This is a genomic window from Arthrobacter sp. R4-81 (assembly GCF_054792365.1).
Map to the genome: position 1 here is coordinate 3320853 of NZ_CP096445.1, position 115343 is coordinate 3436195.

The 115343-nt window shown below is 62.1% G+C and carries 98 protein-coding genes and 2 tRNA genes (2 of these 100 cut by a window edge); 35 read left to right on the forward strand and 65 right to left on the reverse strand.

Going from position 1 to position 115343, the window contains the following annotated elements; translation table 11 throughout:
• Nucleotides 1-955 carry the 3' portion of a lipopolysaccharide biosynthesis protein gene (locus M1E05_RS15345; protein ID WP_461163450.1) on the forward strand. 623 nt of this gene lie to the left of the window's left edge, so only the last 955 of its 1578 coding nucleotides appear in the window; its start codon lies off the left edge, out of view; it ends in the stop codon at nucleotides 953-955.
• Complete coding sequence (locus tag M1E05_RS15350; RefSeq protein ID WP_461163451.1) at nucleotides 952-2031, forward strand: CDP-glycerol glycerophosphotransferase family protein; 1080 nt, start codon at nucleotides 952-954, stop codon at nucleotides 2029-2031. The genes M1E05_RS15345 and M1E05_RS15350 overlap by 4 nt, the downstream gene beginning before the upstream one ends.
• 91 nt (nucleotides 2032-2122) lie before the next feature.
• Here the strand turns inward: M1E05_RS15350 and M1E05_RS15355 are convergent, their stop codons facing one another.
• From M1E05_RS15355 to M1E05_RS15385, 7 genes are read right to left on the reverse strand one after another with little or no spacing between them, the layout of a single operon-like run.
• Entirely contained in the window at nucleotides 2123-3031 is a 909-nt protein-coding gene (locus tag M1E05_RS15355) for a glycosyltransferase family 2 protein (RefSeq protein ID WP_458113676.1), read from the reverse strand.
• The gene (locus M1E05_RS15360) at nucleotides 3028-4323 is read right to left on the reverse strand and encodes a glycosyltransferase (RefSeq protein ID WP_461163452.1); all 1296 of its coding nucleotides are present in this window, start codon (nucleotides 4321-4323) and stop codon (nucleotides 3028-3030) included. Before M1E05_RS15360 ends, M1E05_RS15355 begins: the two co-directional genes overlap by 4 nt.
• A complete protein-coding gene (locus M1E05_RS15365; protein WP_458113674.1) occupies nucleotides 4320-4823 on the reverse strand; it encodes a UDP-N-acetylglucosamine--LPS N-acetylglucosamine transferase in 504 nt (167 codons plus the stop codon). The genes M1E05_RS15360 and M1E05_RS15365 overlap by 4 nt, the downstream gene beginning before the upstream one ends.
• 53 nt (nucleotides 4824-4876) lie before the next feature.
• A complete protein-coding gene (locus tag M1E05_RS15370; protein ID WP_458113673.1) occupies nucleotides 4877-6124 on the reverse strand; it encodes a sulfate adenylyltransferase subunit 1 in 1248 nt (415 codons plus the stop codon).
• The gene (cysD, locus tag M1E05_RS15375) at nucleotides 6124-7041 is read right to left on the reverse strand and encodes a sulfate adenylyltransferase subunit CysD (protein ID WP_458113672.1); all 918 of its coding nucleotides are present in this window, start codon (nucleotides 7039-7041) and stop codon (nucleotides 6124-6126) included. The genes M1E05_RS15370 and cysD overlap by 1 nt, the downstream gene beginning before the upstream one ends.
• A complete protein-coding gene (locus M1E05_RS15380; protein ID WP_458113671.1) occupies nucleotides 7041-7961 on the reverse strand; it encodes a 3'(2'),5'-bisphosphate nucleotidase CysQ in 921 nt (306 codons plus the stop codon). Before M1E05_RS15380 ends, cysD begins: the two co-directional genes overlap by 1 nt.
• Entirely contained in the window at nucleotides 7961-9508 is a 1548-nt protein-coding gene (locus M1E05_RS15385; protein ID WP_461163453.1) for a sugar transferase, read from the reverse strand. Before M1E05_RS15385 ends, M1E05_RS15380 begins: the two co-directional genes overlap by 1 nt.
• Before the next feature lie 504 nt (nucleotides 9509-10012).
• Here M1E05_RS15385 and M1E05_RS15390 point away from each other — a divergent pair.
• Nucleotides 10013-11005, forward strand: coding sequence for a sulfite exporter TauE/SafE family protein (locus M1E05_RS15390; protein ID WP_461163454.1), 993 nt, complete (start codon nucleotides 10013-10015; stop codon nucleotides 11003-11005).
• Nucleotides 11002-12381 (forward strand): adenylyl-sulfate kinase, encoded by a 1380-nt coding sequence (gene cysC, locus M1E05_RS15395; RefSeq protein WP_461163455.1) that lies wholly within the window; start codon nucleotides 11002-11004, stop codon nucleotides 12379-12381. The genes M1E05_RS15390 and cysC overlap by 4 nt, the downstream gene beginning before the upstream one ends.
• On the opposite strand, the gene M1E05_RS15400 is transcribed toward cysC, so the two are convergent.
• The 8 genes from M1E05_RS15400 to M1E05_RS15435 all read right to left on the reverse strand — a co-directional run bounded on the left by M1E05_RS15400 (nucleotide 12362) and on the right by M1E05_RS15435 (nucleotide 25241).
• A complete protein-coding gene (locus M1E05_RS15400) occupies nucleotides 12362-15055 on the reverse strand; it encodes a helix-turn-helix transcriptional regulator (protein ID WP_458113667.1) in 2694 nt (897 codons plus the stop codon). The two genes, cysC and M1E05_RS15400, sit on opposite strands and share 20 nt — an antisense overlap.
• Before the next feature lie 217 nt (nucleotides 15056-15272).
• Entirely contained in the window at nucleotides 15273-17945 is a 2673-nt protein-coding gene (locus tag M1E05_RS15405; protein WP_461163456.1) for a helix-turn-helix transcriptional regulator, read from the reverse strand.
• A gap of 25 nt (nucleotides 17946-17970) precedes the next feature.
• Entirely contained in the window at nucleotides 17971-20709 is a 2739-nt protein-coding gene (locus tag M1E05_RS15410; protein ID WP_461163457.1) for a helix-turn-helix transcriptional regulator, read from the reverse strand.
• Nucleotides 20710-20920: 211 nt separating this feature from the next.
• The gene (gene pth / locus M1E05_RS15415; protein ID WP_458113664.1) at nucleotides 20921-21505 is read right to left on the reverse strand and encodes an aminoacyl-tRNA hydrolase; all 585 of its coding nucleotides are present in this window, start codon (nucleotides 21503-21505) and stop codon (nucleotides 20921-20923) included.
• A gap of 147 nt (nucleotides 21506-21652) precedes the next feature.
• Entirely contained in the window at nucleotides 21653-22246 is a 594-nt protein-coding gene (locus M1E05_RS15420) for a 50S ribosomal protein L25/general stress protein Ctc (protein ID WP_461163458.1), read from the reverse strand.
• A gap of 282 nt (nucleotides 22247-22528) precedes the next feature.
• Entirely contained in the window at nucleotides 22529-23509 is a 981-nt protein-coding gene (locus M1E05_RS15425) for a ribose-phosphate diphosphokinase (RefSeq protein ID WP_458113662.1), read from the reverse strand.
• Nucleotides 23506-24996 (reverse strand): bifunctional UDP-N-acetylglucosamine diphosphorylase/glucosamine-1-phosphate N-acetyltransferase GlmU, encoded by a 1491-nt coding sequence (glmU, locus tag M1E05_RS15430; protein ID WP_458113661.1) that lies wholly within the window; start codon nucleotides 24994-24996, stop codon nucleotides 23506-23508. Before glmU ends, M1E05_RS15425 begins: the two co-directional genes overlap by 4 nt.
• Before the next feature lie 173 nt (nucleotides 24997-25169).
• Nucleotides 25170-25241, reverse strand: a tRNA-Gln gene (locus tag M1E05_RS15435).
• 210 nt (nucleotides 25242-25451) lie between these two features.
• On the opposite strand from M1E05_RS15435, the gene M1E05_RS15440 reads away from it, so the two are divergent.
• Nucleotides 25452-26051 carry a TetR/AcrR family transcriptional regulator gene (locus tag M1E05_RS15440; RefSeq protein WP_458114448.1) on the forward strand — a complete coding sequence of 200 codons (600 nt, stop codon included), beginning with the start codon at nucleotides 25452-25454 and terminating at the stop codon, nucleotides 26049-26051.
• 275 nt (nucleotides 26052-26326) lie between these two features.
• On the opposite strand, the gene M1E05_RS15445 is transcribed toward M1E05_RS15440, so the two are convergent.
• The 5 genes from M1E05_RS15445 to M1E05_RS15465 form a co-directional block, all read right to left on the reverse strand.
• Nucleotides 26327-28153 (reverse strand): ABC-F family ATP-binding cassette domain-containing protein, encoded by a 1827-nt coding sequence (locus M1E05_RS15445; protein ID WP_458113660.1) that lies wholly within the window; start codon nucleotides 28151-28153, stop codon nucleotides 26327-26329.
• Between the two features lie 44 nt (nucleotides 28154-28197).
• The gene (locus tag M1E05_RS15450) at nucleotides 28198-29160 is read right to left on the reverse strand and encodes a 4-(cytidine 5'-diphospho)-2-C-methyl-D-erythritol kinase (protein ID WP_461163459.1); all 963 of its coding nucleotides are present in this window, start codon (nucleotides 29158-29160) and stop codon (nucleotides 28198-28200) included.
• A 57-nt stretch (nucleotides 29161-29217) separates the two neighbouring features.
• Nucleotides 29218-30108, reverse strand: a complete 891-nt coding sequence (gene rsmA, locus M1E05_RS15455) for a 16S rRNA (adenine(1518)-N(6)/adenine(1519)-N(6))-dimethyltransferase RsmA (protein WP_461163460.1) — start codon at nucleotides 30106-30108, stop codon at nucleotides 29218-29220.
• Between the two features lie 148 nt (nucleotides 30109-30256).
• A complete protein-coding gene (locus M1E05_RS15460) occupies nucleotides 30257-31414 on the reverse strand; it encodes a ubiquitin-like domain-containing protein (protein WP_458114447.1) in 1158 nt (385 codons plus the stop codon).
• Between the two features lie 294 nt (nucleotides 31415-31708).
• Nucleotides 31709-32596, reverse strand: a complete 888-nt coding sequence (locus tag M1E05_RS15465; RefSeq protein WP_461163461.1) for a TatD family hydrolase — start codon at nucleotides 32594-32596, stop codon at nucleotides 31709-31711.
• A 162-nt stretch (nucleotides 32597-32758) separates the two neighbouring features.
• On the opposite strand from M1E05_RS15465, the gene M1E05_RS15470 reads away from it, so the two are divergent.
• From M1E05_RS15470 to M1E05_RS15480, 3 genes are read left to right on the forward strand one after another with little or no spacing between them, the layout of a single operon-like run.
• Entirely contained in the window at nucleotides 32759-33883 is a 1125-nt protein-coding gene (locus M1E05_RS15470; protein WP_461163462.1) for an AAA family ATPase, read from the forward strand.
• Between the two features lie 12 nt (nucleotides 33884-33895).
• Entirely contained in the window at nucleotides 33896-35383 is a 1488-nt protein-coding gene (locus M1E05_RS15475) for a DUF58 domain-containing protein (protein ID WP_461163463.1), read from the forward strand.
• Nucleotides 35380-37887, forward strand: a complete 2508-nt coding sequence (locus M1E05_RS15480) for a transglutaminase TgpA family protein (protein ID WP_461163464.1) — start codon at nucleotides 35380-35382, stop codon at nucleotides 37885-37887. Before M1E05_RS15475 ends, M1E05_RS15480 begins: the two co-directional genes overlap by 4 nt.
• A 51-nt stretch (nucleotides 37888-37938) precedes the next feature.
• Here the strand turns inward: M1E05_RS15480 and M1E05_RS15485 are convergent, their stop codons facing one another.
• Nucleotides 37939-39438, reverse strand: coding sequence for an NAD-dependent succinate-semialdehyde dehydrogenase (locus M1E05_RS15485; RefSeq protein WP_461163465.1), 1500 nt, complete (start codon nucleotides 39436-39438; stop codon nucleotides 37939-37941).
• Nucleotides 39439-39574: 136 nt separating this feature from the next.
• Nucleotides 39575-40543, reverse strand: a complete 969-nt coding sequence (rsmI, locus tag M1E05_RS15490; protein ID WP_461163466.1) for a 16S rRNA (cytidine(1402)-2'-O)-methyltransferase — start codon at nucleotides 40541-40543, stop codon at nucleotides 39575-39577.
• Here rsmI and M1E05_RS15495 point away from each other — a divergent pair.
• Nucleotides 40542-42260, forward strand: a complete 1719-nt coding sequence (locus M1E05_RS15495) for a dolichyl-phosphate-mannose--protein mannosyltransferase (protein ID WP_461163467.1) — start codon at nucleotides 40542-40544, stop codon at nucleotides 42258-42260. The genes rsmI and M1E05_RS15495 overlap by 2 nt on opposite strands.
• Here the strand turns inward: M1E05_RS15495 and M1E05_RS15500 are convergent.
• Together M1E05_RS15500 and M1E05_RS15505 are read right to left on the reverse strand one after the other, a co-directional pair.
• Nucleotides 42257-43516 carry a TIGR01906 family membrane protein gene (locus M1E05_RS15500; RefSeq protein WP_461163468.1) on the reverse strand — a complete coding sequence of 420 codons (1260 nt, stop codon included), beginning with the start codon at nucleotides 43514-43516 and terminating at the stop codon, nucleotides 42257-42259. The two genes, M1E05_RS15495 and M1E05_RS15500, sit on opposite strands and share 4 nt — an antisense overlap.
• 188 nt (nucleotides 43517-43704) lie before the next feature.
• A complete protein-coding gene (locus M1E05_RS15505) occupies nucleotides 43705-44700 on the reverse strand; it encodes a stage II sporulation protein M (RefSeq protein WP_461163469.1) in 996 nt (331 codons plus the stop codon).
• Nucleotides 44701-44784: 84 nt separating this feature from the next.
• On the opposite strand from M1E05_RS15505, the gene M1E05_RS15510 reads away from it, so the two are divergent.
• A complete protein-coding gene (locus tag M1E05_RS15510) occupies nucleotides 44785-45594 on the forward strand; it encodes an RDD family protein (RefSeq protein ID WP_458113649.1) in 810 nt (269 codons plus the stop codon).
• A 95-nt stretch (nucleotides 45595-45689) separates the two neighbouring features.
• Here M1E05_RS15510 and M1E05_RS15515 read toward each other — a convergent pair whose 3' ends face one another.
• The 4 genes from M1E05_RS15515 to M1E05_RS15530 form a co-directional block, all read right to left on the reverse strand.
• Complete coding sequence (locus tag M1E05_RS15515; protein ID WP_461163470.1) at nucleotides 45690-46922, reverse strand: L,D-transpeptidase; 1233 nt, start codon at nucleotides 46920-46922, stop codon at nucleotides 45690-45692.
• Between the two features lie 188 nt (nucleotides 46923-47110).
• Nucleotides 47111-48598 (reverse strand): adenosylhomocysteinase, encoded by a 1488-nt coding sequence (gene ahcY, locus M1E05_RS15520; RefSeq protein ID WP_461163471.1) that lies wholly within the window; start codon nucleotides 48596-48598, stop codon nucleotides 47111-47113.
• Nucleotides 48599-48675: 77 nt separating this feature from the next.
• The gene (locus M1E05_RS15525; protein ID WP_458113646.1) at nucleotides 48676-48924 is read right to left on the reverse strand and encodes a Trm112 family protein; all 249 of its coding nucleotides are present in this window, start codon (nucleotides 48922-48924) and stop codon (nucleotides 48676-48678) included.
• 80 nt (nucleotides 48925-49004) lie between these two features.
• Nucleotides 49005-49394 (reverse strand): DUF3499 domain-containing protein, encoded by a 390-nt coding sequence (locus tag M1E05_RS15530; protein ID WP_458113645.1) that lies wholly within the window; start codon nucleotides 49392-49394, stop codon nucleotides 49005-49007.
• A 154-nt stretch (nucleotides 49395-49548) separates the two neighbouring features.
• Here M1E05_RS15530 and M1E05_RS15535 point away from each other — a divergent pair, with 154 nt between their 5' ends.
• Entirely contained in the window at nucleotides 49549-50097 is a 549-nt protein-coding gene (locus M1E05_RS15535) for a metallopeptidase family protein (RefSeq protein ID WP_461163472.1), read from the forward strand.
• Between the two features lie 76 nt (nucleotides 50098-50173).
• Here the strand turns inward: M1E05_RS15535 and M1E05_RS15540 are convergent, their stop codons facing one another.
• Genes M1E05_RS15540 through M1E05_RS15550 form a run of 3 tightly spaced genes read right to left on the reverse strand, consistent with a single transcriptional unit; the run spans nucleotide 50174 to nucleotide 55945 of the window.
• The gene (locus M1E05_RS15540; RefSeq protein WP_461163473.1) at nucleotides 50174-52060 is read right to left on the reverse strand and encodes a DUF5719 family protein; all 1887 of its coding nucleotides are present in this window, start codon (nucleotides 52058-52060) and stop codon (nucleotides 50174-50176) included.
• On the reverse strand, nucleotides 52053-55370 hold the full coding sequence (locus M1E05_RS15545) for a glycosyltransferase family 2 protein (protein ID WP_461163474.1): 3318 nt from the start codon (nucleotides 55368-55370) through the stop codon (nucleotides 52053-52055). Before M1E05_RS15545 ends, M1E05_RS15540 begins: the two co-directional genes overlap by 8 nt.
• Nucleotides 55371-55399: 29 nt before the next feature.
• Nucleotides 55400-55945, reverse strand: coding sequence for a WhiB family transcriptional regulator (locus tag M1E05_RS15550; RefSeq protein WP_458113641.1), 546 nt, complete (start codon nucleotides 55943-55945; stop codon nucleotides 55400-55402).
• Nucleotides 55946-56390: 445 nt separating this feature from the next.
• Between M1E05_RS15550 and M1E05_RS15555 the strand changes: the two genes are divergently transcribed.
• Complete coding sequence (locus M1E05_RS15555; RefSeq protein WP_458113640.1) at nucleotides 56391-57095, forward strand: TIGR03089 family protein; 705 nt, start codon at nucleotides 56391-56393, stop codon at nucleotides 57093-57095.
• A 43-nt stretch (nucleotides 57096-57138) separates the two neighbouring features.
• Here the strand turns inward: M1E05_RS15555 and M1E05_RS15560 are convergent, their stop codons facing one another.
• A complete protein-coding gene (locus tag M1E05_RS15560; protein ID WP_461163475.1) occupies nucleotides 57139-57735 on the reverse strand; it encodes a GtrA family protein in 597 nt (198 codons plus the stop codon).
• A gap of 230 nt (nucleotides 57736-57965) precedes the next feature.
• Between M1E05_RS15560 and M1E05_RS15565 the strand changes: the two genes are divergently transcribed.
• The 5 genes from M1E05_RS15565 to M1E05_RS15585 all read left to right on the forward strand — a co-directional run bounded on the left by M1E05_RS15565 (nucleotide 57966) and on the right by M1E05_RS15585 (nucleotide 63656).
• Nucleotides 57966-59114 (forward strand): 5-(carboxyamino)imidazole ribonucleotide synthase, encoded by a 1149-nt coding sequence (locus tag M1E05_RS15565; RefSeq protein WP_458114445.1) that lies wholly within the window; start codon nucleotides 57966-57968, stop codon nucleotides 59112-59114.
• Nucleotides 59111-59698 (forward strand): 5-(carboxyamino)imidazole ribonucleotide mutase, encoded by a 588-nt coding sequence (purE, locus tag M1E05_RS15570; protein WP_458113638.1) that lies wholly within the window; start codon nucleotides 59111-59113, stop codon nucleotides 59696-59698. The genes M1E05_RS15565 and purE overlap by 4 nt, the downstream gene beginning before the upstream one ends.
• Before the next feature lie 10 nt (nucleotides 59699-59708).
• On the forward strand, nucleotides 59709-61352 hold the full coding sequence (locus M1E05_RS15575) for an LCP family protein (protein ID WP_461163476.1): 1644 nt from the start codon (nucleotides 59709-59711) through the stop codon (nucleotides 61350-61352).
• 79 nt (nucleotides 61353-61431) lie between these two features.
• On the forward strand, nucleotides 61432-62682 hold the full coding sequence (gene manA, locus M1E05_RS15580; RefSeq protein WP_461163477.1) for a mannose-6-phosphate isomerase, class I: 1251 nt from the start codon (nucleotides 61432-61434) through the stop codon (nucleotides 62680-62682).
• Between the two features lie 2 nt (nucleotides 62683-62684).
• Nucleotides 62685-63656, forward strand: coding sequence for a lipid II:glycine glycyltransferase FemX (locus tag M1E05_RS15585; RefSeq protein WP_461165263.1), 972 nt, complete (start codon nucleotides 62685-62687; stop codon nucleotides 63654-63656).
• A gap of 106 nt (nucleotides 63657-63762) precedes the next feature.
• Here M1E05_RS15585 and glpX read toward each other — a convergent pair whose 3' ends face one another.
• Nucleotides 63763-64797 (reverse strand): class II fructose-bisphosphatase, encoded by a 1035-nt coding sequence (gene glpX / locus M1E05_RS15590; RefSeq protein WP_309106884.1) that lies wholly within the window; start codon nucleotides 64795-64797, stop codon nucleotides 63763-63765.
• Between the two features lie 200 nt (nucleotides 64798-64997).
• Between glpX and M1E05_RS15595 the strand changes: the two genes are divergently transcribed.
• The 6 genes from M1E05_RS15595 to M1E05_RS15620 all read left to right on the forward strand — a co-directional run bounded on the left by M1E05_RS15595 (nucleotide 64998) and on the right by M1E05_RS15620 (nucleotide 70319).
• The gene (locus M1E05_RS15595; RefSeq protein WP_461165264.1) at nucleotides 64998-65669 is read left to right on the forward strand and encodes a DUF4245 domain-containing protein; all 672 of its coding nucleotides are present in this window, start codon (nucleotides 64998-65000) and stop codon (nucleotides 65667-65669) included.
• A 10-nt stretch (nucleotides 65670-65679) separates the two neighbouring features.
• The gene (locus M1E05_RS15600) at nucleotides 65680-66294 is read left to right on the forward strand and encodes a carbonic anhydrase (protein ID WP_458113634.1); all 615 of its coding nucleotides are present in this window, start codon (nucleotides 65680-65682) and stop codon (nucleotides 66292-66294) included.
• A 97-nt stretch (nucleotides 66295-66391) separates the two neighbouring features.
• Nucleotides 66392-67816 carry a class II fumarate hydratase gene (locus M1E05_RS15605; protein WP_309106882.1) on the forward strand — a complete coding sequence of 475 codons (1425 nt, stop codon included), beginning with the start codon at nucleotides 66392-66394 and terminating at the stop codon, nucleotides 67814-67816.
• 297 nt (nucleotides 67817-68113) lie between these two features.
• Nucleotides 68114-68797, forward strand: coding sequence for a GntR family transcriptional regulator (locus tag M1E05_RS15610; RefSeq protein WP_461163478.1), 684 nt, complete (start codon nucleotides 68114-68116; stop codon nucleotides 68795-68797).
• 365 nt (nucleotides 68798-69162) lie between these two features.
• Nucleotides 69163-69972, forward strand: a complete 810-nt coding sequence (locus M1E05_RS15615) for an IclR family transcriptional regulator (protein WP_458113632.1) — start codon at nucleotides 69163-69165, stop codon at nucleotides 69970-69972.
• Between the two features lie 128 nt (nucleotides 69973-70100).
• The gene (locus tag M1E05_RS15620) at nucleotides 70101-70319 is read left to right on the forward strand and encodes a hypothetical protein (RefSeq protein ID WP_458113631.1); all 219 of its coding nucleotides are present in this window, start codon (nucleotides 70101-70103) and stop codon (nucleotides 70317-70319) included.
• A gap of 93 nt (nucleotides 70320-70412) precedes the next feature.
• Here the strand turns inward: M1E05_RS15620 and M1E05_RS15625 are convergent, their stop codons facing one another.
• The 5 genes from M1E05_RS15625 to M1E05_RS15645 all read right to left on the reverse strand — a co-directional run bounded on the left by M1E05_RS15625 (nucleotide 70413) and on the right by M1E05_RS15645 (nucleotide 74439).
• Complete coding sequence (locus M1E05_RS15625; RefSeq protein ID WP_461163479.1) at nucleotides 70413-71033, reverse strand: MBL fold metallo-hydrolase; 621 nt, start codon at nucleotides 71031-71033, stop codon at nucleotides 70413-70415.
• Nucleotides 71033-72136, reverse strand: a complete 1104-nt coding sequence (locus tag M1E05_RS15630; protein ID WP_461163480.1) for an S-(hydroxymethyl)mycothiol dehydrogenase — start codon at nucleotides 72134-72136, stop codon at nucleotides 71033-71035. Before M1E05_RS15630 ends, M1E05_RS15625 begins: the two co-directional genes overlap by 1 nt.
• Before the next feature lie 418 nt (nucleotides 72137-72554).
• On the reverse strand, nucleotides 72555-73025 hold the full coding sequence (locus M1E05_RS15635; protein WP_461163481.1) for an NUDIX hydrolase: 471 nt from the start codon (nucleotides 73023-73025) through the stop codon (nucleotides 72555-72557).
• Nucleotides 73026-73102: 77 nt separating this feature from the next.
• Nucleotides 73103-73708 carry an META domain-containing protein gene (locus M1E05_RS15640; protein WP_461163482.1) on the reverse strand — a complete coding sequence of 202 codons (606 nt, stop codon included), beginning with the start codon at nucleotides 73706-73708 and terminating at the stop codon, nucleotides 73103-73105.
• A 167-nt stretch (nucleotides 73709-73875) separates the two neighbouring features.
• Nucleotides 73876-74439, reverse strand: a complete 564-nt coding sequence (locus tag M1E05_RS15645; protein WP_458113626.1) for a prepilin peptidase — start codon at nucleotides 74437-74439, stop codon at nucleotides 73876-73878.
• Nucleotides 74440-74499: 60 nt separating this feature from the next.
• Between M1E05_RS15645 and M1E05_RS15650 the strand changes: the two genes are divergently transcribed.
• Both M1E05_RS15650 and M1E05_RS15655 read left to right on the forward strand, forming a co-directional pair.
• Nucleotides 74500-75303 (forward strand): hypothetical protein, encoded by an 804-nt coding sequence (locus M1E05_RS15650; RefSeq protein WP_461163483.1) that lies wholly within the window; start codon nucleotides 74500-74502, stop codon nucleotides 75301-75303.
• A gap of 37 nt (nucleotides 75304-75340) precedes the next feature.
• Complete coding sequence (locus M1E05_RS15655) at nucleotides 75341-75994, forward strand: GNAT family N-acetyltransferase (protein WP_461163484.1); 654 nt, start codon at nucleotides 75341-75343, stop codon at nucleotides 75992-75994.
• A gap of 168 nt (nucleotides 75995-76162) precedes the next feature.
• Here M1E05_RS15655 and M1E05_RS15660 read toward each other — a convergent pair whose 3' ends face one another.
• Nucleotides 76163-77605 (reverse strand): PhoH family protein, encoded by a 1443-nt coding sequence (locus tag M1E05_RS15660; protein ID WP_458113623.1) that lies wholly within the window; start codon nucleotides 77603-77605, stop codon nucleotides 76163-76165.
• A 239-nt stretch (nucleotides 77606-77844) separates the two neighbouring features.
• Nucleotides 77845-78606 carry an isoprenyl transferase gene (locus M1E05_RS15665; protein ID WP_458114443.1) on the reverse strand — a complete coding sequence of 254 codons (762 nt, stop codon included), beginning with the start codon at nucleotides 78604-78606 and terminating at the stop codon, nucleotides 77845-77847.
• 237 nt (nucleotides 78607-78843) lie between these two features.
• On the opposite strand from M1E05_RS15665, the gene trhA reads away from it, so the two are divergent.
• Entirely contained in the window at nucleotides 78844-79485 is a 642-nt protein-coding gene (gene trhA, locus M1E05_RS15670; protein WP_461165265.1) for a PAQR family membrane homeostasis protein TrhA, read from the forward strand.
• Nucleotides 79486-79575: 90 nt separating this feature from the next.
• Here trhA and M1E05_RS15675 read toward each other — a convergent pair whose 3' ends face one another.
• From M1E05_RS15675 to mca, 3 genes are read right to left on the reverse strand one after another with little or no spacing between them, the layout of a single operon-like run.
• Nucleotides 79576-81807, reverse strand: coding sequence for a thioredoxin domain-containing protein (locus tag M1E05_RS15675; protein ID WP_461163485.1), 2232 nt, complete (start codon nucleotides 81805-81807; stop codon nucleotides 79576-79578).
• Nucleotides 81764-82045 carry a hypothetical protein gene (locus M1E05_RS15680; RefSeq protein WP_375164722.1) on the reverse strand — a complete coding sequence of 94 codons (282 nt, stop codon included), beginning with the start codon at nucleotides 82043-82045 and terminating at the stop codon, nucleotides 81764-81766. Before M1E05_RS15680 ends, M1E05_RS15675 begins: the two co-directional genes overlap by 44 nt.
• Nucleotides 82046-82105: 60 nt before the next feature.
• Nucleotides 82106-83011 (reverse strand): mycothiol conjugate amidase Mca, encoded by a 906-nt coding sequence (gene mca, locus M1E05_RS15685; protein WP_458113621.1) that lies wholly within the window; start codon nucleotides 83009-83011, stop codon nucleotides 82106-82108.
• Between the two features lie 182 nt (nucleotides 83012-83193).
• Between mca and M1E05_RS15690 the strand changes: the two genes are divergently transcribed.
• Together M1E05_RS15690 and greA are read left to right on the forward strand one after the other, a co-directional pair.
• Nucleotides 83194-83652, forward strand: coding sequence for a DUF4307 domain-containing protein (locus M1E05_RS15690; RefSeq protein WP_458113620.1), 459 nt, complete (start codon nucleotides 83194-83196; stop codon nucleotides 83650-83652).
• A 163-nt stretch (nucleotides 83653-83815) separates the two neighbouring features.
• Nucleotides 83816-84310, forward strand: a complete 495-nt coding sequence (gene greA, locus M1E05_RS15695; protein WP_309106209.1) for a transcription elongation factor GreA — start codon at nucleotides 83816-83818, stop codon at nucleotides 84308-84310.
• Between the two features lie 119 nt (nucleotides 84311-84429).
• Here greA and M1E05_RS15700 read toward each other — a convergent pair whose 3' ends face one another.
• The 4 genes from M1E05_RS15700 to M1E05_RS15715 form a co-directional block, all read right to left on the reverse strand.
• On the reverse strand, nucleotides 84430-85077 hold the full coding sequence (locus M1E05_RS15700) for a rhomboid family intramembrane serine protease (RefSeq protein ID WP_458113619.1): 648 nt from the start codon (nucleotides 85075-85077) through the stop codon (nucleotides 84430-84432).
• 6 nt (nucleotides 85078-85083) lie between these two features.
• Nucleotides 85084-86322 (reverse strand): threonine ammonia-lyase, encoded by a 1239-nt coding sequence (gene ilvA / locus M1E05_RS15705; protein ID WP_458113618.1) that lies wholly within the window; start codon nucleotides 86320-86322, stop codon nucleotides 85084-85086.
• 3 nt (nucleotides 86323-86325) lie between these two features.
• The gene (locus M1E05_RS15710; protein ID WP_461163486.1) at nucleotides 86326-87882 is read right to left on the reverse strand and encodes an AI-2E family transporter; all 1557 of its coding nucleotides are present in this window, start codon (nucleotides 87880-87882) and stop codon (nucleotides 86326-86328) included.
• A gap of 83 nt (nucleotides 87883-87965) precedes the next feature.
• On the reverse strand, nucleotides 87966-88940 hold the full coding sequence (locus tag M1E05_RS15715; protein WP_461163487.1) for an aldose 1-epimerase family protein: 975 nt from the start codon (nucleotides 88938-88940) through the stop codon (nucleotides 87966-87968).
• Nucleotides 88941-89114: 174 nt separating this feature from the next.
• Here M1E05_RS15715 and galT point away from each other — a divergent pair, with 174 nt between their 5' ends.
• Genes galT through M1E05_RS15730 form a run of 3 tightly spaced genes read left to right on the forward strand, consistent with a single transcriptional unit; the run spans nucleotide 89115 to nucleotide 92676 of the window.
• Nucleotides 89115-90260 (forward strand): galactose-1-phosphate uridylyltransferase, encoded by a 1146-nt coding sequence (gene galT / locus M1E05_RS15720; protein ID WP_458113615.1) that lies wholly within the window; start codon nucleotides 89115-89117, stop codon nucleotides 90258-90260.
• On the forward strand, nucleotides 90257-91417 hold the full coding sequence (gene galK, locus M1E05_RS15725) for a galactokinase (protein ID WP_458113614.1): 1161 nt from the start codon (nucleotides 90257-90259) through the stop codon (nucleotides 91415-91417). The genes galT and galK overlap by 4 nt, the downstream gene beginning before the upstream one ends.
• 20 nt (nucleotides 91418-91437) lie before the next feature.
• On the forward strand, nucleotides 91438-92676 hold the full coding sequence (locus M1E05_RS15730) for an acetyl-CoA C-acetyltransferase (RefSeq protein ID WP_461163488.1): 1239 nt from the start codon (nucleotides 91438-91440) through the stop codon (nucleotides 92674-92676).
• Between the two features lie 80 nt (nucleotides 92677-92756).
• Here the strand turns inward: M1E05_RS15730 and M1E05_RS15735 are convergent, their stop codons facing one another.
• Nucleotides 92757-93671 (reverse strand): Bax inhibitor-1/YccA family protein, encoded by a 915-nt coding sequence (locus M1E05_RS15735; protein WP_461163489.1) that lies wholly within the window; start codon nucleotides 93669-93671, stop codon nucleotides 92757-92759.
• 438 nt (nucleotides 93672-94109) lie between these two features.
• Here M1E05_RS15735 and M1E05_RS15740 point away from each other — a divergent pair, with 438 nt between their 5' ends.
• Genes M1E05_RS15740 through M1E05_RS15755 form a run of 4 tightly spaced genes read left to right on the forward strand, consistent with a single transcriptional unit; the run spans nucleotide 94110 to nucleotide 98310 of the window.
• Entirely contained in the window at nucleotides 94110-95429 is a 1320-nt protein-coding gene (locus M1E05_RS15740) for a branched-chain amino acid ABC transporter permease (RefSeq protein WP_461163490.1), read from the forward strand.
• A 9-nt stretch (nucleotides 95430-95438) separates the two neighbouring features.
• Nucleotides 95439-96407, forward strand: coding sequence for a branched-chain amino acid ABC transporter permease (locus M1E05_RS15745; RefSeq protein ID WP_458113610.1), 969 nt, complete (start codon nucleotides 95439-95441; stop codon nucleotides 96405-96407).
• Nucleotides 96404-97540, forward strand: coding sequence for an ABC transporter ATP-binding protein (locus M1E05_RS15750; RefSeq protein ID WP_458113609.1), 1137 nt, complete (start codon nucleotides 96404-96406; stop codon nucleotides 97538-97540). The genes M1E05_RS15745 and M1E05_RS15750 overlap by 4 nt, the downstream gene beginning before the upstream one ends.
• Nucleotides 97537-98310, forward strand: a complete 774-nt coding sequence (locus M1E05_RS15755; protein WP_309106198.1) for an ABC transporter ATP-binding protein — start codon at nucleotides 97537-97539, stop codon at nucleotides 98308-98310. The genes M1E05_RS15750 and M1E05_RS15755 overlap by 4 nt, the downstream gene beginning before the upstream one ends.
• 224 nt (nucleotides 98311-98534) lie before the next feature.
• On the opposite strand, the gene M1E05_RS15760 is transcribed toward M1E05_RS15755, so the two are convergent.
• The 17 genes from M1E05_RS15760 to M1E05_RS15840 form a co-directional block, all read right to left on the reverse strand.
• A complete protein-coding gene (locus M1E05_RS15760; RefSeq protein WP_458113608.1) occupies nucleotides 98535-99884 on the reverse strand; it encodes an ABC transporter substrate-binding protein in 1350 nt (449 codons plus the stop codon).
• Nucleotides 99885-100285: 401 nt separating this feature from the next.
• Nucleotides 100286-100359: transfer RNA gene (locus M1E05_RS15765), tRNA-Leu, on the reverse strand.
• Nucleotides 100360-100379: 20 nt separating this feature from the next.
• Entirely contained in the window at nucleotides 100380-101324 is a 945-nt protein-coding gene (locus M1E05_RS15770) for an N-acetyltransferase (RefSeq protein ID WP_458113607.1), read from the reverse strand.
• 135 nt (nucleotides 101325-101459) lie between these two features.
• Nucleotides 101460-102923, reverse strand: coding sequence for an NAD(P)/FAD-dependent oxidoreductase (locus M1E05_RS15775; protein WP_458113606.1), 1464 nt, complete (start codon nucleotides 102921-102923; stop codon nucleotides 101460-101462).
• Between the two features lie 34 nt (nucleotides 102924-102957).
• Nucleotides 102958-104349, reverse strand: a complete 1392-nt coding sequence (locus tag M1E05_RS15780; protein WP_458113605.1) for a S8 family serine peptidase — start codon at nucleotides 104347-104349, stop codon at nucleotides 102958-102960.
• A gap of 86 nt (nucleotides 104350-104435) precedes the next feature.
• Nucleotides 104436-105383, reverse strand: a complete 948-nt coding sequence (locus tag M1E05_RS15785; protein WP_458113604.1) for a Ppx/GppA phosphatase family protein — start codon at nucleotides 105381-105383, stop codon at nucleotides 104436-104438.
• On the reverse strand, nucleotides 105380-106048 hold the full coding sequence (locus M1E05_RS15790) for a DUF501 domain-containing protein (protein ID WP_458113603.1): 669 nt from the start codon (nucleotides 106046-106048) through the stop codon (nucleotides 105380-105382). The genes M1E05_RS15785 and M1E05_RS15790 overlap by 4 nt, the downstream gene beginning before the upstream one ends.
• Before the next feature lie 122 nt (nucleotides 106049-106170).
• Entirely contained in the window at nucleotides 106171-106875 is a 705-nt protein-coding gene (locus M1E05_RS15795; RefSeq protein ID WP_458113602.1) for an FtsB family cell division protein, read from the reverse strand.
• 178 nt (nucleotides 106876-107053) lie between these two features.
• Nucleotides 107054-108334: a phosphopyruvate hydratase gene (eno, locus tag M1E05_RS15800; protein WP_458113601.1), complete on the reverse strand. Its 1281-nt coding sequence runs from the start codon at nucleotides 108332-108334 to the stop codon at nucleotides 107054-107056.
• 120 nt (nucleotides 108335-108454) lie between these two features.
• The gene (locus tag M1E05_RS15805; RefSeq protein WP_461165266.1) at nucleotides 108455-109078 is read right to left on the reverse strand and encodes a MazG family protein; all 624 of its coding nucleotides are present in this window, start codon (nucleotides 109076-109078) and stop codon (nucleotides 108455-108457) included.
• A gap of 103 nt (nucleotides 109079-109181) precedes the next feature.
• Nucleotides 109182-110324: an adenosine deaminase gene (locus M1E05_RS15810; RefSeq protein WP_461163491.1), complete on the reverse strand. Its 1143-nt coding sequence runs from the start codon at nucleotides 110322-110324 to the stop codon at nucleotides 109182-109184.
• A 39-nt stretch (nucleotides 110325-110363) separates the two neighbouring features.
• Nucleotides 110364-111092 (reverse strand): DedA family protein, encoded by a 729-nt coding sequence (locus tag M1E05_RS15815; protein ID WP_458113599.1) that lies wholly within the window; start codon nucleotides 111090-111092, stop codon nucleotides 110364-110366.
• A 216-nt stretch (nucleotides 111093-111308) separates the two neighbouring features.
• Nucleotides 111309-111962, reverse strand: coding sequence for a DedA family protein (locus tag M1E05_RS15820; protein WP_461163492.1), 654 nt, complete (start codon nucleotides 111960-111962; stop codon nucleotides 111309-111311).
• A 37-nt stretch (nucleotides 111963-111999) separates the two neighbouring features.
• Entirely contained in the window at nucleotides 112000-113322 is a 1323-nt protein-coding gene (locus M1E05_RS15825; protein WP_461163493.1) for a thymidine phosphorylase, read from the reverse strand.
• The gene (locus tag M1E05_RS15830) at nucleotides 113319-113723 is read right to left on the reverse strand and encodes a cytidine deaminase (protein WP_461163494.1); all 405 of its coding nucleotides are present in this window, start codon (nucleotides 113721-113723) and stop codon (nucleotides 113319-113321) included. Before M1E05_RS15830 ends, M1E05_RS15825 begins: the two co-directional genes overlap by 4 nt.
• Before the next feature lie 5 nt (nucleotides 113724-113728).
• A complete protein-coding gene (locus M1E05_RS15835) occupies nucleotides 113729-115042 on the reverse strand; it encodes an ABC transporter permease (protein WP_458113595.1) in 1314 nt (437 codons plus the stop codon).
• A protein-coding gene (locus M1E05_RS15840; protein WP_461163495.1) for an ABC transporter permease crosses the window boundary here: on the reverse strand, nucleotides 115039-115343 show its end. It continues 1099 nt past the right edge of the window; 305 of the gene's 1404 nt are visible here — the last part of the coding sequence; the start codon falls outside the window, past its right edge; it ends in the stop codon at nucleotides 115039-115041. The genes M1E05_RS15835 and M1E05_RS15840 overlap by 4 nt, the downstream gene beginning before the upstream one ends.

A 115343-nucleotide genomic window follows, 5' to 3' on the forward strand; every position in this document is an offset into this window, starting at 1 on the left:
CATTGCAGGCGTGTTGTCGGTCCTGATCTTCCGCCGAATGCTTCGCCGCCGCGGTATTGATCATCACACGGCGCCGCTGAATGACCGCGCCATGGTGCGTCGGGAATTCTGGAGTTTCACCTGGCCCCGTGGAATCGCGCGTCTTTGCCAGATCCTGCTTCAGCGGTCCGACATCATCCTGATCGCCGCCCTGCTTTCTGTGCAGGATGCGGCGCTCTACACTGCGGCTACACGGTTCGTGGCCCTGGGCCAGTTCGCCACCCACGCGATTCAACAGGTCCTGCAACCCCGGTTCAGCCAGCTGCTTGCAAAAGGGCGGCACGCGGATGCTGCCGACATCTTCCGGATCTCCACAGCATGGAGCATGGCAGTAGCATGGCCGCTCTACATGGTCACAGGCGCGGCGGGCAGCTTCTATCTGATGATCTTCGGCGCGGGCTACAACGTGGAAAGTGCCGGAGCGGTGGTGATTGTGATGAGCATCGCCATGCTTGTAGGCGTTGCTGCCGGACCACTGGACACCTTGTTGCTGATGGCAGGCGGCAGCCGGACCAGTCTATGGATTGCATTGGCTACTTTGGCGGCGGATATCGGTCTTTGCCTGATCCTGATTCCACTGTGGGGAATTGTCGGTGCTGCAGTTGCATGGGGCATCGCAGTGTTGCTCAAGAACTTACTGACCCTGGAGCGGGTCAAGAAGCTCCTCTCCATGGACCCATTCGGCTGGCGGTCGGCACTGGTAGCGGTGGCCAATGTGGCTTGCCTCGGAATCCCGCTGCTGATCCTGAGCCTCTTGCAGCGGACACACCTGTGGGAGTTCTTCGGCGTCCTCGCCGCCGGCTGCCTGGCTTATGCCTTTCTCCTGTGGCTCTGGCGGGGGAAGCTGCGCCTTCCGACACTAAAAACCCTTCTCTCGAGAAAAGACTCCCCCTCCCCTGAAAGGTACGAGACATGAAACAGAAAACCGTTCTCTTTGAAAGCTGGCGTGGAAAATACTCAGACAGCCCCCGGGCCATTTCCGAGGCCCTGCAAAGGCTTCGCCCCGATCTGAAGCTGGTTTGGGTAGCGCACGAATCAACCCGCTTGCCTGACGGCGTAGCGAGGGTGCGTCGGCACACCCCGGAGTACTTTGCCAGGCTGTACAGCTGCGACTACCTCATCAGCAATGACGTGGTCAGCAAACACTTGGTCAAAGGTCCACGGGTCAGGTACCTCCAAACCTGGCACGGCACCCCGTTCAAGACCATTGGTTTCGACGAGGAGTTCCGTACTTACCCAGGCGCTGCCGCCCATCAGAAGCGGCTCGAACGGGACATCAAAAAATGGGACTATCTGCTCTCCCCCGCTCCCAGTAGCTCCGACATTCTGAGGGGTGCGTTCCGCTTTGAGGGGGAGTTGCTGGAAACCGGCTACCCCCGCAACGACATCCTTAAGTCGGCCGAAGCGCCCAGGATCAGGGATGAGGTACGCAAGGAGCTGGGGCTGGATCCTTCCGCTCTGGTGGTCCTGAACGCCCCCACATGGCGCGATGATTCTCCCCATCAAGACGGCAAATTCAAAGATCCTGAAGCCTTGGACCTGGATCTGCTGGAGAAGGCAACACCTGCCGGAACAGTGATCCTCAACCGCATGCACAGCGTGGTGAAGAGCGCGCCGCCTGGCCGCGAAGGCTTTACTCTCGACGTCAGCAATTACCCGGATATCGCCGAACTTTATTTGGCCGCAGATGTGATGGTCTCGGACTACTCCTCAGCCATTTTTGACTTTGCCGTCACAGGAAAGCCCATAGTTCTCTTCCCCTATGACCTGGCCCGTTACCGGGACAATGTTCGTGGGTTGTACTACGACTACGAGGAGTGGGCCCCAGGAACCATCGTGAGGGACACTGAATCCCTGGGCGCAGCTTTGAGTAATCTCGAAAAGGACCACCGCGCGAACGCAGAGCGGTACCGGACCTTCGTCTCACGTTTCTGTCCGCTGGACGATGGACAGGCCTCAGTACGTGTGGTGGAGCGGGTGTTTGCATACTGACTGACAGTTGGCTTGCGGACACGGGAGAGGCGGCCGGAGCAATGCTCCTGCCGCCTCTTCCGTTGTAGTCCGCCACGAACACCCTGCCCGGTCAGATTCCGCGCCCCCGCTTGTGCAGCTCAACCATCACCCTGTCCGGGGACAGCACCCCGGCAGCGACGGCGATGGCCAGCGGAGCCCTCAGTTCAAGGGGGTTGCGCCTGAAGGCCGACACTGCCCACAGGAGGGCGATCCGCCGGTTCTTCAAAGCGGCGTTGGCGAAGGCAATCTGCCCCCGGATCCTGGCAGAGCCTGCAGGTGTAGTTTCAAATTCCGGGAATCTGTCGAGCAGGCAGGACAGCCCGTCTGACATGGTCTGCCAGCGTCGGAAGAAAAATGACTGTCCACCCCAGCGGACCACCGCCAGGACCTCGCGAACATGGGAAATCGCGTGGGACTTGGCGGCGCGGAGCAGAAATTCGTAGTCTTCGCCGAATCCGCCAGGGACCTCTTCGTCCACGAGTCCAAAACCAGTGATTGCCGCTGAACGCCGCATCAGAAAAGTTGAGGGGTGCAGCTCCGTATGCCGGTCCCGCAGCAGTTCATCGAAGGTCACGATGTCCCTGCCCAGCGGGCGGTCATGGGTGACGCCGTCGTACTGGACTGAAATTCCGCATGTGACAAACTCGACGCCGGAATCGGTCTCCATGCGTTGAACCTGGGCCGCGAGCTTTCCGGGCTTCCAGTAGTCGTCGTCGTCGCAAAAGGCCACATAGTCTCCGGTGCCAGCCAGGATTCCGCTGTTGCGGGCCCCCGCCAGGCCGGGGGTGCGGGAGTTGCTGATCACCCTGACACGCCTGGTGCCCTCTGATAGTTGGAGTGAGGTGTCCGGGGCTGACTGATCGTAAACCACGATAATCTCGATCTCACCGTCGAAAGTCTGGTCAGCGACCGCCGCGATCGCCTCCCTGAGCATCTCGGGGCGGTCCCGCGTGGCTATGATCACCGACACTGTGCTCACGCCAGGTCCTCTCGCAGAAGGGGATGGAACTCCTGGGGAGCGCCCTGAACGGGCCAGGAATCGGGGAGTTCGAGTTCTTGGCCCACTGAGTGCAGGGCCTTCACGGGGTCGTTCAGATAACGCTTGCGCCCGATGACGGCACGGGGAACGTGCCGCATCCTGAGGAATTGTGCCCCCATCCTCGATGACAGCCATCTCGCGGCTAACGAACCATGGACGTCGTCGCTGGTCACTGGCCGCCCCGTCCTTCCAGCCAGATACAGAATCCGCACATCAATCTCACGGTTGTGGCTCAAGGCGAAAGCCAAAACAGGGTCCGCACCGCAACATACCAGCACCTTCCCTCCGGTGATGTCCTGCACTGCCCGGAACAGAGCAAGGTAGTACGACGAGTGCTCAGCGAGCTGTCGGCGGAGCAAAGGAGGTTCAAAGGGCAAAACCCCCAGCATCAGCTTTCCAGCAGACCTGACGGACTGCCCCAGTCGTTTGATGGAGCGGACGTCCACATCCTCCCAGCCTCCGAAGGCCTCCTTCCCCACTCGAAGCCAGAACTGACAGGAGGAAAAAGCCGTCCCGCAGGCGCAGTTGGCGTTTTTGATTATTCCCTGCTCCCATAACTGCCCGATGTCCCCCAGCATCACGGCGCCTTCTGCACGGCTGAGGGCGGAAAGGTACGACGACGTCGCGGCACTTGCGCCGGAGACGTACAAGACCACGGGGGCGCCTGGTGTGGCTCGGTTGGTAGCAGTCCTTGCCTTCTCCAGGAGCAGCGGAAGGTGGCTTGCCGCGTCGTCACCCTGCCGCGCTCCATCGAGGTTTCCGCTCTTGGTCCCTGAACCTTCCCCTGCCAAGGCCGAGACCCGTTCCTGCAGCTCGGGCACCGAGACCACCTTGGTGACCAGCGATCTCTGGGCGGACCAGCTCGCGAACCGCTGCTGATGATCGTCAACATGCTCTCCCAGGGCCGGATCCCTTGGCAGCACCAGCGGTACGTGCCCGGCAGCCCTCGCCCCGGAGATAGTGGCAGGTCCGCCATGCGCAACAACGATGTCGCTCGTGGCCATGAGTTCCGCGAGCGCGGCAGGAGACATGAAGCTGTGTCCCTCGGCAGAAGCGGGTGCCCGGCTGTGGCCGAACTGCACCGTGACTTTGTCCTGCGGATGTTCGGCTGCCCAACCATCAGCCCAGTCGACCAACCGGGAAAACTCGTGATGGTCAGTGCCCACAAGAACACTGATGCTTCTCGGAGTGGAGGCATTGTCAGGCTGGCCATGTACCGGAGCCTCGTTCACAGCAGCCTCCCCAGTACATGGGCGTCACGGTAAAGTCCCAGCTGGTCATGCCACTGGACCAACATCAGGTCGGTAAATGGCCGGCACAGTCTTCCGGTGAGCGTGGGGCTGTCCACCCGGTCATAAACTTCGATGTACACAGTCGTGGTGGGCATCATCTTCGCAAGGGCAAAAAAGGGCAGGGCGCTTCCTGCTCCAGTCGAGATCACCACGGTTGGACGGAACCGTCGCATCAATGACCACGCCAGTTTTGTGTTCCGCAGAAGGTTCGGGATGTTCCGGGTGGTTGGGGAGTATGCCCACGTGATGTCTTGCTCATTCCGCAGGCCGAACTCGGCGTCGGGCGTTTTGAAGGTTACCCAGGCCCTCGATTGGTGCGCCCACCAGGGTTCAAGGGCCAGCAATTGCGCGAGATGACCGCCGCTGGATCCAACCAGCAGAATCCTCTCGGTACCGGGCGCAACGGGATGATTGCGGACACCATACCTGGCTGTTCTCATCGTCTCGTTTCTCCACGTTTCTTTAATGATCCGGTGACGTACCGGCGGATGCTTCAGACGGACAGGATCATTCCCGCGCCTACTGTTCGAAGGGTGTGTTCATCAATGAGGATGAAGCCGCCCGTTTCCCTGTTTCGGTGGTACTCATCCGCGAGAAGCGGAATGGTGGTACGCAGCCGAACCCTCCCGATGGCGTTGAGCTTGAGCTCCTCTGCCTGTTCGTTGCGGTGCAGGGTGTTGATGTCCAGTTCGTACTGCATTTCCTTGACGAGTGCCCGCGCCCGCCGCGTCGTGTGCTTGACCACCAGCTTCTGGCCCGGGCGCAGGGGCTCCTCGCTCATCCAGCAGATCATCGCGTCAATATCCTGCGAGACTTTTGGTTGGTTGTGCGGTCTGCAGATCATGTCCCCGCGTGAGATATCAATGTCGTCCTCGAGCCGTACGACGACGGACATCGGAGCGAACGCTTCGTTGACGGGTCCGCTTGCGGACTCGATCGAGGCGATGCGGGACGGAAGCCCGCTGGGCAGGACCACCACCTCATCGCCGACGCGCATGACTCCGCCGGCGATCTTCCCCGCGTACCCGCGGTAATCGGGGAAGCGGTTTGAATGGGGCCGGATCACGTATTGGACAGGGAACCGGCCATCCACCAGATTCCTGTCACTGGCTATGTAAACGTTCTCCAGATGGGTCATCAGCGACGTTCCCTGGTACCAGGGCATATTCTCTGAGCGGCTCACCACGTTGTCACCGGTGAGGGCGGAAAGCGGAATGACCGTCAGGTCAGGAATATCGAGCTTGGCGGCGAATTCCACGAAGTCATGCCGGATATCCTCAAAGACGTCCTGTGACCAGGCAACGAGATCCATCTTGTTGATGGCAAGCACCAGGTGCGGCACTTTCAGCAGCGAGACAAGGAATGCATGACGCCGGCTTTGCTCCTGCAGCCCCTTCCGCGCATCGACGAGCATAATTGCCATGTCCGCGGTTGATGCCCCGGTCACCATGTTCCGCGTGTACTGGATGTGTCCGGGAGTGTCCGCCACGATAAATTTCCGCTTGGACGTGGCAAAGTATCTGTAGGCGACGTCGATCGTTATTCCCTGCTCACGTTCGGCCCGTAACCCGTCGGTCAGCAACGCAAGTTCCGTGTAGTCCGAGCCCATGGCCTGGCTGGTCCGCTCAATGGATTCAAGCTGGTCAGTGAAGATAGATTTCGAGTCATAGAGCAGCCGTCCGATCAAGGTGCTCTTGCCGTCATCTACTGATCCCGCCGTGGCAAATCTCAGGAGATCCATTAGAAGTAGCCTTCTTTCTTCCGGTCCTCCATGGCCGCTGCACTGACGCGGTCATCTCCCCGGGTGGCACCGCGCTCGGTGACCCGGGTCGTTGCTATCTCAGCTACCACCTTGTCCACAGTGTCGGCATCGGAGCGGACCGCCGCCGTCAGGGTCGCATCCCCCACTGTCCGGTACCTGACTTTTTGCACCGACGTGGGTTCGTCGTCTTTAGGCCTGCAGAATTCGTTGGCCGCAAACAGCATGCCCCCGCGTTCGAAGACTTCCCGCTGGTGCGCGTAGTAGATCGGCGGAAGATCAATGCCCTCTTGACGGATGTAGTCCCAGACGTCCAATTCTGTCCAGTTGGAGAGCGGAAACACCCTGATGCTTTCACCTTGGTGGACCTCAGCGTTGAAGATGCTCCACAGCTCGGGGCGCTGGTTTTTTGGATCCCACTGCCCAAACTCATCCCGGAACGAAAAAACACGTTCCTTCGCACGGGCCTTTTCTTCATCCCGGCGCGCCCCGCCCAGTAATGAGGTGAACCCGTTCTTCTGCACGGTTTCGAGCAGTACAGGCGTTTGGATTCTGTTGCGCGAGCCGTTCGGTTCCTCCTGAACTATGCCGCGGTCCAATGCGTCCTGGACAGAGGCCACCACGAGGTTCAGCAAGTACTTTCCTACACAGCGGTCCCTGAACTCCAGGACTTCCGGAAAGTTGTGCCCGGTATCCACGTGAAGGAGGGAAAACGGCACGGATCCTGGAGCGAAGGCCTTCACGGCGAGATGGAGCATCACCGTGGAGTCCTTGCCTCCGGAGAACAGCATGGCCGGATTGTCCGTCTCGGCGACAACTTCGCGGATGATGAAGATCGCCTCCGACTCCAGCACTTCCAGCTGCGTCAACCTGCGCTTGAGCGGCTCTCTGGGAGTCATCAGGCTCTCCTATCCTGTGTATCTCCAAACCGGGACTGACCGGATGGACGCCGTTCTGATGCAGGCTGTCCCGATGTGCGCTGGTCCAGAGAACCCCTTCCGGACGGATCTTTCTGAACGTCCGCAATGGCGACCAGCAGTAAGTCGCGAATATCAGGATGGCAAATCAGCAGATCAGGCAGGCTCGGCGACTTCTGGTTGTAGCGCAACTCGGAACCGTCCACTCGGCTGGCGTGCAATCCAGCCTGGCGCGCAGCGAAAACCGGTGCCGCTGAATCCCACTCGAACTGGCCGCCCGAATGCAGGTAGGCATCTACCTCCCCGCTGATCACGGCGCAGGTTTTGTAGCCGGCTGACCCCATCGGCTCCAGTTTTGCGCCGAGTCGTCCGGCCACGGCTTCCGCCAACTGGGGAGGCCGTGAGCGGGAAACGGCGATTCGAAGCTGCCGGCCGGGTTTCCGTACCCATAGCCCGGCCTTGCTGCCAGTAACGTAGCCCAATGCAGGAACGGCAACCGCTCCAGCCGTCAATCTGCCGTGGGAGTGCAGCGCAACATGCACAGCCCAATCGCTTCGACCCTCAGCGAATTCCCTGGTTCCATCCAACGGATCGATGATCCAGACCCGATTGGCGGACAGGCGGGCCGGGTCGTCCGGGGCCTCTTCAGAGAGGACGGCGTCCCCTGGCCGGTGCTGAAGCAGGGCCTTGCTCAGCAGCTTCTGGGCGCGTGCATCACCCTGAGCCCGCAGTTCATCCCCAGCTAAGCCTGCCCCATCCGCGGATTCCCGGAAGGCGAGCAACATCGATCCAGCGACAGTAGCCAGCTCGCGGGCAAGCTCTTCATCGGCCCTGGACCCGGCAACGGCTGCGATTTCCCCAAGCAAAGTCAGCCGCATCAGATCGATCGGAATGCCCTTCATCAGTACGCTCCCTGTGGGTTGGTGAGCATTTTGAGGGTCCGCCACAGGATGATGATGTCGCCGGCAAGTGACCAGTTTTCGACATAATAAAGGTCCAGTCGGATACTGTCCTGCCAGTTGAGCTCGGACCGTCCGTTGATCTGCCACATTCCTGTCAGGCCTGGCTTGATGTAAAGCCTCCTGTGAACCCGGGCCTTATAGCCATCCACTTCCCGCTGCAGAGGCGGCCGCGGGCCTACAAGGCTCATGTCCCCTAGCAGCACATTCCAGAATTGGGGCAGTTCGTCCAGCGAGTATTTGCGCATCCAGCGTCCAACATCCGTAACGCGTGGGTCATGACGCATCTTAAACAGGACACCGGAGCCCTCGTTCAGGTCCAGAAGTCCGGCAAGATCATCCTCGGCCGTCTGCACCATTGACCGGAACTTGTACATCAGGAACTTCTTGCCGCCCTGGCCAATCCTTTCCTGGCGGAAGATCACAGGGCCATCACTGTCCCGCTTGATCAGGACAGCGAGGACCGCGAAAACAGGAAGCAGGACGATCAAGGCCAAGGCGGAGAGAACGATGTCCAGGAGCCTCTTCAGGACGTGCTTCGCTCCTGAGTAGCGTGGAAGCTCCACATGCATCAACGGCAGTCCCTCAACCGGGCGGGAATGGATTCTGGGGCCGGCAACGTTCGTCAAGCCGGTGGCCAGCACCAGTTCCGTGGCGGACTCCTCCAGCTTCCAACCCAGCCGTTGCACATACTTGCTGCCGCCCTTGACCGGTCCTGCCACAATCACTGCATCCGCTTCAAGGCGTTCAACCGCGTCCACGATGTTACCCACGGTCGCCACCACAGGAACCGGGCCGGATCCGGTGACCAGGAATTCCCTTTCCTCCGCATGCGGCAACGCTGCGCCAACAACGTCGTAGGCAGCGCCTGATTTCTTCTGGATCTGGTTGATGACATAGCGGACGTCCTTGCCACGCCCCAGGACTATTACGCGCGACAAATAGTGCCCATACGTCCGTTGCTTCGTGAGCCACTGGCGCAGGATCCAGCGCGAAGTGATCAGTCCCGCGATCCCCAACGGGAAGGCGAGCGCGAAATAGCCCCTGGCGATGTCCACTTTGAGGACTGCGCAAAGAATCGCCACAAGCCCCAACAGCGTGACGGTGGCGTTGATGACGCGCTTGTACTCCTCTGCGCCAACACCCACTACCCGGGGATCACGCGTGCGGTAAATACCAAGCACCACCATCCAGGCGACCGCAATCCCGATCGACAGGTAGGTGTAGGCAACCTCAAAAAATCCGACGGTCACATCAGTGTCGGCGAAACCGAATCTGCCCACTTGCGCAGCGGCAGCAACAACGGTCAGAACCAGCGCATCCGACATGAACAGAATCCGCTGATAGCGGCCGGCCCATCTGAGGCCTGTGGATTTGGTCTGCTGACGCGATTGCTCCAGTCGTGAGCTCCGACGTTCCGGATAGCTGTGCTGGGGGGGCGTCAGCTTCAGGCCTGGGCCCATGACAGCGGATTCGTCCAGGGGACTCATGCGGGCCGTCCTAACGGGCCGGGGAAAGTTTGGGGGGCCGACGACGACTGGGGGGAGAAGTCTTGGTCTCAGAAGACTTCAACGCCGTCGGCCCCGTCTTGGGGACCCGCAGATTACTGTGCGGGGCGAATTCGGGAATTACCGGAAGGAAGGGGGAAATAGGGTTTCTGGTGCGCATTGTGAGACCTGCTTCGGACCCGTTGCGTGGATGACTTGATACCAAAAGCCTAGGCGGGCTGGCGTTGCCGCACATGGGTAGCCCATACTCGTCTTTGGGGTGCTGCTTACGCACTACGGGGCCGCTATTACCTGTCTGCCGGCACAGTGGATCGGGGAACTACCTGTTGGTTCTGCCGGGCTTCTGATTTAGTGTTTCGAAAGCACTGAGACCGGGTCTGTCCGGCGCCGCCCGGGTTATGGAAAGCGCTGCAAACACTACTTGTTCCTCCGCCGAAAGTACTGCCTTTCCGCGCCGGCGCTACGCATTTCCGGCGGGTCCCGCCAGTGACAAAATCTGCTCTTATGGACATGATGCTGGTGTTCGCCGCCTTCGGCGTGGGAATAGTGGTCGGTCTTACCGGCATGGGTGGTGGCGCGCTCATGACTCCTGTACTCGTGCTGGTTTTTGGGGTTCCGCCCCTGGCCGCGGTATCCAGTGACCTGGTGGCGAGCGCTGTCATGAAACCTGTTGGATCGGCAGTCCACTTCCGCCGCGGCACCGTCAACCTTGAGCTCGTGAAGTGGCTGATGATTGGCTCTGTCCCGGCAGCCTTCTGCGGTGTGTTGATCCTGAAATGGCTCGGACCAGGAGATGCCGTTCAGTCGACAGTTAAAACAGCTCTGGGAGCGGCCCTGCTGCTTTCCGCGGGCCTCCTGGCAGTCCGGGCTTACGTGAGGCTCGTGGAGCGGGCTAAAGACCGGAGCGGACAGGGCACGGGTCTTCCGCAGGCGCGTCCCTTGGTGTCCGCCCGCCCGCTGGTAACCATAGTCCTGGGCGTGATCGGCGGTCTGGTGGTCGGGATGACGTCGGTGGGTTCCGGTTCGCTCATCATCATCGGGCTGATGATGATTTATCCCGGGCTGAAAGCCGGGCAGCTGGTAGGAACGGACCTTGTACAGGCTGTCCCCTTGGTGGCCGCCGCCGCCGTCAGTCATTCCCTTTTCGGTGAGCTCAGCCTCGAGCTGACGCTTCCCCTGATCCTGGGAAGTGTGCCGGGCGTCTTTTTGGGTGCACAGCTCTCGAGCCGGCTTAACGGCGGATTCATTCGCAGGGCGCTTGCAGTGGTCCTCTTTGCCTCCGGCCTGAAAATGCTGGGAGTGGAGACGCTCCCGACAGCCATATTCCTGGCAGTAGCAGTCCTGGTGGCACCGTTGGTCTGGATGGCTATTCGGCGTTCGAAAGGTTTTCCCGCTTTGGCCACGAGCGAGATGCGCCAACGCCGCAGCGCGGCACCATCGGCCACTCAGACTCTTCACTCGATGGAGAGGCAGCCATGACCGGCCAAGCCGGCGCACTTCCGTGGCACGTACTTTCGGACGGGGCCCTGGATGAGCTTGAGCTCCTTCTGGGTGGATTGTACGCTCCGGCCCACGGATACTGCCTTCCCTCCAAGATTCCGGTACATTGGCCAACCGCGGTGACCCTGTTGCTGCCCCGTTCGGTCGGCGAACGCGCCGTACAGGAGTCTGCGTTGCTGCTATGCGATCCGGACGGCACTCCCCTGGCTCTGCTGACAGTTTCCGGTTTCGAGTCAGCTCCGGGGACGGGAATCTACCTCGCTGGGGCCCTGAGTCCGCTTAAGGCAGCTGAGCATCCGCCTCTCAGACACTTGCGTATAACAGGACCCTTGGCTTCCGCTGCTGGCCGGAAGCTAGTTGTGTCGGCCTTCTCCAAGCCCCCGCTGGCAGCCCAGATGGCCCGCACAGTTTCCGTCGCCGCAAGCCGCAACGCAGACCTCTGTCTGGTGGCTGTGACCGGTCCGCAGCAGCACGGGCGGTATACAGCGCTGGAGTTGATGACTGCCCTTGAGCAATGCGCCGCTGAAATTCCCGGTTCCAGTTCCAGGCTGTTGGTGCTCCGGTCGCCGGCCCGTTCGGGCGACAAACAGGACGAGCTGATCCAGGAGCTCGTCTTCCGGAACCTTGGCGCTAATGTACTTCTGGACTTTACAGCCCCAGATGAATCCCAGGCCGGCATCGACCGGCCGCGCTTCGGCCATCGTCCGAGCCAGTCAATCCCCGGCCAGTCAGTCCCCGGCCACCCAGTATCGGGCCACGTTGGGGCCGGCCACCCAGTATCGGGCCACGTTGGGGCCGGCAGCGCTACGGGTAGCGTCGTCTTCTTCACCGGGCTCTCCGGATCGGGAAAATCGACCATCGCCCGGGCCCTCGCGCAACGGCTGCAGGCAGCAGGTGAGAGGACTGTGACATTACTCGATGGTGACGACGTCCGTCGGTTGCTCTCGTCGGGGCTCGGCTTCTCGAAGGAGGACAGGGAAACGAACATCCGCCGTATCGGCTGGGTCGCTTCGCTGATTGCCGCTTCCGGAGGCGACGCTGTGTGTGCGCCCATTGCACCGTTCGATTCCACTCGAAGGGAAGTGCGGGCGATGGCTCCGGCAGGCTCCTTCATCCTGGTCCATATGTCCACTCCGCTGAGCGTGTGCGAAGGGCGGGACAGGAAAGGACTCTATGCCCGGGCCAGGTCCGGCCAGATTCCGGAATTTACCGGAATCAGCTCGCCCTATGAAGTGCCGGCTGATGCGGATCTGGTCATCAACACGGCCGAAGTCGGAGTGGATGCTGCCGTTAGCGCCATTATGGATGCCCTCAGTCTCCGTCGGACCCCGTCAGCTATGCAAATGATTCCCTGAGCTCGGCCCGTGAGGTCACCTGCAGCTTGCCGTAGATCTGGTAAAGATGGCCCTCAACGGTACGAACTGAAATATGCATCTTGGCTGCAATATCCTTGTTGCTCACCCCGGCGGCGGCCATGGCTGCCACCTCATTTTCGCGGGCCGTCAGTTGCCCCTCCCCGAGGGATGAGTGGCCGCCTCCCGCTGCTGCCGGCGCACCTCCCCGGATCAGCTGCTGCGCCGCCCTGATAGCGTTCCGGTCAGAAGCATCGTTGGCAATTTTGAGGGCTGCTCGGGCAGCGTCCCTGGCGAGTACCACATTTCCTGCGGTAGCAGCCTCCCTGGCTACCTCCAGGAGCATGGTGCTGTTCCGCTGAACAAGTCCCGTTCCATACGCTTCACATTGCCGGCCAAGAGTGCTCTGGACGCTGGACGCCACCGCCACAAGGCGCTCGGTCCCACCGTTACTGCCCAATCGCACGGCTGCGCTCAGGAACATCAGTTCCAGGGCAGTGGCGTGCCTGCTGCGGGCTTCATCCGCGAGCCCGAACAGCCGCACGATTGCCTTTTCCTTGGAAGCGAGTTCAGCGGAGGTCAGCAGCTGGAAGTAGGAGCAGACACTCAGCACCCATCTCGACGTCCGTTTTTGCTCCCGCTGGCTCGTATGCAGGTACTCCAAGGCAAGGTCTTTTTCGCCCTTCAAGGCATATACGTAGGCAATGGAGGCTGCTCCCAGCGCGGATGTGCTGTCAGGATCCAGTTGCTTCAGCTGGCTCAGAGCGGGGAGCAATCGTTCCAGAGCCTGTTCGGATCGTCCGCAATATGCGTCCAGAACGCCTGTTCCAAGCTCCCGTGAGGTGGCGCCGTGTGCCGCAAGGAAGATATTGGACCCGGCCGCAGCTGCCGCGGCGTCCTGGGATGCAGAAGCTGCCGGCAGCAACCCTAACAGTGCAGAGGCAGGCAAGGTGTGTACAGGCAGTGGTACGTCGATTTCGGAGCGAGACGCCCGTACCGACCTCATCAGCGATGAGGCCTCGGCCCCGCGCCCGGTCAGAGCCAACAGGGCGGCAAGCAAGCTTGCGGCCAGCGTGCGGCCTTCGGTGCTTCGCGCACCATCAACCAGACGGGTCAGGCCTGAAAGTGCCTCCCGGTACCGGCCATCATGGACGGCAACCTGCGCCTGGGCCAATGAAAGCTCCTCGCGCATATCCAACAGACCGTGGGCATCATGGTCTGAACCCGCTTCCTCCGCTTTCAGGCGGGCATGGACTTCGTCCAGCGGCGCACGCGGATCGCCCTCCGGCCTGTCATCGGAGCACAGCAATGCGCTTCGGAGCAGCATGATGTCAGCCCAGCGCCTCAAGGGCGCTTCCGCGACGGCGGCAGGGTCCAAAGCCAGGTCCCTCGCCTTCACCAGCTCCCCCAACCCGATAAGTGCCCTGATCTTTTCCGCCACAGCTGCAGCCTGCCCTGCCGGATCATGGAGCAAGTCAATGAGGCGGAGGGCCAAAGCCGGGTTTCCTGAGCGGTTGGCCAGGCCTGCAGCGTAGAGAGCCTTATCTGCTTCCAGCTGCATCCCGCAATCGACGGCCCATGCAGCCAGGGACAATTCTGCTGAAGGGGGCATAACGGAGAAATCTGCACAAGCAACGACGCCGGCAAGGAGTTCCCTGCTCCGGCCTGCCGGCACTTCCTTGCGGACAACGTTGGCCATCAGCGCATTCGTAAGGGAAACCGACGATGGATCGCCGTGCACTACGGTGACGTACCCGCGTTGCTGCAGGGCGTCAATGGCCGCCGGATCGCTGACGCTGATGAGATGGTCAAGGGTCAGGGTTCCCGCCAAGGCCAGCACTTCGGTCACGTGCTTCTCAGCAGCGGAAATTGAACTCAGCGCAGTGAAGACCGTGTCTGTCATGGTCCGGCTGTAAGCAAGCGGCTTGCCCGTAAGCACCCAGACGCCGTCGGAATGCACCAGAGTGGCCGCCCGGATCTGCTCGTCCAGGATGGCTTCCAGAAAGCGTGGGTTCCCGCCGCTGGCGTTGTAGAGCACCTCGCTGCAGGCCAATGACACGGGTCCGCCAAGTGTTGCTTCCAGCCACTGAGCTACGTCCCGCTGGCTGAAGGGTCGTACATCCACGCGGTGCAACAATCCGTCCTTCCACAGCCCCACGATTCCACGTGGAGCCTTGGGCAGATCCTGGCACGTGACGACGAGCTGCACGGTTCCGTTGGCCGCCAGCTGGGTGAGGACCATGGCGGCAAGTTCATCGAGGTCCTGGACGTTGTCCACAAACACGAGGATGCTCTTTCCGTCCGCCCTCCGCCGCAGGAGCTGCGTTATGCCCCTGAGTACGGCTAACGGGCTGGTGACCAGGTCTTCATCCAGTTCGCACAACAACGAACTCAAGGCGCCGTATGGCATGGCATCAGCGGCGGAGCTCCCCCGTATTTGAACAACGAAGGCCTGCCCGTCGAGTCGATCGATCGCCTGCCGCGCCAGATAGGTCTTTCCTGTCCCGTAGGCTCCCACCAAGACCACGCCGAGGTTCTGGCCCTGCACCAGAGCCGCCAGAACCTCATCGACCAAGGGCTGTCTGCAGTACGTCGACATGCCGTTGTGTACGTGCTCGCCCTGAAAAGCCTGAGGGCGTCGTAGGCCGGAGAGGGTGGCGGCGTCGGTATGAATCATGGTGAAGTCCTTCGTATCCCGTTAGGGGCCCGTGCTAACCCCCAACTTACGAAAGTCCCTGACCATGGACACGAGTACGAAGTACTCCATTTCCCAGTAGTTGCCGAAGTACGAAGAACAAGTGTACTCATGCCTCACTTGTTCGCCACCGAAAAAACAAGTAGTTCTGATCATTACTGTCTCTGCATGGACAGGTGGTTCCCGGCCTGATGACGGGTCAGAGGCGAACGGCAGAAGCGAGTTGATCCCGGCCGCGGATGCCCAGTTTGGCATAGCTGCGGTAAAGGTGCCCTTCAACGGTCCGGACCGAAACCATGAGTCTGTCCGCGATTTGCCTGTCAGTCAGCCCTTCGACCGCCAGCACAACGATGTCCCTCTCGCGCCGCGTCAGCTGCACGCCGGAGGACGGCTCGGAGGCCGCCCCAATGTCAATGGTGACCCGAACTTCCCGATCACAATCATCCCTGCGGGCTGCCGCCTCCCGTGACCGAAGCCGATCGCCGGCAGTGCCGTAACGGTCAGCTGCCGCTGCAAACAGGTTCCGTGCAACCCGTATCAGTCCCGCCGCGTGCACAGCTTCTCCTGCTTCCAGGTAGTCCGCAGCGGTGCCTGAAAGATGCGCGGCGGCAAATTTGTGCCAAGCACCGGCCCAGGTACCTTCCATATTCTCTGTCAGGCTGGCAATCCGGGAGTAGTCGCCGTGATGGCCCAGTTCCGCGGCCACAGCGTGGATCAAAAGCTCCGCCCCTGGCGACGACACCACCGAGGGGTCATCAAGAAGTGCCAGCAGAGTGGCCGGGCCGCCATCACCGCCCCGTAGGACATCAGTGCTTGCAGCAGAAAAGACCCGGGCGTACTCGGCGTCGAAACCTCTCCCAGGGGTTTCCAGGTAATCAAAATCCTGAAGGAGGCGCCGGGCTTGCACGGTATCTCCCGTCCTGGCAGCGGCGTAAGTGGCCGCAGCGAGAGTCACGGGCAACAGGCCAAGCGGGTCATTCTCCCGCAGGGCTTCAACGGCCGGAAGCAGATATGCCCCCGCAGCATCGAGCTGATCCCGCAACAGCAGGGAAACGCCGCGCCAGCTTTGAACAGTCCCGCCGAAGGTAACCAGTGCATGGCTTCGCTGCCTTGTATATGCTCCAAGGTAGTCCTCCGCTGCTATCCAGTGTCCGGCGGCCATTGCTGCACCCAGCTGGCGATGGAGCACAAACTCCGGGAAGAAAAAGAGCTCGCTGCCATCCGCGCTAAGGAGTGCCTGAGCTTCAGCTGCAAGGTTCTCCGCAGACCCGGACCGTCCCTCCGAACGAAGCACTTCTGACCGCATTGCCAGCATAAAAGCCCGTCTTGCCGGCGACCCTCCACTTGGATCCTCTCCCGGCCGAAGGGATTCGAATTCATCCAGGTATTTGCCAAGCGACCGGTAATCGGCAGCAGCACTCAGAGCGAAGAGTTCCAAGACAGTCCAGTGCCGCATCTCGCTGCCCGAGGCATCGGACAATTCCTCTTTTTTGGCAGCATGACCGTTAATGTCCAGGAGTCGCCGGGCATCTTCGAGGAACGCCTCCGGAATGTGCCCCAAGGCGGCATGGGTGCTGGCCCAGAGGAGCACATCCCCAGGGTTCCGTGCAGGTTCCCCGTCCGCAGCAAAATGGAGATCCAGCTGCCTGGCTGCCTCCTCATAGCTGCCCCGATTGTAGTGGGCCCTGGCCATGGCAACCTGCCCGCGTTGCCTGAGATCGGGGTCACGGATCCGGGCGGCCGCCTCCAGTGCCAGCGAGTCCTGGAACAGTCTCGCGGCCAGGACAGATGCCTCCAGCAGTTCCGCATCGGGTACTTCGGCTCCGCACTCGAGGGACCAGCTGACCATCCGCAGCATTCCCTCGGCCGTGGTGGGGTGGTGATGGGCATGCTCAAGCAGCTGCTTGCGTAAATGGAGGCTTCTTGATGCTGAAACCATCCGGCGAATGGCACCGCTGTAGCTGGGATACCACAGCCTCAGCTCGGCCGACCCCCCTGGTGACTCCCGCACCAGCTGGTGTTCCAGGAGCGAACGGACGGCCGGAGCACCGCACACTTCTTCGATAAGTCCTCGTGGAACGGGCTCAGAGAGCGCGATCAGCTTCAGTGCCTCCTGCTCCTCAGCGCTCCTGCGCTGCAGCTGCTTCGCTACGACGTCGGTGAGCTTACGTCCACCCGACGGCCAGGAGCCCAGGAGCAGCCAGATGCCGTTCCGCTTCACCAAGGACCCGGATTCGATAGCGTCGTTCAGCAGGCAATCCAGCAACAAGGGGTTACCCCCTGATTCTGCCCAAAGAGCCTGCACAGTGCTTTCCGGGACGGTGCCTTCCAGGGCATGGGCCACCGCTTCCGCCACCTGCTCCTTTGTCAGCGGCCGGAGATCGATCCGGTCCGCGAGTCCGTCGTACCAAAGCTGGTTCATGGCAGCAGGAAGGCCCGGACGGGAACGGCCAGTAGCCAGCACGCTTGCCCACCCCGCGGAAACCATGTCAACGACAATGCTTGCGGTGGCGTCATCAAGGTGATGGGCGTCGTCGACTACCAGCAGGAGCGGGCCGTCTTTGGCTGAGCGGAGTTTTTGGAAGTAGGTCCAGACAGACCTCAGCACAGCGACGGGAGATACGGCCTCCTCCGCTGACAATCCGGAGGTATAGGGCGCTAAAACGCCGAAGGGAACCTTGGCCAGCGACGAACTTCCATGGATCCGCAAGACATTCATGTCCCGGGTAAGCCGTTCACTGATTGCTTCAACCAAGGCGCTTTTACCGATCCCGGGGCCGGAGATCAGAAAAACTGCCTGGCTGGTTTTGCTAAGGATCGTCTGGCAGACGCGTTCCATCGTCTCCCGGCGTCCGGTCAGTTGCCGGTTCACCGAGCCTGACTTCGAAACGCGGCCGCTAGACGAGTCCAGGCAAATCACCCCGTGACGTCACGCCAAGCTTAGTGAAAACCTGGTAAAGGTGGCCCTCAACGGTGCGGACCGAGACGCCCATCTCCTGGGCGATGTCACGGTTGGAGATGCCCCGGCCCGCCAGTCGGGCTATCTGCCGTTCCCTTGCGGTAAGGAGTGGACTTCCGCTGCTGGGGACAATGGGCAGGCTGCTGACTGTGGAAGAGAGATGGTCCAGCCGTGACTGCGCAGTCCGGGCAGAGCTTGAGTCGCCGGCCATGCGGGCAAAATCAACTGCAAGGGCCACACAACGTGCCTCTACGACGTCGAGCTCCATTGATGCGGCGAGCTCACCTCCGGCGAGCAGGACTTTGGCGTCCTTTGTCCGGGTGCCCATCGCTATCAGCCTCGACATTTCAGCCATTGGGCCCTGCCGATGCCCGGCCACGGTTTCCAGAAGGCGCAAGTCTTCCTCTGAACCGTTAACTGTTGCACCGAGGAGACTGATACCGGCCAACGTAAACCTGCCCTCGACAATGTCCTCGCGTGCGGAGGCGAGGAGCCTGTTGGTTGCCTCTCCATCCCCCAGCCACCGGCCTGCCATGTCGGCACAGAAGTTGGTGACGGTTCTGATCGCGAAGGTACATTCTCCCCGGGAGATGCGGAGCTTTTCAAGGTACTTGCGCGCCTGGCCGGCGTCGCCTATCTGTGCATAGGCGAAAGCCGTTGCCGCATAAGCTGCCTGGAGCGTGTTCATGACCGGCCGAAGCTCAAGCTGTGCCACGGAGGAAAGAAGGGACTCCAGGGCAATGGCTCCGCGTCCCGAATAAACATAGGCAAGCCCCGTGGACAATTCTGAAGCGGACGTCCGGAAAGCGAGGCCACGGGCGTCCTGGGACCTGGGAGGGTTGACGAGGTCCAGGCACTGCCGCCACCTGCCTGCCTGAAGCAACACGGTGAATGCCCGGATCGAGAACTTTTCGCGGAGACCAACGATGTGTCCGGCGTCGGAGAGCTGGCCGCCGAGCATCCGCATGAGCTGCAGAGCGTCCATCTCCCGGCCCATGGTTGAAAGGGCTTCCATGAGGATGATGGCTGACTGCATCCTGAACCAGAGGTCATTGTTCAGCTGGGGGTCGGCCGCCTCTTCGAGGTCCTGGATGATGTCGCCAAAATTTCCTGTGAAGGCGTGGTATTCGAATTCACTCAGGCTGATGCGGTTAGCGGCCGCAGCCAGCGGATCCGGCCAGGACAGCCTGGTGCCGCGCTTCACTCCGAGGCGCTCCCGTGCCTGCTCCAGGAGTTCGGGCACCTTGCTTTTATGTTCTGGCAACCACACCATCACGTCGCATTTGGCCGCAACAACTTCAGCGAAGTCCAGGTCAGCGAGTTCTTGCAGTTGAGTCGGCGTGATGTCCTTGAGGGCGGCCATGGCTTGCAGCGGAAGATCCAGGAGCAGATAGGATGCCGCTTTTTGGCGCTGCCCCGCCACCCATTCGTCGTCCGTTTTCTTCAGGCTGCCCGCACAGGTGAGTGCAAACCTCGGATCGAACAGCTGATTCGCCGCCTCAGCGGCCGCCAGCGCGACGGGCGGCCGCAGTTCGGCCTCGCATTCATGGGTCCACGCCGCGAAGCCTATGAGCTCTTCGAGTGTCATATGCGAGACGTCCGGCTCACGGTCGCCCACGAGCCTGGTCCGCAACTCCCTTCGCCGCGCCACGCTCAGCCAGGAGCGCACCACATCACCGAGGTACTGTTCCCTGAGGGTCACCCAGCGGTTGTCGGACCGGGCCACGCTCAGCACTCCTGCGTCTTCCATATCGGCAATGATGTCTGTGCCGAACACGCCGGTCAGTCTCGCCAAGGAAACCGTCCGCGCGCAGGACAGCATTTCAATGACTGCCCGTGTCTCGGGGGTTTCGCGGGTCCAGCGGGACCGGACGATGTCATCGAGCCCGGTGCCGCCGTCGAGAACCACTTTGTCCCGCAGCGTCCACACCGAGTCGGAAAGGATAAGGTTCCCCGCCAGTTGCTGCTCAGCCACAAGCGCCTTCAGGAGCATGGGGTTGCCGCCAACAATGGAGTGGAAGGTACTCACAAGCGAGGAGGAAACACGATGGCCAAGCAAAGAGAGCAGCACCTGCTTGGTCTGCACTTCGTTGAGGTTCTCCAAACGGACCTCTGTGAGCCGCCGCTCCGTCAAAAGCCAGTGGAAATCCGCCGGCAGATCACTGATGTTCGGGGCAATCGCGATGATCCTCGCCGTGCGTGTCAGGAGGATGTTCAGCAGCACCCCGGCACTCATGTCATCCAGGCTGGCTGTGCTGTCCAGCGTTATGACGCACTCCCGTCCGCCGGCATCGTTCCGGATGAGGGAAGTGATGCCTTGGAGGATAGCGGTGGGCGATCCCATGGCGGCCTGCGGCAGGCGGGCGAGGAGAAATGCAAGGCAGCCGTACGGAGTCTTTGAGCCAGCCAAAGTGTTGCGCAGTTGGAGTGTAAAGACTTCGGGACCCAATTCCATGACCGCGGTCCTGGCCAGTGAAGACTTCCCGACCCCGCGTGCCCCAGTGATGACAACGCCCAGGGAATCGGCCTCGGTTAGTGCGGCGCGGATGTGGCCGAGATCAGCGCTTCTTGCCGGCAGTGACCATTTTTGATGCTCGTCCGGACCGGCAAACGTCACTGGATCAGCAAGCGCGCTACCAGTAGACCCACGTCCCCAGCTGAGTGGCTCGATTGACATGAACTTTTCCTTACGTCCCGCGTGGCGGGTATAAGGCGCTTATGACCTTCCCCCGCTTAGGAGCAAGACTACCCCGTGGCCCCGACTGTAAAACAGGGCAGCTGGCACCTAGATTTCATCAAGAATTGCGCATTCCGACGCCGTCCCGTAACGCCCCTGAAAGGGACGAACTCCTTGCCATCTCAGAGGCCTCTCCGTGACCTGCCGGACGTCACGCTTTGGCCGGATGGAATTTCTGTTGGGCCACTGTCAGGCCATCCCTGACGAGGAGTTCGACGGCGTCGGCGGCCTCATCCACGAGGAAGGGAAGATCCTTCTTTTCCGTCGTCGAGAAATCCCTCAGGACGTAGTCCGCCGTGTCCATTCGACCCTGCGGACGGCCCACTCCTACACGCACCCGCAGATAATCTTTGGTAGCCAGCGCCTTCGAAATGTCCCTTAGTCCGTTGTGCCCGCCCTCCCCGCCACCGAGCTTCAACTTGACGGTATTAAAGGGAATATCAATCTCGTCATGGACAACAACGACGTGCGCCGGATCCACTGAGTAAAACGCGGCCAGGCCTGAGACAGGACCGCCGGAGAGATTCATGTAGCTCAGGGGCTTGGCCAGCACCACTCGTGGACCCCCGGGTCCCAGCCGGCCCTCCAAAATCTGCGCTCTCGCCTTATGCGTCTTAAAGCTGCCCCCCAGACGGGCTGCAAGCTCGTCCAGGACCATTTGGCCCACGTTGTGCCTGTTGCGGCTGTACCCGGGTCCCGGGTTTCCAAGGCCTGCTATCAGCCACGTCTCAGTCATGAAATCCATCCTAGGTTGGCGAACGCCCTGTTTTTGGTAATGCAAGCTAAAGCGATGCCGGCTAAAGCAGTGCCTGGTTAGAGCGACGCCGTGAAACGGCAGTGGCCGGGTCCACCCGGACCCGGCCACTGTTTTAACTTGCCTGTGCTACTCGGCGGAAGCGGCCGCTGCCTCGCCGGCTTCAGCCTCTTCGCCTTCAGCGGACTCGGTAGCCTCGGAGATGTGGACCACGAGTGCGTCGGCGTCGGCCAGCAGGACGGAGCCCTTCGGCAGGACCAGGTCCGATGCGTGGATGTGCTCGCCGGCCGTGCGGCCTTCGATGTCTACCTCGACGGCGGTGGGCAGGTGGGTTGCCTCGGCCTCAAGGGAGATGACGGTGAGTTCCTGGTTGTAGACGTTGCCCGGAGCAAGCTCGCCGGTCACGTGGACGGGGACGTCGACGGTGACCTTTTCGCCCTTGATAACGGTCAGGAGGTCAATGTGCTCGATGATCTGCTTGATCGGGTCGCGCTGGATGTCCTTTACCAGGGCGAGGTGAACGTCGCCGTTGATGTCCAGGGAAAGCAGGGCGTTGGCCTTACGGACCGCGAGCGTGGTGGCCTTGCTCGGGAGGGTGATGTGGATGGGCTCTGCACCGTGGCCGTAGATGACGGCCGGAATCTGGCCGGCCATGCGTGCGCGGCGGGCAAAGCCCTTGCCGAATTCGGTACGTACTTCTGCTGCGAGCTTCTGCTCAGACATGTCGATCTCCTTGAAAGCTATTGTGTGTTCAGCAAGGGCGGAGGTCTGTTGCGACCTTCAACGCCGGCCAGCCTTTTGCGGCTGCCCTTCACGAAGGAGATTCAGACCCAGTCGATAACGGAGACTGCGGTATTGATCCGTAAGTTACCGGAACTCACGGCCGCTCTCCCTCGCCAAGGTATCGTCAAGAAGTTTACCAGCGTCGGGCCCGATTCCTGAAAACGGGCCCGACGCCGGCTTGTGCCGTCAGCCGGCAAAGCCGGCAATTGTTGCCGGCTGCGCTCAGGCGTTGCCGTCGAACAGGCTCGTCACCGATCCGTCGTCGAACACTTCGCGGATGGCCCGGGCAATCAACGGTGCGATGGAGAGCACTGTGAGTTGGGGGAAGCTCTTGTCGGCGGTGATCGGCAGGGTGTTGGTGACCACAACTTCGCGCGCTCCCGACTCGGAGAGCCGGCGTGCGGCCGGATCAGAGAACACGGCGTGGGTGGCGGCGATGATGACGTCCTTGGCCCCGGCGTTCTTGAGGACCTGGACCGCACCGGAGATGGTACCGCCGGTGTCGATCATGTCATCGATAAGAACGCACGTCCGGCCCTCAATCTGGCCCACCACGGTCTTGGAGACCGCCTGGTTGGGAACAGTGAGGTCGCGGCTCTTGTGGACGAAAGCCAGCGGTGCGCCGCCCAGGCGTTCCGCCCATTGCTCGGCAACGCGCACACGTCCGGTGTCCGGGGACACCACCGTGATGTTGTCAGCGTCCACGCGGGTGCGGATGTAATCGGCCAGGAGCGGGATGGCCATCAAGTGATCCACGGGGCCATCAAAGAACCCTTGGATCTGGGAAGTGTGCAGATCCACACTCATGATGCGGTCAGCACCGGCCGTTTTGTACAGATCAGCGATCAGGCGGGCCGAAATGGGCTCGCGGCCGCGGCCTTTTTTGTCCTGCCGCGCATACGGGTAGAAAGGGGAGACCACGGTGATGCGCTTCGCGGAAGCCCGCTTCAGCGAATCAATCATGATCAGCTGTTCCATCAGCCAGTTGTTCAGCGGAGCCGGATGCGCCTGGATAACGAATGCATCGGTGCCGCGAACGCTTTCGCCGGCGCGTACGTAGATCTCGCCGTTCGCGAAATCATAGGCGTCAACTGGCAGCAGTTCTGTGCCGAGCTCCTTGGCGATCTCGCGGGCAAGGTCGGGATGAGCCCGCCCAGCAGCGAGTACCAGCTTCTTCTCGCCGCGCGCCGTAATTTCGGTCATGGTTGCTTGCCCTCTTCTGTTGATGCCGGAGTATTTGAGGAATCTTCGCGGTGGGCTGCTTCTTCCGCCAGCTTTGCCGAGACGCTGCCTGGCCTGTTCGCTGCCACCCAGCCTTCGGCGTTGCGCTGCTTAGCCAGCGACAGAGCCAGTGCCCCGGCGGGAACGTTCTGCCGCACGACGGCGCCCGCTCCGGTGTAGGCTCCGTCGCCTACCTCGACAGGGGCCACGAAAACTGTATTTGAACCCGTCCGTACACCGGAGCCGATCACCGTGCGGTGCTTTTTCTCGCCGTCGTAATTTGCGGTGATGTTCCCGCAGCCGATGTTGGTGTCTTCACCGATCTCAGCGTCACCGGCATAACCAAGATGGGAAAGTTTAGAGCCGCGTCCGATCGTGACGTTTTTGGTTTCGTAGAACGCGCCGATCTTGCCCGTCTCGCCCAGGACGGTGCCGGGCCGGAGGTAGGTAAACGGCCCGACGTTCGAACCGGCTCCAAGAACCGCCCCGGAGCCGTGGGTCCGGATGACGGTGGCGCCCTCCCCCACCGTCACGTCGGTCAGCGTGGTGTCGGGGCCGACGACGGCGTCCCTCGCCACGTGCGTGGCGCCGTGAAGCTGGGTATTGGGCAGCAGCCGCACATCTTCCTCAAGGATCACAGTCGAGTCGATCCAGGTCGTCGCGGGGTCAACAACGGTGACCCCTGCCCGCATCCACGCCTCGACAATGCGGCGGTTGTGCTCTGCACGCAGCGCGGAGAGCTGGACCCTGTCATTCGCGCCTTCAACCTGCCAGCGGTCCGAGGTGACCACGGCCGCAACGCGTCCGCCTGCCGCCCGGGCCAGGCCGAGGACATCGGTCAGGTACTTCTCGCCCTGGGCGTTGTCCGTGGTGATGTGGCGCAACGAATCCCGCAGGACTGCTGCGTCGAAGGCGTAGATTCCAGAATTGATCTCGCTGATGCCCAACTCGACGTCGGAAGCATCTTTATGTTCGCGGATCCCTGCGACAGTTCCATCGAGGTCCCGGAGAATCCGGCCGTAACCTGTGGCGTCGTCGAGTACAGCCGTCAGCACGGTGACAGCGTTCCCCTCCGCTTCGTGGACCGAGATCAGCTCGGAGAGCAGTTCCCCGGTCAGGAGCGGGACATCACCGTAGGTGACTACAACAGTTCCGGTGAGCGGCGCGGTGCTGTCCAGGGCTTCCAAGGCAACTTCGACAGCGCGGCCGGTGCCGGGAAGATCGTCCTGATCCACGATCAACGCGGAAGGATCCAGCTCGTTCAGGTGGGAAGCGACAAGATCACGTTCATGGCGGACCACCAGAGCCAGCTGCTTCGGGTTGACGGAGCGGGCAGTGTGGAGGGCGTGCCCCACAAGCGAACGTCCGCCAATTTCGTGAAGGATTTTTGGTGTGCGCGATTTCATCCGGGTACCGGCACCTGCAGCCAGGACGATCACGGCGGCGGGACCAGTATTTACGGGGCTCACGTACAGGGTCTCCTTGCTAGATTGCTCGGTGGATCGCGCGTTCAGTGTGCTTCGTGCTGGCCTATGATGCGGCATGCGATCCGGAGCTGCAGTCCGGTCGCGGCATCAAGATCATCCTACTGGACACGCTTTCATACCGGCCCGGGTTTCCGGTGACCCGGCTACTGCGGCAGTTCCGCCCATAGGATTCGAACCTATACTCCACGGCTCCAAAGGCCGGGGTGCTGCCATTACACCAGAGCGGACCGCGCCTCGGAGTGAAGCCCCGCGGCACGAGAATCAATTCTGCCATGAACGTCGGCGCACACGCGACTCAGCACCCCAGACGCCTCCCCCGGCCACCCCGCCTGATAGGGCATGATGGAGCAGTGAGCAAGAGCGCAGGCTTTCCCCGCGGGGCACAGAACCCAACCGGCACGCCGGCCGGGGAGCCCCGCCACACCCCGCGCTCCAGAATGACAGGTCTGCAGCGACGCACCCAGCTGATTGAAGTGGGACGCGGGCTTTTCGCAGTCCGCGGACTTGATGGAACCACGATCGAGGAAATCGCCGCGGCCGCAGGAGTGTCCAAGCCTGTCATCTATGAGCACTTCGGGTCCAAAGAGGGCCTCTACACGCAAGTAGTGGAATGTGAGTTCCGCATCCTCCTGGCATCCATCAATGAAGCCCTGACAGAGGAAGCCAAGCCCAGGGTTTTGGTGGAACGTGCGGCGTTGGCCCTCCTTACCTATATCGAGGACCGGACGGACGGGTTCAGAATCCTGATGCGCGACGCGCCGCCGTCCCAGCCGGAGGGCGCCTTCTCCACCTTGCTTTCCCATGTCACTGCACGCGTGGAGCACATCCTTGCCGACGAGTTTGCCCGCCGCGGCTTCAGCTCGGCCGACGGCGCAATGTACGCCCAGATGCTCGTGGGCATGGTGGCAATGACCGGGCAGTGGTGGCAGGACAGCCGCCAGCCGGACAAACGCGAAGTAGCCGCCCACCTCGTGAACCTGGCATGGAACGGTCTCACAGGCCTGCAAAAGGAACCAGAGCTCCACAGCGAGGGCTAATCCACCCGTCCCCCGCTCCCCCGCACCTACGCGATGCGCTCCTACACGAAGGTCCCCCGCACCGCTCTTGCCGACCGTTCCACAGCGTGAGGTGACTTCCATCGCCGGAACCGGTTCTTCCGAAAGGAGCGCATCGCGGCACATCGGAGCGCGGAGGTCGCCCCGCGACCGAGCGCTCCCTATGTGCTGTGTCTAAGCGACGCGGAAGGGCCGGTTCAGGCACCCAGGGCGAGCAGAGGATGTCACTTGCTGCCACACCCAACGATGAGAAGAGACTATTCGCCGAGGACTTCCAGGGCTTCCAGCCATTCGAGCTCGAGGGCTTCCCGGTCGTCCGCCAGGGTCTTCAGCTTCTTGTTGAGCTCAGCCATGGCGTCGAAGTCGTTGTCGGCTGTGCTCTTAACCATCTGCGCGTGGATCTTTTCCTCTTGCTGGCTGACTTTGCCGAGCTGGCGTTCGATCCTGTTCTTGGCCTTGCGGGCGTCCCGCTTCTCAGCTTCGGACGCTCCGGGCGCCGCCGGACCGGTGCTGCCGCTTGCTGCGATTACGGGATTGCCGCCTCCAGTGATGGTGGAACCGGCGAGTGCCGATTCGCGCAGTTCCAGGTACTGATCCACGCCGCGGGGCAGGGCGCGGATCTTGCCGTCGCCCAACAGTGCCATCTGGTGATCGGTGGCGCGCTCCAGCAGATAGCGGTCGTGGCTGACCACGACGAGGGTTCCTGGCCAGCCGTCGAGGACATCCTCGACGGCGGCGAGAGTATCGGTATCGAGGTCGTTGGTGGGCTCATCCAGCATGAGGACGTTGGGCTCGCCCACCAGCAGCCGCAGGAGTTGCAGACGTCGTCGTTCTCCACCGGAGAGGTCGCGCACCGGTGTCCACTGCTTCTGGTTGGTGAAGCCCAACTGCTCCACGAGTTGTCCGGCCGTGAATTCCTTGCCGCCGACGTTGAAGGAGCGCTTTTCGCGCTCAATTACCTCGATCACGCGAAGGTCGGCGACGTCGTCGAGCTCCTTAACCTCCTGGCTCAGCACAGCCGTGACTACTGTCTTGCCGCGCTTGACCTTTCCAGAAGTCGGCTGGATCTCTCCACTGAGCAGCTTCAGGAGAGTGGTCTTCCCTGCCCCGTTTACGCCTACGAGTCCGAGCCGCTCTCCAGGAGCAAGCCGCAAGGTGATGTTGTCAAAGAGTTTCTGGCCGGGTTCCCCGCCCAGGAAGTCCAGGGTGACGTTCTCCAGATCCAGAACGTCTTTGCCCAGGCGGGCGGTGGCCATCTTGCTCAAGGCCATGGAGTCCCGAGGCTCAGGGACGTCGGCGATCAGCTCATTGGCTGCTTCGATCCGGAACTTGGGCTTGGCGGTCCGGGCCGGCGCACCGCGCCTCAGCCAGGCAAGTTCCTTCTTTACGAGCTGTTGCCGCTTGCTTTCCATGACGGAGGCGGACCGATCGCGTTCGGCGCGTGCCAGGACATAAGCCGCGTAGCCGCCGTCAAACGGGTCCACGATGCCGTCATGGACTTCCCAGGTCTTGGTGCAGACTTCGTCAAGGAACCAGCGGTCGTGGGTAACCACCAGGAACGCGCCCTGGTTGGTCCGCCACCTGGTCTTGAGGTGCCGGGAGAGCCAGGCGACTCCTTCGACGTCGAGGTGGTTGGTGGGCTCGTCGAGCATGATGACGTCGTGGTCTTCGATCAGCAGCTTCGCCAGTGCCACTCGCCGCTTTTGTCCGCCGGACAGGGCATGGACGTTTGCGTGCCAGTCGACGTCCGAGACGAGTCCTCCCATGACTTCGCGGATCTGGGGGTTGCGGGCCCACTCGTAGTCGGCCTGATCCCCCACTATGGCGGCACCCACCGTCAGGTCGCCGTCGAGCACGTCACTCTGGTCCAGGTAACCGACGTTGACGTCGCCACGCTTGGTCACCCGGCCTGAATCGGGGGTCGAGCGCATCGAGAGCAGGCGCATCAGGGTCGATTTGCCGTCACCGTTCCGGCCTACCATGCCGATCCGGTCGCCTTCCTCCAGGCCGAGGGTAATGCCGTCGAGAACGGTGCGGGTTGCATACGAGACCGTGAGGTTCTCGCCGCCGAGCAGGTGTGCCACTGGGAACTGCTTTCTTAGGAAAAGGTCAAAACTGTCAAAAGCTACTAAAGGAGCGTATCGGAGATGATCCTGGCACCAGATACCGGGCCATGGACAGCCTGGGCATTGAGGCCATGGTGGCGAAGGTCTTCCGCGAGGCCCTCTGCTGCTGTGGGATTACGGGCCAGCAACGCCACCGTTGGGCCGGAACCGGATACGAGGCCGGCGATGGCGCCACGGGATTCACCGAGTCCAAGGGTATCCCGCAGCCCGGGCGCCAGTTCAAACGAGGCGCGCTGCAGGTCATTGACCATCACCCGGCTGAGGGCGTCGGCGTCGCCGCTCCGCAGCGCCTTAAGGATCTTGGGATCGACGGCGGTGGGCTCATCAATCGGGAGTCCTTCCGCGTCGCGCAACTTGTCCAGGGTCCGGAAAACCTCGGGAGTCGGCAGGCCAAAATCCGCTGTTACGAGCACCCAGTCCGTTTGCGCCTTGGCGAGGGCTGGCGAGAGTTCATCGCCCACGCCGAGCCCCACAGCTGTTCCGCCCAGCAGCGAAAACGGGACGTCAGCGCCGAGCTCAGCTGCCAAGTGAGCGAGTTCGTCACGGGAAAGTCCGCTGTTCCACAGTGCGTCGCAGGCCACCAGGGTGGCTGCGGCATCGGCAGAACCGCCTCCCATTCCGCCTGCAACGGGTACCCGCTTGGTGATTTCCAGATGCACGCCGGTGGAGTGCTCGGACACATCGGCCATGATCGCCGCAGCCTTATAGGCAAGGTTCCGCCCGTCGAGAGGAATGTCCACGTCGTCAAGGTCCAGGGTGCTGGCGGGGGCAATACTGACTGTAATCCCAGGGGTTGCGGTACTGGTGGCGGCTACTTCTTCATAGAGGGAAACAGCCAGGTAGACGCTTGCGACTGAGTGATAGCCGTCTTCCCGCAGCGGTCCCACACCCAGTGAGACGTTGACCTTGCCCGGAGCCTTGGCCCGAACAGTACGTGCTGCAAAGCGCCCTCTCACTGCGTTCATGAGTCCAAGCTATGGCATGGCAGGGCGGCGCTCCAAGAAACACCGGGGCGCAGGAACTCACACTTCCTGGATCGCATGGGCTTCTGCGATCCTGGCAAAGCCAGTGATATCTATGACCTCGCCACGCGCTGACGGGTCGATGCCTGCCGCCCGCAGGCACCGTTCGGCTTCCACCGCGCTTCCGGCCCATCCGGCGAGGGCAGCGCGAAGTGTTTTGCGGCGCTGGGCGAATGCGGCATCAATGACTGCGAACACCTGTTCCCGGCTGGCTGTCGTGACGGGGGCTTCCCTGCGGGTGAAGGATACGAGGCCCGAACTGATCTTTGGAGCGGGCCAGAAAACGTTCATGCCGATGACGCCGGCCTTCCGCATGCTGCTGTACCAGGCAGCCTTCACAGACGGCACGCCGTAGGTCTTCGAGCCAGGGCCGGCAGCCAAACGGTCCGCCACTTCATCCTGGACCATCACCAGGCCGTGCCGAAGGCTTGGGAAGTGCTGCAGGAGGTGAAGCACGACGGGGACCGCCACGTTGTAGGGCAGGTTGGCCACCAGCGCGGTCGGTTCCACCGGCAGGCTTGTCACCTTCATGGCGTCCGCAAGTACCAGGTGAAAGTCATCGGCGGCATGCGGGCGCCACGCCTTCACGGTTTCCGGCAGTTTTCCGGCCAACAGAGGATCGATTTCGACGGCGACAACGGCTTTGGCTGAGTCCAGCAAACCCAGGGTCAGTGAGCCTAGTCCGGGGCCAACCTCAAGCACTGTTTCATCAGCATGAATGTCGGCCACAGAAACGATCCGGCGGATGGTGTTTCCGTCAATGACGAAGTTTTGACCGAGGGTCTTGGTGGGACGGACCCCGATCTCCTCAGCAAGCCTGCGGATGTCGGAGGCGCCCAAAAGGGGTGCGGGCGCCGCGGTGCCGGGCGTAGCGGGAGTCGGTTCAGTCACCTAGGTATCCTATCCCGTCAGGCCAGGCCGGCCGTGGCCGTGGAGACGGGAAAGGCCGGGCCCGGATTGATCCCGGCCCGGCCTTGCGTCCCTTACCGCTGTGGTCAGCTGCGGTAAGGGACCTGCCTTCTTTACTTGCTTGAGCTTGTCAGCTGGTGGCTGCCCAGCCGCAACCCCAAGGCTGGAGTCCACGCTGCGCATAGACGCGGTTGGCGATGTCGATCTGCTGGGCTTTTGTTGCCAGGCTGGCATTTGACGCGTAGGCCCCGCCGCCCGAACCGATCCAGGTCTGGATATCGAACTGAAGTCCGCCATAGTAGCCGTTTCCGGTGTTGATGGACCAGTTTCCGCCGGACTCGCACTGGGCGATCTTGTCCCACATCGCTTCATTCATCATTGCCGGAGCCGCTGCCCCGGTGCTGGTGCCGGCCGGGGCCGCTACAGGTGCTGCCACTTTGGTCCCTACCGTCACTTTTTCAGTGACGGGCTGGGAAGTGACGTTCTCGGAGACGAGGGTCCGGGAGGCTTCGCGTCCATCAACAAGAACCAGCTTGAAGGTCTTGTCAACCTTGCCGGCGGTGCCGGCCTGGGTGACCTTCTTCTCCCCCTTGGGCAGGTCAGCGCTTTCCGAAGACAGGGTCTCAAAAGGGATCTCTTCGGAGGTGGTGGCAGTCTTGCTGGCGTCAACCCGGGAAACCTTGATGACCATGTCGCTCACAACCGGGGCGTGGGCGGGCTGCGAACTGCGATCGCTTGCGCCGAGGACGATGCCTGCATCCTCGAGAACGTCGGCGACAGTGGGGGCTGTCGTGGTGGTTTTGCTCGCTTTGCCGTCTGCCACAATGCTTACGTTCTTTGGTGTGGAGATAGTGACAAACGATCCAGAGACGGCCAGTTGCGAGTCCTTCGGAACAGACACGGAGGATGAACTGGCCACCCCAAGCTCGGTGACGAGGCCTTCGACGTTTGCAGAAGTGGTGCTGACTGTCTTTTCCGCGCCGTCCAGGTTGATCTTCACTGCCTTGACGCGGTTGACGTTGATGACTGAGCCGTTTTCAACCATTGCATCCGCCGAGGGGGATACACGGTCTGCTGCCTGCAGTTCCACCTTGGCGGCCTTTACCACTTGACCGACAGTGCCTCCGAACGTCTGGACGGAGCTTACCTGGCCGTCAACGTTCAGTGTGATTGTTTTGTTGTTGCCGACAAAGGCCACGAGTCCCAGAACGAGTGCAGCAAGCACCACCAGCTGTGTACCGACCTTGACGACGCTTAGCTTGCCGTCGGAAGTGAATAGTTTGACCACGATTGCCCGTAACTTTTGAACCATCCGGGCACGGGGAATAACGCACACGCCTATTGCAAACTCGATTGCCCTCAGGGCAAAGCCGGACATCGTCCGAAAGCTTGCAGCACGCCTGTGCGCCGCCACACTTGAGCTCCCCGCGCGCGCGAACGGTGCGGCACGGAGAGTAGTGAATTATCCGAAGGCCTTCCCCGACCCCGGCTAATAGTTGTCCACTGTAACCGAAGCGTTATAAAGCAACCAAGAATTTTGCATACCCGGTATAGTCAGCATCCCGTCAGGAGGGCAGGCAGTTCAGTCCCAAGAGCCGTAAGCCCGCAAGGTATTTGCAGCAATTCCAGAGCACAGTCCGGACAGCTCGGAGCCTGTCAATTCCGCCATCGCGCGGACTGTGTAAGGAATCATGTAGCTGGCATTCGGGCGGCCACGGAACGGGTGTGGGGTCAGGTAAGGGGCATCGGTTTCAACCAACACCCGCTCCGGTTCGGCTATTGCAAGTGCCCTCCGGAGATCGCGGGCGTTCTTGAATGTCAGCGTCCCGGCGAAGGACATGTACCAGCCCTCGTTGTTGCAGATTCGCGCGAGGTCCTCATCGCCGGAAAAGCAGTGGAAAACCACCCGTGACGGGGCGCCTTCTTCCTTCAGGACCTGAACGACGTCGTCATGGGCATCACGGTCGTGGATCTGCAGCGTGAGGTCCAGCCGCTTGGCGATATCGATGTGGCGTCGGAAGGAGTAACGCTGATGGGCAAGGCCTTCCCCCTCCGTACGGTAGAAATCCAGTCCTGTCTCACCGATGGCGCGGATCCTGGGATGCGAAGCAAGCGTTTCTATTTCCGAAAGGGCATCCTCGAGTTCCCCTTTCCGGGCGTACTCGGGTGCGTCATTGGGGTGAATCGCCACCGCCCCCAGGAGGCGGGAATCCCCTTCCACTGCCTGAACGGTAAACCGTGAGGACTCAAGATCGCATCCCACCTGGACAGCGCCCTGGACCCCAACAGCTGCGGCCGCATCCAGGGCGGCAGAGACATCCACTGTCAGGGATCCCGAACGGAAATCCAGATGCGTGTGATTGTCCATGACTGGTACGGGGAGCGGTTCGGGCGCGGGCGGGTAGCCGTGTCTGCCGGAACCGTCGCTGCCAGGCTCGCGGAAGGGCACGGGAGTCAGCGGGTTGAGCATCCCTCTACCTTAACCGGGCCAAGTCCCCAGATTTACCCGGAACTCTCTGTTAGGCCCGGCAGTTGTGTTAGTAGTCTGGTACCAAGACAGGCACACACCCGTTGGCGGGCGCCGGCTGTCCCAGCCGTCCCGTCGAGTTCCCCCAGGGCTGAAAGGTTGCCGATGGACCCCCAGCGACACATCACCGTAGATGAAGCGCTTCCCGAAAGGCAGGGCCTGGCTGTTGCTGCGGCAGCGGCCGGGCACGTGAACGGACATCGGCCCGCAGCGATGCGGGCCGAGGCCTTCCACGCTGCCAGCGAGCGGATTCTGACGGCCATCAACACTGTGATCGACGGGAAGGCAGACGCCGCCAAGCTCGCCCTGACCGTTTTGTTGGCCCAGGGCCACCTGCTGCTGGAAGATGTGCCGGGAGTAGGCAAGACGCTCCTGGCCAAGACGCTGGCGCGCACCATTGACTGTTCCGTCAGCCGCATTCAGTTCACCCCGGACCTCCTGCCCTCGGACGTCACGGGCGTGTCGATCTACAACCAGGCCTCACGGCTTTTCGAGTTCCGGCCGGGAGCGGTGTTCGCCAACATCGTGATCGGCGATGAGATCAACCGGGCATCTGCCAAAACCCAGTCGGCACTTCTGGAGTGCATGGAGGAGCACCAGGTCACGGTGGACGGCGATTCGTACCATCTGGATGAGCCGTTCATGGTGGTGGCAACTCAAAATCCGATCGAGATGGAGGGAACCTATCCCCTTCCCGAAGCGCAGCGGGACAGGTTCATGGCACGGATTTCCATGGGATACCCGGATAAAGACTCCGAAATAGAGATGCTGGAGACGCATCAGGCAACGTCTCCCCTGGCCAGGGTCTCAGCTGTGGTTACGGCGGCTGACGTCGCTGCAATGATCACCACGGTGCAGCAGGTGTATGTTTCCCAGGCCGTGAAGGAATATACGGTTGCCATCGGGCGGGCCACCCGGGAAAGCGCCCTTCTGCGCCTCGGAGCGAGCCCCCGCTCCCTGCTTCAATTGCTGCGGGCCGCCAAGGCCACAGCCGCCTTGGAAGGAAGGGACTTTGTTCTTCCGGATGATGTGATGGGTATTGCCGAATCGGTCCTCGCGCACAGGATCATCCTGGACCGGAAAGCGGCCAGCATCGGCGAAAGCCCGCAAAGCGTCATCCGGGGAATCCTCGCCAAAATTCCGGTCGAACAGGATGTTGCCCTCTCCGCGGCGAGGTTGGCTGGGCAACGCGGACTGGATCCGGGGCAAACCCTGCGGAACCGCAGTTAGCAGGAACGCACGTTGGCTCTCCTCGATCACCTTCCCAAGCACATTTTCAGTACCCGCGGCTGGGGCCTCCTGGCCACCGGCGTTCTGGCACTCCTGCTCGCGCAAGTGATGGGGCGGCGCGATCTCCTCACATTGGCCCTGTTGTTCATCCTGTTGCCGCTTGTGGCGCTGCTCGGAGTCAGGATCCTGAAGCCTAGGTTCCAGGTCTACCGGGAGTTCAACCCCTCCACCGTTGAAACCTCCGCCACCACAACCGTCAGGCTTGCCGTGGCGCGGACCGGGGCAGGCGCGGGTGTTGTGGTCATGGAGGAGAAGCTTCCGCCGCGGTTCGGGGAGTCCCCGGCATTCCGGTTCCCTGCCCGCTCCGCAGTCGGCGGAACCAGCCGCTACGAGTACCACCTGCGGTCCGGGAAGCGCGGCCAATTCACCATCGGCCCGGTCACAGCGGAATTCAGTGATCCCTTTGGGCTCTCCCTCCACCGCCATTCCATTGACGACGGCGACACGCTCACCGTGACTCCCGCCGCCGTCGAACTGCCCATGACTGGGCTCGCGGGTGCCCGCGGCAGCGACGGAGTGACCGCCACGCGGATCCGGGCCAATCCGAGTGATGATGACGTCATGACACGGGAGTACCGCCACGGTGACCCCATGCGGAGGGTGCACTGGGCAGCAACAGCGCGGCACGGCGAGCTGATGGTGCGGCAGGAGGAATCAGTCACGACGCCGGAAGCCACCGTCATTCTCGATCAGAGGTACACCGCTTTCCACAACGGTCTTGGTTCGGTCTTCAGTGGAGCACATGGAGATCCCGGCCAGGAACTCGTCACCAGCGACACCTTTGAATGGGCCGTTACAGCGGCAATGTCCATCAGCGCCCACCTGGCTGAGCGAAACTACGTGCTTCGGTTCCTTGATGCGCACGGGGATCCTGCCTTCCTTCACTCCCCTTCGGCGCCCGACCCGGAGTCTGAGGACTTCAGCGGAGCCGCCGGACTGCAATCCGTCGCAGAAAGCCTCGCAGCAATCCAGCTTTCAGGTTCCCATCACATCCGCCGGGACTCCGGCCGAAGGGAAAGCGGGAGAAGAAATGGGGACCGCAGGGAGAGTGACACGGATGGCGAGAACCGGGAAACCCGGGAAAACTCCCTCCCGGTTGAGACCGGTCCCCGCCCATTTGACGACAGACTGATCGACAAGCTTTCCGCCCACCGCCTCCGGGGACCTCTCCTGGCCATCCTGGGAAAGGTGACCCTGCAGGAAGCCCGATCGCTGTCACAGGCAGCGGCCTTCGGCGCCAACGCCTTTGCCATCGTCATCACCGATCATCCGGAGGCTTCACACGATGCACTGGAGGCGCTGCGGCTTGGCGGCTGGCGGGCCATCGCGGTCAAGGCAACTACGTCCCTGCCCGCAGCCTGGGTCTCATTCGATGAGGGCGATGCCGCAGGCTCCACCGCGGCCGCTGATGTACGGCGTGGAGCAGGAGTAGACCGATGACCTTGACGCCACAACGGGCAGACACCTCAGCACCGGCGCTGGTCCTGGCTCCAACCGAGCCCGGCCGAGGTGCCCCTCGCCGTGTAGGCCCCTACCCTTGGGCGATGGCGGCGGCCGTGGCGCTGGCCGTGAGTGGTGCCGCCTTGTCACTTAACGGGGTGTTGCGCGGCTGGGCCTGGTACATGCCCGTCGTGACCACCGTGATTGTTGTGGTGGTTGCCATGGCGTTGCTGCGCGCGGTCCGGGCCCAACCGCTGCTGGTTGCTGCAGGCGGCTTCGTCTCCCTGGTCCTTATCCTGACCTTCACCTTTTTCCGAAGGAACAGCATCGCCGGATTCATTCCATCCGGCGAAACGACGGAGATGCTGGGGCTGTACGTGCGCAGGGCCACGGAAACAGTCCTCGCCGAAAGTGCCCCCGTCGCCCCCAACGTTGGCATCGTACTGGTCACCTGCGCTGTTCTGGGGCTGGTGGTAATCCTGGTCGATGCGCTTGCCGTCCCCCTCGGGATGCCCGCCACGAGCGGTCTCGGATTGCTTGCGGTCCTGGTGGTTCCGGCCATGATCAAGCCCCAGAGCGTCGGGCTTCTGGCGTTCATCGTCACCGCAGCTGGCTACCTGATGATCGTGGGTTGCAGCCAGTGGTTCTCAGCCAACCGCCTACAGGTGGGAGCGGGCAGGAATCCGGGGCAGTTCAAGCGCGCTGCCATGACAGGCGGTGTGGCGCTCCTTGCCACGCTCCTGATGCAACCACTGATTCCAGGGTTCGAGAGGGGCACGTTTCCGCAAGGGTCACGTTTGAACCCGTGGGGTTCATCAAGTGGCCTTAACCCCATGATCAGCCTGGGCAACAGCCTTCGAAGCCCGACCGGGGAGGGACGGATTACGTATGCCTCCACGACTACCTCGCCGCTGTATCTCAGATCAGTAACGGTGGACCGGTTCGACGGGGAGTCGTGGGCGCCTGATGACCGTGATGACACGCGTCGGGGAGGCGTGGCAAGGCTGGATCCGGGCTACGAGATCAGCGCCACCGAGATGGCCCGCAGCATTACGGTCATCAACGCAGGGCAATTCACCAGCCCGTATCTTCCTGTGCCATATGCACCTGCGGGTGTGAACGGCCTGGATGGCAGGTGGAGCTGGGATCCTTCCACACTGAGCATCAAGGGCGTTGACACCAATTCCCGGGGCCAGCAGTACGTGGTGGTCTCCAGCATGCCCACCTTGACAGCAGACCGGCTGGCCAGGTCGTCCGCTCCTGTACGGGGGATTTCAGACGATTTCATCCGCCCGCCGGCAGGGGTCCCGGACATCGTCCGGACCACGGCCGACACAATTACCCGGGAAAGCAACACATCGTATTCCAAGGCCCTGGCAATCCAGAGATACCTTCGTTCGTCAGAGTTCACCTATTCGCTGGAATCGCCTGTCCAAGGTGGCTATGACGGCAACGGGCTGTCCGTCCTGGCCGATTTCCTCGCCCAAAAGAGCGGCTACTGCATCCACTACGCGTCCGCGATGGCTGTCATGGCCCGGCTTGAGGGTATCCCCAGCCGTATCGCCGTGGGTTATGCCCCGGGCAGGCCAACCGGGCAGACAGTTTCGCTGGCAGGGCAGGGCGCCGTGCCTGAGTATGAGGTGGACGCCCGGGATGCGCATGCGTGGCCAGAGCTGTACTTCGAAGGCCTGGGCTGGGTTCCGTTCGAACCGACACCCTCACGCGGAGTGGTTCCGGCTTACGCCTCGGAGACAAGCATCTCCGGCGGGGCCAGTACGAACCAGAACAATGACGACCTGATCCCGTCAGGCGCTGCCAGCGCCGCACCGCTTCCCAGCACCGCACCGGTGCCTCTTCCCAGCGGTGGGGCCGCTGGGGCTGCCGGCTTCCAGCTGCTGCCGTTTCTCTATGGTGCCTTGGGCGTCCTGCTGCTCGGCTTGCTCCTGGCTTCGCCGCGGCTGATTCGCACGGGGCTGCGCTCCCGCCGGCTAAGGCCAGGCCCTGCGGCCAGCGACGACGCTGCACTGCAGTCCTGGGCCGAGCTCCGCGATTTGGCCATTGACTACGGTGTACCGCCGCGGCCCAGCGAGACTCCCCGCCATTTCTCCGCCCGCCTACGCCGATCAGGAGCGCTGGGCGAGGAAGACGGCAGGGACGGTGCAGCCCATCGGGCCGTTGATTCGCTGGTGCAGGATTTTGAGCGCCGGGAGTATGGGCGGCCCCTGCGGTCACAAGCTGCACCCGGCGAGTCCCGGCCCGGTGGAACTCCTGCGGCAATAGCTGCCGCCCGGATAGACCTGATCATCGCTGCCCTGCGGGCTAATGCGCGGCGGCTGGTGAGGTTCCGGGCATCGTGGCTCCCGCCTGCCGTGATGGACCGCTGGCTGTCCACCCTCGGCACGCCATTCCGTGCAGTCTCCCGGAACGTTGCCTCCTGGCGGCGGGCCGCCGCACGAACATTGGTAAGGACGCGCGACGGCCTGCGCCGGGTCAGGGAAGGCTAGCCAGGGAAGGCTGGCTGGAACGCCTGATACTGGAAGCCGGAGCGGAAGAGGCTATCCCGCGTAGGGATCAGCAATGCCGATGTACTGCGTGTAGAGGTACTCCTCGATGCCTTCGAGACCGCCTTCCCGCCCGAGACCGGACTGCTTCACGCCGCCAAAGGGAGCTGCGGCATTGGAGACGACGCCGGCGTTCAGGCCCAGCATTCCCGTCTCGAGGCGTTCTCCCATCCGAATACCGCGGTTGAGGTCCCTCGTGTATACGTAGGCCACCAGCCCGTATTCGGTGTTGTTGGCAAGACGGACGGCTTCATCTTCGGAGTCGAACGTGATGATCGGGGCTACCGGTCCGAAGATTTCTTCAGACAGGATCCGGGTGCCCTCCGTGACGCCCTTTAGGATGGTGGGCTGGTAGAAGTAGCCGGGGCCATCCACCGGGGCGCCGCCCGTTACGGTAACGGCTCCGGCAGCAACAGCGTCGGACACAAGTTCGTGCACCTTGTCCCTGCTCTTGGCGTCGATGAGGGGGCCGACCTTCGAGTTTTCTTCGGTTCCACGCGCTGTGGTCATTCCGGCCATTTTTGCCGCAAACTTTTCCGCGAATTCATCAGCCACTGACTCGTGCACAATGAAACGGTTGGCAGCAGTGCAAGCCTCGCCCATGTTCCGCAGCTTGGCGAGCATTGCCCCTGCCACTGCTGCGTCGACGTCGGCATCCCCGAACACCACAAAGGGTGCGTTCCCACCGAGCTCCATGGACGTCCTGAGGACGGTCTCCGATGCGTCCGAAAGCAGACGGCGGCCAACCTCAGTGGAGCCGGTGAAGGAGAGCTTCCTGAGGCGGGAGTCCTTGATCAGGGGGCCTGTGGTGGCTCCCGCCGTCGAGGTGGGGATGACGTTCAGGACGCCTGCCGGCAGCCCTGCCTCCATCATGACGGCTGCGAAGAGCTGGGAGGTGAGCGGGGTGAGGTTCGCCGATTTGAGCACCATCGTGCAGCCGGCAGCGACCGCCGGGGCGATCTTTCGGGTAGCCATGGCCAGCGGAAAGTTCCACGGCGTGATCAGCAGGCACGGCCCTACCGGCTTCTTCTGGACCAGGAGCCGGGACTTTCCATCAGGGGAGACTGAATAGCGTCCGAAAGCCCGGACTGCTTCCTCAGAGAACCAGCGCAGGAATTCTGCACCGTAGGTGACCTCGCCGCGGGCTTCGGCCAGGGGCTTGCCCATCTCGAGGGTCATCAACAGGGCAAAGTCATCGGCGCGTTCCGTCACAAGCTCGAACGCGCGACGCAGAATTTCCCCGCGCTCGCGGGCAGGAACCTTGGCCCAGGATTCCTGGGCAGCAGCGGCGGCATCAAGTGCTGCCGCGCCATCCTCTGGTCCGGCGTCGGCGATGCTGACCAGGGTGTTCCCGGTGGAGGGATCCTCGACGTCGAACGTCTTCCCGGACGCAGCCGGACGCCACTCGCCATTGATCAAAAGTCCAGTAGGAACAGAGGACAGCAACTCGCGCTCACGCTCCGCGGTTACAGTGTGGTGTGCAGTGACAGTCACGATGACTCCCTCGTCAGCAGTTGGGTATGGGTTCAGCCAGAAGCTGGATTACTGCCACCGTACTGCCCGGTTCTCGGGGGTGTCTACGAAATTGCGCACTGTGCGAAGCGGCTACTGCTGTGCACCTGCACAGCAGTCAGCGGGCAGCCAACACGGCCGAATACAGCTCACGTTTACTGACCCTGACGTCCTCAGCTACAGCTGCCACTGCTTCCTTGAGGCGGATGCCTTGGGAGATCAGTTCGTTGACTGCGGCAACATGGTCTTCAGGCTGTCCGGGTGCTTTTTCCGGCGCCCCGCCCACCACCACAGCTATTTCTCCCCGTACTTCCTGGGTCTCGGCCCACTCCAGCAACTCGCGCAGGGTCCCGCGTATCACTTCCTCGTACGTCTTGGTGAGTTCACGGCAGACGGCCGCCTGCCGTTCAGCACCAAACCGTTCATGCAGGGCACGCAGCATTGGCTCAAGCCGGTGCGGCGCCTCGAAGAAGACCATGGTCCGGCGTTCCTGATCGAGCTCATCGAGCCGGGACGCACGCTCCCCCGACTTGCGGGGCAGAAAGCCTTCGAAGCAGAACCTGTCCGTAGGCAACCCGGACAGGGCCAGCGCAGTCAACACTGCGGACGGGCCCGGAACAGCCGTCACGGTGAGCCCTGCGGCAACCGCTCCCTCCACCAGGCGGAAGCCAGGATCTGAGACGGACGGCATGCCGGCATCTGTAACCATCACCAGGGTCTTGCCCGCCTTCACATGCTCAAGAAGCTCTCCGGTCTTTGTGGCTTCGTTGTGCTCGTGGTAGCTGATGATCCTGCCGGCGACGGTGATGTTCAGACTCTGGACGAGACGGTGCAGGCGCCTGGTGTCCTCAGCGGCGACGATGTCAGCCGTACCCAACAGCTCTATCAGCCTCGAGGATGCGTCGCCCACGTTTCCGATAGGCGTGGCCGCCAGTACGATTCGGCCCACGCCCCCGGCTCCGCTGCCCGGTTCATTGGCTGCGTCAGATGCATCCGTTGGCGCAGGACTGAGGGGAGAATTGCTGAGTTGAGGATCCACATCAACCAGCCTACTGCCGCCAAGGAGTACAGCCGTAAAAGGTAGCATGGGGCACGTGACTCAGACCTCCCTGCAGCAGCCCGTCGAGGCCGAACCCGCGGCTCCAACAGCCACGACTCCCCCTGGCGGCGGCCGCAACCTGGAAGGTCACCATTGGATCGCCCGGCCCTCGGAAGCCTTTACTCCTCATGCCTTGAGGCAACGGCTGATTGGGGAGATCCGCAGCTGGCGGGACTACCCGCCGTCGCTCCGCCTCTGGTACTGGCTGATCCCGGCCCTGACAGCAGCCGTTGCCGGGGTCCTGAGGTTCGTCCGCCTGGAATCTCCCCGGAGCCTGGTCTTCGATGAGACCTACTATGTGAAAGACGGTTATTCGTACCTGATCAGTGGCTATGAACGGAGCTGGCCGGACAAAGCCAACGATTCGTTCAACGCCGGGAACCCGGGAGTGCTGCTGGAGACCCCCGAATATGTGGTCCATCCGCCGGTCGGTAAATGGATGATTGCAGCAGGAATGTGGCTTTTCGGCCCGGATAACCCCTTCGGCTGGCGGTTCGGGGCCGCTCTCGCGGGAACTCTCTCGGTGTTCCTGATCGCCCTGATTGCGCAGAAGCTGTTCCGTTCCCTGACATTGGGCGCCGTGGCGGGAATCCTCCTCGCGGTCGACGGACACCACCTCGTCATGTCCAGGACCTCACTGCTGGATATTTTCCTGATGTTCTGGATCCTTGCCGCTTTCGGCGCCCTGCTGATGGACCGCGACGACGGCCGACGGCGGCTGGCGGTACGGCTAGGAAGGCAGGCGGCAGCCTCCAAAGACGGCAGGCCATCCACACTCGATCTCTTGTCCGGTCCCTGGCTGGGCGTCCGCTGGTGGCGGGTGGCTGCCGGCGTGTGCCTGGGGCTGGCCGTGGGCACCAAGTGGTCGGGCCTCTTCTTCGTTGCAGCCTTTGGCTTGTTGACGGTCTTCTGGGACCTCAATGCCAGACGCATCGCCGGAATCCGCGGCTGGATCAGCGGCGGGATGATCAAGGACGGCATCCCTGCCTTCCTCGGAATCGTCCCTGTGGCGGCCGTGGTGTATCTGGGGACGTGGACGGGCTGGCTGCTTTCCAAAGACGCCTACTACCGACGGTGGGCGGACACCCATCCTTCAAGCGAGTGGGGCTTGCTCCCCGGGTGGGCCCGGTCATTGGCCCACTACCACCTTGAAGCCTACAAATTTCATCAAGGACTGAGCTCGGATCATCCGTATGAGGCCAGTCCCTGGACATGGCTGGTCATGGGACGGCCCACTTCGTTCTTTTACGAGTCACCCAAAGCCGGAACGCCCGGCTGTGATGGGCCGAATTGCACGTCAGCCATACTCTCCGTGGGCAATCCGCTGATCTGGTGGAGTGCGGCGATCGCCGTCGTGATTCTGCTGTTCTGGTGGGTGGGCAGACGGGACTGGAGGGCAGGAGGCATCCTTGCCGGCGTTACCGCCGGTTATCTTCCCTGGTTCCTCTACCCGGAGCGCACCACCTTCTTTTTCTACGCCGTGTCCTTCGAGCCGTTCCTGGTTCTGGCCTTGGTCTATTGCCTGGGCCTGATGCTCGGCAAGCGCACGGACACCCTGCTCAGGAGGACGTCCGGTCTCTACTTCGTGGCGCTGTTCCTGGTCTGTGCCGTGCTTTTGTCCGCCTTCTTCTATCCGGTGTGGACCGCCGAGGTCATTTCCTACCAGCAATGGCGGTTCCGGATGTGGATGCCGTCCTGGATCTAGGAGACCACCGAGGAGCCTTTTACTGAGGCCTTGGACTCCGTCGCGCCTGCCGAGTCATCCACTCCGTTTGCAGCGGGCTTATCTTCCGACATCAGTCCGCGGCGCTTGCGTGTTGGCCAGGTCAGGATCAAGGTGATGATGGCTGTCAGCAGGACCAGGGCCGCGATGACGATCCCGGCATCTATCCAGAACTGGCCGGGGAACAGGCGGATAAGGGTGTCTTCCAGCGCGAAAGTCCAGGATCCGCTGGCGAAGAATATTCGGTGGAACTCGGTGAAGAACTGTTCCCAGCCCAGAAACGCCAGCACGCCGAGACCGATGATGATCACCAGGGTGAGAATCGACCCGGCAAACAATCCGCGGCGAACTCCCCCGGTGCTGCGGCGGCGAAGGTAGATGATGGCGATGATGCTAAGCAGCGTCAGCAGAATCCCGGCACCGAAAGCTGACAGGATCACGAGTTTGACGTCGGCCATGTGGCTGACCTCGCCGTCTTTGAACAACTGGTCCCCGCTGCGGCTTACCAGTTCGCCGAGATACCTGGGACCGGCCCAGTTCCCGAGGTAGTCCACCGTGTAGGAACCGTACGTCATCCGGTCATCAGTGCTGAAGCCATAGCCGTCACCCGGGAACCCGGGCCTGTTGTACTCCACCCACAGGAACAAAGGGCTGGTGACAGCCCGGACCGCCAGGACCAGGAGAATGACAGGGTAGAAAACCGCCAGTGCCACCTGCATGACGCGGGGCAACACGGGCTTGGACTTCGCCGCCTGTTCCCGCTCCGCATTCCTGCGCTGTACTTCTTCCTCGGGAGGACGGACTTGCAGCGCGGAGGTGGGCAGGGGCTCCCGGAAGTGCGACCCTGCCCTGCTTGGGGCACTGCCCTTGCCGGATGCCGCACCGTTGGCGGTCGCCACACCGTTGGCAGCCGCGCTGCCCTTGCCTGGTGCCACAGGCTCGGCAGCAGACTCGGCTGCCTTACGATCGGCCCTGCTGCCCGCTTGGGACAATCCGTCCGTTACGGGGTCACCGGTCTTGGGTGCGCTAATGGCTCCACTACCGCCAGCAGCCTGTGCCGGATCTGCGCTTGCTGGCGTTGCCTGAGCTGGAGATGCCTGAGCTGGAGTTGCCTGAGCTGGAGTTGCCTGAGCTGGCGTTGCCGGCTTCATCCAGTCGAACGCGGGCTCGTCGGAATCCGCTGAGGAGTCAAGATGGTGATCCTGGCGGTTAGGAGGGGTGGGTGTCTTTTCAGTCACTGCTGCATCGCTTCCATAGGGCTCCGCGTTACCTGTCGGGGGAATCGGCAACGCTACTTATCTCCTGACGAGCCTACCGTTAGGGGCTTCCGCCCGGCGAGATGCCACCCCTTCGGGGACCATTACGCTCCGGCAACGATTACGCCGGCGGCGATTGCGCCCTGCTGCAGGCCACGCGCCCAAAAGGATCAAGCGGTGATTTCGGAGTAGCCGGCATCCTGATCATTGAGATCCCCGCGTGCGCCTGACTGGTAAGCCCTCTTCCCCAGCAGAAGGGTGTACAGCCAGTAGCCGGCCAGTACTGCAGCACCGATTCCCAGTTTTGCCCACACAGGCAAGAAACTGGGCGTCACAAAGCCCTCCACGATTCCGGAAATAAACAGGACCAGGACAAGCCCCAGGGCCACCGTGATCAACGAGCGGCCTTCCCTGGCTACCGCCTGGCTCCGCGTGCGGGGACCGGGGACGATCCAGGCCCAGAAGATTTTGAGACCCGCTGCTGCAGCTATGAAGACCGCCGTTAGTTCCATCATTCCGTGCGGAAGAATGTAGCTGAAAAACACGTCCGGCTTTCCTACGGAGGCAAAAACGCCGGCAGCAACTCCGATGCCCTGGGCATTCGCGAAGAGAATCATCGGCACCCAGAAGCCCGTAATACCGAGCGCCACCGCCTGGGCGCAGATCCAGGCGTTGTTGGTCCATACGGCACCCGCAAAGGAGGCTGCAGGGTTCTCGGAGTAGTAGTTGATGAAGTCCTCCTCCACGTACTGCCTCACCCTCTCGTCGCTGCCAAAAGCGGCCCGGAGGGCTTCGGGCGAGGAGCCGATCCACCAGGCGTAGGCTGCAGCGACCACACAGAAGGCGATTCCGCACCAGAGGGTCAACCAGCGGAGACGGTAGAAGGCTGCAGGGAGTGCAATCACAAAGAAGTTCGCGACGTCGTCCATAAAGTTCGACCGAGCACCGGTAAACCTGGTGCGTGCCTGGGCGAGGGTCGCGGAGAGGGTGGCGGACAGCCCGCTTTCCGGAGCTACCGAGCGGAGCAGGGAAAGATGCGACGACGTCACCTGATAGAGGCGCAGAAGTTCGTCCGCCTCCTGGCCGGTCAGACTGCGTTTGTACGCGAGGTCATGAAGTCTTGACCACTTGTCACTGTTGACCGCAGAAAACGCATCAATGTCCACGGGACCACCCTAGCCTGCGCAATAGACTGTCAACATCAGGATCCTTGCTGAGTCAGGATTTGCTAATAGGGATGGGGCCCGGCTTTGAGTTCAATCATCACGGGCGAGGCAGTCGTCCTGGAGTTGCGTCCGGCCTCCTTCGCGGCTCGCTCCTTGGGCTTGCTGCTCGACGTTCTGGTCAACGTAGTGTTGTTCATTCTGATCCTCATCCTGATCTCCTCCCTCTGGAGCGAAATCGACGAAGCTGCTATGCGGACTGTCGTTCTGGTCAGCGTTGTGTTTTGCTTTGTGATGGTCCCGGTGGCCATTGAGACGGTGACGCGCGGACTGTCGCTGGGTAAGCTGGCGGCTGGACTAAGGATCGTGCGCGACGACGGCGGAGCCATCCGCTTCCGGCACGCCGTCATCCGGGGATTGACCGGATTCATCGAGATCTACCTGACGTTTGGTGGCCTGGCCATCGCCGTCGCTCTGTTCAACGAGAAATCCAAACGCCTCGGTGACATCCTTGCCGGTACTTACTCATTGCGTCGAAGAGTACCCGCCGAGCCGGCCCTGCCCTTGTTCGTTCCGCCTCATCTGAAGTCTTGGGTGGCTTTGGCTGATATTGGCCGGATTCCCGATGGCTCAGCTCGTCGGGCAGCCCAGTTTATGCGGCAGGCCGGAAGAATGGCGCCGGCCTCACGCATTGGCATGGCTGCCTCCCTTGCAACGGAAATTGCAGAGCACGTGGCGCCGGCCCCTCCCCCGGGAACATATCCGGAGGACTACCTCGCTGCAGTCCTTGCCGAGCGCCGGGAGCGGGAGATGAACCGCCTGGTCAAGGCCCGGGAACGCAGTAACAGGATCGGAGAACGGCTTCACCGCCTGCCCTACGGGCGGGACAGCAGCTAGGCTGGACCCCGCAGGTGGCCGCCGATGGGTTTGCGGAAATCGTACGAGCCGGCGGTTCACCGAGGCAGGTCAGTTATCGCCTCAGGGACCGCCAGTCAGCGCTTGGCGTACTGCGCCCAAGGGATGTTCCAGTCGCCATAGCCTTCAAGCGGTTCCACTGCCGGCGCTCCGGTGTTGAGGGTCTGCACAACATCGCCGGTCTTCATGTTGTTGAAGAACCAGGCAGCGTCCTCGGGAAGGAGACCCACGCAGCCGTGGGACACGTTGTATCTCCCGACAGCTCCCCAGGCAGACTCAAGAGCCTGATGGACATAGACGCCGGAGGATGTCAGCCGGTTGGCGTACTCCACGGTTAGCGGCGGGTAGTAGCCCTTGTCGCCGGGCTTCAGCCCGATGCTTCCCGCGTTGAACTTTGAGTGGCGCTCCTGCTCCATGATGACGGCAAATCCGGTGGGCGAAAGCCACTCGGGATCGCCAAGGGTCACGGGAGCCGTTTTGACCAGCTGCCCGTCAAAATAGACCTTCATGGTTTTGGTGATGTCATCCACGACGGCGAGGCGCTGTGGCCCTGTAGTGAAGGAAACCGTGGAGTCAAAGTTGCCGATCATTCCGTTCCCGAAATCCACGCCGAACAGCTTCATGTCCACAGAGACCTTGCTGTTCGAGGCCCAGAAGGTTTCTGGCCGGATGCGGACGCGCTGGTCCGAGTACCAGTGCCAGGCAACGGCCTGCCCGGAGGAGGCCTTTACGGTGACTGCCTTTTCCATGGCTTCTTTGTTGATGACAGGTTCGCTGAACACGATTTCGATGGGCTGGCCTGAACCCACGGTGGCGCCGTTCTCCGGATAGACGGCTGCGTCAGCTTCATTCGCCTTCGCTACCGTGGCGAACGTCTGGGTCTTTTTGGTCTCGCGGCCGGCCTCATCAACAATCGTGAAACTGTAGTTGTAGGCAGTATTGAAGGTAAGGGGGTCAACGGCCGTCCAGGTGGTGCCGTCCGCGCTCACGGAACCTTCAAGAGGCGTCCCGCCCTCGGCGGGGACCAGGAGTACATCCTTTACCTGCCCGTTGATGGCTTTCACGGACGGGGCCGCAGCAGGATTGACGCTTTGTGCGCCGTCGGTAGGAGTGACGCCCAGCTCAACGGCCTTCACGACAGGCGCGGCAAGGCCCGGGGTGTTGCGGACGGGGCTGGCGGATTCGGAGGCGATAGCCTGGCCGGCCCAGCTGGGAGCCGTTGCGACTCCTATTCCGCCCGCGGCCACAGCCGCACACATCGCCACAACGGCAATGATTTTCCCGGTCTTCCGGTTGCTGATCTCAGTCATGCCAAATTCTCCGTGTCCCCCGACAGGCCCATGGTCAGCCCCCGTCTCATCTGTCCAGCGTGCACTGCCGACGAACCAATTTTATCCCACGTCCAAACTGCCCAAGACCAAAACGGGAAACCGGCACCAGCGTTGCGCCTAAACCGCAATGGCCCCGGATCGGTCCGGGGCCATTGCTGGAATTGGGATCAGTAACGGTAGTGCTCAGGCTTGTACGGACCGGCAGCGTCGATGTCCAGGTACTCAGCCTGGTCCTTCGAGAGCTCGGTCAGTTCAACTCCCAAGGCACCAAGGTGGAGCCGGGCCACTTTTTCGTCAAGGATCTTGGGGAGGACGTACACCCGGTTCTCGTATTCCCGCTGCCCCTCGGGCTGATCCTTCTTCGTGAAGAGCTCGATCTGAGCGATGGTCTGGTTCGCGAACGAGTTGCTCATCACAAAGGACGGGTGGCCAGTGGCGTTGCCCAGATTCAGGAGCCTGCCTTCGGACAAGACAATGATCGACCGGCCATTCTCTTTCCCTGAGGAGTCATCAGCGAAGACCCACTCGTGCACCTGGGGCTTGATTTCCACTTTGCAGATGCCTGGTATCCGGGCCAGTCCGGCCATATCGATTTCGTTGTCGAAATGGCCGATGTTCCCCACAATGGCCTTGTTCTTCATGCCCGCCATGTGCTCGGCCATGATGACGTCCTTGTTACCCGTGGTGGTAATGAAGATGTCACCCTGTGCCAACACAGATTCGAGCTTGGCCACCTGGTATCCGTCCATTGCCGCCTGAAGGGCGCAGATGGGATCGATCTCGGTGACAATGACACGGGCACCCTGGCCGCGCAGGGCTTCCGCCGCCCCCTTGCCGACGTCCCCATAACCGCAGACGACGGCGACTTTGCCGCCTATGAGGACATCCGTTGCCCGGTTGAGTCCGTCCGGCAGTGAGTGGCGGATCCCGTACTTGTTATCGAACTTGCTCTTGGTGACCGAATCATTGACGTTAATGGCCGGGAACAGCAGCTTTCCTTGCTCCGCCAACTGGTACAGGCGGTGGACCCCGGTGGTGGTCTCTTCGCTGACGCCATGGATCCGGGCAGCCATCCTGGTCCACTTCTGCGGATCCTCGGTGAGGGTCCTCTTGAGCAGGTCCAGGACAATTGCGTATTCCTCAGGATCGTCCGCGCCAGCCGACGGGACTGCTCCGGCAGCCTCAAACTCCACACCGCGGTGAACCAGCAGCGTAGCGTCACCGCCGTCGTCGAGAATCATGTTCGGTCCCAGCTCCGGATCAGTGTCTGCGCCCGGCCAGGTGAGGATCTGCTCGGCGGTCCACCAGTACTCCTCGAGGGTTTCGCCCTTCCAGGCGAATACAGGGACGCCTTGGGGATCATCTTCGGTCCCCTTGCCTACGACTACAGCCGCTGCCGCTTCGTCCTGTGTGGAGAAGATGTTGCAGGAGGCCCAGCGGACCTCGGCACCCAGCGCCGTCAGTGTTTCGATCAGAACGGCGGTCTGGACCGTCATGTGCAGCGATCCGGCGATCCTGGCGCCCTTGAGGGGCTGAGTGGGGCCGAATTCTGCGCGCAGGGACATGAGCCCGGGCATTTCATGCTCCGCCAGGCGTATTTGGTGCCGCCCTGCCTCAGCGAGGGAAATATCAGCAACTTTGTAGTCGAGAGTCATGTGGATCCTTTGGTAAAGCCGGAGAGACGTACTGGAAAAGTTGGTGGCCGGGCGGGGCCAGGAGGCACGGCGCTCTGTTAGTGCTCGTCCGGGCGCCCAGTCGCCGTGTGAAGGACGGCGTCATGCTGGTCCGACGGTGCTGCAGTCGCCGCTGGCAGAAGTTCGGGCGGCAAGAGCAACGGGATGCCATCCTCGATGGGATAGCGGAGCATTTCGCCGGTTTCCCCTGGCATCGTCGATACGAGTTCATCGCCTTCTTGTACGAGTGAGGATCCCGTGACGGGGCAACGCAGGACAGACAGCAGTTCAGCACTGATCTTTGGCATGGTGGATGCTCCTGGCGGGCGCCGCAGCGGGGCGCAGTTAGCTGACGGATTTGCAGCTTCAAGCGTACCGCCAGTTGCCCTCAGGACGGTTCGCGGAGGATTCGCAAATGTCCCCGGCGGGTACCCTCTGGGGGAGCGGGAGCTTCAAGGAGGCCTGGGGATGAACGGTGGCCGGGCGTCGTTTCCTTTTCCGAAGGGCGGGAAGCCGCCTCCCGGACAGCATGTGCCAGCGCCAAGAGGTCATCCGGACCTGGTTGGGGTGGATGGGTGGGCATTGCCAGTCTCAGTACTTCCCAGCCGCGCGGAACGGTCAAGGATCCGGCGTGCTGCTCGCAAAGGTCGTAACAATGCGGCTCAGCGTACGTGGCCAAAGGACCCAGGACGGCCGTTGAGTCTGCATAGACGTACGTCAAAGTAGCCACCGCGGACTGGCGGCAGGCTGATCTTGAACATTGACGAATTGCACCCACGACATCACAGACTACTCCCCCTTCAGCCCAGCTCCCTGCATTGCGACGCCGCGGCTGCCACCGTGCCGTGCCGGCCGTTCCGCCTGATAAATCCCGTGGCCGTGACTGTGACGTTTTTGTCGCGAATTTGATTCCGCGGGTTTACAGTCAGTGTATGCAGTCATCGAACCACGATCCGGCTTTTACGGTCCGGTTGGCTGACCAGGCCGCCAGCCCTCAGGACGCCAGCCTTCAGGATTCCAGCGCCACCAACCCAAGGGGCAAAACCCTCGGCAGCAAGGGCTTCCGGCAGCGGCACCGGAACCGGCACGGGCGCGGCCTCCGCGGGGAACTGATGCTTCCGACACTGCCCGGTTACCGCACCCGCTCCGAACGCTTTGATGAGCTGGTCCTCGATTCAGCCCAGCGACTGCATGATATCTGGGGAAAGCCGCTCGACGGCGTCCGCTTTGCAGTGGATGAAATCCCGCCAGGGCTCGAACAACTTGTGGCCGATTCTGCTCCCGCGCCCATGGGCTCCTACGAACCCGCCACAGAGGATGAAGGCCCCGTTATCACTGTTTACCGTCGGGTTGTGGAGCAGGCCTGCACCAGCAGGGAAGAGCTGCAGGATCTTGTTCACGACGTGGTGGTGGAGCATACGGCAGAAATGCTTGGCGTGGCGCCCGAGACATTGGACCCCGTTTATCGGCGGCGGTACTGAGCCTCCAGGTCTATACACCGGCAGGTGATGGCGAACGCCAGCAGCCAATAATGCGGTGTCAGGAGGCAGTTCAGCACTAGTAACCCAGGGTTACCGGAACTTCTTCCTGGCCGGCTGCACCGGGGGCAAAAGCGACCACGGAGACGTCAGTACCTTCATCCTGCCCCAGCAGGACGGCGCCGTAAGCAGGGTCACCGGAAGCGGAGATGACGTAACCCAGCACCGCGGCCCCGTCCACTTTGTCGGGAACCTTGATACTCGCCGTCGTGCCCCCTGCAATGTCTGCGGTGCCCGCTTTACGGATCTTTCCGTCCTCGGTGATGGGCGTGTATGTGATCTTTGCCCGGTCCTCTGGCGCTCCGAACACAAGAATCCGCTCCCCCGTGCGAGGGACCGGCACCACATGCTCGCTGCCAAGCCTGGCTGAAGACGGTGACCATGCGACGTCGGACGCTCCACCCGATCTGGTCCCGCGGGTTACCCGTGCCGCAGCGGCAAAGGTGACATCAGAGGTGGCTGACACCGTGTACTGGCCGGCCGGAACCCCGGCGAGGGAAACCTCCGTTACTGAGCCGGCCTTCGCGGTGACCACACCTCCGTTGGGAAAGGCTTTTTGGCCGTCACGGCCAAAGAGCTTGACCTCCACCACGGCGTCCACGGGTCCGGGAACAGCCAATTGAAGCGCAGGTCCGGCATCCGCATAGCCGCTCTTTGACGTCTGGGATTTAATGTCGGCGGGGTCCTGAATGGACACGCCGGACACCACCTGCCGGGCTGACGGGGGCGCTCCTGGCGCTATGAAGTCCACACCGCCTGGGGTCAATCCACGGAGGACGCTTTGTTGGATTACGGCGGTGACAGGACCGCCCACGCTTCGGACATGGACGCCGAGCCTGTCCTGTTCAGCGGCAAGTCCTGCAAGGACGATGGCGCGGGTGCTATCGGGGGGAACCAGCAGACCCCGGCTTCCAGGAGCCTGGATTTGCCCTGCCTTGCCAAACAGATCCAGGCTCACGGTTGCCGGAGTGCTGGAAGCATTGCTCAGGTTCAGGACCGCTGTCCTGCCCACCGACGTATTTGCCCCCACCAGCCACAAATCGTTGGCAGGTTCCTGGCAGGCCGCAGCCGCGGACCCTCGAAGGTCGCCGTCCGTAGCTGTGTAGCTCATGACTGCGCTGGCGGTCGCCTGCTGGTTGTTGAGCGCATCGGCGCTCAACACAGTGACCGCATCGACGTCCCGCCGGGACACAACACCGGCCGCGAGGGCAGCAGCACCCGTTTTCGCCAGAGCGGCCTCCGCATCTTTCGACACCTCAGTCAGAGTTTTTCCGTCGAGGGCTGCCAACCGGCTTTCCGGAACTTTCCCTGCGCTGGTGCTCAAAACGGCAGCGTCAACCTGACTGTTGGCAGTACCGGATTCCGGGCTGAACTGGGGATCCGTTCCTACCGGTGTCCCTTCAAGGAGCCGGGCGGGTCCCGGACAGATTTCCACCTTGCTTCCTGCCGGTACCGCCGTGAGGGGCGCGTCAATGTGCCTGCTCCCTGAGGCGGAAGGAAGGAAGGACGCCGCAGTCACCATGCCGGCAGCACATGCCAGGACGCCTACAGCTGACAGGACACGTTTCACCGTACTTCCGGAGCCCCTCAGCCGGGATCCTTTGCTGTCCCTGCCCACTCGAGGTGCCTTCTTCGCGGGCTTGCCGGGCTTGCGGGGCTTGCGTGGCGATTTCCCAGGTGCTTTCGCAGACGGCACGGCCCTGCTGTGCCGCCCCGGTTTGGCGCCTGGTGCACCGTCCGGATTGGGCGGCAGATCAGCGTCCGGCCCGCTGCGTGGTGCACCGTCCGGCTTGGGCGGCAGATCAGCGTCCGGCCCGCTGCGTGGTGCACCCTCCGGCTTGGGCGGCAGGGGCGGAAGCCCCGGGGATTCCTGGGGCGGCACGCCGTCGTCGTCATCCTTATGCATTCTGGTGTTCCTTACGCAGCGAGCCCTCGTCCCGTGAAAGGCCGAAGTTCAGCCTGCGGGCGGGTACGGGAATGGCAAGAATGATGGTCAGTCCGATCACGATCGCCTGGGCCAGCCCGGAAGGGAATGCCCACGGATTCTCATAGCGGATGGTCAATTGCCCCCCTTGCGGCGGCAGTGTAAAAGCCTGCGCCCAGTCGGAGGTAGTTGACGTCAGGCGTCGTCCATCCAGCCACGCACTCCAACCGGCATCGGCTCGCTCCGCCAGGACAACCAATCGCCCTTCCTCGCCCGGGGATACCGGAACGTCGACGGACTCGAGACCGGAGGGAACCATCGCGACGGTTGAGCCCTTTCCGTCAACAATGCGCACCCGGTGGGCGATGTCGGCGGCATCGATGACTGGCTGGTTCAGCGGACTGATCCGCCACAGCCAGCCGACGTCCGTCTGGCCTACAGTGACAAGACCAGGAACGGCATCCATTCTGCTGGCCGTGAGCTGCGCGGCCGTGTCGGCGGCACGGAGAACCACAAAGCCGACGCCCAACTGCTCCAGCTCAGGACGGGGATCCACGCCCTGAGCCGCAACTATGGTGGCAACGGCTGTACGGAGGGAGGCTGTGGCGGCGTCGTCGTCCCTGACCGTTTCCTCCCCAGGCTCCCCCATGATGTTACGGGCGGCCGCGATGGTGGACAGGTCGTCAAGGGTGGTCCCCGCGCCGCGCATCAGGGTGGCCTCAAAGGAGCCGTCCTCCTGCGTACTGATCAGGAGAGTCCGGGTCTGTTCCGGCCCCACACCGCGGTCGATGGCAGTCGCGGGCAGTATCCGTGGTTGGGTTGCCGCTATCAGCATCGGCGTGCCCAGCGGCTGGCCCTGCTCAGGGCCGTCCTCACGGGCGGCCTGGGGCATGACGTTTTGGGCCGTCCATGCAGTGAGACCGGCGAGAGGACCGGCGAGAAGCATGATGGCTGTCAGAATGGCCAGAGAACGGGTGGCAACACGCCTTCCCGGCAAATCTGTAACTCGTTCGGAGACGGCCAGCAGCCTCTCCGCTCCAATGACCGCTGCCCCCAGCAACGCAATGGAAGCGGCAGAAACAAACGGGCCAGTGAAGGGTGTCACGAGGGTGCCTGTCGACTCCCCGGTTGCAACCTTGCCAGCCAACCAGCCTCCCGCGAGCATTATCAGCGCAGCCACCCACAGGGTTCGGGCTGTGGCAGCGCCCCGACCGCGCACAAAGAGGGCCGCTACGGCAAGCAACAAGCTGGGCAGGCCAACAAGGATGGCCAGGAGCAGAGCCCACGGAATGGTGTAGCCGGAAAAAACGGGAAGGCCTGACAGTCCGCCAAAAACGTCAAACTCCAGTGGCTGTCCCAGTACTTGCTGCCACAAAGGGGCAGCATCAAATGCAAGGGGCAGTCCCGGGTCAGCCAACAGGGCGCGCGGACGGTCCAGCAAAGAAAGTCCGAAAGGAACGAAGAGGACAGCACTCGGCAGCAGCGCCCACCAAAGGGTCCTCCCGCGGCCGCGCAACATGACGCCCAGCAGGACTATCACTGCGCATGAAGGCAACAGCAGTGATGGCGCAGCGGCAGTTACAACTGCCAAAGCCAGGCCCGCCGCGGCAGCCGCAGTCCAGGAGGGAGTTCCGTTGATTCCGGGCTTGCTGGGCGGATTTTCGCGGAACCGCGGCTCCCCCTCTGCAGGAAGACCGAACGGCCCATGGCCGATTGCGGTGCCCGTGGCACGCAACAGGGCAAGGACCAGCAATGGCAGCATTACGTGCGCCAGAAGAGCGCCCAGGCGGCCTTGGTTCAGCGCAACCTGAACGGCCGGGGCTCCCGCCCAAAGCAGCGCCGCGATGAAGCGGATCCTTCGGCGAGCGGTGAATCCCCCGGACGCAAACCAGGCCGCCAGGCCGGAAAGCGGCATCGCGAGGAAAACGAGCCAGGTAATAACCACATTGCCGTTTCCACCGCCGAGGACGCTGAGCACCCACAGGAGGAACGCGAAGGGGTCACTGTGGCCGGGCATACCGGCTCCCAGTCCTATCCACCAGCTCGAGGCGTGGTGCGAGACCTCGGCAAGGCCTGACGAGACAGGGAGGAGGGCTCCACCGGAAACGGCTTCAGCCTGGAACAGGGTCACCAGCCCAGTCACTGAAGCGACGGCGGCCAGGATGACCACGGCCAACGCGCCGTTTCCCACCCAACCTCGTTTTGTGGTGGTTAGAGCGGCAAAGTCATCGGTTGAATCTCCGCTTGGCTGCTCGTCCAGGGGATCGTTGGAGAGTGCATCGTCGGAATCGTGGGAGCCAATCGCTTCCATCAGCGAACGCCGGTGCGACCATACCTCGCGGCGGGGCGTTTGCAGGCCCTTGATGACGGAGCGACGGATACGCCTGGTACGTGCAGCTTCGCGCCGGCCCCGCAGTACGGCAGCCGGTCGGCTCAATGAAACCAGGGTGGCGAGCAGTTGGGAGAATCCGTGACCGGGATCCTTCACTGCAATGCTTAACACCAGCTTGAACAGGCTGCCCAGCAATGCACCGATGGCGTGCCCGGGAACCTTCCACAATTGTGAATGCTTGAGCCGAAGGTAGACCTGGGCCTTTCTCGCCGCGGCGGCATTGCCCAAGGCATGCGGGCGGTGGGCCACATGGAAGACCTTCGCTGAAGGCACAACCACCACCCGGTGGCCTGCAAGTCTGTTGCGCCAACAGAAGTCGACGTCGTCGCCCGTTCCCGGAAGGGCAGCGTCGAAGCCCTTGAGGTCCTCCCAGACATCGCGGCGCACCAGCATGCCGGCCGAATTGACCGCAAACGTATCTGTCCTGCCGTCGTACTGGCCCTGATCGAGTTCGTCAATCTCGATAAGTGTCAGTCGCTCACCCCAGCGGCTGGTGGAAAGCCCGACGTCGATGAGGCGGCGGCCGGCGTCCCAATCCAATTGCTTGCACCCTGCTACCGTCACCGAGGGCGCACGTTCGACGGCGTACAACAGCTCGGCAAGGGCGCCAGGATGGGGTGCGGCGTCGTCGTGCAGCAGCCAGATCCATTCGTTGGCCGTTTGGCTCTCCGGGTTCCACGGCGACTTAGCAGCCAGGCCGGCCCTGATGGCGCCTCCCATACCGGTTTTTGTACCGTTGAAGGAGACGACATTCGCCTGCCCGAAGGCTTCTTCCAGGAGTGCTGCCGAGTTGTCACGGGAACCGGTGTCCACGCCAATAAAGGCATCAACAGGGCGGGTCTGCTGCGTCAGCGCAGCCAAGGTCCGGGGGAGATAGCCACCGCCGTTGTGGGAGACCACAACGGCCGTGACCAGTACGTCCTGATGAATCAGACCGCTCGCTTTCTCAGCCGGCGACGCTCACGCTCGGAGAGGCCTCCCCAGATGCCAAACCTTTCATCGTTCGCCAACGCGTATTCCAGGCATTGAGAGCGAACATTGCATGCTCCGCAGACCTTTTTAGCGTCACGGGTTGATCCGCCCTTTTCAGGAAAGAACGCTTCCGGATCGGTTTGGGCGCACAACGCATCGGTCTGCCATCCGAGTTCGCCTTCGTCGTCGAAGCCTTGCTCGAAGGGTAGGCCGATCCAGACTGGCTGGGCGGTGGTTCCCGCATGGAGCGTCTGCAGCTCCATAGGCGGGTCAAGAGGATCGTCGTCCTGCTTCTGGGTCCCCACCAGAAGTGCCTCGTGCGCGGCCAAAAATGCTGTGGCCTGGTCCTGCAGCGAATCTTTAGTGCTTTGGTCGTACCGTTCCGCGGCATCCGGGTCAGCCGGATCCACGTACCAGTCGCTTGGTACCCCCCTTGAACGGTATTTTGCCGTTGCCTGACCGGCGACGACGGCATCTTCCTGGATACGCTCAGCTTGCCCCATGGCGTCCCTTCCTGATGTTTCCGCCCTTGACTGCATCCTGTGGCACTCGGTTGTGTGCCACGTAGTCGCGCAAGGGCTTTCGATAACTAATTACACGTGTGTAAGTAGCGGTGCGTCAAGCGGCGTCCGGGATAATAATCAACGCCAGGCGCGTTTCGGCGCCGCGCCACGCCCGGGAATTTTTTGCCAGGACCCCGCAGCATCAAGGATTTTGACAGCATGCTGACTTATTTTGGAGGCATTTACCGACATCCCGGGGAAGTTCCGGTCACGGTTAAATAACACCACCAACGTTATTAAGTTAAACGTGTCGGAGGTCTCGCAGTAAGTTCCCAGCATCCCGGTTCAAGGCCCGGAAAGCCTCCCAATACAGCCGCAGCAGGTCTCGATTCAACGCCTTGGGTCCCGGTTCAACGCCGTAAGGGGTCGTGGCAAGATGGGAGCTATGAGCATCCCGGCGACTGAACTGATGACGGCCCTGCGTTCCGGACATTCCACCTCACCGCGGCTTACCTGGTACGGACCCGACTCAGAACGTGTGGAGCTTTCGGGCCGGGTACTGGACAATTGGGTGGCTAAAACCAGTAATCTGCTCCAGGACGAGCTCGATGCCGGCCCCGGCTCCCGCCTCAGGCTTGACCTGCCGCCGCACTGGAAATCGGTCATTCTGGCCTTGGCTGCCTGGCAGCTCGGGATGACCACCGTATTGGACGACGGCGAAGCGGACCTTCTTGTCACCGGAGAGCCCGGAGCGCAACGAGGTTCAGCCACATACGACGCCGTCGTTGCGGTTCCTCTGCCGGCATTGGCCATGCGCTGGCCCGGTGACCTGCCACCGGGCGTCGTTGACTACGCTGCCGAGGTCCGCTCCCACGGGGACGTTTTTATGCCCCATACCGATCCCGATCCCACGGACCCGGCCGTCACATCCGCTGATGGAACCACCTACCGTCACTCTGACCTGCTCGACGGCTTCGCCGTAAGCCATCAAAACGGGGCCCGGCTCTTGGTGAAGGCGGGCGAGGGGCTGGAGCAGGTCCTGATGCAGTCCTTGGGAGCCTGGCGGCAGGATGGGTCCGTCGTTCTGGTGCACACCGACGTGGAGATTACGGACAAGCTCCTCGCCAACGAGCGCGTGCAAGGCAGCTGACACTGCGGCTCAACTCACAGAGCAGCTCAGTGGACGGACGTACTCAGAGAACTTTTCCTGGCCCGTCGGGATCCTTGACGGCCTTCCGGATTCCCGCTTCCGAGGCATCCTGTCCCGGCACAGTGACTGCTTCCTTCTCGTGGGCGTGCGGGTGCAGTTCAATGAGCTCGTGATCGTGGGAGAACTCCGGCTCTTCGTCGAGTTCCTTGTTGAAAACGAGGAACCGGTAAGCAAAGAATCTCACTACCGTTGCCACCAGAATGCCAAAGACTCCTGCCAGGAAGAGGAGGTTCTTGTCAGTGATGTTGAGGCCGTACTGCGCCGCAGCCGTCAGGCCGGTGGAGATCCCGATGCCGATGCCATTGATAAGCGCGAACATGATGAACTCGCGTGTCACGTTGTCCTGCCGGCGGTGGCGGAACGTCCAGAGGCGGTTCGCAATCCACGAGAAGATGGTTGCGACAGTGGCTCCTACCAGCCGGGCCTTTGCATTGCTGTCGATCATCGGACCGTGCATGAGGTAGTAGGTCAGCCCGTTGTCGATAACAAACGCCACACCGCCCACAGCACCGAACTTGGCAACCTCGCGCCAGAAGAGCGAGGCAAGGCCCCGGATACGCTCTGCAACTGAGTAAAACATGGCCCTCCATGGCTGAATGAACATTAGGCCACTGGGCCGAGAGTCCATTTTAGCCCGGTAGGCTGGGAGACTACTCCGAATATCCTCCTTTTACGCGCCTGGAGCAGACGAATGAGGCGTAAAACACGTTCGTGGCGGGGTGGAAGTCCGCAACCGGCCCCCCGTTCTGTAGGCTGGCACATGTGACTTTTCCAGTAATCGGCGTAGTTGGCGGCGGCCAATTAGCGCGCATGATGGCCCCTGCAGCTACCGCCCTCGGTTTCGAACTCCGCGTTCTGGCCGAAGGGGACGACGTTTCGGCAGTCTCGGCGGTACCCACCGCTCCCGTCGGCGACTACAAGGACCTGGACGCCCTCTTGGAGTTCTCCCGCGGCCTTGACGTTATGACTTTCGATCACGAGCACGTCCCCACCGAACACCTCCGCGCCCTCCTGGAGGCAGGAGTCAACGTTCAACCCGGACCCGATGCCTTGGTTAACGCCCAGGACAAGCTGATCATGCGTGCCGCCATCGATCGTTTAGAGCTCCCTAATCCGGCGTGGGCGGCTGTGCACGATGTAGGGGAACTTACTGAGTTCGGTGACAAAACCGGCTGGCCCGTGGTGTTGAAAATGCCCCGGGGCGGCTACGACGGCAAAGGGGTGCGGATTATCGCAACACCGGAGGAAGCAGCTGCCGCCGGCGATTGGTTCGACGCCATGAACCCCCTCCTGGCTGAAGCCAAGGTCGATTTCAGCAGGGAACTCTCGGCCCTCGTCGCCCGGACCCCGGACGGTGAATCCCGGGCCTGGCCTGTGGTGCACACGGTGCAGGTGGACGGAGTGTGTGACGAGGTTATCGCCCCAGCCCAGGGCATGTCGCTCGATGTGGCTGCGGCCGCCGAAGAGGCAGCGGTCCGCATCGCCAATGAGCTCGGAGTGACCGGCGTCATGGCTGTGGAAATGTTCGAGACGCCAGGGGTAGGCGCAGGTTTCCTGATCAACGAACTGGCCATGCGCCCGCATAACACCGGCCACTGGACCCAGGACGGATCGGTGACCAGCCAGTTCGAACAGCACCTCCGTGCGGTCCTCAACCTTCCCCTCGGCGCCACCGACGTCCTTGGCGCAGTGGCGGTCATGAAAAACTTCCTGGGCGGAGAGAACCAGGACCTATATTCGGCCTATCACCTGGCCCTCGCCGTCGAGCCGGCTGCCAAGGTGCACTGCTACGCCAAAGCGGTGCGTCCCGGCAGGAAGATAGGCCATGTCAACCTGGTGGGCGCCTCGGCGGCGGATGTTGAATCCCTCAGGGAACGCGCGACGACGGTCGCCGCCACCATCCGTGACGGCCGGCGTCCTGCCCAGGCAGCAGCTGCAACTTCCGAGGAGAACTCATGACCAGCGAATCTGCGGCTCCTTCCGGCACCGCACAGCCCGTTCCCATTGTGGGCCTGGTCATGGGCTCGGACTCCGACTGGCCGGTCATGGAAGCCGCCGCCGATGCCTTGGCAGAGTTTGGAATCCCCTTTGAAGCGGACGTTGTGTCGGCACACCGCATGCCTCTCGAAATGATCCGTTACGGCCAATCCGCCCATGAACGCGGCTTGCGCGTCATCATCGCAGGTGCAGGCGGGGCCGCCCACCTGCCGGGAATGTTGGCGTCGGTGACGCCCCTGCCTGTCATCGGCGTCCCTGTTCCGCTGAAGACCCTTGACGGCATGGATTCCCTGCTCTCCATCGTGCAAATGCCGGCCGGAGTGCCGGTAGCGACAGTCTCCATCGGTGGGGCCCGCAATGCAGGGCTGCTCGCTGTTCGGACGCTCGCCTCCGGGACCGATGAACTCGCCCTCCGTCTCCGCGGCGAGCTGCTGGAATTTGCGCAGGAACTCAACAACGTCGCCACCCGCAAGGGCGAGGCCCTCCGCCAGAAAGCCGGCGAAGTGTTCTCCGACGGAAACGTCATTCGCCGGGGCAGCCGTTAGGGAGCACAAGATGTCCAACACCCAACTACACAGGGATGAGCAGCAAGGTGGCGCCCTGACGGACCCGGTACGTCATCCCGGCAGTGCAGCGGCTCCCGTCAGGACCAAGCGTGCCTTCGTCCTGGTCCTGCTGACATTGTTCGTGCCCGGCAGCGCGCAGATTGTTGCCGGCGACCGCAGACTGGGCCGGCGTGCCCTGCGTGTGACCTTGGCAGCCTGGGCGCTGATTGTGCTCCTGCTTGTCCTGGTAGCAACGAACCGGACGCTGTTGATCGGAATCGTCACCAACCCGGTCACATCCCTGATTCTCATCCTGCTCCTGGTTGCACTGGCGGTGGGATGGGCCATTTTGTTCATCAATACCCTCCGGCTGATCCGTCCCGTCCTTCTTGAGCCCCGCGTCCGGCCCGTCGTCGGCGCTGCGTTGGTACTTGCCATGGTCCTGAGCAGCGGTTCCCTGGGCTATGCTGCCTATCTGCTGAACGTCGGCCGAAACGCCATCGGCAGTATCTTCAATGCAACAGGGCCCGCCATCGAACCCTCAGAGGGCAGGTACAACTTCTTAATGATGGGCGGTGACGCCGGTGCGGACCGCACCGGACGACGTCCTGACAGCCTGTCCGTGATCAGCGTCGACGCCGAAACCGGCAAGACAGCCATTATCTCCATCCCCCGCAACCTGCAGAACGCACAGTTCAGCGAAGACTCGCCGATGCGCCAGATTTACCCTGACGGCTATGACTGCGGCAATGAATGCCTCATCAACGCCATCAACACCGAGGTCACCAATGAACACCAGGATCTGTATCCCGGTGTGTCCGACCCAGGTGCACAGGCAACTCTCGAAGCCGTCTCGGGCTCCCTCGGCATCAAGGTGCAGGCATACGTCCTCGTGGACATGGAGGGCTTCTCCAAGCTCATCGATGCCATGGGCGGCATCAGGATCAAGGCCGGAGGGTGGGTTCCCATGAGCGGCCCGATGGTGGACGAGGCGAACGGGATCCATGGCATGCCGGAGGGGTGGATTCCTGCAGGTGAACAGCATCTGGATGGTCACCACGCGCTCTGGTATGGCCGGTCGCGGGAATTTGTGGACGACTATTCACGCATCCAGCGGCAACAATGTGTCCAGCAAGCCATGCTGAAGCAATTGGACCCGGCTACCCTCTTGTCCAAATTCCAGGACATCGCCGAGGCCGGAACCAAGGTGGTGGACTCCAACATCTCGGCTTCCCAGCTGGGGAGCTTTGTGGATCTTGCAGTGAAGGCCAAGGGGCAGGACGTCGCCCGCCTGACTATCGGCCCGCCGGACTTTGATGCCTCCTTCTCCACTGTCCCGGACTTCGGCATTATCCACGACAAAGTGCGCCAACTGCTGGGCAGCCAGGCGTCCCCGTCGGCTGGTGCCCTGGACGACGCCATGGTCCCTCCGGCCCGGCGGGCCGCCTCCGGCGGTTGGCCCATGGCGGCGGGACCGGTCACTGGGGTGCCCCTGACGCAGCCCGCTCCGGCGCCGTCGGACTTCACACCTGTGACCACAACGCCCGACGGGCAACCGATCACAGCGGAACTGCTGAATGAGTTCAAACGCAACGGCGACGAACAGTCGATCCGCGAGCTCGTAGCCACCAACGGCCAGTGCGCACCCTTATAAACCCTCCCGGCCGCCGACGACAGTAAGCCGGCCACACGATGCAGCCATACGAAGCAGCAAAAGATAGGGATTCCTGGTTTTGTACGAAATTGAGAATGTCCTCCGCCCTTACGCTTGGGGTTCGAAGACGGCAATAGCAGGCTTTCTGGGACGGCCGGTGTCCGGCGGACCGGAAGCCGAACTATGGCTCGGCGCCCACCCCGGCGCCCCTTCCGTCGCGAAGACGGCCGACGGAGGTATGCAAAGGCTGGACGCCCTCATCGCCGCCGACCCCGCGCACCACCTCGGCGCTGCAAGCATGGCTGAGTTTGGACCCCGGCTGCCGTTCCTCCTGAAGGTGCTGGCTGCCGAGAGCCCGTTGTCCCTGCAGGTCCATCCCACGCTTGAGCAGGCCAGAGAAGGTTTTGCCCGGGAGGAAGCTGCCGGAGTGGACCGCAATGCTGTGGAACGCAACTATAAAGACAACAACCACAAACCTGAAATGATCTTCGCGGTGACGGGGTTCGAGGCACTCTGTGGATTCCGTCCGATTCCCTCCAGCCTCGCTTTGCTGGAGCATGTTGCGCGTTCCATGGAGCAACTGTCGTTGGACGTTCCGGCTGTTCTAGGCCACGTTAAGGAGGACTTGAAGGGGAACCCGGAATCTGAAGGGCTCAGGGCAGCATTTACGCGCCTGATCAGCGGAGGCCAGGACGTTTCCGACGCCGTCGGGGACCTTGTCGGTGCGGTAAAGGCGGGCTTGATCCAGAAGCCCTACGAGAAGGAACTCGCCACGGCCCTTGAGCTGAACGAGCATTACCCGGGCGATCCTGGTGTGCTGATTTCTCTGTTGCTGAACCGCATTTCGCTCAGGCCCGGCGAGGCGATGTATCTTCCTGCCGGCAACATCCACGCTTACCTGCACGGGTTGGGCATCGAGGTCATGGCGTCGTCAGACAACGTCCTCCGCGGCGGCCTGACGCCGAAATTCATTGACGTCCCGGAACTGCTCAAAACCATTGACTTCTCGGCTGTTGCGGTGCCCATGCTCGCGCCCGAGTTGTCGGGTTTGGGGCAGGAGCTGTACTGCCCGCCGTTCAAGGAGTTCCAGTTGCAGCATGTCGTGCTTGCACCAGGGGCCGAGCCCGTGCCGGTCGCGCAGTCCGGGGCGGCCCTGATCATCGTGGTTTCCGGCTCTGTGTTGCTCGACTCCCCCAAGGGAGATCTTCACCTCGGCCGAGGCGGGAGTGCATATGTGCCCGCAGCGGAGGCGCCTGTGAACATCCATCCAGTGTCCGGGGCGACGGAAACTGCCCGTGCTTTTGCCGTGACCACAGCATTGAGGGCGTGATCGTGGAGTCTTTCCTGCAATCCCCTGCGTGGGCCGGCTTCCAGCGCTCCCTCGGCAGGGCAGTGCATGAGGAGTCCGGCCCGGGCTGGAGCTTCCTGGCCATCGAAGAGAAGAATCCGGCCGGGACGGTGCTGTACACGCCGTACGGTCCGGTGGCTGATTCTCTGGAGTCGTTCGACAAGGCCTTGGCACCGCTGGTGGCGCTGGCGAAGCGGTGCGGTGCAGTCTGTGTCCGGATCGAGCCCGTCAAGGCGGGGCTTCCCTCCGATGAAGCCGAGGCCCTGCTGCGGCGTCGTGGACTCGAACCGGCGCCGACGAACCAGCAGCCTGAACTGAGTTGGATTATTGACCTGGAGCCGGACTTCAAGGACATCCTTGCTGCCATGAAGCCGGTCAACCGCAATCTCTACCGGAACATCCACAAAAAGGGTGTGACCTTCCGCAGTTCGCAGGATCCGGAAGACATCGGAGTGCTTCTTAACTTCCTCCACATGACGGCCAGGCGGAACGGCTTCAAGCCCCAAAGCGATGAATACCTGCGGCAGGTGGCAGCTTCGCTTATGCCTGCAGGCGCTGCCACGCTGTACATCGCCGAACTCCATGGCGGGCCCATCGCAGCTGCCTTGGCCTATGATTCCGCGGACACACGGACGTACGCCCATGCCGCCCTGGACGACACCCATAGGAAGCTCAGCGCCGGGATCCCCTTGCTGGTGACCCTCATTGCCGAGGCCAAGGAAAAAGGGCTCAAGTACGTGGATCTCTGGGGCGTGGCCCCCTCGGACCAACCTGACCATAAGTGGGCGGGCTTTACCGCCTTCAAGAAGTCCTTCGGCGGCCACGAAGTTGCCTACGCCGGCACGTGGGATCTCCCGGTCAAGAAAATCCGCTACTCCGCCTACCAGCTCGCGCGCAAAGCCCGGGACAAGGCGAAAGCCCTCCGAAGGAAAGTCCCCGCGCGAACCGGGAGCTGAACCGCTCTCGACGCCGGGCCCTTAACGCGAGACGGCAGCCAATGACCGCAACCGTTGGGTTGGAGGTCATTAGCTGCCTGTTCGCGGAGGGGCAGAGCGTGCGCGCCTAGCGGCGGGCGTAGCCTTCCCACTTGCTCGCCTGGTGCTCGCCGTCTACGAAGCGGATGGTGCCGGACTTGGAGCGCATCACGATGGACTGGGTGAGGACCTTGTCCTTGGCGTAGCGCACGCCCTTGAGGAGGTCACCGTCGGTGATGCCCGTCGCGGCAAAGTAGCAGTTGTCGCTGGTAACGAGATCGTTCGTTGAAAGCACGCGGTCAAGATCATGGCCGGCGTCGATGGCCTTCTGCTTCTCGTCATCGCTGGTGGGCCACAGCCGGCCCTGGATCACGCCGCCAAGTGACTTGATGGCGCAGGCAGCGACGATGCCTTCGGGGGTGCCACCGATGCCCATCAGGGCGTCGACTCCTGTGCCGGTACGGACTGCAGCAATCGCGCCGGCAACATCGCCGTCCATGATGAATTTGGTGCGGGCTCCGGCTTCGCGGATTTCCTCCACGAGCGGGCGGTGCCGGTCGCGGTCAAGGATCATGACGTTAAGCTGGTTGACCTTGACACCCTTGGCCTTGGCGATCAGGTGCAGGTTCTGCTTCACCGGTAAACGCAGGTCAACCATATCGGCGGCTTCCGGGCCGGTGACCAGCTTCTCCATGTAGAACACCGCAGAGGGGTCGAACATGGAACCGCGCTCGGCAACGGCCAGAACGGCGAGTGCGTTGTTGATGCCCAGGGCGGTCAGTCGCGTTCCATCGATGGGGTCGACGGCGACGTCACACTCGGGGCCGGTGCCGTCACCGACCTGCTCGCCGTTGAAGAGCATGGGTGCTTCATCTTTTTCGCCTTCACCGATGACCACAACGCCATTGAAGTGGACGGTCTGAAGGAAGGAACGCATGGCGTCGACGGCGGCACCGTCCGCTTTGTTCTTGTCCCCGAAGCCAACCCAGTGGCCGCCGGCAATTGCTGCAGCCTCGGTGACGCGGACAAGTTCAAGGGCGAGGTTGCGGTCAGGCTCGTCCAGCCCGACGGCGAGCGACGGAGAAAGTGTGGAGTACTTCTGGGTAATAGACGCAGGTGACACGTGGACCTCTTCTTTGAGTGGCGATCATTGAACCCGTACGGCCGGAAGTCCGTACGGTGATTCCTCTGCTTCGATCATAGTCGCGGCCGCAAGCGAAGGTCGCGAAATGACTCGGCCGGGAAATACGGCAGCATCTCACCGCCAAACGGACCGAGTGTGAGAACGTCCTGGGAATAAGCGACTATAGAGGGGTGAGTGATATGCAGGACAAGCCCGTCAGCAATGCCCCGGCACCAGCCGCGGGCACCGCTCCCGACGCCCCCGTCCAAACCCAGATCAAGCCCGTAATCCCCGCTGCAGCAGCGAAACGGGCCAATGCATCGGTTATCGGAATGATCATCGCGCTGGCCGTGAGCATTGCCGCGTTCCTTCCCATCGTCCTGATGAACCCCGCTCCGAAGAGTGACGGTTTCCGGCCCGACATCAACGTCAGTGCAGTGGCACAGAATGCTGCGGATGTGGCCGGATTCACACCGGTGGCTCCCAATCCCGGCGACACATACAGCCCCAATTACGCGCGGTGGGAATCCGGAACGGAAAGCGGAGTGCCCACTTGGGAAATCGGCTACGTCACGCCTAAAGAGGCGTTTATCGGCCTGGCCCAGACGGTACAAGCCAATCCGACCTGGCTCGTGCAGCAGGTTGAGAACGCCCCGGTAACAGGAAAACGGAACGCCGGAGGCTTGGACTGGGAGTTACGGGATTCCGGAAAAGGCAAGAAAAGCATGGTCCTGGTCCACAGGGGAACCACAGTGGTGCTGACCGGGGCTGCACAGCTGGACGAGTTTTCGGTGCTGGCGGCCGCCGTCGTCCAGTCCCTGAACAGTAACCCTCCCGCAACAGTTTCACCTTCGGCCGCCCCTTCGCCGTAAGGTATTGGCCGTGGCTACTTATCTGACTCCTGCGCTGGCATGGCGCCGCCTTCGCGAAGGCAACGAGCGCTTTGTTACCGGTCAATCCTCCCATCCGAACCAGGACGCATCCCGGCGCTCCTCTCTGGTCGAGAACCAGCACCCTTTCGCTGTCATCTTCGGCTGTTCCGATTCCCGGCTTGCTGCCGAAATTATCTTCGACCTTGGCCTCGGCGATGCCTTTGTGGTGCGCACCGCCGGGCAGGTCATTGACGACGCCGTCCTCGGCTCGCTGGAGTACAGCGTCAGCGAACTGGCCGTGCCGCTGATCGTGGTACTGGGGCATGACAGCTGTGGCGCTGTCAGCGCCACCAAGACGGCCGTCGAGACCGGCAAAATGCCGATTGGCTTCATCCGCGACCTCGTGGAGCGGATCACGCCTTCAGTGCTGACGTCACTCCGGAACGACCAGCACGAGGTCAACGACATGGTGGTTGAGCACGTCAAGCAGACGTCGCAACGGCTCGTGGATAGTTCGCGTGTGATTTCCACCGCAATTGAAACCGGCCGGGTGGCGGTCATTGGGCTCTCTTACAGTCTTGCAGAAGGCCGCGCTCACTTCATTTCCGGAGTCGGAGACCTGTAAATGGGTTCCGGCGGGTCCAGCGCGGCTCGCGGGAACAGCGGACAGCGGGGCCCTTCATGGTTTTCAGTGCAGGGCCCTAGCGACCTAAGCTAGCCCCATGACTTCCACTACTGAAGAGTTCCGCATTGAACATGACACGATGGGCGAAGTCCGCGTCCCCGTGAACGCACTGTACCGCGCCCAGACGCAACGTGCAGTGGAGAACTTCCCCATCTCCGGCAAGACCCTCGAACGCGCCCACATCGAAGCGCTCGCGCGGGTAAAGAAAGCTGCAGCCCTGGCGAACGCAGAACTGGGAGTGCTCGACGGCGAGCTTGCCCAGGCGATTGCCGACGCTGCCGATGAGGTCGCTTCGGGAAAGTACGACGGCGACTTCCCCATTGACGTGTTCCAGACCGGTTCGGGTACATCGTCGAACATGAACACCAATGAGGTCATCGCCGAGCTCGCCTCGCGCGCCCTCACCTCCGCCGGAAGCGACAAGGTGGTCCACCCGAACGACCATGTCAACGCCTCGCAGTCGTCCAACGACGTTTTCCCAACATCCGTCCATGTCGCCGCAACTTCGGCCCTCATCAACGACCTCATCCCGGCCTTGGGCTACCTGGCCGATTCGCTGGACCGGAAGGCCGTCGAGTTCAAGGACGTCGTAAAGTCCGGCCGCACCCACCTGATGGATGCCACCCCTGTCACCCTGGGCCAGGAATTCGGAGGCTACGCGGCGCAGGTCCGTTACGGCATCGAGCGGATCAACGCTTCACTCCCCCGCGTTGCCGAGGTTCCCCTCGGTGGCACCGCTGTTGGCACGGGAATCAACACCCCGGCAGGCTTCCCGGAGCGCGTCATTGAACTGCTGGCCGCAGACACCGGGTTGCCCCTGACAGAGGCCCGCAACCACTTCGAGGCACAGGCCAACCGTGACGGCCTCATCGAAGCTTCCAGCCAGCTGCGCAACATCGCGATCTCCTTCATGAAGATCAACAATGACCTCCGCTGGATGGGTTCGGGTCCCAACACGGGCTTGGGCGAAATCGCTATCCCTGACCTGCAGCCCGGCTCCTCGATCATGCCCGGCAAGGTCAACCCGGTCATCTGCGAAGCGTCCATCATGGTGTGCGCCCAAGTTATCGGCAACGACACCGCCATCGCATGGTCCGGCACCAACGGCGCTTTTGAGTTGAACGTCGGCATCCCGGTCATGGCTGCCAACCTTCTGGAATCCGTGCGCCTGCTGGCCAACACCAGCCGGGTGATGGCCGACAAGATGATCGACGGCATTACAGCCAACGTTGAGCGTGCCCGCTTCCTCGCGGAAGCTTCCCCGTCCATCGTCACCCCGCTCAACAAGTTCATCGGCTACGAGAACGCAGCCAAGATCGCCAAGAAGGCGGTTGCTGAGGGCCTGACCATCCGCGAAACAGTGGTGGCCATGGGCTTCCTCGAGCGCGGCGAACTGACCGAAGAGCAGTTGGACACGGCCCTCGACGTGATGTCCATGACGAGGCCTCCGCACAAGGCATAGGTCCCCACCGCCTCCCTTGCTTCGCTGCGCTCAGCCAGGGAACCCTCGGCGGCGGAGGCCCCAGGCGGAGTTCGACGGCTTTAACCAATCCGACGGCGGCCCGGCATCTTTCGCACGAAAGGTAACGGGCCGCCGTCGTTATGGACAGAGTAGGGGCTGTACCGGGTTAAGCCAGGATCTGCAGCAGCACCTTTCGCTAGATGACTGATATATCAATTCTCAGGCGCGATGTTAGGATTGGATCACAGCAGAGTCAGTAGGCTTCACGAAGATTCCGCTTCGGCCAGATACCGAGGAATGGAGAGTCCCTTGAACGCACTTCCCGTCCTGCCGCCGGCAGAAGATACCGTCCTGTCCCAGGCAGAGGCAGCCTACCGGCAGTTGCGCGACAAGCTGATCATGCTGGAAATCAGGCCCGGCGAGCCCATCAATGACGGACAGCTGGCAGCTGAGCTTGGTTATGGGCGCACTCCTGTAAGGGAGGCCATCAAACGTCTTGAGATCGACCATCTGGTGGTCTCCTACCCACGGCGAGGAACGTTCGCCACCAGCGTGGACTTCACTGAACTTGCCGACGTCTCCGAGATCCGCGAACTCCTGGAGCCGCTCGCAGCACGTCGCGCAGCAAAGAGGGCAAGTGCCCCGATGCGGCAGGAGCTCCTGGCCACGGCCACGACCATTGCCACCATGGACCCCAGCCCCGCGGAGTCCCGGGATCTCATGCGGTATGACCTGACAGTTCATCGGTTGATCTACAAGGCCGCCGCAAATCCTCACCTCGAAGACACCCTGATCCGCTACGACAATCTCGCGACACGTATTTGGTGCCTGGTGTTGGACAAAGTCCCGTCGGTCAGTGGCCACATCACTGAGCATGTGGACTTACTCAAGGCAGTGGCTGAGGGTGACGCCGACAAAGCAGGCGAGCTGGCCCTTCACCATGTTACGAGCTTTGAGCAGACCATCCGCAAAGTTCTGTAGCGAGTGCCTACCTGCGCTTCCGGAGTTTTGGCCAGTTCACGTTCAGCAGCACCAGTGCCAGCAAGAGTGCGTCCACGGTCATGATTCCGGCTATAAGGTACGCCCATCCAGCCACAATAATCTCCTGACTTGGTCCCCCAGGCCGATCGATTTCTCAAGTGTCGCACGGCCGGGGCCCAGACGGAATGCCTGGTCGGAGACCAAAGAAACGCCGGCTTTGACCTGCGCACCAACTCGCTTAATGGAATGTCAGCTTGGTCACATTTCCCGGTCTAGGATCGACACTGTGGAACTAATCGAGAGAACCCTACAGGCGGCCGTCTGGCGGGTATGCGGACCGCAGAAACTACTCGAGAGTGTGGAAAATGGCTTCGAACACTGACCCTGAATCGGACATTGAGGCTGAGGGCGGGCAGCAAGGTGGCGTGCAGTCCGTAGACCGGGCACTTGCTGTGCTGGAGATCCTGGCCCGGGACGGCCATGCCGGCGTGAGTGAAATCGCTGAAGAGATGCACATTCACAAATCCACTGCTTCACGGCTGCTCGGCTCTCTGGTCAGCAGGGAGATGGTCCATCAGAACAGCGAGCGCGGAAAGTACCAGCTGGGCTTTGGCATCCTGAGACTGGCCAGCTCCATTCCGGGCAGGCTGAGCCTGGTGCGGGAGGCCCGCCCTGTGCTGGAGAACCTGGCCGAGCAATACAAGGAAACAGTGAACCTGGCCGTTCTGCGATCCAATTACGCGGTGAATGTGGATCAGGCAATGGGCCCCTCAACATTGGCTACCTACGACTGGGTGGGCAGTCTCACGCCGCTTCACGCTACATCCAGCGGAAAAGTCCTGCTGGCGGCGCTTTCAGCCGAAGAGAGGGACCGGATCCTGAAGGAAACCGGAACGCCTGCCAGGACTCCCCGGACCATCACCAACAGGGGAAAGCTGGAAAGCCAACTGCTGGACGTTTCGCGCAATGGCTACGCGGTTGCCCGGGAGGAGTTCGAGATCGGGCTCAACTCCATGGCTGTTCCGGTGTACAACCACGTGGGAACCGTAATCGGCGCCGTCAGTATTTCCGGGCCGGCTTTCCGTTTCGATCCGGAGAAGACGCAGGGACTCGCTGAGGCGCTGAAGCAGGCAGGGATGCAGATCAGCGCGAACATGGGCTTCACTCGGAGGTAAGGGACTCATTGCATCGGTTCCTCCACGCCGACGCTTGAGCAGCCGCCCCTACCACCTTGCCCCTGTAATGCCGCCCCCTCGGAAAAGAGGCCCTTGCCCCTATCTGTCACTGGTGATTTCCTATGAGGATGGCAAACAGAGAATCTCCAGAGAGCCTGCCTTCAGACGAACACCTGCGGAAGGATGTGGCCCCCGAGTCCGTGGGCGACACCCAAGACGCCGCAGAGAATGATTTTGCGCCGGGACAAACAAATGCAGGGCAGCAAGTGGCGGGTCTCGCTTCAGCCAGTGGCTACGGCAGTGACCTGGATCCGGATAAGCAGTCCGAAGGAAACAATCCCGTGTAAGAAGTGCTGCTTAGCCGGCCCACTCTCCTTTGTCCCGGACGCCATTAAGGCGCGCGCCAGGTAATCCCGACGCGCCTTAGTCGAATTCGCTGGCTACTGTGAAACCTTCGCCAGCGTCTCCCGCTCCGCTCCAATGGTGGTGTTGTCGCCATGGCCCGTGCGCACCACAGTCTCGGGAGGAAGTGTCAGCAGGCGCTCCCGGATGGACGTGAGGATGGTGGGGTAATCACTGTAGGATCTGCCAGTGGCGCCAGGTCCGCCGTTGAAGAGGGTGTCTCCAGTGAACACCGTTCCTTCCCCCTCCAACAGGAAGCATGTGGAGCCGGGCGAATGACCGGGGGTGTGGATAGACCGCAGAGTGGCCCCTGCCACCTCTATGACATCTCCGTCGGCAAGGTCCCGCTCAGGCCTGTCGCCGGGATAGACCTGTTCCCACAGCATCTGGTCGTCAGGATGCAGGTAGACGGGCGCGTCAACTGCCTCAGCAACTTCCCTGGCCGCCCCGATGTGGTCGTTGTGCGCGTGGGTCAGGAGGATGGCTTGCACCTTCCGGCCACGGACCTGGCTGATGATTGCGGCAGCGTCATGCGGGGAGTCGATGATCACGCATTCGTCGTCGTTCCCCACGATCCAGACGTTGTTGTCCACGTCCCAGGTGCCACCGTCGAGCGAAAAAGTTCCCGAGGTGACCAGGTTCTCAATGGTCACGGCCATCAGAGCTTCACCGCCGCAGGGAGTTCAACAACGGACCGGAGGACCTTGCCCTCATGCATCCTTTCGAAGGCCTCCTCCACCTGGTCAATGGTGATCCGTTCCGTGACGAACGCGTCCAGGTCCAGGTTGCCCTGCTTGTAGTGCTGGACCAGCATCGGGAAGTCGCGGGACGGCAGGCAGTCCCCGTACCAGGAGGACTTCAGGGAGCCGCCCCGGCCAAAGACATCCAGCAGCGGCAGCTCGAGCTTCATGTCCGGCGTCGGGACGCCCACCAGCACCATGCGGCCGGCAAGGTCGCGGGCGTAGAACGCCTGCTTATACGTCTCAGGACGGCCGACGGCGTCAATCACCACATCGGCACCGTTGCCACCGGTCAGGGACCGAATAGCTTCGACCGGGTCCTCCTTCGAGGAATCAATCCCATGGGTGGCACCAAGGGTCCTTGCCAGCTCCACCTTGTTGGCGTCGATATCCACGGCGATGATCGTGGTGGCACCTGCCAGCTTCGCGCCGGCGATGGCTGCGATACCCACGCCGCCACAACCGATCACGGCGACGGACTCGCCGCGCTTGACCTCGCCAGTGTTGATGGCGGCCCCAATCCCGGCCATCACACCGCAGCCAAGCAGCCCGACGGCCGCGGGATCGACGTCCTCATCCACCTTGGTGCACTGCCCGGCAGCTACAAGGGTCTTCTCCGCGAAGGCGCCGATGCCCAGGGCGGGAGAAAGTTCTGTTCCATCCTCAAGGGTCATCTTCTGCGTGGCATTGTACGTGTTGAAGCAGTACTGGGGCTGTCCCTTCGCACAAGCCCGGCAATTGCCGCAGACGGCCCGCCAGTTGAGGATGACACGGTCCCCGGCTGCAACCTCGGTAACGCCGGGACCAACGGCGCTGACGACCCCGGTGGCTTCATGGCCCAACAGGATGGGGAAATCATCGGTGATTCCGCCCTGCTTGTAGTGCAGGTCGGTGTGGCAGACCCCGCAGGTAAGGATGTCCACCAAGGCCTCGCCAGGACCAGGGTCCGGCACCAGGATGGTCTCTACAGAAACGGGAGCGTTCTTTGCCCTGGAGATTACGGCCTTTACTTTGTGCACCATTTACTTCTGTTCCTTTCGTTGATCGGACGAATGTCGCCGATCCGACTAACAAATCCTAAGAGTTGCGGAGCCAGTATTGAGCTACCCAAAAGGGCGGCTGGCTGCACCCAAAGGGATGGCTCCTGGGCTGGCTGGGATCCCTTGTCGGATCGAGAAGGCCGCGAAGTGAACCTGTCCAGCAATTGCGTATTACACAACAAGATGCAAAAAGCGCGTACTGGAAAATATGACAGTCAGCAGGCAAGGGTGTCAATACAGTCGCGGAGCACCGCTTGCTGCAGAAGCAGGCCGAGGCTTTATCCAACCAGCAGGGCCGGGCGGGAAGCCGGGACAACATTTGAGGGCAACTGTTGGCAATTGGGCCTAGCGGTTCCGAACGCAGGCACCACCAACTGACGTCGGCATGTACTGCACGGCCTTAGGGTTCGAAGTGAACGGCCTCGGCAGGATCCAGTGCGAGGTGGATACTCGCCAGATGGCCGGGCATGAGCTCCGGCAGTTCGTCCAGACTGAACCAGCCCACGGCCAGTGATTCGTCGTCGTTGACCCGAGGCTCTCCGGCGACGTGGCGGCAGCGGAAAGCTACGTCGAGGAATTCGCAAACATCGCCGTTGGGGAATGTCACCGGGCCCACAGTGCCTACGGAGACCACACGCTCGGGTTCGGCGATGATCGCGGTCTCTTCAAAGATCTCGCGCACGATGCCCGGTGCGGGATGCTCCCCTGGTTCGAGCATTCCCGTAATCAGCGCCCACTGCCTGTTGTCTGCCCGCTGGCCCAGCAACACCCGGCCTTCATCGTCGAAGACAATGCCCCGGACGGCCGGCAGCCACAGCGGGTCGTTGCCGATCTTTTGACGGATTTTGAGAATGTACTCCGGAGTCGCCATCAAGCAAGCCTAGCTGAGGATCCATAACGGAAAGGGATAGGAAAGGTGAACGGCAGGGACATTTCAAAGGCACTGGCCTAACCGTAGGGAATGGGCCCGGAGTCCTTCAGCTCCACGGTGCCGTGGCTGTTCCGCAGCACCAAGGACTCCCCCGCCAGCTCCCAGGTCACCGCTTGTTTGAAGAGCTCATGAGTCCAGTTTTCATAGCTGTCTTCCGGGCCCTGGCACGCCATCTGCGTTAAGAGAGTCATACCGGGAATCAGTAGATTTCCTTTGACTGTCACGCCCACGCTCATCATGTTGCAGGGAGTCTTCACGGCAATTGTCCAGGTGCTGTTCATAAAAATGGACGACACCTCAAGAGGCTGGGCTTTGAGCCATTCGAGCTCGCCAGTGCCGTCCCGTCCGCCAACAGAGGTAAACGCACGGCACCCCAATGGTCCACCCTGACAGCTGGGTTGCGGATACGGCGTGGTCGTTCCGGCGGGCATTGTCTCCTGGGGCACGCCGGGTTCCGACAGCGAATCAAGAGGCACCGGGGGTTCGGAGAGCGTGCTGGCTACGGGCACTGTCGGCTTCACAGCAGGTGCCCCGGGCAGATCACCGCATCCTCCCAAGGCAACTGCCAACGCCACCGCAAGAGGGAGTACCCGCGCCTTCCTGCTCAAAAGGCTGCCCGCCACTTTCACAGTCTCCCCCTTCACCCTTAGGACCTTGTGTAGCGGTTCCCAGTGTCCGCCCACAAAGGTATGGAGGAAAGGCGTTCCGGTAACGGATTGGCGGCAATTTCGGCACCCGACAACTTCCTGCTCGATGCAGTACTCCGCGGGGTCACCCAGAGCGCCAGTCGTTAGGCCGGAAGAAACACCATCGCCGTCGCGGTCCCGGCCAGCATAAACGGGCCAAAAGGGATGTCTGATTTGAGAGTTCCCCGCCGGGCGGCCAGCAGTCCGAGACTCCACAATCCACCAAAGAGGAAAGCGGCAAAGGTACCGGCAAAAACGTGCGCCCAGCCAAGATAGCCGAGGTAGATTCCCAGCACTCCAGCAAGCTTGACGTCACCAAATCCCATGCCCGGCGGGTACACCAGTCGGAGAATGAAATAGAAGAGCCACATGACTCCAGCGCCTGCCAGAATGCGCAGTCCTGGTATCCCCCAAAGGGAAGCTCCGCCGTCGTCGGGCGCTTCCGAAGCCGCAAGTGCCCCCGACACCGCATACACCGTCGTGGCTCCCAGCAGGAGGGCGCCGGCCACACCATAGGAAGGAAAAACGATCCTGTTCGGCAGCAGGTGGTGTTTCACGTCGATGACCGTGAGCCACGCCGCCATGACCAGAAAATAGGCGCATGCTGCCAACACCAGCCAGAAGGCCAACGGTGTGGCCTCCCACAGTTCGTCCAGTCGTCGGATCACTCTCCGGATGCTACCGGCTTTTGACGGCCGGCGGCCGACGCCCGCGCGTAAACTGTGGATATGTGGTCGTGGGACAGCCAGCACCAGGCGGAATCCGCCCAGCAGAATGGCACCATGGACGCGCCTACACGGTTCCGGAACCTCTGCCGGTCCTCGCCCTGGAAGTGGCAGACCCTCCGCTTTGAGTACCGGGAACAGCCCTCTGGTTCCCCGGCAGCGGACGAAGTCCCTGAGGCCCTTATGGTCCGGGCATGGTTGCGGCGGCCTGGAGCGTTGCGCCTCGAATCAGCCGATGGCACAGTCCTGCACAGCACCACCGGCATCAACGACTCCCGCGACGGCCTTTACGTCAGTTCCACCAGGAAGTCCTGGCTGCTGCCGCCACAGCTTGTCACACCCGTTTACGACGACGGCGGGCTGGTCCGGCGCCGTCCCGAGGCCGCCTACGGTGAGCCCTGTTTTGGCAACGGCCGCTTCGCAGCCGCCTTGGACCCCGTCGAACTGGCCGGAAATTCCCCGGTTCCGGCTGAATTCCCCAAACTGAATGCTGTCGAGCTGCATTCCATCACTGAAGTGGATCATGAGGGGCGGCCGGCCATGCAAGCCATAGTGGTCCCAAACGCCGCTTATCGGCCAACTGATCCGTCAGCACCGCTCTGTCGCGAGGGCCGCAACCTGGTGAGGGTCGACGTCGGCACGGGCGTGTGCGTTGCCGCCAGTTGGCTGGATGGCCCTGCTGAAGGTCATTGGCTGAAGATCCTGGCGGTGGATGAGTACATGCTTGATGATCTGTTCCTGGCCGAGTCCATGAACCTGACGGATGTCCGCCGCCACATCAGCTGGGATATCCCCGATGGCGCGTGACTCTCCGGCACACTCGCATTCGGACTAGGCTTCCTGAATGACTGCTTTGAGCACCATCTGGCCCGCTTTCGGGCTCACCCTTACTACTCCGCGGCTTGAGCTGCGGCCGATTCGGGACGAGGACATCCCCGCCGCTCTGGAAGCGGCCGCCAGTGGCATCCACGATCCGGGCTCCAGCCCGTTCAGCAATCCCTGGACGGAAGTGCCGCCTGATGAACTGGGTCCCAACATGGCCCGGTGGTATTGGCAGTGCCGGGCCGGCACCTCTCCGGAGTCATGGATGTTACTCTTCGGCGTCTGGCATGAGGGCCAGTTGCTGGGATGCCAGGATGTTGAGGCAAAGGACTTCGCAACGTTGAAGTCCGTCTCCACCGGCTCTTGGCTCAGACGCAGCGCACAGGGCCACGGTTTCGGCAAGGAAATGCGCGCAGCCATGATCCTGTATTCATTTGACTACCTGAAAGCGGACATTGCCAGATCCGAGGCGCTCGACTGGAACGCCCCGTCCCTCGGCGTGTCCCGCTCCCTCGGCTACGAATCCAACGGAACAAGTCGCCAAGCCTGGGCCGGTACCCGGCGCATCGTCCACCAGCTGCAGGTCACACCGGAAACATTCAAGCGCCCCGACTGGACTCTGAAGGTAGAAGGCCACGAGCCCCTGGCCCGGTTCCTCAAAATTCAACCCGGGTGAGAGGAACTGGAGACGCCGTCATAGCGCGGCTGCGGTTTCCCGCAAGGAGCGCATCGCCGACCAAAGCGGCTTGAAGGTCGCCAGCGACCGGAGCGCCGCGTCGGGAGGTGTCTAAGCGACGGCGGGACGCCGGAGCCGCGCGAAGGTGACCTCGCGCGGCTCCTCCACCTAGACTTCTGCCCCTTCAAGGAGTTCAGTGACAAGCGCCGCGATTGGCGAGCGTTCGGACCGGGTCAGGGTGATGTGGCCGAAGAGGGGGTGCCCCTTCAGGGTCTCCACCACGGCGGCGATACCGTCGTGCCGCCCTACGCGCAGGTTGTCCCGCTGGGCGACGTCGTGGGTCAGGACGATCTTCGAGTTCTGTCCGATCCGGCTCATAACAGTCAGCAGGACGTTCTTTTCGAGTGACTGCGCCTCGTCAACGATCACGAAGGCGTCATGCAGCGAGCGCCCGCGGATGTGGGTTAGCGGCATGACTTCGAGCATGCCCCGGTCCATCACCTCCTCCACCACTTCCTGGCTGACCAGTGCCCCGAGGGTATCGAAAACCGCCTGCGCCCAGGGGTTCATTTTCTCGGATTCGGAACCGGGCAGGTATCCAAGCTCCTGCCCGCCCACAGCGTAGAGCGGCCTGAACACAATCACCTTGCGGTGTTCGCGCCGCTCCAGAACTGCCTCAAGGCCCGCACAAAGAGCGAGCGCGGACTTTCCTGTGCCTGCCCGGCCACCAATGGACACGATCCCTACGGAGGGGTCCATGAGCATATCGATGGCCAACCGCTGTTCGGCAGAGCGGCCATGTAGTCCGAAGACGTCACGGTCGCCCTTGACCAGCCGGACCTGCTTGTCCGCTCCCACCCTGCCAAGTGCTGAGCCCCTCGTCGAGAGCAGCACCAGGTTGGTGTTGACAGGCATTTCTGCTGCGGCCGGTATGAAGACGGGCTCGTGCCCGTACAGCGTTGCAACCTCGGCCTCGCTCGCGTCCACCTCGGCGACACCTGTCCAGCCGGAGTCTTTCACCAGCTCATTGCGGTATTCGTCCGCGTTGAGGCCCATCGCCGATGCCTTGACCCGCATCGGAAGGTCCTTGGACACCACTGTCACGTTGCGTCCCTCATTGGCGAGGTTCTTGGCGACGGCGAGAATCCGGCTGTCGTTGTCCCCGCTGCGGAACCCCGCGGGAAGCACCTCGCTGGAGATGTGATTCATCTCCACAACAAGCGTGCCGCCGTCGTTGCCCAAGGGAATGGGGCGGTTGAGTCCACCATGCTGGACCCGAAGATCATCAAGGAGCCTTAGCGCCTTCCGGGCAAAGTACCCCAGTTCAGGATCGTGCCGTTTCCCTTCAAGCTCGGTGATCACCACGATGGGCACTATCACTTCATGCTCCGCGAACCGCAACAGTGCACGGGGGTCGGAGATCAAAACGGAGGTGTCAATGACGAAGGTCGAAACGTCGGCCCTGAGCCCGGTTTGTTTGCTGGAAACAGAAAGACCGGCTGCAGCATCTTTTTTCGCTGCACCGGTCTTTGAATTTGCTCGCTTGGCGCGAGAGGTAGCCTTCTCACCCTGATCCGTAATGACTTCGGGCAATTGTTCAGAAATAGCCACATCGACTCCAGCCCCGGGGCACATGCCCGGAATTGTTATTGGTGAGGCGGCTCGGCCCGGAGGCCGGGCGCGGCCCCCCATACATCCGGTGCGAAAATTCGCTCCATGTAGTGGCCTCCCCGATCAGCGGGCGGTTTACCTGCTGATGTTTCTAACGTAAATCGCGGACGGGAAATTTCCAACGTTATTCGCAGGCGATTCCTGCCGTGTCCAGGTGAACGCCCGGTGAGTGCCATGACTCAGGACCCGAAGCGCCGCTGCCTGCCGGTGTAGTCCCGCAGCGCACGAAGGAAATCAACTTTTCGGAAGGCTGGCCACAGGGCCTCACAGAAGTAGAACTCGCTGTAGGCGCTTTGCCACATCAGGAAACCGGAGAGCCGCTGTTCTCCGGACGTCCGGATCACGAGGTCAGGATCTGGCTGTCCCCGCGTGTAGAGGAACCGAGAGATGTCATCCACGGAGAGCTCGTCGGCCAGTTTGCCGATGTCTGCTCCTTTGTCCACAGCGTCGTGGAGCAATTCGCGGACGGCATCAACGATTTCGCGCCTCCCGCCGTACCCCACCGCAACATTGACATGAAGTTTTTCACGGACGGGTGTGCGGGCTGTGAGTTTGTTGAGGCGGTCCGCAAGATAGTCTGGCAAAAGTTCGGGTGCTCCCATGGCGTGCACGGAGATGTGTTCGTCTTCGTCCAGCTGGTCCAATGTATTGGCAATGATTCCCATCAACATGTCCAGTTCCTCGCCGGAACGGTTCATGTTGTCTGTGGACAGCATGTAGAGGGTCACCACATTGATGCCCAGCTCCTTGCACCAGCCCAGGAATTCGTGGATCTTGTCTGCGCCGGCTTGGTGACCTTGGCTCGTTGGCGCATTGAACTGCTTGGCCCACCTGCGGTTGCCGTCAACCATGACGCCGATATGTTTGGGCATCCGGTCCGCATCAAGAGACCGCAGCAATTTGCGTTCGTAGAAATCGTAGAGAATACCGGGCATTTCCAACCGGAGACTCACCTGACTTCCCTTGATTTACGACGGCAGTGCAAGTCCTAGGCTACCTGCCTGGTGATGGTGCGGGGCACCGTTTAAAGGCCTCTTCCCTTTGGGCGCTCGATTACCAACCAGTAACTTACTGCCGCGTAGGTTATTCTGGAAGGCATGGGAAGCACAGCTGCAGAGGGTGGCATGCCACCAGGAAACGGCCGGGATCCGGGGCCTGCTGAGGACGTCGCAACCCGGATTGCCGAACTGCTGACGATCAAACCGAAGTGGCGTGGCTGGATCCACACCGTCACGGCACCCCTGGCCCTGGCCGCCGGTGTCGTGCTGGTGCTGATCGCGCCCACTGATGACCGCAAGATCACCTCCGCCATCTATGCCCTGACAGGGGTCCTGCTGTTCGGAGTCAGTGCGGTATACCACCGCGGGAACTGGCCTCCGAGGGCAAAAATGGTCCTCAAACGGCTGGATCACACCAACATAATGCTGGTGATCGCCGGCAGCTACACCCCCTTGGCCTGGGCGCTCCTGGAACGGCCCAAGGCGGTTTTCCTCCTCTGGCTCATTTGGTCCGGTGCGATCCTGGGCGTTCTTTTTAGGCTGCTGTGGACGAACGCTCCCCGTTGGCTGTACGTCCCGATCTACATTGCCCTTGGCTGCGGATCACTCTTCTACCTCCCGGACTTCTTCACAGCGAGTGTCCCTGCTGCCCTGCTGATCTGCGTCGGTGGTGTCTTTTACATCGCCGGTGCCGTTTTCTACGCCCTCAAAAAGCCGAACTTCAGCTATAAGCACTTCGGATTTCATGAACTTTTTCACGCGTTCACCGTGCTGGCCTTTGCCGCCCATTTCGTGGCGATCGCTATCGCGGTTTTGAGCTGACACCCTTGACCAGGACGCCGTCGCAATCGAAGGTCACCAGCTTGAACGGTGATTCACCTTGCCCCTGCTGAACTGAGGTCCCGCCAGCGCTCATCGTGTCATTCCGGCCAGGCGATCCATCAGCTCGGGGACGGCGGCCACAGGACGCTCGCACACCATGTTCCGGCACAGGTACACCTGCGGTGCTCCGTCTGGCCCGGCAGTACGGGCATGAAGAAGCGGAACGGCGTCATCCTCGTCGTCGGCCTCGGTTGCAACGGCAATCACCAGGCCAGGGCTCGGGGACTGCAACAGTGCCCTGTGCAGCGCATCGCGCTGTGGACCCGGAGGCCCGACGACGGCGGCTTCCACGGGGCCTGCCAGTTCAGCTTGCGCCGTGGCCAGCATCCAGCCTGCAGCCCGGGGCGCCCGCGTGGCGAGTGGTTCAACCAGTGACAGGATCCTGCCTGCCTTTTCCCGAGGGGAGAGGGAACCGGTCAACGCAGAATAGCTCAGGAGGGCGCCGGCAAAGGCGGCCGCACCGCTGGGTGTGGCATCATCGAAGGGATCCAGCCCATGCCGCCTCCCCTGGGCGTTGAAGACTTGCTCCGATTCAGCTGTGGTGTCCACCAGTGTGCCGTCTGCCGTGAAATGAGCCTCGGCCGTTTTCAGGATGGCCTCAGCAAAGTGGAACCAGTGGGCATTCCCTGTCGCGGCATAAAGCGCCAAGAGACCGTCTGCGCAGAAGGCATAGTCCTCGAGCAGGCCTCCGATCCCCCGGGCCTGGCCGGCGTGCGAGACCCGCATCAGCGTCCCTATACCCGTTTCTCCCTCCTGCCTCCAGTGCACGCGCTCCAGATACCTTGCGATCCCCTGCGCGGCCTCGATGAACTCCGGGCGGCCCAGCACGGCCCCCGCTTCTGCCAGTGCCGCGACGGCAAGGCCGTTCCAGCCGGCAACCACCTTGTCATCGCGCGCCGGCTGGGGACGGGCGGAGCGTGCTTCCAGCAGAATCGGCCGGACGCGCTCCCACAGCGCGGCCTCCCTGGGATCCAGGGCCCGCCCAGGGTGCAGCGGTGAAGCATCCGTTGTGACAGTGCCCTCGCCGCGGACGTTCATGATCCGGGCCACTGCGGCTCCGTCATCCGGCCCCAGCAATTGCAGCAGCTCAGCGGCCGTCCAGAGGTAGGACGCGCCCTCATGATGCTCCCCGTCAATGACTGTGTCGGCGTCCAAGGACGAGGCCAATGCCTGATCAGCACCATCTGGCGAGCCAGGCAAGGACTCGTGCCCGGATTGCACACTAAGGGAGGAAATCATCCACGCCGCGGTGCGCTCAGCTACGTCCGCTGCTTCAGCGTAGGGAAAAAGGAAGCCTGCAGGGTCGAGGGAAAGGTTGTCCAGCCGGAGCCAGTGGACGTACACGCGGAGCAACTGCGCGTTGTCGTAGAGCATCTTTTCAAAGTGTGGAACTGACCAATCCTGCGTCACGGAGTAACGTGCGAATCCGCCGTCGAGCTGGTCAAAAAGAGCGGAACGTGCCATGGCTGCAAGTGTTCTGCCAGCCATGTCGGCAGCAGCCTGCGCTGTTTCGGAGGGTACCGCCGCATGGCGGAGCAGGAATTCCAGCACGGACGACGGCGGGAATTTAGGCGCGCTGCCGAACCCGCCGGCAGGATCCTCAGAGCGGGCCAGGGCGCGGACGGCATCGGACAGGAGCTCCGCATCTACCGTTGCCGCTGGACCCGTCAGCTCTACGACGCCCGCTGAAGTGGCCTGCCCGAGTCCCAGGGCGAGCGACTCCGCATTCTGCTCGACGGCGTCACGTCGTTCAGTCCATGCGTCGCGAACAGCTTCGAGGACCTGGCGGAATGAGGGCCGGCCGGGCATGGGACGCGGCGGGTAATACGTGCCGGCGTGGAAGGCCCGGCCATCGGGGGTGAGGAAGACCGACATCGGCCAGCCGCCCTCCCCGCTGATGGCCTGGGTGGCAGCCATGTAAACACTGTCCACGTCCGGGCGTTCTTCGCGGTCCACCTTGACCGGAACAAAGTGGGCATTCAGGTAGGCCGCCGTTTCCTCGTCCTCAAAGGACTCCTGGGCCATCACATGACACCAGTGGCAGGCGGCATACCCAATCGACAGGAAGACAGGCACGTCTCGCCGGGCAGCGGCAGCGAAAGCCTCGTCACCAAAGGGACGCCAGTGCACGGGGTTGTCCGCATGCTGGCGAAGGTAGGCAGAGAGTTCCCCGCCCAGTGCGTTGCCTGCACCAGGACCGGATTCCGCCCATGGACGGTCAGCGCCCGGCTGGTCCTGCATTCCCGTTCGCGTCACTGTCATCAGAAGCGGCGGCAGCAGCAAGGCGCTGCTCTTCCACCTGGGCACGGTACCTGACCCTGCGGATGCGGCGGACCATGTCCACAATCAACAAGGTAGTGGCCACCACGAAAAAGGCGGTCATGATGAACCCCCAGAGACCCGGGGTCACCTGGTCTTCCGAAAGCCCGGCACGCAACGACGGCGAAGGAGAGGGCGGCGTTGTGGTTGCCAGGACGAGGAGCAAGTGTTGCACTGTCATTTACCTTCTGTGGAACGGGCCGGCATGTCTTCTACGCTGGATAGAAATGTCCCGTTGAGACTATCTTAGCCCGGCAAAAAGGTCCTTCTCGGGGAGTTGGGTCTGGACCCTGGACTTCACCAGCGTGTAGTCCTCCCACGGCCAGGCGCGGCGTTGCATTTCGGCTGAAACGGCGAAGAAGAATCCCAGGGGGTCCACTTGCGTGCGGTGTGCCCTGAGAGCATCGTCGCGGGCCTCAAAGTAGTCGCCGCAGTCAATCTGCGTGGTGGTTTGGTGCTTCGGCATTGGCGGCGTATGGCCTTCCGCGTCCGTTTCCAGCCACGCGGCAAGCCTTTCGGCGTACGGCGACTGCAGTCCTGCTTCTTCCAAGGCAAAGTGCAGGGCACGGAAGCGTTCAGGGCTGAAGGCGCGATCGTAGTAGAGCTTGCTCGGCATCCAGGGTTCGCCGATACCGGCATACCTGTCGGGGTCCCCTGCAGCTTCGAAAGCTTCAACGGCCACGCGGTGGGCCATGATGTGGTCGGGATGGGGATAGCCGCCGTTTTCGTCGTAACTGAGGATGACATGGGGCCTGAAGTTCCGGACCAGCCTGACAAGGGGTGCGGCTGCCCGCTCAAGGGGTTGAAGAGCGAACGACCCTGCGGGAAGAGGGGGAAGCGGGTCACCTTCCGGGAGGCCGGAGTCCACGAAACCCAGCCATCGTTGGCGGATGCCGAGTACTTTGGCTGCCTGCGCCATCTCCAGGTATCGGGCGCCGGCCATATCCCGTTTCGGATGCGGGGCAGTCTCCATTGCAGGGTTTTGGATGCCGCCGCGTGAGCCGTCGGTGCAGGTCGCCACCATCACGTCAACGCCAGAGGCCGCATACATTGCCATTGTGGCGGCCCCTTTGCTCGATTCGTCGTCCGGATGTGCATGGACGGCCAACAGGCGGAGAGTCGCTGGCGGATAGGTGGACGCTGTCATCTCGGACGGCTCCTCTTTCTGTTGTCGCTGCATTGGGTTTCACTGCATTGGCCTTCACTGAGCACTGGTCTCAACACTTGGCCTGAAGGCGCCGCAGCCCCCACGACGGGCCACAGCTGTACTGTCGCCAGCTATTAAAGCCCCCGGAAAATTCCCCTTCATATCCACACTAAACTGGATGGGTGACTTCCGAGGATCAGCCGGCCTCTGCCCGCCCGTCAAACACCAGCCTAGCCAATCGGTACGGCGGCCAAAAGCGCGCATGGACCGTCAAGACCAAGCGGCTTGCTGTGCTGTCAGCACTCATCGTAGGAATAGCTTTAATGGCGTGGATTTCGACCTCGTTTTCCACCAACAACGTCACCTTCAAGGACGTTGGCTACAGCACTCCTGACGCCACCCAGGCGGTGATCGACTTCCAGGTCACAAAGGGTCCGGACGTCTCCGTCAAGTGCGCCGTGAAGGCGTTGGATTCCAAGTTCGCAGTGGTGGGATGGGAAGTTGTGGACATCGGTCCGAACAGCGTTGACACCGGAACTGACGGCGGCAGGACGACCGCCCACCGCGTGGTCCTGAGGACGGAGTCCCAGGCTGTCTCCGGCGTTGTGGACAACTGCTGGATTCCGGACGCCGGAACATAAATCTGTTCCCCCATATGTGAGCCACACCGCACTCTTCTTGGGTTTGTCCACAGGATTGCCTACAATGGATCAATACCTTAGCCCTGCTGAGCTGGTTACTGCGTCCTGAAAGTGGCCTGTCCGGTGGGGCATTTGTTTGTCAGATCCACAAGAGGAGAAGTCCGTGTCTACCACCAACAGTGCGCCTGCAGCTTGGCTTACCCAAGAAGCTTTTGACCGCCTGAAGGCAGAGCTGGACCACCTTTCCGGCCCTGGCCGTGCGGAGATCGTCCAGAAAATTGAAGCTGCCCGGCAGGAGGGTGACCTCAAGGAAAACGGCGGTTACCACGCTGCCAAAGAGGAGCAGGGAAAGATCGAGGCCCGCATCCGCCAGCTGACGGCACTGCTCCGCGATGCTCATGTAGGCGAGGCACCGGCCGACGATGGAATTGTCGAGCCCGGCATGCAGGTTGTCGCGAAGATCGCCGGCGATGAGGAAACATTCCTGCTCGGTTCACGGGAGATCGCCGGTGATTCTGACCTGGACGTGTTCAGTGAGAAGTCTCCGCTTGGTGCTGCCATTGTTGGCCACAAGGAGGGCGACAGCCTCAGCTACATTGCCCCCAACGGCAAGGAAATTACGGTGGAGATCATCTCCGCCAAGCCTTACGTCGGCTAAGCCTTCAGGCTCAGCACGGCAGTGCCGGAACGACGGCAGCGCCAGACGGCATCAACAGAACGACGTCGGTCCTCCCCTAGGCGGGAGGGCCGGCGTCGTGCTTTTAAGCGGTTGCGCCTTTAGACGTCTGCGGCATCGCGGCGGGATCGATTGGTTCTTGGCCTCAAGACCATGGCGGCCGCAACGCCACCCAGGGCGCCGCCCAGGTGGGCCTGCCAGGAAACGAAATGGGCGACCGTGGGAAGGATCCCGAACAGGATGCCTCCGTAGACCATAAAAAGCACCGCCGAAAGCAGGATCTGCCACCAGCTGCGGTTAAAGAAGCCACGAACCAGCAGGAAAGCAAAAAAACCGAAGACCAGGCCCGATGCACCGACGGTGATTCCACCGTCGCCGATCAGCCACACCACCAGGCCCGATCCCAGCCAGCTCAGCGCAGCGGTGGTCAGGAACACCCGTAATCCGGACATCAGCACCAGGAAACCGAAGATGATCAGCGGGAAGGAATTGGAGATCAGGTGCCCGAAATTGGCGTGCAGCAGCGGGAACGTAAAAATGTCCAGAAGGCCGTCCGGGCTCCTGGGGCGCAGGCCGAACGTCAGGTTCAGCGAGTGGAACATCAAAAGGTTGACCACTTCGATGATGAACAGCAGGACAACGAAGGACCCGACCACCAGCAGGCCGCTCTTGGCACGCGCCGCCGGCGTGTCAAACCCTGGCTGAAGCCCCCTGCCGCGTGGCCCTTTTCCGCCTGCCTCCAGCATCATTGACCCCTAGTGCACCACGATCGGTTGGAATCCCTCGGCGCGGAGGGCACTGAGGACCTGTTCGCAGTGCTCGTGCCCCTTCGTCTCCAGGTTGACCGTGATGGAGACGTCGCCCATGCTGATGGAGCCTCCCACTCTCGTGTGGTCCAGACCTGTCACGTTGGCATCGTTCTCAGCGATGATCCGGGCAATGGTGGCCAGTGAGCCGGGCCGGTCGTCAAGCATCATCCGTACTGTCATGTACCGCCCTGCTGCTGAGAGACCACGCTGGATCACCTTGAGCATGAGCATGGGGTCGATGTTGCCGCCAGACAGGATCACTGCGGTATTGCCGGGGTTCTCGATCTTGCCGTCCATGAGCGCCGCGACCCCTACAGCTCCTGCGGGCTCCACCACCATCTTCGCGCGCTCCAGGAGGAAGATCAGGGCACGCGCCAGGGAATCCTCGCTCACTGTGACGACGTCATCGACGAGTTCCCGGATGATGCTGAACGGCAACTGCCCGGGACGGCCCACAGCAATGCCATCAGCCATGGTGGATACCCTCTTGAGCGGAACGAGTGCGTCGGCTGCGAGCGAGGGCGGATAGGCAGCAGCGTTTTCAGCCTGCACGCCGATGATGCGGATATCGCGTCCCAGTTCCCTGGCCCTGGCCTTCACTGCAACTGCCACACCAGCCAGAAGACCGCCGCCGCCTACGCCCATCAGGATGGTGTCGACGTTAGGGATCTGTTCAAGGATCTCCAGTCCAACCGTTCCCTGGCCGGCAACAACGTCGACGTTGTCGAACGGGTGGACGAACACGGCGCCGGTTTCGTTGGCATAGCGTTGGGCCTCGGCAAGGGCTTCATCAACGTTGTGACCGTGCAGGATAACCTCCGCACCGTGGCTCCGGGTGGCCGCAAGTTTGGGGAGCGCGACGCCGAGCGGCATGTAGATGCGGGCCTTGATTCCCAGGCTCTTTGCGCCTACCGCGACACCCTGCGCGTGGTTGCCGGCAGATGCCGCCACCACGCCTCTCTTCTTTTCCTCAGGTGACAGCCGGGCCATCCGGACGTACGCGCCGCGGACTTTGAAGGAACCCGCGCGCTGCAGGTTTTCGCATTTGAAGTAGACCTCTCCGCCGACCATCCCGCCTAAGGCCCGGGATGACTCCACAGGCGTCCGCGTAATGATTCCTTCAAGCAGCTTTTGCGCCTCCAGGACATCGTCCAGCGTGACGGGCAGGCTCTTGAGGGTTTTCACGAACTATTCTCCTTTAGGGGTTTCGGCTCGGGTATCCGGTCCGGCCTGGCCGTGGATACCTGAATGCTGCACGGCGCCTTTGCCGTTTCGGGAATTGGCACCCGGAAGGTGAACTTCCTTGAAGGTGTTGTCCCTGCTGGCGTCTGCGGTATCGCGGGCTGCCCCGGCGTCCGCGCCTGCCAACACTCCTTCATATTCCCACGTCCTGCCGGCAATGTAGCGTATTGCCGAGTTTGCTACGGCCAGGATGGGCACTGAGAACAGGGCGCCGGGGATTCCTGCAAGGTAGGAACCTGCAGCAACTGACAGAATCACGGCCACCGGGTGGAGCGCTACGGCCCTGCCCATGACGAGCGGCTGGAGGATATGGCTTTCGAGTTGCTGGACCAGGAGCACGATGCCCAGCATGATGAGTGCGTTGACGACGCCGTTGGCCACCAGCGCCAGCAGCACGGCAACAGCGCCGGTAACCAGGGCACCGACGATGGGGATAAAGGAGCCGATGAAGACCAGGACACTCAGCGGCAGGGCCAGCGGCACTCCAATGATGGCCGCACCCACGCCTATGCCCACAGCATCGACGAAGGCGACGAACATCTGGATTCGTACATAGCTGACCATGGATGCCCAGCCCTTGCGTCCGGCTCCGCTGGTTGCTGCCCTTGCCTTCCGTGGCAACAGCCTCACGAGGAACGCCCAGATTCTTTCGCCTTCAAGGAGGAAGAAGATGGTCACGAAGAGGGCGATAAGGAGTCCGGCGGCGAAGTGACCGGCGGTATTCCCGAAGGACAGAGCACCGCTCAAAATGCTGCTGGTGTTGTTCTGCAGTGCATCGGTGGCCTCTTTGAGGTACTGGTCAATCTGGGCAGCGGAGAGATGAAGAGGCCCCTCCGCCAACCATGTCTGCACCTTCTGGACACCGGCAAGCGCTTCAGTCCACAGCTCGCTGAATCCAGTCACAAGCTGCCTGCCAACCAGCGCGAGGGCGCCGGCAATGACCCCGATGAACCCGAGCAGGGTGATGGCCACGGCCAGCCCATTGGGCACGCCTTGCTGTTTCAGCCAAAGGGTTACCGGGCTAAGAAGGCCTGCGAGAAGGGCAGCAACCATTACCGGGATGATGAGGAAACTGATTCTGCTGAGAAGCCAGATCAGGCCGGAACTGACCAGCAGGATCAGGCCAATCCGCCAGGCCCAGGATGCTGCAATCCGGATCCCGTACGGAATGTCCTGGTCAAGTTCCCGGTCTGTTCGCGGCCTTGCCCCGGCGGCGGAACCAGCCCCGGGCAGCGGCTCGCGAACAGCGTCCGGTGCGGTCTCCGTTTCCGGAACCGTTCCAGCCTGGGGAACGGTGGCGGCATTCGGAGGCAGGCTGTCAGCTGGCACAGCGTCCGGACCCACGGCAACAGGTACGACGGCGGCGTTCGGGTTTGCTGCGTTTGCACCTGGCGCTCCGGCTGAGGATCCGTCCGCAGCTGGGGATCCTTCCGCAGCTGGGGATCCTCCCGTAACCGGAGTAGCGGGGCTGTTGGAGGGTACGGCGTCCTTGGCTGGCGTCATAGCCTAATGATTCACCAGCCGGACGCCGATGGGAAACCCGCGCACTCCTGCCGGCTTCGCTGTGTCAGGCGTGGCCGCGGGGTTCAGTCGGAGGAACCATGCGCACCGGCGAGGTTGGCATGAATCCCCCAGGTCATGCTGAACGTCTCTCCGGGAGCAAGCCAACGAAGTCCGTCGCCGCTGTTGAAGGCATTGGCCGGCCCGGTCATGGGTTCGATCGCCACCGCCTTGGCCCTTCCTGGGAACGTATCGGTCACGAACACGTGTACGTAGCGGCAGGATGCGTCCTGCCAGAGACTCACACTGCTGCCATCGGGTGCCGTCAGCGTGTGGCGGGCAACGCCGTCGTCGAACTCCAGATCTGTATACGCGACATCGAGGTCGAGGTCAGACACCCTGCGTCCGCCGCGTAAATCGTTCTCCCCTTCCACTGCGTCGGAGCTGCGGGGAATGAGCTGCGAATCCGCAACCAGCTGGGTGGACGCCTTGACCGTGAGGACCAGATCTTCCGCGGGCACATCACCTAACCGAAGGTAGGGGTGGGCGCCGAGCACGAACGGAGCGGATTCCTGCGAGTCGTTGACGAGTGTCTGACGCACGTGCAGGCCCAAATCGTCCGTCAGTGAGTATTGCACCTGGTGCCGCACAAGGAACGGATATCCGTGCTGCGGGAACACCACGCCCTCCAGCGTGACCGAGGAGTCCGTCTCCTCCAGGAGCTCGTAGGCTGTGTTTCGCAGGAGGCCATGGCTGGCGTTGTTCCGTGAAACTTCGGTGATGTCCAGCTGCTGTTTTTTCCCGTTCAGCTGCCATACACCGTTTTCAACCCTGTTTGCCCAAGGCGCCAGGGTTATGCCCGTCGCACCGGGCGCGATCTGGGCGTCGCCGTAGCTTTCGGTGAGCTGGGTCCCCCCGCGGCGGAACACCCGCAATCCTGCGGCGAGTTCCGTTATTACTGCCAGGGCGTCGCCGCGGCGAAGTTCATATTGGCGTCCGGTGGCGCAACGCCTTGCCACACCGCAGGCGATGCCGGTGATGGGGTCCATGCTGGGATTCATGGCACCACCGTACAGGTCATTAATGTGCCCGGCACCCCTAACGACGGCTGGCTCCCGCCTGACCAGGTTCGCTCTGCCGGCCCCCTTTGTTATCTTTTGTTAGAAACTATTACTTTTTGATCGTTTGTGAAATAATGGTTCTCAACCCCAACCCCAAAATAAGGACCGCGCCGCATGACAGCTATCACCAGCACACAGCTTGCCGATGGCCGGGAGCTGATCTACTTCGACGACGCTGCCGATACCGCCTCTCGCCGGTCCCCCGCGGACACCGTTGACCACCGACCCTTGCCAGACCGCGGCGAGCCCGGTGAAGTCAGGTTTGATGCCCTGACCGACGAGTGGGTGGCAGTTGCCGCCCACAGGCAGAGCCGTACCCACCTCCCACCGGCAGACCAGTGCCCCATCTGCCCCACCACAAGCAATAACCCCTCTGAGATCCCGGCCCCGGACTACGACGTCGTGGTGTTTGAGAACCGTTTTCCCTCATTGGGCCCGGCATTGGGATCCATCCCGGATAATCCGCAATGGGGTACCACAGGCCCCGCGTACGGCCGCTGTGAAGTGGTGTCCTTCACCCCCGATCACACAGGTTCGTTCAGCGGGCTCACCGAGGTGCGGGCGCGGACCGTCATTGAAGCCTGGGCCCACCGCACGGAAGCCCTGAGCGCCATGAAGGGCATCAAGCAGGTCTTCCCGTTTGAGAACCGCGGCGCCGACATCGGCGTGACACTTCACCATCCGCACGGCCAGATTTACGCCTACCCGTACATCACGCCGCGCGCCGGCGTCCTCGGTGCAGCCGCCCGGAAGTTTTACGACGCCGCCGATGGCCGCGAAACCCTTACCGGTTCGCTCCTGCGTTCCGAGCGTGAGGACGGCAGCCGCATGGTGCTTGAAGGCGAAAACTTCAGCGCCTACGTGCCCTTTGCTGCACGCTGGCCACTGGAAATCCATTTGGTGCCTCACCGCCAGGTGCCGGATCTGGCCGCTCTGACCGGAGAAGAGAAGGACGAACTCTCACACGTTTACCTCGATCTGCTGAAACGGCTCGACACCCTCTACCCCACTCCCACACCGTATATCTCGGCCTGGCACCAGGCGCCTCTGGATGACATTCTCCGGCCTGCCGGCTACCTGCACCTCCAGTTAACCTCACCCCGCCGGGCCGCCGATAAACTCAAGTACCTGGCCGGCTCCGAAGCGGCCATGGGTGCTTTTATCAACGACACAACGCCCGAACTCGTTGCCGAGAGACTGCGTGCGGTTGGCACCCAGCCCTCCTCACTGAACCACACCCCGGAAGGTGTCCCTGCATGACTGCTCCCCTGACCGCCAGCCAGCTGGCCGCCCGCTTCACCGAGGCATTCGGCGCTGAGCCCGACGGCGTCTGGATGGCACCCGGGCGCGTCAACCTCATTGGTGAGCACACGGACTATAACGATGGCTTTGTCCTGCCCTTCGCCATCGACAAAACGGCCAGAATCGCCGTCCGGACCAGGCCGGACTCCGTCCTTCGCCTGCTCTCCACCTACGGGGACCAAGGCATGACGATGGCGGACGCGACTGCACTCGATAAATCCACTGCACGCGGGTGGACCAAATACCCCCTCGGTGTGATCTGGGCGCTGCAACAGCGTGGCATCACGGTCCCCGGCATGGATCTGCTGCTCGATTCCGACGTACCCCTGGGTGCAGGACTTTCCTCCTCCCATGCCATCGAATGCGCCGTCATCTCAGCCCTGAACGAGCTGACAGGTGCGGGCCTGGAAGCCGAGGAAATGGTCTTGGCAACCCAGCGCGCGGAGAACGATTTCGTCGGCGCCCCCACGGGCATCATGGACCAGTCGGCGTCGCTGCGCGGCGCCAAGGACCACGCTGTGTTCCTGGACTGCCGTGACCAGACCGTCAAGCTGGTGCCGTTCGAGGCGCACCCCGCAGGCCTGGTAATGCTGGTGATTGACACCAAAGTTTCACATTCGCATGCCGACGGCGGATACGCCTCCCGCCGTGCCTCCTGTGAACTCGGGGCCGACGTGCTCGGAGTCAAAGCCCTCCGCGACGTTGGTGTAGAGGACCTTCAGGAGGCCAGCGGGCTTCTGGATGAAGAAACCTTCCGGCGCGTGCGCCATGTGGTAACGGAGAACGACCGGGTGCTTCAAACCGTTGAGCTCCTGGCCAGCGAAGGTCCCCGCGCCATCGGGCCCCTCCTCGATGCCAGCCACGTGTCCATGCGCGACGACTTTGAAATCTCCTGCCGCGAGCTCGACCTTGCGGTTGAGACGTCCCGTTCCAACGGAGCGATCGGGGCCAGGATGACAGGGGGAGGTTTTGGCGGTGCAGCCATAGCACTCACTCCCCTGGAAGCCGAGCAACAGGTGCGCTCCGCCGTCGTGCAGGCTTTCGCGGACGCGGGTTACACGGCTCCCGATATTTTCACTGTTACTCCTGCTGAAGGGGCCATGCGGCTGGCGTAACCGCGGCGTAGGCTGGGGCCATGCCTGAAGCTGTCATTGTTTCCGTTGCCAGGAGTCCCATCGGCCGAGCATTCAAGGGCTCCCTCAAAGACGAACGGCCCGACGACCTGGCAGCGGCCATGGTCGTCGCGGCCTTGGACAAGATCCCTCAGTTCAATCCTCGCGCCAATGATGGGGAGGGCCTGGACGATCTCTACCTGGGGTGTGCCGAGCCAAGTGGGGAAGCCGGCTCCAACATGGCCCGCGTGGTCACCATCATGACAAACCTGGATGATGTACCGGCAGCAACGGTCAACAGGTTCTGTGCCTCCAGCCTCCAAACCATCAGGATGGCCTTCCACGCCATCAAGGCCGGGGAGGGGCGGGCTTTCGTAGCTGGCGGCGTCGAGGCTGTTTCCCGCTACAGCTCCTGGGCGGGAGCCGGCGAAACGGATGCGCGCAACCACAATCCGCTCTTCGGAGCCGCCGGCCAGCGCACGGCCGCCCGGGCTGCCTCGAACACGCCCTGGACCAATCCCCGTATGGGCGACCGGATGCCCGATATCTATATCTCCATGGGCCAAACCGCCGAGAATGTGGCCACAACATACGGAATCACCAGGGCCGAACAGGACGAGTGGGCGGTCCTGAGCCAGAACCGTGCCGAGGCTGCCATAGACTCCGGATTCTTTGCACGCGAGATCTCCCCTTACACAAGGCGTGACGGCACCGTGGTCAGCAAGGACGATTCACCCCGCTCCGGAGTGACCCTTGAAGCAGTCAGTGCCCTCCAGCCGGTTTTCCGGAAAGAAGGGACGGTTACCGCAGGCAATGCTTGCCCCCTCAACGACGGCGCAGCAGCAGCAGTGGTGATGAGCGATACCCGCGCACGCGAACTTGGCCTTCAGCCCCTGGCAAGGATCGTGTCCACCGGGGTAAGTGCGCTGTCTCCGGAACTAATGGGCATGGGACCGGTGGAAGCCACCCGCCGTGCCCTCGCGGCTGCCGGGCTGGGCATCGGGGACATAGACCTCGTGGAGCTTAATGAAGCCTTCGCCGTCCAGGTCGTAGCCAGCGCCCGCGAACTGGGCATCGACCACTCCCGGCTTAACGTTCACGGGGGCGCAATCGCCCTGGGCCATCCCTTCGGAATGACAGGAACCCGGATGACGGCAACTCTGCTCAGCGGGCTCTCCTCCACCGACAGCACCTTGGGGCTGGCTACGCTCTGCGTCGGTGGCGGCCAGGGGATGGCCATGATTGTGGAACGCCTCAGCTGAAGCACAGCAAAAAGCAGGGCCCCGCCTTTCGAAGTTAATCGAATGGCGGGGCCCTGCTTCAGTTTGGAATCTGCCTGCGGTTAGTCTTCGCCGCGGAGAATTGCCAGGAGTCGAATGATCTCGACGTACAGCCACACCAAGGTCACTGTGAGGCCGAATGCGGCGGTCCAGGAGAACCGCTGCGGGGCTCCGGCGCGGACGCCTGCCTCGATGCTGGTGAAGTCCATGACCAGAGAGAAGGCGGCAAGGCCGATAGCAAGGACGCCGATGACGACCCCAATAATGCCGCTCCGCAATCCGAAGGGCTGATCTACCACTCCCGTCATCATCATCACGAGATTCACCACGGAGAACAGTGCGTAGCCGACCATTGCAATCAGGAAGAAGCGCATGGCCTTGGGGGTGGCGCGCACCTTGCCGCTCTTGAAAAGCAGGAGCGTGACGGCAAAGACGGACAATGTGCCAACGACAGCCTGCAGGCCAACTCCCTGATACATGCCATCCAGGATGCGGGTCAGGCCGCCAAGGAACAGTCCTTCAAGGCCTGCATAGGCCAGGATGAGTGCCGGTGAGGGTTGCTTCTTGAACGTGTTGACCAGGGCGAGCACGAAGCCGCCAAGCGCACCAACGATCATCAGCAGGCTCGCAAGCCCCATGCCCACAACCAGCGTCACGGCGGCGCCAGCCACGAGGACTCCAAGGCAGGCGGCGGTCTTGACAATGACGTCGTCGAAAGTCATCCGTCCGACATCGGCACGTCCGGCTGCCGGCGCGTTGTACATATCCTGGAGCTGGTCCTGCGAAAGATTCTGAGGCTGACCGTAAGGGTTCTGGCCGTACTGGGTCTGGCCATACTGTGCCTGGCCGAACTGGTTCTGGCCATACGGGTTTTGACCGAACTGGTTCTGGCCATACGGAGCCTGCGGAACAGGCGGTGCCTGGGTGGCTCCACGGAAATTCTTTCCGTTGAAGATCGGGTTTCCGCCAAGTGCCATTGCGGGTGTCCTCCATATAAAGGGGGTGGTTAATAATCCTTAAAGATCAAGGTATCAATTTCCACGAGCGGTGGGCAGATATTGTTCCCGGAAACGCTTACCCGCAACCGAACCGTGACATCAGACGCCGGCACTGCCCCCGAGCGAAAGGCGGGCAGTTTTGGCAGCGCTCACTTCCCGCCCCTCCGATCGGGAGCCCAACCCCGCCGGTTGTTACCTTATTGCGACGTTGCCGCCCCTACAGGCCAGCATTTTTTGCACCTACCGGGCTGTAACATAGGCCAAGCAAGGTGACGAATCTCACAAGCCGTTACGGTTTGCGCATCGCAGTACCGCACCACCCTTTAGTTGCCTGCATCGTTCGCAGTGGTTGCAATGGCGCAACCCGATCACCCCCCCAAGCGGAGGTTTTTTATTTTGAGAAGCACACCGAGAGGCATGTTGCACCGGAGACGGGGCAGGTTATTGAAAGCGGTGGGGGCCGTGTTCGCCGCCATCATCACAATCCTGCTCGTCGTCGCACCGGCATCGCAAGCGACCACTCCCTCACCCACACCGTCACCAACAACCACGGTGTTCCAAAACAGCATCAGCGGCTTCCTCCGGGATGACGAGCGTAAACCCATCGCAGATGTCACCATCACCGCCACAAGCGGCGATTTCACGGGAACCGCAAAGTCCGCCGCCAACGGCGCCTGGACTATCGGCGTGCCTACTCAGGGAACCTACGAAGTGGAGCTGGACGAGTCCACGCTTCCAGAGGGCATCAAGCTGGCGGAAGGCCAGGAGAACCCACGCAGCGTTACGTTCAGCCAGACCTCCAACCTCTCGGTGATTTTCGCCTTTGGTAAGGGCATCGTGATCGAGGAGCAGAACTTCGCACAGAATCTCCTCAACCGTCTGGTGGCAGGCCTGAGCTTTGGCCTCCTGCTGGCCCTGGCTTCCGTTGGCCTTTCACTCATTTTCGGTACCACGGGCCTGACGAACTTCGCCCATGGCGAGATGGTGACCTTGGGTGCAGTGGTTATGTTCGGGCTCAGTGCCATGAATCTGCCCTTCTGGCTTGCGGGACTTCTTGCACTCATCTTCGGTGGGCTCGCCGGCTATGTTCAGGATGCCGGCCTCTGGAAGCCCCTGCGCGGACGCGGTACCGGGCTTGTCCCCATGATGATTGTGAGCATCGGGCTCGCCCTCGCCGTCCGCTACGTCATCCAATTCAACTTCGGCGGCGCAACCCAGCAGCTGCCCTTCGCCCAGTCCCCCGAGATCCAACTCGGCCCGGTGTCCATCTCCCCCAACAACCTGTGGTCGCTGATCATCAGTGCGATTGTCATAGCCGTGATCGGCATCGTCCTACTCAAGACCCGTCTGGGGAAGGCCACACGCGCTGTGGCTGACAACCCCGCCTTGGCGGCAGCCTCAGGGATCGACGTCGACGGCGTTATCCGCATCGTGTGGGTCGCGGGTGGAATGCTTGCAGCCCTTGGAGGCATTCTCTGGGCCTACTACCGGCCTGGAGTCACCTTCGATATGGGCTCGCAGATCCTCCTGCTGATTTTCGCCGGCGTCACCCTCGGCGGTCTGGGAACCGTATTCGGTGCCCTGGTGGGATCCATCATCGTTGGCATCTTCGTCGAACTGACCACGGTCTTCGGACTGGCTGCCGACCTCAAGTATGTGGGCGCCCTCTTCATCATGATTATTGTCCTCTTGTTCCGCCCGCAGGGTATCCTCGGCCGGCGTGAGCGTGTGGGTTAGGAGACAGCCATGGACTTCGGATTTATTTTTTCCAGTGCCCTCAGTGAGCTATTCACTCCGACGACGGCGGCATACGCCCTCGCCGCCCTCGGTCTCGCCGTCCATTTCGGTTACTCAGGCCTGCTGAACTTCGGCCAGGCCGGCTTTATGGCGGTGGGAGCCTACGGCTTTGCCATCTCGACACTGACCTTCGGCGTGCCGTTCTTTGTAGGACTGCTCATCGCCGTCATCTGTTCCTCGCTTTTTGCACTGCTGCTGGGTATCCCAACCCTTCGGCTCCGGGCTGACTACCTGGCCATTGTGACCATTGCCGCAGCAGAAATTGTGCGCTACATCGTTACGACCAACCAGCTGGATGCAGTGACCGGATCAGCCGACGGCCTCGGGGCTTTCGAAGGCGGTTTCTACGCAATGAACCCATTCCCCGAGGGTTCCTACATGGGAATGAACAATCGTGACTTCTTCATCCGGGTAGTAGCTTGGGCTTTGGTTATCGTGTGTTGCGTGCTCGTTTGGCTCCTGATGCGCAGCCCTTGGGGCCGTGTACTTAAAGGTATCCGTGAAGACGAGAACGCCGTCCGTTCCCTAGGGAAAAACGTCTACGCCTACAAGATGCAGGCGCTGGTCATTGGTGGCATCCTGGGCGCCTTCGCTGGCATGGTGTTCACCTTGCCCCGCGGCGCCGTCCAGCCCGCCAACTACGGGACTGAACTCACGTTCTTCCTCTGGACCTGCCTCCTGCTCGGCGGCATGTCCACGGTCCTGGGGCCCGTTGTGGGCGCCATGATCTTCTGGGTGGTCCTGTCCCTGACCCAGGGCATCCTTTACGGTCTCATCGAATCCGGCGCAGTGACCTGGCTGACCACGGTCCAGGCGGGGCAGCTGCGTTACATCCTGGTTGGCATTGCCCTGATGCTGCTAATGATCTTCAGACCCCAGGGTGTCTTTGGCAATAAGAAGGAGCTGGCGTTCGCATGAGCCACAGCGCACATTCAACAAGCAACACCGCAGGCAGCACCAAGCAGAACACCGCAGGCGTCGACTACATGACGGATACCAGTCCGATTGCCGCAGGTGAAATCGCCCCCGGCTGCAAGAAGAGGGATCCCATCGTGGTCGCGGAAAACGTGACCCGTAGCTTCGGGGGCATTAACGCCGTCGACGTCCAGTACCTCGAAATCCCGCGGCACAAGATCACGGCTCTCATCGGCCCCAACGGGGCCGGGAAGACCACACTCTTCAACCTCCTCACCGGTTTCGATACCCCGAATTCCGGAAAATGGCAGTTTGACGGCAAAAACATTGAGGGCGTGCCCTCGTACAAGCTGGCCCGCATGGGCATGGTGCGCACCTTCCAGCTCACCAAGGTCATGGGCAAGCTCACTGTCATGGAGAACATGCGGCTTGGTGGCGCTGACCAGCCAGGTGAACGGCTCTCCAAGGCACTGTTCAAAGGAATTTGGGGCAGTCGGGAGAAGGAACTCACCGCCCAGGCCGACGCCTTGCTCGAGAAATTCAAGCTCGACGCCAAAAAGGACGATTACGCAGCGTCTCTCTCCGGCGGCCAACGCAAGCTGCTGGAGATGGCCCGTTCCTTGATGGTCCGGCCCAGGCTGGTCATGTTGGACGAGCCCATGGCCGGGGTGAACCCGGCCCTGACCCAGTCGCTGCTCGACCACATCAAGAACCTCAAGGCCGAAGGCATGACCGTGCTGTTCGTGGAGCACGACATGAACATGGTCAGGCACATCGCCGACTGGGTAGTGGTCATGGCCGAAGGAAAGATCGTGGCCGAAGGTCCCCCTGGTGAAGTGATGAAGAACCCTGCTGTTATCGATGCTTACCTTGGTGCCCACCACGATGTGGATCTTGGTGACACCGAAGGCATCAAGGAACTGGAGGCAGTACTCGAAGCTGACGAGGAATCCATCGTGGGTACCGAAAACGCCGGCATCATCGCGGTTGATTCAGTAGGGCCCAAGATCAGGGAGGCTGACACCGAACAACCCGACCTCAGCCCCGAAGCCCACCAGGCTCCGGCCGCCGATGAGCCCAACTCCCCCGAGTCAGGCATGGCTGATCCCGGCCGCACAGACAAGGACAAAGAATGAGTGCAACCAGCGCAGCGACGTCACCTCAAATGGCGTCCACAGATGACGTCGTCGTAAAGGTTACCGACCTCGTAGCCGGCTATCTTCCGGGCGTAAACATCCTCAACGGCTGCAGCATCGAAGCCCGTAAGGGTGAGCTGATCGGCATCATCGGCCCCAACGGCGCCGGTAAGTCCACGCTTCTGAAGGCCATGTTCGGACTGGTCAAGGTCCATTCAGGCTCTGTTGTGGTCCGGGGCCAGGACATCACTGGGCTCAAGGCGAACAAGCTGGTCACCCAAGGTGTCGGTTTTGTGCCCCAGAACAACAACGTGTTTGCCACCCTCACTATCGAGGAAAACATGCAGATGGGCATGTTCCAGCGGCCCAAGGACTTCGCGAAAAGGTTTGAGTTCGTAACCAGCCTGTTCCCTGAACTGGGCAAGCGGCGGGCCCAGCGTGCAGGCTCCCTTTCCGGTGGTGAACGCCAGATGGTTGCCATGGGGCGCGCACTCATGATGGAACCGGCTGTACTGCTGCTCGATGAGCCCTCTGCCGGCCTCTCCCCCGTCAAGCAGGACGAGACGTTCCTCCGTGTCCACGAGATCAACCGGGCGGGTGTCTCCGTAATCATGGTTGAGCAGAACGCACGCCGCTGCCTGCAGATCTGCGACCGCGGCTATGTCCTGGACCAGGGGAAGGACGCCTATACGGGTACCGGCCGCGAACTGATGAAGGATCCCAAGGTTATCCAGCTCTACCTGGGCACCTTGGCTGACACGGTGGAGTAAGAAGTATCTGACCAGATAAACCGCAAAGCAGAAGGGCCGTCACCACCGGTGGCGGCCCTTCTGCTTTGGAGACCCACACTGCGGGACGGCGGCCGCGCCTTACACCGTTCGGCGGCCAGGCCTCACTTCGCACACGGTCGTCCCCGGGCAACAGGAAGGCCCCCGTCCCAGGCGTGGAATCTGCCTGGGCGAGGGCCTTCTATGGTGTCGGTTAGTGCTCGGCTTTACAGCTTGCCGAATTCTTCCTTCACGGGTGTGTACTTGTTGTCGTCCTGGTACTCGTAGATGCCGATGTAGGCCTCTGTCGGGTCACCAGCGTCCGAGAACGTCACGGGGCCGGACTGGCCGTCGTAGTCGATGTCCTTGCCATCGCGAAGCAACGTGACGCACGATGGGTAGTCGCTGCACTTTTCACCGGTTTCGGAGACTGACTTCAGCTGCTTGGCAATCTCCACACCGTTGGTGCTCTTGGCCGCTTCCGAGGCCAGTGCGATCAGGTTCACGGCGTCGTAGGACTCTCCGGAGTAGCTGTAGTCCTTCAGGCCCGGATCGATGGCCAGCAGCTTCTTCTTGAAGTCTTCCTTGGCGAACGTGCCAGGGATGGTTCCCTGGGCGCCCTTCAAGGTACCCGGCTGCAGGTCCTTGCTGTAGTCAGCCATGTTGCCGTCCACAAGGAACATCTGGTTTGCCTTGACACCCTTGCCCGTCAGAAGCGGAATGATGCTCTTTGCCTCGTCGAAGGTGATCAGAGCAATGGCATCCGGCTTCGCGGCGATGACCTTGTCAACCTGGCTGCTGAACTGGGAGTCACCCGTGTTGTACAGCTCTTCGGCAACAACCTTGCCGCCGGCTGCCTCGAAGGCTTCCTTGACGTTCTTCTGCAGGCCGGTTCCATAGGCGTCGTTCAGGACGATCATGCCCACGGTCTGGGCACCACAGGTGGCCATGTAGTTTCCAAGGACCTTGCCCTGCAGGACGTCAGAAGGCGCAGTACGCCAGTACAGGCCCTTGTCATCCCACGTGGTGAAGTCAGGCGAGGTGTTCGCCGGCGAGAAGTGGATGACACCCGCGCCGGTGATCTGGTTGATAACCGTCTTGGAGACAGACGATGAGGCTGCGCCGACAATAGCGCTGACTCCCTGGCCGAGCAGAGCCGAAGTGGACTGCGTCGCGATATCGGTCTTGGTGTCACCGGAGTCGCGGTGGATAACTTCTACAGGCTTGCCAAGGACACCGCCGGCAGCATTGACTTCCTGGATGCCGAGGTTAACACCGGCAATTTCGGGTGGGCCAAGGAAGGCCAGGTTGCCCGTCGTCGGCAGGAGCGAGCCGATCTTCAACGGTGTATCGGTGGTGGTTGTCGATGCAGGGACGGAACCGGCTGTTGCCGCGGGCGGGGTGGTGGTACCGCCTCCTGCTCCTGCGGGGCAGGCGATCCCTGCGGACGGAGCCGTGGTGGTTTCTGTCGACCCGGGGGTAGGTGAACCGCCACAAGCCGTAGCCAGAAGAGCGACACCGAAGCTAAGCGCTGTGAGCTTAGCAACCCGCGGCGCTGCCTGGGGAATTGCAATCATTTAGAATCTCCTCGATCGAAAGGTGCGAACGGCCTTTGATGCGAATTACCAGGTGTTCCTGGGTTTAACTTTCAAGCTAGTGCAATTTAGGCTCGAAGATAAGTGACTACGGTCACATCCTTATAACACTCGTTGCCTATGGGAAACCTAACGGGCATGACGGGCCACGGTGAGGGACAGTGGGCGCTCATAAGGGGCGTCGTCCAGGTCTTGCTTGGTTGACCCCGTCCTGGCGGAAGAAGATGATGCGATTGCCCACGAGCCCCCATGCTAGGCGCCTCCGATACCAGGTTGCCTCTGGTGGCGCTAAGAGAACGGCTCGTAAACTTTAGCTGAGTACGTGGTCTCCAGGGCCGACTGGAGGCCCGAAGATCCCAGTAATTACCGGGATTTCGGGCCAGTGCCCCAGGTGGGACTCGAACCCACAACACGCGGATTTTAAGTCCGCTGCCTCTGCCAATTGGGCTACTGGGGCGCCCGGTCAATGTTATCCCGTCAAAGGCGTGCCAGTGGCCCGGCATACCGAAATGTCCCATGGATGCCACCAGGCCAGACCGCCAGGGGCAGCAACTGGAAGTAGTCACCCCACTCGGGGCTGGGCGGATCAATACCAAGGGAGGTTGATGGGACAAACCCGAACCGCTCATAGTAGACGGGGCTTCCCAGCAGTGCGATGCCCCATTCCCCCGCTGCATTGGCCCGGACCACAGTCTCATGGATAAGCGCCGAGCCTATGCCATGCCGCTGCAGCTTCGGTACCACGCCTATGGGGCCCAGTCCCAGCAGCTCCAGGTCATTAACCCAACCCCGGGTGCTGATAACGTGGCCCACAATTTCGCCGTCGAGCTCGGCAACGATGCTGAACTGCGGCAGGTATTCATCACAATCGAAAAGCTGGCGCAGCACCTCCACCTCGATTGGCTCGCCTTCAACCGGCATGCCCGTAGCCGGTGACACCGCGAAGGCCGCAGCAGTGAGCTCCAGGAGCGCTTCCCGGTCCTCCGGCTGCTCGTCTCGCAGCAGCAGCTGGGGCGCCGGCACATGGGCGTTCTCAGCCGCCAGCTCGGCCAGTACTGCCATGGCTCGGGGTGCGTCGGCCACAGGGACCAGCAGGTGATCGTGGTGGAAGCCGGCGAGTACGTTACAGCTGATCTTGGCTGCTGTCAGGGCCGCGCTCACGGCCGCCGTAAGGCCCACAGCTTCGAGGGCCGAGTGCACCTGGAGGGTGATCCAGGATGCCACGAAGTCGTACTTCAGTCCCTGCGCATCGGCCTCGCTACGCGGCAGCACGACCGTGAGGCCCTCGGCTTCCCGGACAGCTGCTTCAATTCCGCCTCCCAGTGGCTTGCCGTGCGGCCAGAGAGCATAAACATAGTCGCCCTGCCGGAGAACGGGCTGCATTGTGGCCAGAAGTGCCTGGAGGTCTTTTTCGCCTGTCATGAGGCCAGTCTACGTAAACCGCCTTCCCAGCAAGCCAGCTGAAACGGCAGTGTCCGACGGGTTAACCACGACGGCGGCCGTCCCCCCAGAGGGAACGGCCGCCGTCGTGCTTTTACACAGTGTGTATCAGTGCAGTTACTTGCTCTCCGCTGAAACTGATTCCTTGGCCTTGGCCGCTGGAGATCCCTGTTTGCCTGCGGGAATCTCCGGCGGGGTGGCAGCGGCCGGCTTAGGTGCCGGTGTGGCTGCCGCAACGAAGGCCCCGCGCGGGTTGTCGAGGTCGATCAGTTGAGTGGTGTCGCGGCCCACAAAGAAGGCGACGATCCAGTTGAGGATGACCCGGAACTTGCGCTCAAAGGTAGGCATCGCCATTCCGTGGTAGCCGCGGTGCGCCAGCCAGGCGAGTCCGCCCTTGAGGCCAATGCTGCCGACCAGGTTGATGTTGGCAACGCCCTTCCATTCACCGAAACCGGCCACAGCGCCCAGGTTCTTGTGCTTGTAGTCCTTGAGCTGCTTCTCCCACCGGGAGGCCCACAGATTCTTGGCAAGCAGCTTGGCCTGACGCAGCGCGTGCTGTGCGTTGGGCACGCAGAAGCCGCCCACTCCCCCGCCGGAAAGGTCAGGAACAGCTGCGACGTCACCGGCAGCCCAGGCGTTTTCAACAATGCCTTCATCTCCGGCGATGCGAAGGTCCGGCAGCGTGCGGACACGTCCGCGCTCGTCCAAGGGGAAATCGGTGGAGCGGACCATCGGGTTTGCCTGCACACCTGCAGTCCAGACGAGGGTGTCAGCTTCGAATTCCTGCGCGAGCGTCTTATCCGGCAGGTTGATCAGCTTGAGGGCGCTCTCGGCGTTGTCAAGGGAAGTGTTCAGCAGCACCTCGATGCCGCGGCTGCGGAGGTGCTCCACTACCCACTCGGCCTGCTTTTCCGTGACCTCGGGCATGATTCGGCCCATGGCTTCGACAAGCACGAAGCGGATTTCGTCCTGGCTGATGCGCGGGTTGTTCCGGACGGCTGCGCGGGCCAGATCTTCCATCTCAGTGATGCACTCAATGCCTGCGAAGCCACCGCCCACAACCACGAAGGTGAGGGCCCGGGCGCGCTCGGCAGGGTCAGTCATTACGGAGGCGGCTTCGATCCGCTCTAGAACCTTGTTGCGGAGTGCAACAGCTTCCTCGATGGTCTTGAGGCCGATCCCCTTGTCAGCGAGTCCCTTGATCGGGAAGGTGCGCGTAATGGCACCTGCCGCAACAACGACGTCGAAGTAAGGAACTTCAAAGTTGGCGCCGCCATCTGCCGGCGCCACAACGGCCGTCCGGTTGGCGTGATCAACGGAGACGACACGGCCCTGGATCAGCTCGGTCTGCTTGAGGTGCTGGCGGTGGGAAACAACGGCATGGCGTGCCTCGATGTTTCCGCCGGCGACCTCCGGCAGGAACGGTTGGTACGTCATGTAAGGCAGCGGATCAACGAGGGTGACGATGCCACCGGCATTCGCGATCTTCTTCTGCAGTTTGAGGGCTACGTACAGGCCGACGTACCCGCCGCCGACGACGAGTACCCTGGGACGGTCCTGGAGCTGTGGGGTGGATGCCATGTTTCAAGAATACAGTAGTTTGTGAAAATCTTCACTAACTAGGTCCTGCACTTGTCCGCTGACTGGATGGAACAGCTTCAAGGACTCCTGTATCAGGCTCTTCCGGCGCCTTAATGGGATTCCTGTAGGCCCGCAGGAACTGGAAAGTCCCTGCGCCGATGATGGCCAGGAACAGCAAGCCGAAGCCCACGACTACCAGAGCGGGAAGGACGGCCTCCCCCGAGGAAGGCGCTTCTGCTGCAGGCACCGTGGCTTCGGGAAGCGTGGGAGCAGCGCTCGTGGGGCTCTCGTTCGGAACAGGGGCAGCAGGCGCCTCGCCTCCCCTTCGGTGTACACGAATCCAGTCTGAAATGGTGCCCAACGGGTTAACCGCGGCCTCCGGCACGTTGGCTTTCAGCGCCGCCTCAGCGTTCAGGACTCCAAACCCGTAGATGGGATCTTTGCCCGGGACACCTGCGTCTTTCGCCGTAGTGACGATGCGGTTGATCACCTGCTTCGCGCTCATCTCCGGCCACTTGGAACGGATCAGCGCGGCAACACCGGCAACAATCGGCGTCGCCCCGGATGTTCCAGCCCATTCCGCATAGCCGCCACCCGGCATGCCACCGAGCAGGTCTTCAGCGGGGGCAGCCACGCCTATGCTGATGCCTTGTGAGGACGAATCGACGCTAGCCAAACCCTTACGGTCCAATCCGGCCACCGTGAGCACCCCGGGGATGGTGGCAGGTGCTCCGACCTGCACGTTTCCTCCCACCCGGTTTCCGGCCGCTGCAACAATGACAACGTCCTTTTGCTCCGCATAGAGGAAGGCCGCGTCCCAGCTCTGGGGCCACTGGGGTGAAGTGCTGCCAAGCGAGATGTTGATGACCTGTGCCCCGTTGTCCACCGCCCACCGGACTGCGTCCGGAATCTGCTCCTGGTCAGTCCTGCCACCCGGGTTTGTCGAACCGAGCCAGGTGGAGACTGAAAGAATCTGAGCTTCAGGAGCGACCCCGACAATCCCGTCGGGGCCGGTTGCGGGTTCCGGTCCGCTGGTCGGCTTAGCGGTTGAATCCTTGGGCTGGTGTCCACGGCCTGCCAGCATCGTGGCGACCAGCGTCCCGTGTTCAGGCTTCGCTCCGATGCTTTTCCGTCCATCCGGGCTCCCGGCGCCGGAGGCATCAGAGCCACCCGAAACCACTCCCTTGAGGTCCGGGTGCTCGGCGTCCACGCCGCTGTCGATCACGGCTACCTTCACGTTGGCGCCCTTGGAAACCTCCCAGGCCTTCGTGATGCCGGATTCGGCCAGCCAGTACTGCTTGTCCCGCCAACTATCGGCATGTGCCACCGGCGCCGCAACCAGGGCTGTGGTCAGGCTGCCGCCTGCGAGGGCCACAGCCATGAGTGCGGAGGCGGTCCGGCGGTACCGGGCTGTTGCTCTGGTCATTCTGGTCCAATCGGCTGTACGTCAGGCTGCACGGGCGGTCTTCAGATGCTCCGGGTCAGGGGCGGGCGTCGCGTGGAGGGCTTGATCTAGAGGGCACTGAGGGCAATTCCGTCGAGAATATCGTGTTCGCTGCTGACGGCCGTGCTGATGCGCCCATCGGTGACCTCCGCCATCCGTTCCAGGACGCGGCGCCACACCAGTGCACCGGCCCCGATAACGTCAACACGGCCCGGGTGCATGTAGGGCAAGGCCGCCCTTTCCGCACGTGTCATTCGCAGCAGGTCGCTGGCCGCCTCCCGGATGACCGTGATGCTCAGTTCAGTGCCATGGATGGCTGCCGGTGAGTAAGCAGGCAACCGCAATGCGTGCGCGGTGATCGTGGTGATAGAGCCGGCAACGCCGACGACGACGGCAGTACGTTCGAGGGGAACGATCAGGGCCGCTTGGCTGATGGCGGCGTCGACGTCGGCTTCCGCCGCCGCGATTTCTTCGGCTGTTGGCGGGTCAGTGAGCAGGTGCCGTTCGGTCATCCTGACACAGCCGATATCCACTGATTTCGCGGCAATCACCCCGGAGACATCGCCGAGCACAAACTCCGTGCTTCCACCGCCGAGGTCCACCACCAATACAGGATCCTGACCCCTGGAGGGCAATACGCTGCTGGCGCCCGCAAAGGACAGCGCCGCCTCTTCATCTCCTGAGATGACTTCTGGCTCGACGCCAAGAAGCTCGCGGATACCGTCAACGAAGACCTGTCGGTTCGCAGCATCCCTGGTGGCGGACGTAGCCACGAATCTGACGTGGCTGGCCCCCTTGTCCCTGATCATCGACGCGTAGTCTGCCGCCGCAGCGAAGGTCCGATCAAGCGCTTCCTGCGCCAACTCCCCCGTGGCATCAACCCCTTGGCCGAGCCGAACCACCCGCATTTCCCGCACCACATCGGTCAGGGCGAACGTGCCGTCCTGGCGTGCGGCGTCAGCGATCAGAAGGCGGATTGAATTGGTACCGCAGTCAACGGCCGCTACACGGGTCATGGGAGATCCTTTTGTGCGGCCGGGCCGCGTACAGGGGCTGGGCGGCCCACGATGTCAGGCAAGCCCTGGGGGCCGTGACGGCTTAGTTCGCGTGAGGGCGTCTCGCCGGCGGTATCCCAGGCTCCATCGCAGTAGCAACGGTCGGTCGTCCACCATTCGGCGATGGCGGCCAGGGCTTCGTCACCGAGCGGATTCACACCGGGGCCTGCGGCCAGGGAGTGGCCCACCAGGACATGGAGGCATTTGACGCGGGTGGGCATTCCGCCTGCTGAAACGCCGTCGATCTCCGGTACCGCGCCGATTCCGCAGCGTGCACCGATCTCGTTCCGGGAGCGCAGGTAGGCCTCATGGGCTGACTGGTACCGCTCTGCGAGGAGCGTGTCCTCTGCTAGCCGCTCGTTCATCGTGGTCATCAAGCCAGCGGCCTCGAGCCGGGATACCGCGGCGGTGATCACCGGATGTGTCAGGTAGAACGTGGTGGGAAACGGGGTTCCGTTGCTGAGCCGGGGTGCGGTGGCTGCCACCAGGGGGTTGCCACAGACGCAGCGCGCCGGGATCTCGACAACGTCCCGTACCGGCCGGCCGAGCTGGCGGCTGAGGACGTCAAGATCCTTTTCTGACGGCTGGCGGAGTTCCTCGGGCGAGGCCGCTGCATTCGTTTCCACTGCTTTCCGTTCCACTGCTTTCCGTTCCACTGCTTTCAATTCCGCGCGCTCAATTCCACCGGGCTGCCGCTTTCCTTCCCGGCGGGGAATGTCCCAAGAACATTCCAATGGCGGTTCTGCTTCTAGTCTGTTGCCGACCGCCGGATGGACTCCCAGAGGGCATCCACCCATGGCAGGTTGGCGGGGTCTTCTGCTGATCCTGCACCGGCTTGGCCACTGCTCGTTACGGCAGGCTGATCGCTGCCAAAAACCCAGTAGCCCGTCTCACCTGGCATAACCATGTTAATGCGGTCCCGGGCCTGCTGTTTGACATAGTTGGGATCCTGCCACCGGGACACCTGCTGCTTGAGGCTGTTTTGCTCTGCCTTGCGTGCGGCGATGTCCGCTTCGAGGGCCGCTATTTCGGCTGACTTTTCAAACCAGATCTTCACTGTTGGAGCCAGCATCACGGTGATAGCTATCATCACCACTGCCAGCGCCAGGAACCGGCCGGAAAACGCCCGCGCGGGGACAGGATCCACAGAGTCGTCGCCATCCCGCTCGCCCGGCTGGAGTGGGCCACTCTTGGCGGTGCCGGATTTGGCCGTGCCACTCTTGGCGGTGCCGGTCTTCTCAGCTGCGGCTCTGGCCGTTCCCGATCTATCGCTGGTGGCTTTAGCAGCAGACTTCTGACGCTCGTCTGCCAGCACTCCCAGGCTTGCCGAACCAGGCTTCGTCCCTGGGATCGTAGAACCGAAATTCGCCTGAATGACATCGCCGCCGTCGGTCCCTTCCGCTGTGGGGGCCGCAGTGGTGATCCTGGGAACCTTGGGACGTCGGGTTGCCATGACACTCCTGTAATGCCCTTGTCCTTGCGGGCGGGGTCCTTGCGGGCGGGTTGCTGCTCTTGCTTTGCTGTTTGTTGCTCTTGCCGGCTCCTGTGGGGCCTGACTGCCTTCCCGGTTAAAAAAACCGGTGGCCATGGTCTTTTCAACCATAGCCACCGGTCAGGCGATTTTGCGGCTACTAGCCCTTGAAACGCGGGAAGGCGCTGCGGCCGGCGTAGCGTGCGGCGTCGTCGAGTTCTTCTTCGATGCGCAGCAGCTGGTTGTACTTGGCAACACGCTCCGAACGCGCAGGCGCGCCTGTCTTGATCTGACCGGCGTTGGTGGCGACGGAGATGTCAGCGATGGTGGTGTCCTCCGTCTCGCCTGAGCGGTGGGAGGTGATGGTGGTGTAACCTGCGCGCTGGGCGAGGGACACGGCGTCGAGGGTTTCGGTCAGTGAACCGATCTGGTTGACCTTAACCAGCAGCGAGTTTGCCGTGCTGGTGTCCAGGCCCTGCTGGAGGCGTACCGGGTTGGTGACGAAGAGGTCATCACCCACGAGCTGGACTTTGGAACCGATCGAATCGGTCAGTGTCTTCCAGCCCTCCCAGTCGTTCTCATCCAGCGGGTCCTCGATGGAAACGAGCGGGTAGTCGGCAACGAGCTCGGCGTAGTAGGCGCTCATTTCAGCCGAGGTCAGGGACTTGCCCTCGAACTGGTAAGCACCGTCGGTGAAGAACTCGGAGGAGGCGACGTCCAGGGCCAGAGCGATGTCCACACCCGGGGTGTAGCCAGCGTTCTTAATTGCTTCCTGAATCAGGTCCAGGGCAGCGCGGTTGGACGGAAGGTTCGGCGCAAAGCCGCCTTCGTCGCCCAGGCCGGTGGCGAGGCCCTTTTCCTGGAGGACGGCCTTGAGTGCGTGGTACACCTCAACGCCCCAGCGCAGGCCCTCCGAGAAGGTCTCCGCGCCCAGCGGGACAACCATGAATTCCTGGATGTCGACGTCGGAATCGGCGTGGGAGCCACCGTTGAGGATGTTCATCAGCGGCACGGGCAGAACGTGCGCGTTGGGTCCGCCGAGGTACTTGTAGAGGGGCAGGTCCGCAGACGCCGCAGCAGCATTGGCAACGGCCAGGGAAACGCCCAGGATGGCGTTAGCGCCGAGCTTGCTCTTGTTGGGCGTACCGTCCAGGTCGATCATGGCCTGGTCGATGCTGCGCTGGTCCGTGGCGTCGAAGCCAATCAGCGCAGGAGCGATCTGGTCGATGACGGCGTCGACGGCCTTCTGGACGCCCTTGCCGAGGTAACGGCCCTTGTCTCCGTCGCGGAGTTCGACGGCCTCGTGCTCGCCGGTGGAGGCACCGGACGGAACTGCTGCGCGGCCGATCTGGCCGTCGGAAAGCAGAACTTCAACTTCTACTGTCGGGTTGCCGCGGGAATCGAGGATCTCGCGGGCGTGGATGGCATCGATAAGCGCCATGAATATGCTCCTTATGGTGAAGCGATTTACTGGGAATCTAGCTGAAAACTCGACGTACTCGTCAGGACAAGCGTAGTCGAGAGTGGTACAGGTTACGGAAACCTCTCCGGCACCTTGACGTCATGAAGGCGAGCCGTGGCGTTCCTGGAATTCGCGGACGGCCCCACGCAGGGCGCGTTCGGCGTCCAGACCGTGGGCCCGAGCCCGCGCCACAAGACCAAAAAGGAGCTCGCCGAGCTCTTTTTCGGAGTACCCGGCAGGCGCGGCCGCAGGCATTAATTCAGGCATTAATTCACTCAACTTCACAGGCGGCACTGCGGGTGTGTCCAGTCCTGCCCGCTCTGCCCGGTCCAGTGCTTTCTGGGCGCGGGCAAGAGCGGGTAAAGCGAGCGGGATGCCTTCGAAGACACCCGTGCCTGCCGGCTTTTCCGCCCTTTTAACGGCATCCCATTTCTGCACGATCTCGGCCACCGTGGCCGGGAAGGTGTCCTGGAGAGTACCGTCCGGACGGAAAACGTGCGGGTTGCGGCGGATCATCTTGCCCGTGATGCTGCGGACGACGTCGTCGAAGTCGAAGACATCGCGTTCCTGGGCCAAGCGGGCGTGGAGCACAACCTGCAGGAGGACATCGCCCAGTTCGCCTTGGAGCTCGGCCTCATCAGCGTCCGTCTCAATGGTCTCGGCGACCTCAAAGGCTTCCTCCAGCAGATACTCCACGAGCGACTCGTGGGTCAGCGCCCCCATCCACGGGCAGTGCTCCCGGAGTGCTGCGACGACGGCAATCAGTTCTGCAACGGGAGTTCCTTTGCTTTCAGGAAGACCGGCGTCCGGCCCGGATCCGCCGCTATCAGGCAAGGTTGGCGTAGGCGTCGTTGATGTATTCGACGAGGGCTTCTTTCTCTTCGAGAGGCAGGAAGGCGGCCTCGGCGGCGTTGAGGGTCAGTTCAAGCAGGTCATCGAGGTCGTAATCGAACGTCTCAACCAGGAGTTCAAACTCATCGGTGAGCGTCACCCCGCTCATGAGGCGGTTGTCGGTGTTGATGGTGACGTTGAAGCCCAGCTGGTAAAGCATGTCCAGCGGATGGCTGTCGAGGTCGTCACCGAAACCTGCGATAGCGCCCGTCTGCACGTTGGAGGAGGGGCAGATTTCCAAGGCGATGCCGCGGTCCCGGACCCAACTTGAGAGGTTACCAAGGGTCACGAGGCCCACGTTGTCGTCGTCCGAGGCATCTTCCGCGTCTTCGAACTCAACCATGATGTCCTCGGCAATGCGTACACCGTGGCCCAGGCGGAGGGCCCGGCCATCCACCAGCGCGGACTGGATGCTTTCCAGTCCTGCGGCCTCGCCGGCGTGGACGGTGGCCGGGAAGTTGTTCTCAGCCAGATAGGTGAAGGCATCCTTGAAACGTGAGGGCAGAAAGCCGTCCTCTGCTCCGGCGATGTCGAAGCCGACCGCGCCATTGTCCCGGTGCCGCACGGCAAGTTCGGCGATTTCCTGGCCACGGTCAGCATGGCGCATGGCTGTGATGAGCTGGCCTACCTGGATGTCGCGGCCGCTTTCAGCAACGGCGTCCACGCCGGCCTCAAGGCCGGCCTGGACCGCCTCAACGGTCTCGTCCAGGGTCAAACCCTTCTGAAGGTGCTGCTCAGGTGCCCAGCGCACTTCGCCGTACACGACTCCGTCGTCCGCCAGATCCTCGACGAACTCCTTGGCGACCCGGAACAGGCCGTCTTTGGTCTGCATGACCGCAACAGTGTGGTCGAAGGTTTCCAGGTAGCGGACAAGGGATCCCGAATCAGCGGACTCCCGGAACCACTCGCCGAGCGCCACAGGATCGGTTGTGGGCAGGGTGTGCCCCACTTCGTTGGCCAGTTCAATAATCGTGGACGGGCGCAATCCGCCATCCAGGTGGTCATGCAGGGAGACCTTGGGAAGGCTCTTCAGGTCGAAGTCGAGGGCAGGGGCAGCGTCAAGGATAGGCTCAGTCACGTTCCAACCTTAGGGTTGGCGGCCAGCTAATGCCAGCCGCTACGTTCCGCTTGCTTCTGCGTCCACTGCGGTAGAGGCGAGGATGGGAGAAGATCCGGATTCCAGGGTTTGCGCGCCGGCAGGACCGCCGTCCAGCCACTCATCAACCACTTCGGCATCATTGCGTGCGAGGTGCTTGTGCCACCAGCGCAGCACGTGGTCGATGAGGATTCCCAGCACGATGGCGAACACCACCGCAATTCCGGCGCTAAGCAGCGGATTGTGGTGGAGCCAGGGGAACGAGCTTGCCAGGATGCCGATCCCGATTGAGTAGCCCACCCAGGTGATGCAGGCGAAGGCGTCCAGCAGGAAAAAGCGGCGGTGCGCAAAACCGGTACTCCCGGCTACGTAGTTGACCGCCACCCGCCCCCATGGGATGTACCTTGCCGTGAAGATCAGGACAGCGCCGCGTTTTTCAAGTTCGTAGCGCGCCCAGCCGAACGCCTTTTGGACCTTCGCCCGGCGCATCCACTTCCAGCGTTCCAGGCCGATCTTCCGCCCCAGGAGGAAAGCCATATTGTCGCCGGCGATGGCTCCAACCAGGGCGGTCGCCCCAAGGATCCAGAGATTGGGTTCCCCGCTGTGCCGGGAGAAGGCCGCGAGCGCCACGATAAGGGTCTCACTGGGGACAACCATGGCGAAGCCGTCAACGAAGAAAAACAGAAGCAATACAGGGTAGATCCACCACTGTCCCGCCGCATGGAGCACGGCCTCATTAATAAACTCCACGCGGTGGTTCTCCTAGACGAAAAATCTCGCAGCTACATGTGATGGAAATCGCTCTTCAGTGTCCCACGGCCGGGGCGTCGTTCGCTACGCCCCGACCGGGGAAAACACCACTTTGAGCGTATCTTTATCTACCGACTGGAAGTATCCACTCATGGGCTGATATTTCAGCAACAAAAACTACCTCCCAAGGCTGAAAACCAGCTTGGGGACTCATCCTCAAGCGCCCGCTTCGCGCGATGCCTCACGCTCACCGGATTCTTCATCCGGCTCTTCCGGCAGCTTGCCGCGCAGCCTGCCGATCACGAGGTCCACCACAATGCCGAGACCGACCGCGCAGATGATGGCGATAACGGCCCCAAGCAGATGGTTGTCCTCGAACCATTGCCCGAAAAACAGGCCGATTCCTACGGAGTAAGCGGCCCACAGGATTGCTGACATCACGGTGAGAAGCACGAAGCGCAGGTGCGCGAAGCGTGTGGCTCCGGCGGTGAGATTGACTGCCACACGGCCTATGGGAATGAACCGGGCCACGAGGATCAGTGAGGCAGGCCGTTTCCTGAGCTCAAGCCCGGCCCAGCGGAAGGCCTTCTGCATTCGGCGGCCACGCATCCACCTCCAGCGGTTCGTTCCCACGCCCCGGCCGATCAAGTAGGCGATATTGTCGCCCAGGAACGCCCCGAGTGCTGCGACCACGGCGAGGAGCCAAGGATTGGGGACATCCGCCGTGGCCGCAACAGCAGCAAGGCCAACCACCACGGATTCGCTGGGTATGGGTGGGAAAAACCCATCAATCAGGCAACATGCCAGCACCAGGAACAGGACCCAGGGCTGCCCGGCCGCCGCGAGAATGAAGTCGTTGATTTCCTGCACAGTTTCCTAATGGCCGCCGGGACGTGTTCGCTTCTGCTTATGCTATGCGGTCAATAATGAGCTGCTGTGCCGGCCGGGAACCATCGGGGGCGATGGTTACAGCGTGTTCGAGGGCTTCCTTGGCCCGTGCAAATTTTTCCGGGGTATCTGTCAGCAGTGTCATCAGCGGCTCTCCTGCCCTCACCATCGCACCCGGTTTTGCATGCATTCGAACACCGGCACCGGCCTGGACCTGATCCTCCTTGCGGGCCCGGCCTGCACCCAGGCGCCATGCGGCTACCCCCACAGCCAAGGCATCAAGTTCCACCAGCACGCCGTCGGCAGGCGCGTAAATCACTTCTGAATCCTTGGCCACCGGAAGCGCCGCACGGGGATCCCCTCCCTGCGCCTCGATCATGCGGTTCCAGACGTCCATGGCCCGGCCGTCCTTCAGGGCTGCCCGCGGATCGGCATCGTGGATGCCGGCGCAGGCGAGCATCTCCTCGGCAAGCCTCACGGTCAGTTCGACGACGTCGTCCGGACCACCGCCTGCAAGCACCTCGACCGATTCCTCTACTTCGATTGCGTTGCCTGCCGTCAGACCCAACGGCGTATTCATGTTGGTCAGCAGGGCCACCGTGTTGACGCCTGCGTCCTTGCCCAGGGCGACCATGGTTTCGGCCAGTTCGCGGGCCCGTTCCTCGTCCTTCATAAAGGCCCCGCTGCCCACTTTGACGTCGAGTACCAGTGAGCCCGTACCTTCCGCGATCTTCTTGCTCATGATGGAGGAGGCAATGAGCGGAATGGCTTCCACCGTTCCGGTCACGTCCCGCAGGGCGTACAGCTTCTTGTCCGCAGGGGCGAGGCCGGCACCGGCTGCACAAATCACGGCTCCCACGTCCTGTAGCTGGGCCATCATTTCCTCGTTGCTGAGCGCGGCACGCCAGCCCGGAATGGATTCGAGCTTGTCAAGGGTGCCGCCGGTGTGGCCCAGCCCACGGCCGGAGAGCTGCGGTACGGCGACGCCGAACACAGCAACAAGCGGTGCGAGCGGAAGGGTGATCTTGTCCCCCACGCCACCCGTGGAGTGCTTGTCGCTGGTAGCCTTCACGCCGCCGTCGGGACGCCGCAGTGCCGAGAAGTCCATCCGCTCGCCTGAGGCGATCATGGCGGCAGTCCAGCGGGAAATTTCCGCCCGGTCCATGCCGTTGAGCAGGATGGCCATATTCAGTGCCGCCATCTGCTCATCGGCAATGGCGCCCCGGGTATAAGCGTCGATGGTCCAGTCGATCTGTTCCGGGCTGAGCACACCCTTGTCCCGCTTGATGCGGATGATGTCGACGGCGTCGAACGCTTCAGTTTTGTTTGGGGTGAGTGTCACCGGGTTTCCTCCAAGTGTTGGGGACCAAATGCATCGGGAAGCACCTGGTCCATTGTCCTGATTCCCTGGGTGGTCATTAGTTCCATGTCCGGTGCGCGGAACTCATAGAGCAACTGGCGGCATCGCCCGCACGGCATGAGCACCTGGCCCTCGGCGTCCACGCAATAAAAGGCACGCAGCAGGCCGCCTCCGCTCATGTGCAGGTTGCCCACCAACGAACATTCCGCGCACAGGGTCAGGCCGTAACTGGCGTTTTCCACATTGCAGCCGCTGACGATCCGGCCATCCGAGGTGAGGGCCGCAGCTCCCACCGGGAACTTTGAATAGGGGACATAGGCATTGTTCATGGCAGCGACGGCGGCAGCCTCCAAAGCCTGCCAGTCGACTTCCGTGGTGGTCATCCCCGTCAACCCTTGACGTACGGAATGCCGCTGGCCGCAGGTGGTCTGGAGCGACCCACCAACCCGGCCACGGCCAGCACGGTTACCAGGTACGGCAGCATGGCCATGAACTGGCTCGGCACGGGGGTACCGATGATGGTCACGATGCTTTGCAGGTTGTCGGCAAAACCGAACAGCAATGCGGCAAAGAAGGCTCCGATGGGGTTCCATCGCCCGAAGATCAGGGCAGCCAGGGCGATGAAGCCGCGCCCGCCGGAGATCTCCTTGGTGAAGCTGTCGATGGCCACAAGGGTAAAGAACGAGCCGCCGATACCGGCAATCGCTCCGCCGAGGGTGACGTTCCAGAATCGGGTGGCGTTGACTTTGATGCCCATGGTGTCAGCTGCTTCCGGATGTTCACCCACCGCACGGACCCGGAGGCCCCACTTCGTCTTGAACAATCCAATCCACACCACGATCACCGCAATGTACATGAGGTAGCCAACCACGGATTGCCTGAAGAGGATGGGCCCGATCAGGGGAATGCTGGAGAGCACCGGGATGTCCACAATAGGCAGCCTGTCCGGCGAGTTGAACTGCTCCGGGTCGGCCTGCATCACCGTGCTGAACATGAATCCGGTCAGTCCGGACACCAGGACGTTCAGCACCACACCGACGATGATCTGGTTGACGAGGTATTTGATGCTGAACAGGGCAAGGACCATGGAGACGACGGCGCCGGCAATGGCCGCGGCCAGGAGTCCGATAAAGGGGTTCTTGGTAATGCTTGCGACGATGGCGGCCGTGAAGGCACCGCCGAGCAGTTGTCCCTCGATAGCGATATTCACCACGCCGACCCGCTCACACAAGACGCCTGACAGCGAGCCGAAGACCAGCGGAACGGCTAGCGTCACGGATCCGGCGATCAAACCGGCAAGGGAAATGTTCGGCGTGCGCGCGCCTCCCACCAGCCAGATCAGGAAGGCCACGACAAAGACGACGATGAACGCAATGGGAAGCCACCGCGGGGCGGACTGGTTCCTCGTCTTCAGATACACCGCATATCCGGCCAAGCCGAGAAGGACCACGGACAGCACAATGCCCGCAAGGAACGCCGGCACTTCGATGACTGGCAGCTGGAAGAAGTCGCCCGCTGAGGAGATCCCGAACTTTGCGGTCTGGTTGGGACCCATGACTCCAAAGAACACAAAGGCCACGAGGCCCAGCGCCGCCAGCAGGATGGGGATTTTCCAGGTGACCGGTTTGGCTGAGGAGCCCTGGATCCGGGTAGAGCCCGGCTGCGGGGTTCCTGGCTTTGGTGCTGTGGTTGTTGTGCTCATGCTGCACCTCCGGTGGTGGCTGCCGTTGTGGACTTACCGGCGGTAGCCGTTTTCTTCCGCCGCGGGTTCAACCCGAAGACGGCCCGCACCAGCGGCGGGGCGGCGATGAACAGGACGATGAGCGACTGGACCACCAGGACAATGTCGATAGGGGTTCCGGTTTGGATCTGCATCTGGACTGCGCCTGCGCGGAAGGCGCCGAACAGCAGGCCAGCTGCGAAGGTCCCCCACGGCGTCGAACGCCCCAACAGCGCCACAGTGATGGCATCAAAACCATAGGTGGCCGCGACCCCGTCGGTGA

Bases quoted from the DNA above. Each gene is read 5' to 3' on its own strand.
- M1E05_RS15655 (WP_461163484.1), top strand. From the start codon at position 75,341: ATGACTGCTTTGAGCACCATCTGGCCCGCTTTCGGGCTCACCCTTACT.
- M1E05_RS15535 (WP_461163472.1), top strand. From the start codon at position 49,549: ATGCAGTCATCGAACCACGATCCGGCTTTTACGGTCCGGTTGGCTGAC.
- M1E05_RS15610 (WP_461163478.1), top strand. From the start codon at position 68,114: ATGGAGAGTCCCTTGAACGCACTTCCCGTCCTGCCGCCGGCAGAAGAT.
- M1E05_RS15700 (WP_458113619.1), bottom strand. From the start codon at position 85,077: ATGATGCTGGAGGCAGGCGGAAAAGGGCCACGCGGCAGGGGGCTTCAG.
- M1E05_RS15595 (WP_461165264.1), top strand. From the start codon at position 64,998: ATGCAGGACAAGCCCGTCAGCAATGCCCCGGCACCAGCCGCGGGCACC.
- purE (WP_458113638.1), top strand. From the start codon at position 59,111: ATGACCAGCGAATCTGCGGCTCCTTCCGGCACCGCACAGCCCGTTCCC.
- M1E05_RS15680 (WP_375164722.1), bottom strand. From the start codon at position 82,045: ATGACAGTGCAACACTTGCTCCTCGTCCTGGCAACCACAACGCCGCCC.
- M1E05_RS15795 (WP_458113602.1), bottom strand. From the start codon at position 106,875: ATGGCAACCCGACGTCCCAAGGTTCCCAGGATCACCACTGCGGCCCCC.
- galT (WP_458113615.1), top strand. From the start codon at position 89,115: ATGACAGCTATCACCAGCACACAGCTTGCCGATGGCCGGGAGCTGATC.
- M1E05_RS15575 (WP_461163476.1), top strand. From the start codon at position 59,709: ATGTCCAACACCCAACTACACAGGGATGAGCAGCAAGGTGGCGCCCTG.
- eno (WP_458113601.1), bottom strand. From the start codon at position 108,334: ATGGCGCTTATCGATGCCATCCACGCCCGCGAGATCCTCGATTCCCGC.
- M1E05_RS15550 (WP_458113641.1), bottom strand. From the start codon at position 55,945: ATGGGGCAAGCTGAGCGTATCCAGGAAGATGCCGTCGTCGCCGGTCAG.
- M1E05_RS15750 (WP_458113609.1), top strand. From the start codon at position 96,404: ATGAGCCACAGCGCACATTCAACAAGCAACACCGCAGGCAGCACCAAG.
- M1E05_RS15630 (WP_461163480.1), bottom strand. From the start codon at position 72,136: ATGGTGCACAAAGTAAAGGCCGTAATCTCCAGGGCAAAGAACGCTCCC.
- M1E05_RS15730 (WP_461163488.1), top strand. From the start codon at position 91,438: ATGCCTGAAGCTGTCATTGTTTCCGTTGCCAGGAGTCCCATCGGCCGA.
- cysC (WP_461163455.1), top strand. From the start codon at position 11,002: ATGACCGGCCAAGCCGGCGCACTTCCGTGGCACGTACTTTCGGACGGG.
- M1E05_RS15805 (WP_461165266.1), bottom strand. From the start codon at position 109,078: ATGGGGGCGCTGACCCACGAGTCGCTCGTGGAGTATCTGCTGGAGGAA.
- M1E05_RS15785 (WP_458113604.1), bottom strand. From the start codon at position 105,383: ATGACCCGTGTAGCGGCCGTTGACTGCGGTACCAATTCAATCCGCCTT.
- M1E05_RS15745 (WP_458113610.1), top strand. From the start codon at position 95,439: ATGGACTTCGGATTTATTTTTTCCAGTGCCCTCAGTGAGCTATTCACT.
- M1E05_RS15465 (WP_461163461.1), bottom strand. From the start codon at position 32,596: ATGCTCAACCCGCTGACTCCCGTGCCCTTCCGCGAGCCTGGCAGCGAC.
- M1E05_RS15605 (WP_309106882.1), top strand. From the start codon at position 66,392: ATGACTTCCACTACTGAAGAGTTCCGCATTGAACATGACACGATGGGC.
- cysD (WP_458113672.1), bottom strand. From the start codon at position 7,041: ATGACTCCCAGAGAGCCGCTCAAGCGCAGGTTGACGCAGCTGGAAGTG.
- mca (WP_458113621.1), bottom strand. From the start codon at position 83,011: ATGACAGCGTCCACCTATCCGCCAGCGACTCTCCGCCTGTTGGCCGTC.
- ahcY (WP_461163471.1), bottom strand. From the start codon at position 48,598: ATGACTCTCGACTACAAAGTTGCTGATATTTCCCTCGCTGAGGCAGGG.
- M1E05_RS15425 (WP_458113662.1), bottom strand. From the start codon at position 23,509: ATGACCGAAATTACGGCGCGCGGCGAGAAGAAGCTGGTACTCGCTGCT.
- M1E05_RS15540 (WP_461163473.1), bottom strand. From the start codon at position 52,060: ATGCATAAGGATGACGACGACGGCGTGCCGCCCCAGGAATCCCCGGGG.
- rsmI (WP_461163466.1), bottom strand. From the start codon at position 40,543: ATGCTACCTTTTACGGCTGTACTCCTTGGCGGCAGTAGGCTGGTTGAT.
- M1E05_RS15470 (WP_461163462.1), top strand. From the start codon at position 32,759: ATGGACCCCCAGCGACACATCACCGTAGATGAAGCGCTTCCCGAAAGG.
- M1E05_RS15710 (WP_461163486.1), bottom strand. From the start codon at position 87,882: ATGACGCCAGCCAAGGACGCCGTACCCTCCAACAGCCCCGCTACTCCG.
- M1E05_RS15350 (WP_461163451.1), top strand. From the start codon at position 952: ATGAAACAGAAAACCGTTCTCTTTGAAAGCTGGCGTGGAAAATACTCA.
- M1E05_RS15775 (WP_458113606.1), bottom strand. From the start codon at position 102,923: ATGGCATCCACCCCACAGCTCCAGGACCGTCCCAGGGTACTCGTCGTC.
- M1E05_RS15620 (WP_458113631.1), top strand. From the start codon at position 70,101: ATGGCAAACAGAGAATCTCCAGAGAGCCTGCCTTCAGACGAACACCTG.
- M1E05_RS15440 (WP_458114448.1), top strand. From the start codon at position 25,452: ATGACAGGTCTGCAGCGACGCACCCAGCTGATTGAAGTGGGACGCGGG.
- M1E05_RS15515 (WP_461163470.1), bottom strand. From the start codon at position 46,922: ATGACTGAGATCAGCAACCGGAAGACCGGGAAAATCATTGCCGTTGTG.
- M1E05_RS15450 (WP_461163459.1), bottom strand. From the start codon at position 29,160: ATGAACGCAGTGAGAGGGCGCTTTGCAGCACGTACTGTTCGGGCCAAG.
- M1E05_RS15735 (WP_461163489.1), bottom strand. From the start codon at position 93,671: ATGGCACTTGGCGGAAACCCGATCTTCAACGGAAAGAATTTCCGTGGA.
- M1E05_RS15635 (WP_461163481.1), bottom strand. From the start codon at position 73,025: ATGGCGACTCCGGAGTACATTCTCAAAATCCGTCAAAAGATCGGCAAC.
- M1E05_RS15385 (WP_461163453.1), bottom strand. From the start codon at position 9,508: ATGAGTCCCCTGGACGAATCCGCTGTCATGGGCCCAGGCCTGAAGCTG.
- M1E05_RS15525 (WP_458113646.1), bottom strand. From the start codon at position 48,924: ATGCCAAAGATCAGTGCTGAACTGCTGTCTGTCCTGCGTTGCCCCGTC.
- M1E05_RS15650 (WP_461163483.1), top strand. From the start codon at position 74,500: ATGTGGTCGTGGGACAGCCAGCACCAGGCGGAATCCGCCCAGCAGAAT.
- M1E05_RS15565 (WP_458114445.1), top strand. From the start codon at position 57,966: ATGATGGCCCCTGCAGCTACCGCCCTCGGTTTCGAACTCCGCGTTCTG.
- M1E05_RS15370 (WP_458113673.1), bottom strand. From the start codon at position 6,124: ATGGATCTCCTGAGATTTGCCACGGCGGGATCAGTAGATGACGGCAAG.
- M1E05_RS15380 (WP_458113671.1), bottom strand. From the start codon at position 7,961: ATGAAGGGCATTCCGATCGATCTGATGCGGCTGACTTTGCTTGGGGAA.
- M1E05_RS15615 (WP_458113632.1), top strand. From the start codon at position 69,163: ATGGCTTCGAACACTGACCCTGAATCGGACATTGAGGCTGAGGGCGGG.
- galK (WP_458113614.1), top strand. From the start codon at position 90,257: ATGACTGCTCCCCTGACCGCCAGCCAGCTGGCCGCCCGCTTCACCGAG.
- M1E05_RS15495 (WP_461163467.1), top strand. From the start codon at position 40,542: ATGGGGCACGTGACTCAGACCTCCCTGCAGCAGCCCGTCGAGGCCGAA.
- M1E05_RS15770 (WP_458113607.1), bottom strand. From the start codon at position 101,324: ATGACAGGCGAAAAAGACCTCCAGGCACTTCTGGCCACAATGCAGCCC.
- M1E05_RS15755 (WP_309106198.1), top strand. From the start codon at position 97,537: ATGAGTGCAACCAGCGCAGCGACGTCACCTCAAATGGCGTCCACAGAT.
- M1E05_RS15400 (WP_458113667.1), bottom strand. From the start codon at position 15,055: ATGATTCATACCGACGCCGCCACCCTCTCCGGCCTACGACGCCCTCAG.
- M1E05_RS15830 (WP_461163494.1), bottom strand. From the start codon at position 113,723: ATGACCACCACGGAAGTCGACTGGCAGGCTTTGGAGGCTGCCGCCGTC.
- M1E05_RS15675 (WP_461163485.1), bottom strand. From the start codon at position 81,807: ATGACAGTGACGCGAACGGGAATGCAGGACCAGCCGGGCGCTGACCGT.
- M1E05_RS15625 (WP_461163479.1), bottom strand. From the start codon at position 71,033: ATGGCCGTGACCATTGAGAACCTGGTCACCTCGGGAACTTTTTCGCTC.
- M1E05_RS15780 (WP_458113605.1), bottom strand. From the start codon at position 104,349: ATGACCAGAGCAACAGCCCGGTACCGCCGGACCGCCTCCGCACTCATG.
- M1E05_RS15410 (WP_461163457.1), bottom strand. From the start codon at position 20,709: ATGTCAATCGAGCCACTCAGCTGGGGACGTGGGTCTACTGGTAGCGCG.
- pth (WP_458113664.1), bottom strand. From the start codon at position 21,505: ATGACTGAGACGTGGCTGATAGCAGGCCTTGGAAACCCGGGACCCGGG.
- M1E05_RS15715 (WP_461163487.1), bottom strand. From the start codon at position 88,940: ATGAATCCCAGCATGGACCCCATCACCGGCATCGCCTGCGGTGTGGCA.
- M1E05_RS15480 (WP_461163464.1), top strand. From the start codon at position 35,380: ATGACCTTGACGCCACAACGGGCAGACACCTCAGCACCGGCGCTGGTC.
- M1E05_RS15555 (WP_458113640.1), top strand. From the start codon at position 56,391: ATGAGCATCCCGGCGACTGAACTGATGACGGCCCTGCGTTCCGGACAT.
- M1E05_RS15740 (WP_461163490.1), top strand. From the start codon at position 94,110: ATGTTGCACCGGAGACGGGGCAGGTTATTGAAAGCGGTGGGGGCCGTG.
- M1E05_RS15420 (WP_461163458.1), bottom strand. From the start codon at position 22,246: ATGTCTGAGCAGAAGCTCGCAGCAGAAGTACGTACCGAATTCGGCAAG.
- M1E05_RS15560 (WP_461163475.1), bottom strand. From the start codon at position 57,735: ATGTTTTACTCAGTTGCAGAGCGTATCCGGGGCCTTGCCTCGCTCTTC.
- M1E05_RS15760 (WP_458113608.1), bottom strand. From the start codon at position 99,884: ATGATTGCAATTCCCCAGGCAGCGCCGCGGGTTGCTAAGCTCACAGCG.
- M1E05_RS15365 (WP_458113674.1), bottom strand. From the start codon at position 4,823: ATGAGAACAGCCAGGTATGGTGTCCGCAATCATCCCGTTGCGCCCGGT.
- M1E05_RS15835 (WP_458113595.1), bottom strand. From the start codon at position 115,042: ATGAGCACAACAACCACAGCACCAAAGCCAGGAACCCCGCAGCCGGGC.